The organism is Micromonospora sp. CPCC 205539, from assembly GCF_036906815.1.
Lineage (GTDB): Bacteria > Actinomycetota > Actinomycetes > Mycobacteriales > Micromonosporaceae > Micromonospora.
On the sequence record NZ_JBAKHW010000016.1, the window covers coordinates 1 to 113,393 of the forward strand.

The 113,393-nt window shown below is 70.3% G+C and carries 100 protein-coding genes and 2 pseudogenes (1 of these 102 running past the window's edge); 41 read left to right on the forward strand and 61 right to left on the reverse strand.

Annotated elements, in window-relative coordinates:
- Positions 1-197: 197 nt before the first annotated feature.
- Positions 198-971, reverse strand: a complete 774-nt coding sequence (locus V6V47_RS15965) for a hypothetical protein (RefSeq protein WP_334629001.1) — start codon at positions 969-971, stop codon at positions 198-200.
- A 748-nt stretch (positions 972-1,719) separates the two neighbouring features.
- Here V6V47_RS15965 and V6V47_RS15970 point away from each other — a divergent pair.
- The gene (locus V6V47_RS15970) at positions 1,720-2,517 is read left to right on the forward strand and encodes an SAM-dependent methyltransferase (protein WP_334629002.1); all 798 of its coding nucleotides are present in this window, start codon (positions 1,720-1,722) and stop codon (positions 2,515-2,517) included.
- A gap of 99 nt (positions 2,518-2,616) precedes the next feature.
- Positions 2,617-4,722: a hypothetical protein gene (locus tag V6V47_RS15975; RefSeq protein WP_334629003.1), complete on the forward strand. Its 2,106-nt coding sequence runs from the start codon at positions 2,617-2,619 to the stop codon at positions 4,720-4,722.
- A 40-nt stretch (positions 4,723-4,762) separates the two neighbouring features.
- On the opposite strand, the gene V6V47_RS15980 is transcribed toward V6V47_RS15975, so the two are convergent.
- The 4 genes from V6V47_RS15980 to V6V47_RS15995 are packed head-to-tail and all read right to left on the reverse strand — an operon-like array spanning position 4,763 to position 8,725.
- Complete coding sequence (locus V6V47_RS15980) at positions 4,763-5,656, reverse strand: hypothetical protein (RefSeq protein ID WP_334629004.1); 894 nt, start codon at positions 5,654-5,656, stop codon at positions 4,763-4,765.
- On the reverse strand, positions 5,653-6,741 hold the full coding sequence (locus V6V47_RS15985) for a hypothetical protein (protein ID WP_334629005.1): 1,089 nt from the start codon (positions 6,739-6,741) through the stop codon (positions 5,653-5,655). Before V6V47_RS15985 ends, V6V47_RS15980 begins: the two co-directional genes overlap by 4 nt.
- Complete coding sequence (locus V6V47_RS15990; protein ID WP_334629006.1) at positions 6,738-7,184, reverse strand: DUF4188 domain-containing protein; 447 nt, start codon at positions 7,182-7,184, stop codon at positions 6,738-6,740. The genes V6V47_RS15985 and V6V47_RS15990 overlap by 4 nt, the downstream gene beginning before the upstream one ends.
- On the reverse strand, positions 7,181-8,725 hold the full coding sequence (locus tag V6V47_RS15995; protein ID WP_334629007.1) for a phenylacetate--CoA ligase family protein: 1,545 nt from the start codon (positions 8,723-8,725) through the stop codon (positions 7,181-7,183). Before V6V47_RS15995 ends, V6V47_RS15990 begins: the two co-directional genes overlap by 4 nt.
- A gap of 306 nt (positions 8,726-9,031) precedes the next feature.
- Here V6V47_RS15995 and V6V47_RS16000 point away from each other — a divergent pair, with 306 nt between their 5' ends.
- The gene (locus tag V6V47_RS16000) at positions 9,032-10,933 is read left to right on the forward strand and encodes a PEP/pyruvate-binding domain-containing protein (RefSeq protein WP_334629008.1); all 1,902 of its coding nucleotides are present in this window, start codon (positions 9,032-9,034) and stop codon (positions 10,931-10,933) included.
- Positions 10,934-11,020: 87 nt separating this feature from the next.
- Positions 11,021-11,812, forward strand: coding sequence for a hypothetical protein (locus V6V47_RS16005; RefSeq protein WP_334629009.1), 792 nt, complete (start codon positions 11,021-11,023; stop codon positions 11,810-11,812).
- Here V6V47_RS16005 and V6V47_RS16010 read toward each other — a convergent pair.
- Complete coding sequence (locus V6V47_RS16010) at positions 11,702-12,679, reverse strand: hypothetical protein (RefSeq protein WP_334629010.1); 978 nt, start codon at positions 12,677-12,679, stop codon at positions 11,702-11,704. The two genes, V6V47_RS16005 and V6V47_RS16010, sit on opposite strands and share 111 nt — an antisense overlap.
- Positions 12,680-12,974: 295 nt before the next feature.
- Here V6V47_RS16010 and V6V47_RS16015 point away from each other — a divergent pair, with 295 nt between their 5' ends.
- The 4 genes from V6V47_RS16015 (at position 12,975) to V6V47_RS16030 (ending at position 17,062) form a co-directional block, all read left to right on the forward strand.
- On the forward strand, positions 12,975-14,666 hold the full coding sequence (locus V6V47_RS16015; RefSeq protein ID WP_334629011.1) for a prenyltransferase/squalene oxidase repeat-containing protein: 1,692 nt from the start codon (positions 12,975-12,977) through the stop codon (positions 14,664-14,666).
- Complete coding sequence (locus tag V6V47_RS16020; protein WP_334629012.1) at positions 14,663-15,493, forward strand: inositol monophosphatase family protein; 831 nt, start codon at positions 14,663-14,665, stop codon at positions 15,491-15,493. The genes V6V47_RS16015 and V6V47_RS16020 overlap by 4 nt, the downstream gene beginning before the upstream one ends.
- A gap of 2 nt (positions 15,494-15,495) precedes the next feature.
- Positions 15,496-16,374 carry a viperin family antiviral radical SAM protein gene (locus tag V6V47_RS16025; protein WP_334629013.1) on the forward strand — a complete coding sequence of 293 codons (879 nt, stop codon included), beginning with the start codon at positions 15,496-15,498 and terminating at the stop codon, positions 16,372-16,374.
- Positions 16,375-16,543: 169 nt separating this feature from the next.
- Positions 16,544-17,062, forward strand: coding sequence for a GNAT family N-acetyltransferase (locus tag V6V47_RS16030; RefSeq protein WP_334629014.1), 519 nt, complete (start codon positions 16,544-16,546; stop codon positions 17,060-17,062).
- Positions 17,063-17,140: 78 nt separating this feature from the next.
- Here the strand turns inward: V6V47_RS16030 and katG are convergent, their stop codons facing one another.
- The 3 genes from katG to V6V47_RS16045 form a co-directional block, all read right to left on the reverse strand.
- Complete coding sequence (gene katG / locus V6V47_RS16035) at positions 17,141-19,414, reverse strand: catalase/peroxidase HPI (RefSeq protein ID WP_334629015.1); 2,274 nt, start codon at positions 19,412-19,414, stop codon at positions 17,141-17,143.
- 23 nt (positions 19,415-19,437) lie between these two features.
- Complete coding sequence (locus V6V47_RS16040; protein WP_334629016.1) at positions 19,438-19,866, reverse strand: Fur family transcriptional regulator; 429 nt, start codon at positions 19,864-19,866, stop codon at positions 19,438-19,440.
- A gap of 93 nt (positions 19,867-19,959) precedes the next feature.
- A complete protein-coding gene (locus V6V47_RS16045) occupies positions 19,960-20,550 on the reverse strand; it encodes a TetR/AcrR family transcriptional regulator (RefSeq protein ID WP_334629017.1) in 591 nt (196 codons plus the stop codon).
- Between the two features lie 119 nt (positions 20,551-20,669).
- On the opposite strand from V6V47_RS16045, the gene V6V47_RS16050 reads away from it, so the two are divergent.
- Positions 20,670-21,608: an alpha/beta hydrolase family protein gene (locus V6V47_RS16050; protein ID WP_334629018.1), complete on the forward strand. Its 939-nt coding sequence runs from the start codon at positions 20,670-20,672 to the stop codon at positions 21,606-21,608.
- A 171-nt stretch (positions 21,609-21,779) separates the two neighbouring features.
- Positions 21,780-22,481: a hypothetical protein gene (locus V6V47_RS16055; protein WP_334629019.1), complete on the forward strand. Its 702-nt coding sequence runs from the start codon at positions 21,780-21,782 to the stop codon at positions 22,479-22,481.
- Between the two features lie 57 nt (positions 22,482-22,538).
- Here the strand turns inward: V6V47_RS16055 and V6V47_RS16060 are convergent, their stop codons facing one another.
- From V6V47_RS16060 to V6V47_RS16080, 5 genes are all read right to left on the reverse strand, one after another.
- Positions 22,539-23,198 (reverse strand): dihydrofolate reductase family protein, encoded by a 660-nt coding sequence (locus tag V6V47_RS16060; protein WP_334629020.1) that lies wholly within the window; start codon positions 23,196-23,198, stop codon positions 22,539-22,541.
- 58 nt (positions 23,199-23,256) lie between these two features.
- Positions 23,257-23,514 carry a hypothetical protein gene (locus V6V47_RS16065; RefSeq protein WP_334629144.1) on the reverse strand — a complete coding sequence of 86 codons (258 nt, stop codon included), beginning with the start codon at positions 23,512-23,514 and terminating at the stop codon, positions 23,257-23,259.
- Between the two features lie 3 nt (positions 23,515-23,517).
- Complete coding sequence (locus tag V6V47_RS16070; protein WP_334629021.1) at positions 23,518-23,985, reverse strand: hypothetical protein; 468 nt, start codon at positions 23,983-23,985, stop codon at positions 23,518-23,520.
- An 80-nt stretch (positions 23,986-24,065) separates the two neighbouring features.
- Positions 24,066-24,722: an HAD family hydrolase gene (locus tag V6V47_RS16075; RefSeq protein WP_334629022.1), complete on the reverse strand. Its 657-nt coding sequence runs from the start codon at positions 24,720-24,722 to the stop codon at positions 24,066-24,068.
- 51 nt (positions 24,723-24,773) lie between these two features.
- Positions 24,774-25,058, reverse strand: a complete 285-nt coding sequence (locus V6V47_RS16080; RefSeq protein ID WP_334629023.1) for a hypothetical protein — start codon at positions 25,056-25,058, stop codon at positions 24,774-24,776.
- Between the two features lie 408 nt (positions 25,059-25,466).
- Between V6V47_RS16080 and V6V47_RS16085 the strand changes: the two genes are divergently transcribed.
- On the forward strand, positions 25,467-26,570 hold the full coding sequence (locus tag V6V47_RS16085; protein ID WP_334629024.1) for an LPXTG cell wall anchor domain-containing protein: 1,104 nt from the start codon (positions 25,467-25,469) through the stop codon (positions 26,568-26,570).
- A 95-nt stretch (positions 26,571-26,665) separates the two neighbouring features.
- Here V6V47_RS16085 and V6V47_RS16090 read toward each other — a convergent pair whose 3' ends face one another.
- Positions 26,666-29,434, reverse strand: a complete 2,769-nt coding sequence (locus V6V47_RS16090) for an ATP-binding protein (protein ID WP_334629025.1) — start codon at positions 29,432-29,434, stop codon at positions 26,666-26,668.
- A gap of 242 nt (positions 29,435-29,676) precedes the next feature.
- Here V6V47_RS16090 and V6V47_RS16095 point away from each other — a divergent pair, with 242 nt between their 5' ends.
- Positions 29,677-29,805, forward strand: a complete 129-nt coding sequence (locus V6V47_RS16095; RefSeq protein WP_334629026.1) for a lasso RiPP family leader peptide-containing protein — start codon at positions 29,677-29,679, stop codon at positions 29,803-29,805.
- A 139-nt stretch (positions 29,806-29,944) separates the two neighbouring features.
- Here V6V47_RS16095 and V6V47_RS16100 read toward each other — a convergent pair whose 3' ends face one another.
- From V6V47_RS16100 to V6V47_RS16140, 9 genes are all read right to left on the reverse strand, one after another.
- The gene (locus V6V47_RS16100; RefSeq protein ID WP_334629027.1) at positions 29,945-30,898 is read right to left on the reverse strand and encodes a cyclase family protein; all 954 of its coding nucleotides are present in this window, start codon (positions 30,896-30,898) and stop codon (positions 29,945-29,947) included.
- Between the two features lie 117 nt (positions 30,899-31,015).
- Positions 31,016-31,825, reverse strand: a complete 810-nt coding sequence (locus tag V6V47_RS16105) for an ABC transporter permease (protein WP_334629028.1) — start codon at positions 31,823-31,825, stop codon at positions 31,016-31,018.
- Positions 31,826-31,896: 71 nt separating this feature from the next.
- Positions 31,897-32,829 (reverse strand): ABC transporter ATP-binding protein, encoded by a 933-nt coding sequence (locus tag V6V47_RS16110; RefSeq protein ID WP_334629029.1) that lies wholly within the window; start codon positions 32,827-32,829, stop codon positions 31,897-31,899.
- Positions 32,826-34,013: a class I SAM-dependent methyltransferase gene (locus V6V47_RS16115; protein ID WP_334629030.1), complete on the reverse strand. Its 1,188-nt coding sequence runs from the start codon at positions 34,011-34,013 to the stop codon at positions 32,826-32,828. Before V6V47_RS16115 ends, V6V47_RS16110 begins: the two co-directional genes overlap by 4 nt.
- Positions 34,010-35,323, reverse strand: a complete 1,314-nt coding sequence (locus tag V6V47_RS16120) for a glycosyltransferase (protein ID WP_334629031.1) — start codon at positions 35,321-35,323, stop codon at positions 34,010-34,012. Before V6V47_RS16120 ends, V6V47_RS16115 begins: the two co-directional genes overlap by 4 nt.
- The gene (locus V6V47_RS16125; protein ID WP_334629032.1) at positions 35,320-35,751 is read right to left on the reverse strand and encodes a lasso peptide biosynthesis B2 protein; all 432 of its coding nucleotides are present in this window, start codon (positions 35,749-35,751) and stop codon (positions 35,320-35,322) included. Before V6V47_RS16125 ends, V6V47_RS16120 begins: the two co-directional genes overlap by 4 nt.
- On the reverse strand, positions 35,736-36,005 hold the full coding sequence (locus V6V47_RS16130; RefSeq protein WP_334629033.1) for a lasso peptide biosynthesis PqqD family chaperone: 270 nt from the start codon (positions 36,003-36,005) through the stop codon (positions 35,736-35,738). Before V6V47_RS16130 ends, V6V47_RS16125 begins: the two co-directional genes overlap by 16 nt.
- A 14-nt stretch (positions 36,006-36,019) precedes the next feature.
- Positions 36,020-37,801, reverse strand: a complete 1,782-nt coding sequence (locus tag V6V47_RS16135; RefSeq protein ID WP_334629034.1) for an asparagine synthase-related protein — start codon at positions 37,799-37,801, stop codon at positions 36,020-36,022.
- Positions 37,802-37,964: 163 nt separating this feature from the next.
- On the reverse strand, positions 37,965-38,441 hold the full coding sequence (locus tag V6V47_RS16140; protein WP_334629035.1) for a lasso RiPP family leader peptide-containing protein: 477 nt from the start codon (positions 38,439-38,441) through the stop codon (positions 37,965-37,967).
- Here V6V47_RS16140 and V6V47_RS16145 point away from each other — a divergent pair.
- The gene (locus V6V47_RS16145; RefSeq protein WP_334629036.1) at positions 38,440-40,023 is read left to right on the forward strand and encodes a hypothetical protein; all 1,584 of its coding nucleotides are present in this window, start codon (positions 38,440-38,442) and stop codon (positions 40,021-40,023) included. The two genes, V6V47_RS16140 and V6V47_RS16145, sit on opposite strands and share 2 nt — an antisense overlap.
- Positions 40,024-40,321: 298 nt before the next feature.
- Here V6V47_RS16145 and V6V47_RS16150 read toward each other — a convergent pair whose 3' ends face one another.
- The 3 genes from V6V47_RS16150 to V6V47_RS16160 form a co-directional block, all read right to left on the reverse strand.
- A complete protein-coding gene (locus tag V6V47_RS16150; RefSeq protein WP_334629037.1) occupies positions 40,322-41,575 on the reverse strand; it encodes a poly(ethylene terephthalate) hydrolase family protein in 1,254 nt (417 codons plus the stop codon).
- A 205-nt stretch (positions 41,576-41,780) separates the two neighbouring features.
- On the reverse strand, positions 41,781-42,251 hold the full coding sequence (locus V6V47_RS16155) for a VTT domain-containing protein (protein ID WP_334629038.1): 471 nt from the start codon (positions 42,249-42,251) through the stop codon (positions 41,781-41,783).
- Positions 42,248-42,841 (reverse strand): CDP-alcohol phosphatidyltransferase family protein, encoded by a 594-nt coding sequence (locus V6V47_RS16160; RefSeq protein WP_334629039.1) that lies wholly within the window; start codon positions 42,839-42,841, stop codon positions 42,248-42,250. The genes V6V47_RS16155 and V6V47_RS16160 overlap by 4 nt, the downstream gene beginning before the upstream one ends.
- A gap of 139 nt (positions 42,842-42,980) precedes the next feature.
- Here V6V47_RS16160 and V6V47_RS16165 point away from each other — a divergent pair, with 139 nt between their 5' ends.
- Both V6V47_RS16165 and V6V47_RS16170 read left to right on the forward strand, forming a co-directional pair.
- A complete protein-coding gene (locus V6V47_RS16165; protein WP_334629040.1) occupies positions 42,981-44,087 on the forward strand; it encodes a sensor histidine kinase in 1,107 nt (368 codons plus the stop codon).
- Positions 44,088-44,095: 8 nt separating this feature from the next.
- Positions 44,096-44,737 carry a response regulator transcription factor gene (locus V6V47_RS16170; RefSeq protein ID WP_334629041.1) on the forward strand — a complete coding sequence of 214 codons (642 nt, stop codon included), beginning with the start codon at positions 44,096-44,098 and terminating at the stop codon, positions 44,735-44,737.
- On the opposite strand, the gene V6V47_RS16175 is transcribed toward V6V47_RS16170, so the two are convergent.
- The 3 genes from V6V47_RS16175 to V6V47_RS16185 form a co-directional block, all read right to left on the reverse strand.
- On the reverse strand, positions 44,734-45,612 hold the full coding sequence (locus V6V47_RS16175; protein ID WP_334629042.1) for a DMT family transporter: 879 nt from the start codon (positions 45,610-45,612) through the stop codon (positions 44,734-44,736). The two genes, V6V47_RS16170 and V6V47_RS16175, sit on opposite strands and share 4 nt — an antisense overlap.
- A gap of 159 nt (positions 45,613-45,771) precedes the next feature.
- Complete coding sequence (locus V6V47_RS16180) at positions 45,772-46,509, reverse strand: phosphatase PAP2 family protein (RefSeq protein ID WP_334629043.1); 738 nt, start codon at positions 46,507-46,509, stop codon at positions 45,772-45,774.
- A 173-nt stretch (positions 46,510-46,682) separates the two neighbouring features.
- On the reverse strand, positions 46,683-47,537 hold the full coding sequence (locus V6V47_RS16185; RefSeq protein ID WP_334629044.1) for a hypothetical protein: 855 nt from the start codon (positions 47,535-47,537) through the stop codon (positions 46,683-46,685).
- A 98-nt stretch (positions 47,538-47,635) separates the two neighbouring features.
- Between V6V47_RS16185 and V6V47_RS16190 the strand changes: the two genes are divergently transcribed.
- Both V6V47_RS16190 and V6V47_RS16195 read left to right on the forward strand, forming a co-directional pair.
- Positions 47,636-50,389 (forward strand): wax ester/triacylglycerol synthase domain-containing protein, encoded by a 2,754-nt coding sequence (locus V6V47_RS16190; protein ID WP_334629045.1) that lies wholly within the window; start codon positions 47,636-47,638, stop codon positions 50,387-50,389.
- Entirely contained in the window at positions 50,380-51,129 is a 750-nt protein-coding gene (locus V6V47_RS16195; RefSeq protein WP_334629046.1) for an SDR family NAD(P)-dependent oxidoreductase, read from the forward strand. The genes V6V47_RS16190 and V6V47_RS16195 overlap by 10 nt, the downstream gene beginning before the upstream one ends.
- A gap of 28 nt (positions 51,130-51,157) precedes the next feature.
- Here V6V47_RS16195 and hpnH read toward each other — a convergent pair whose 3' ends face one another.
- The 10 genes and pseudogenes from hpnH to V6V47_RS16245 all read right to left on the reverse strand — a co-directional run bounded on the left by hpnH (position 51,158) and on the right by V6V47_RS16245 (position 62,771).
- Positions 51,158-52,150 carry an adenosyl-hopene transferase HpnH gene (gene hpnH / locus V6V47_RS16200; RefSeq protein ID WP_334629047.1) on the reverse strand — a complete coding sequence of 331 codons (993 nt, stop codon included), beginning with the start codon at positions 52,148-52,150 and terminating at the stop codon, positions 51,158-51,160.
- Positions 52,151-52,158: 8 nt separating this feature from the next.
- Positions 52,159-53,118: a 4-hydroxy-3-methylbut-2-enyl diphosphate reductase gene (gene ispH / locus V6V47_RS16205; RefSeq protein WP_334629145.1), complete on the reverse strand. Its 960-nt coding sequence runs from the start codon at positions 53,116-53,118 to the stop codon at positions 52,159-52,161.
- Between the two features lie 51 nt (positions 53,119-53,169).
- Positions 53,170-53,661 (reverse strand): annotated as a pseudogene (locus V6V47_RS16210) (phosphorylase family protein); the annotation flags it as partial.
- A gap of 47 nt (positions 53,662-53,708) precedes the next feature.
- Positions 53,709-55,661, reverse strand: a complete 1,953-nt coding sequence (shc, locus tag V6V47_RS16215; RefSeq protein ID WP_334629048.1) for a squalene--hopene cyclase — start codon at positions 55,659-55,661, stop codon at positions 53,709-53,711.
- Positions 55,661-56,668: a polyprenyl synthetase family protein gene (locus V6V47_RS16220; protein ID WP_334629049.1), complete on the reverse strand. Its 1,008-nt coding sequence runs from the start codon at positions 56,666-56,668 to the stop codon at positions 55,661-55,663. The genes shc and V6V47_RS16220 overlap by 1 nt, the downstream gene beginning before the upstream one ends.
- Positions 56,665-58,029, reverse strand: a complete 1,365-nt coding sequence (gene hpnE / locus V6V47_RS16225; protein ID WP_334629050.1) for a hydroxysqualene dehydroxylase HpnE — start codon at positions 58,027-58,029, stop codon at positions 56,665-56,667. The genes V6V47_RS16220 and hpnE overlap by 4 nt, the downstream gene beginning before the upstream one ends.
- Positions 58,030-58,037: 8 nt before the next feature.
- Positions 58,038-58,907, reverse strand: a complete 870-nt coding sequence (hpnD, locus tag V6V47_RS16230; RefSeq protein WP_334629051.1) for a presqualene diphosphate synthase HpnD — start codon at positions 58,905-58,907, stop codon at positions 58,038-58,040.
- Positions 58,904-59,761 carry a squalene synthase HpnC gene (hpnC, locus tag V6V47_RS16235; RefSeq protein ID WP_334629052.1) on the reverse strand — a complete coding sequence of 286 codons (858 nt, stop codon included), beginning with the start codon at positions 59,759-59,761 and terminating at the stop codon, positions 58,904-58,906. The genes hpnD and hpnC overlap by 4 nt, the downstream gene beginning before the upstream one ends.
- Before the next feature lie 309 nt (positions 59,762-60,070).
- Positions 60,071-60,256 (reverse strand): hypothetical protein, encoded by a 186-nt coding sequence (locus V6V47_RS16240; RefSeq protein ID WP_334629053.1) that lies wholly within the window; start codon positions 60,254-60,256, stop codon positions 60,071-60,073.
- A gap of 274 nt (positions 60,257-60,530) precedes the next feature.
- Entirely contained in the window at positions 60,531-62,771 is a 2,241-nt protein-coding gene (locus tag V6V47_RS16245) for a glycoside hydrolase family 97 catalytic domain-containing protein (RefSeq protein ID WP_334629054.1), read from the reverse strand.
- 437 nt (positions 62,772-63,208) lie between these two features.
- Between V6V47_RS16245 and V6V47_RS16250 the strand changes: the two genes are divergently transcribed.
- Positions 63,209-64,480 (forward strand): MFS transporter, encoded by a 1,272-nt coding sequence (locus V6V47_RS16250; protein WP_334629055.1) that lies wholly within the window; start codon positions 63,209-63,211, stop codon positions 64,478-64,480.
- Between the two features lie 23 nt (positions 64,481-64,503).
- Positions 64,504-64,953, forward strand: coding sequence for a ribosomal maturation YjgA family protein (locus V6V47_RS16255; protein ID WP_334629056.1), 450 nt, complete (start codon positions 64,504-64,506; stop codon positions 64,951-64,953).
- 51 nt (positions 64,954-65,004) lie between these two features.
- On the opposite strand, the gene V6V47_RS16260 is transcribed toward V6V47_RS16255, so the two are convergent.
- Positions 65,005-65,220, reverse strand: a complete 216-nt coding sequence (locus tag V6V47_RS16260) for a hypothetical protein (protein ID WP_334629057.1) — start codon at positions 65,218-65,220, stop codon at positions 65,005-65,007.
- A 175-nt stretch (positions 65,221-65,395) separates the two neighbouring features.
- On the opposite strand from V6V47_RS16260, the gene V6V47_RS16265 reads away from it, so the two are divergent.
- The 4 genes from V6V47_RS16265 to V6V47_RS16280 are packed head-to-tail and all read left to right on the forward strand — an operon-like array spanning position 65,396 to position 71,305.
- Positions 65,396-66,541 carry an AAA family ATPase gene (locus V6V47_RS16265; protein WP_334629146.1) on the forward strand — a complete coding sequence of 382 codons (1,146 nt, stop codon included), beginning with the start codon at positions 65,396-65,398 and terminating at the stop codon, positions 66,539-66,541.
- 11 nt (positions 66,542-66,552) lie between these two features.
- A complete protein-coding gene (locus V6V47_RS16270) occupies positions 66,553-66,945 on the forward strand; it encodes a bpX5 domain-containing protein (protein ID WP_334629058.1) in 393 nt (130 codons plus the stop codon).
- A complete protein-coding gene (locus tag V6V47_RS16275; RefSeq protein WP_334629059.1) occupies positions 66,945-68,612 on the forward strand; it encodes a hypothetical protein in 1,668 nt (555 codons plus the stop codon). Before V6V47_RS16270 ends, V6V47_RS16275 begins: the two co-directional genes overlap by 1 nt.
- Positions 68,609-71,305 carry a bpX6 domain-containing protein gene (locus tag V6V47_RS16280; RefSeq protein WP_334629060.1) on the forward strand — a complete coding sequence of 899 codons (2,697 nt, stop codon included), beginning with the start codon at positions 68,609-68,611 and terminating at the stop codon, positions 71,303-71,305. Before V6V47_RS16275 ends, V6V47_RS16280 begins: the two co-directional genes overlap by 4 nt.
- Positions 71,306-71,351: 46 nt before the next feature.
- Here the strand turns inward: V6V47_RS16280 and V6V47_RS16285 are convergent, their stop codons facing one another.
- The 3 genes from V6V47_RS16285 to V6V47_RS16295 all read right to left on the reverse strand — a co-directional run bounded on the left by V6V47_RS16285 (position 71,352) and on the right by V6V47_RS16295 (position 74,122).
- Entirely contained in the window at positions 71,352-71,906 is a 555-nt protein-coding gene (locus V6V47_RS16285; protein ID WP_334629061.1) for a hypothetical protein, read from the reverse strand.
- Between the two features lie 161 nt (positions 71,907-72,067).
- On the reverse strand, positions 72,068-73,078 hold the full coding sequence (locus V6V47_RS16290; protein WP_334629062.1) for a S41 family peptidase: 1,011 nt from the start codon (positions 73,076-73,078) through the stop codon (positions 72,068-72,070).
- A gap of 6 nt (positions 73,079-73,084) precedes the next feature.
- Positions 73,085-74,122, reverse strand: coding sequence for a DUF418 domain-containing protein (locus V6V47_RS16295; protein ID WP_334629063.1), 1,038 nt, complete (start codon positions 74,120-74,122; stop codon positions 73,085-73,087).
- 174 nt (positions 74,123-74,296) lie between these two features.
- Between V6V47_RS16295 and V6V47_RS16300 the strand changes: the two genes are divergently transcribed.
- Together V6V47_RS16300 and V6V47_RS16305 are read left to right on the forward strand one after the other, a co-directional pair.
- Positions 74,297-75,442, forward strand: coding sequence for a sensor histidine kinase (locus V6V47_RS16300; protein WP_334629065.1), 1,146 nt, complete (start codon positions 74,297-74,299; stop codon positions 75,440-75,442).
- Positions 75,439-76,083: a response regulator transcription factor gene (locus V6V47_RS16305; protein ID WP_334629066.1), complete on the forward strand. Its 645-nt coding sequence runs from the start codon at positions 75,439-75,441 to the stop codon at positions 76,081-76,083. The genes V6V47_RS16300 and V6V47_RS16305 overlap by 4 nt, the downstream gene beginning before the upstream one ends.
- Before the next feature lie 54 nt (positions 76,084-76,137).
- Here the strand turns inward: V6V47_RS16305 and V6V47_RS16310 are convergent, their stop codons facing one another.
- Complete coding sequence (locus tag V6V47_RS16310; protein WP_334629067.1) at positions 76,138-76,701, reverse strand: TetR/AcrR family transcriptional regulator; 564 nt, start codon at positions 76,699-76,701, stop codon at positions 76,138-76,140.
- Positions 76,702-76,784: 83 nt separating this feature from the next.
- On the opposite strand from V6V47_RS16310, the gene V6V47_RS16315 reads away from it, so the two are divergent.
- The 7 genes from V6V47_RS16315 (at position 76,785) to V6V47_RS16345 (ending at position 86,663) form a co-directional block, all read left to right on the forward strand.
- Positions 76,785-77,099, forward strand: coding sequence for a DMT family transporter (locus tag V6V47_RS16315; RefSeq protein WP_334629068.1), 315 nt, complete (start codon positions 76,785-76,787; stop codon positions 77,097-77,099).
- Entirely contained in the window at positions 77,100-77,462 is a 363-nt protein-coding gene (locus tag V6V47_RS16320) for a DMT family transporter (RefSeq protein ID WP_334629070.1), read from the forward strand.
- Between the two features lie 211 nt (positions 77,463-77,673).
- Positions 77,674-78,108 carry a hypothetical protein gene (locus V6V47_RS16325; protein ID WP_334629072.1) on the forward strand — a complete coding sequence of 145 codons (435 nt, stop codon included), beginning with the start codon at positions 77,674-77,676 and terminating at the stop codon, positions 78,106-78,108.
- Positions 78,105-82,553 carry a tetratricopeptide repeat protein gene (locus V6V47_RS16330; protein ID WP_334629073.1) on the forward strand — a complete coding sequence of 1,483 codons (4,449 nt, stop codon included), beginning with the start codon at positions 78,105-78,107 and terminating at the stop codon, positions 82,551-82,553. The genes V6V47_RS16325 and V6V47_RS16330 overlap by 4 nt, the downstream gene beginning before the upstream one ends.
- A 257-nt stretch (positions 82,554-82,810) precedes the next feature.
- Positions 82,811-83,308, forward strand: coding sequence for a helix-turn-helix transcriptional regulator (locus V6V47_RS16335; RefSeq protein ID WP_334629075.1), 498 nt, complete (start codon positions 82,811-82,813; stop codon positions 83,306-83,308).
- Positions 83,309-83,380: 72 nt separating this feature from the next.
- Positions 83,381-84,079 (forward strand): hypothetical protein, encoded by a 699-nt coding sequence (locus tag V6V47_RS16340; protein WP_334629077.1) that lies wholly within the window; start codon positions 83,381-83,383, stop codon positions 84,077-84,079.
- 247 nt (positions 84,080-84,326) lie between these two features.
- The gene (locus V6V47_RS16345) at positions 84,327-86,663 is read left to right on the forward strand and encodes a hypothetical protein (RefSeq protein WP_334629078.1); all 2,337 of its coding nucleotides are present in this window, start codon (positions 84,327-84,329) and stop codon (positions 86,661-86,663) included.
- A 78-nt stretch (positions 86,664-86,741) separates the two neighbouring features.
- Here the strand turns inward: V6V47_RS16345 and V6V47_RS16350 are convergent.
- The 3 genes and pseudogenes from V6V47_RS16350 to V6V47_RS16360 form a co-directional block, all read right to left on the reverse strand.
- Positions 86,742-86,963: pseudogene (locus tag V6V47_RS16350) on the reverse strand (GrpB family protein); the annotation flags it as partial.
- Positions 86,964-87,020: 57 nt separating this feature from the next.
- Positions 87,021-87,974, reverse strand: coding sequence for a sulfotransferase family protein (locus V6V47_RS16355; protein ID WP_334629079.1), 954 nt, complete (start codon positions 87,972-87,974; stop codon positions 87,021-87,023).
- An 84-nt stretch (positions 87,975-88,058) separates the two neighbouring features.
- Positions 88,059-88,460 (reverse strand): nuclear transport factor 2 family protein, encoded by a 402-nt coding sequence (locus tag V6V47_RS16360; RefSeq protein ID WP_334629080.1) that lies wholly within the window; start codon positions 88,458-88,460, stop codon positions 88,059-88,061.
- 425 nt (positions 88,461-88,885) lie between these two features.
- Here V6V47_RS16360 and V6V47_RS16365 point away from each other — a divergent pair, with 425 nt between their 5' ends.
- Complete coding sequence (locus tag V6V47_RS16365) at positions 88,886-89,119, forward strand: hypothetical protein (protein WP_334629081.1); 234 nt, start codon at positions 88,886-88,888, stop codon at positions 89,117-89,119.
- A 16-nt stretch (positions 89,120-89,135) separates the two neighbouring features.
- Here V6V47_RS16365 and V6V47_RS16370 read toward each other — a convergent pair whose 3' ends face one another.
- From V6V47_RS16370 to V6V47_RS16385, 4 genes are all read right to left on the reverse strand, one after another.
- Positions 89,136-89,948, reverse strand: a complete 813-nt coding sequence (locus V6V47_RS16370; RefSeq protein WP_334629082.1) for a class I SAM-dependent methyltransferase — start codon at positions 89,946-89,948, stop codon at positions 89,136-89,138.
- A 197-nt stretch (positions 89,949-90,145) separates the two neighbouring features.
- On the reverse strand, positions 90,146-90,565 hold the full coding sequence (locus V6V47_RS16375) for a nuclear transport factor 2 family protein (RefSeq protein ID WP_334629083.1): 420 nt from the start codon (positions 90,563-90,565) through the stop codon (positions 90,146-90,148).
- Positions 90,566-90,694: 129 nt separating this feature from the next.
- On the reverse strand, positions 90,695-91,138 hold the full coding sequence (locus tag V6V47_RS16380; protein WP_334629084.1) for a VOC family protein: 444 nt from the start codon (positions 91,136-91,138) through the stop codon (positions 90,695-90,697).
- Positions 91,139-91,313: 175 nt separating this feature from the next.
- The gene (locus tag V6V47_RS16385) at positions 91,314-92,078 is read right to left on the reverse strand and encodes an SDR family oxidoreductase (RefSeq protein WP_442934242.1); all 765 of its coding nucleotides are present in this window, start codon (positions 92,076-92,078) and stop codon (positions 91,314-91,316) included.
- 183 nt (positions 92,079-92,261) lie between these two features.
- Here V6V47_RS16385 and V6V47_RS16390 point away from each other — a divergent pair, with 183 nt between their 5' ends.
- Positions 92,262-92,708, forward strand: a complete 447-nt coding sequence (locus V6V47_RS16390) for an Rrf2 family transcriptional regulator (RefSeq protein WP_334629085.1) — start codon at positions 92,262-92,264, stop codon at positions 92,706-92,708.
- A gap of 61 nt (positions 92,709-92,769) precedes the next feature.
- Here the strand turns inward: V6V47_RS16390 and V6V47_RS16395 are convergent, their stop codons facing one another.
- Positions 92,770-94,422, reverse strand: coding sequence for a thiamine pyrophosphate-binding protein (locus V6V47_RS16395; RefSeq protein WP_334629086.1), 1,653 nt, complete (start codon positions 94,420-94,422; stop codon positions 92,770-92,772).
- A 13-nt stretch (positions 94,423-94,435) separates the two neighbouring features.
- Entirely contained in the window at positions 94,436-95,197 is a 762-nt protein-coding gene (locus V6V47_RS16400; protein ID WP_334629087.1) for a cyclase family protein, read from the reverse strand.
- A 356-nt stretch (positions 95,198-95,553) separates the two neighbouring features.
- Between V6V47_RS16400 and V6V47_RS16405 the strand changes: the two genes are divergently transcribed.
- On the forward strand, positions 95,554-96,858 hold the full coding sequence (locus tag V6V47_RS16405) for a GAF domain-containing protein (protein WP_334629088.1): 1,305 nt from the start codon (positions 95,554-95,556) through the stop codon (positions 96,856-96,858).
- On the opposite strand, the gene V6V47_RS16410 is transcribed toward V6V47_RS16405, so the two are convergent.
- Complete coding sequence (locus V6V47_RS16410) at positions 96,843-97,397, reverse strand: DUF6789 family protein (RefSeq protein WP_334629089.1); 555 nt, start codon at positions 97,395-97,397, stop codon at positions 96,843-96,845. The genes V6V47_RS16405 and V6V47_RS16410 overlap by 16 nt on opposite strands.
- A gap of 248 nt (positions 97,398-97,645) precedes the next feature.
- Complete coding sequence (locus tag V6V47_RS16415; RefSeq protein ID WP_334629090.1) at positions 97,646-100,831, reverse strand: penicillin acylase family protein; 3,186 nt, start codon at positions 100,829-100,831, stop codon at positions 97,646-97,648.
- Between the two features lie 331 nt (positions 100,832-101,162).
- On the opposite strand from V6V47_RS16415, the gene V6V47_RS16420 reads away from it, so the two are divergent.
- Positions 101,163-101,987: an SAM-dependent methyltransferase gene (locus tag V6V47_RS16420; RefSeq protein WP_334629091.1), complete on the forward strand. Its 825-nt coding sequence runs from the start codon at positions 101,163-101,165 to the stop codon at positions 101,985-101,987.
- A 449-nt stretch (positions 101,988-102,436) separates the two neighbouring features.
- Here the strand turns inward: V6V47_RS16420 and V6V47_RS16425 are convergent, their stop codons facing one another.
- A complete protein-coding gene (locus tag V6V47_RS16425; RefSeq protein ID WP_334629092.1) occupies positions 102,437-102,844 on the reverse strand; it encodes a hypothetical protein in 408 nt (135 codons plus the stop codon).
- Positions 102,845-103,182: 338 nt separating this feature from the next.
- Between V6V47_RS16425 and V6V47_RS16430 the strand changes: the two genes are divergently transcribed.
- Positions 103,183-103,398, forward strand: a complete 216-nt coding sequence (locus V6V47_RS16430) for a hypothetical protein (RefSeq protein WP_334629093.1) — start codon at positions 103,183-103,185, stop codon at positions 103,396-103,398.
- A gap of 16 nt (positions 103,399-103,414) precedes the next feature.
- Here the strand turns inward: V6V47_RS16430 and V6V47_RS16435 are convergent, their stop codons facing one another.
- Complete coding sequence (locus tag V6V47_RS16435; protein WP_334629094.1) at positions 103,415-103,819, reverse strand: hypothetical protein; 405 nt, start codon at positions 103,817-103,819, stop codon at positions 103,415-103,417.
- A gap of 211 nt (positions 103,820-104,030) precedes the next feature.
- Here V6V47_RS16435 and V6V47_RS16440 point away from each other — a divergent pair, with 211 nt between their 5' ends.
- Positions 104,031-105,323, forward strand: a complete 1,293-nt coding sequence (locus V6V47_RS16440; RefSeq protein WP_334629095.1) for a serine/threonine-protein kinase — start codon at positions 104,031-104,033, stop codon at positions 105,321-105,323.
- An 84-nt stretch (positions 105,324-105,407) separates the two neighbouring features.
- Entirely contained in the window at positions 105,408-107,192 is a 1,785-nt protein-coding gene (locus V6V47_RS16445) for a vWA domain-containing protein (RefSeq protein WP_334629096.1), read from the forward strand.
- A gap of 77 nt (positions 107,193-107,269) precedes the next feature.
- On the opposite strand, the gene V6V47_RS16450 is transcribed toward V6V47_RS16445, so the two are convergent.
- Both V6V47_RS16450 and V6V47_RS16455 read right to left on the reverse strand, forming a co-directional pair.
- Positions 107,270-108,115 carry an NAD(P)-dependent oxidoreductase gene (locus tag V6V47_RS16450; protein ID WP_334629097.1) on the reverse strand — a complete coding sequence of 282 codons (846 nt, stop codon included), beginning with the start codon at positions 108,113-108,115 and terminating at the stop codon, positions 107,270-107,272.
- On the reverse strand, positions 108,112-109,047 hold the full coding sequence (locus V6V47_RS16455) for an SDR family NAD(P)-dependent oxidoreductase (protein ID WP_334629098.1): 936 nt from the start codon (positions 109,045-109,047) through the stop codon (positions 108,112-108,114). Before V6V47_RS16455 ends, V6V47_RS16450 begins: the two co-directional genes overlap by 4 nt.
- 134 nt (positions 109,048-109,181) lie before the next feature.
- On the opposite strand from V6V47_RS16455, the gene V6V47_RS16460 reads away from it, so the two are divergent.
- On the forward strand, positions 109,182-110,024 hold the full coding sequence (locus V6V47_RS16460) for a helix-turn-helix domain-containing protein (RefSeq protein ID WP_334629099.1): 843 nt from the start codon (positions 109,182-109,184) through the stop codon (positions 110,022-110,024).
- A 55-nt stretch (positions 110,025-110,079) separates the two neighbouring features.
- Here the strand turns inward: V6V47_RS16460 and V6V47_RS16465 are convergent, their stop codons facing one another.
- Positions 110,080-110,946 carry an alpha/beta fold hydrolase gene (locus V6V47_RS16465; protein WP_334629100.1) on the reverse strand — a complete coding sequence of 289 codons (867 nt, stop codon included), beginning with the start codon at positions 110,944-110,946 and terminating at the stop codon, positions 110,080-110,082.
- 383 nt (positions 110,947-111,329) lie between these two features.
- On the opposite strand from V6V47_RS16465, the gene V6V47_RS16470 reads away from it, so the two are divergent.
- A protein-coding gene (locus V6V47_RS16470; protein ID WP_334629101.1) for a HelD family protein crosses the window boundary here: on the forward strand, positions 111,330-113,393 show its 5' portion. The gene runs 111 nt beyond the window's last position; 2,064 of the gene's 2,175 nt are visible here — the first part of the coding sequence; the start codon lies at positions 111,330-111,332; the stop codon falls past the right edge of the window.

Consider the following 113,393-nt stretch of genomic DNA (forward strand, 5'->3'; position numbering starts at 1 on the left):
CTCAACGACCGCCCCCGCATGACCCTGGGCTGGGCCACCCCAGGTGAGAAGATGACCCAACTCCTCGGTGTTGCAACCACCGGTTGAGCCCGCCGTGCTAACGGAAACTGTCCAAGATTTGCGGCTGGGTACGCCGCTGGCCGGCACCCCCGCGTTCGGGGTGCCGGCCAGCGGTCGGGTGGTTCTGGTCGGCGACCTCAGCGTTCCGCGCGACCCGGGCCGCTTCCGGTGCGGCGGTGACCGACACGTGGCGCCTTGATCACCGAGGAGTGACCAGACCCCGGGCGGAAGGTCCGCGCCGCGTCGGCCACCATCTCCTCGGAATCGCGCTCGAGGGCCTGCCGGATGCGCGCCGGGACCACCTCGGATTTGGCCATCGCCAGTCGGACCTGCGGCGACCGGTCGTCCACCAGGCGCTCCAGATCCGCCTCAGTCAGCTCGACCGCGCGGACCAGCTCGGCACGGACGTCGACCACGGGGTCCTGTGCAAGCGCGCTGCGCTGCTCGGCGGTGGTCCGGGGGTTACGGGCCAACCCCTTGCGGACGCGTGCGGTGCGATCGGCCAGCAGAGCGGTGATCACGTCCGGATCGTGGGTGTGCGTGGCGAGTCGCTCCCGCACCTCCGGTGAGACGTCGTCGACCAGCTTGGCGGCCAGCTCGGGCTCCAGCTCCCGCGTCTCCGCGAGCAGACCACGGAGCTCCTTGTCGGATGCCTCGGACATCACCCGACGAACCGACTCGTCGCACGCCGGGTTGCCGGCGACCGCCCAGCGGACCCACCGGTCGGCGTCCTTGACGAGACGCAGAAGGTTGCCGGTCGAGGTCGAGGGGTTTCTGGCCACAGCCTCCCGGACGTCGCGATCATGGTCCCGGGTGAGCGGTCGCAGTGCCTGTGCGGGTGCGTCACTGCGGGCCGCGACCGCCTTACGGACCACGGGTGACGGATCGGAAGCCAGGTCGAAAAGAGTCATCGGTGGCGTTGTGGGATCCTGCGCGATCGCGAGCCGCGCATCGGCGCTGCCTTCAGTCGTGCCTGACCCGCTGTGACGGTCGGGCCCGCCGACGTCCTGCTGCTTTCCCATGGCGCAATCATGTCACGGGCCGCCGAGAAGATCGCGCAGCGGACCATCTGGTTAATGGTGGTCGATGCCCGCCGTGCATACGCGGCCTTTCGCCATATCACCAGGGACCTAGCGCGAACACTCCATTCGGTGCCGCAATATCGCGCTCTTTCGACAACCACTTATCCGCATTCGACCGGGTCCTCAGATTTCCTGAACCCCGGCTCTTCCCGTACCCCCCAGCCAGCCTTGCGCACCTTGTCAACCCACACGTGAAGCCCTCGCTCACGACCATTAATCCCTGGCCGCGAGCCGCCAAATCGAGCAGAATCTCCACGGGGTCAATGCGCCCATTTCCACTATGCTGTCCGCCCCCCAAACTCAGAAACCTGCATCAAAGATTCGCCGTCCACGTGGCGCTCTGCCAAATTCGAATTTGCCGTGACCGGAAGCCATCGACGTGGCCTCGATGCCGGCGCACGCCGTGGGCGTGGTTGAGGTCAGGGCCGTCACCCAGGGGCCGCCGAGGCAACGACATACACCTATGTCGACCTCGACACGGATCAGCCAGACCCGGAGTCGACAGTGGACCCGCGCTCGGTACGATGCTGAATCGATCACGGCTGTGATCCATGACCTCTCTGGATGGGGGCCCGGCATGACCGGCTCGGATTCCGAACTCGCCGCGAAACTCCAGCCCGACGTGCCGCACGCGGCACGCATCTGGAACTACTGGATGGGCGGCAAGGACAACTTCCAGTCCGACCGCGCAGCCGGTGACGGTGTCGCCGAGGTCTACCCGGAGATCGTCGTCATGGCGCAGCAGTCCCGCCGCTTCCTGGTGCGGGCCGTACGCTTCCTGGCCGCCGAGGCCGGCATTCGTCAGTTCCTGGACATCGGCACCGGCCTGCCCACCATGCAGAACACCCACGCGGTCGCCCAGGGGATCGCGCCCGAGTCGCGGATCGTCTACGTGGACAACGATCCGATGGTGCTCGTGCACGCCCGCGCGCTGCTCGCCAACACGACCTCGGAGGGCGTCACCAACTACGTGCCCGCCGACTACCACGAGCCCGAGGCGATCCTTGCCGAGGCCGCGAAGACGCTCGACTTCGACCAGCCCATCGCCGTGATGTACATGGGCGTGCTGGGCTACGAGCCCGACATGGACGTCGTGCGTTCGATCGTCCAGACGACGATGAACGCCACCGCGTCCGGCAGTTACCTGGTGCTGTGGGACGGCACCGACACCAGTCCCGCGGTGGTCTCGGGTGCCGCACGGCTGGCGGAGAGCGGCGGGGTCCCGTACATCCTGCGCAGCCCGGAGGACCTGGCCACCTGCTTCGACGGACTGACGATGGTCGAGCCTGGCCTGGTGCCGATCCCGCTGTGGCACAGCGACGATCCCGAGGATCAGGGCATCGACGCGTACGGCGCGGTGGCCCACAAGCCCTGACTGCCACGGTGGAAGGCCGGTCGGCCGACTCGGGGGGCCGCGAGTTCGGGGCGACCGGCCGGGACCCGGTCGGGCCGGGCGCCGGGTAACCTACTCGCCATGCTCAATGCCCGCCGGGGTCTGCTGCTGATCGTTCTCCTCGGGGTGGCAGGCGTCATCACCGCTGGGTATGTCATGTTGGTTGCGCATCCCGAGCATGTCGTACCCATTCAGACCCTCACGGCGCTGCTGGCGCTAGCCGTGCCGGCCGTTCCCGTGCTGTGGCGCAGGTTCGTGCACCGGCCGGATCCCGCGCCGGAGTTGACCGACCGCGCCGTCGACCGGTTGGCCGATCGAGTCCGCGAGGGAGTCGAGTCTGATCTGGAACAGCGCGGGCTGCGCGTCCTGCCACCCATACCGCTGAGCTGGAAATGGTCGGCGCGCAGCCTCGGCACATCGCAGGACGCCGCCGCGAAGCCGACGTGGACGGAGCAGCGGGCGACTCCGCTGCCGGGGATGAACGCAATCGGTCCAGGCGAGCTCGACAGCGGAAGTCTGGCGGATCTGCTTCAGGTCTATGGCGGCGTGGCGTCCGGGCGGGTGGTGCTGCTCGGTGACGCCGGGGCGGGCAAGACCAGCGCTGCGCTGCAGCTTGTGCTCAGCGCGCTGAACCACCGCCGCTCGCTCGATCCGGACGACCAGGTCCGCACGCCTGTGCCGGTGATACTGGGGCTACACGACTGGAATCCAGGCCAGCTGGATTTCCTCACCTGGGCCACGTCCCAGCTGCTGCACACCTATTCCTTCCTGCGATCGACGGATTTCGGGCCGGGCGTCGTCCGCGAGATGTTGGCCGCTGGCCGCGTCTCCTTCGTCCTCGACAGCCTCGATGCGGTACCGCCGCGGTTGCGCCCGGCCGTGCTGCAGAAACTGAACGCGCTGACAGCACAGCGCATCGTGTTACTCAGCCGCGGCGACGAGATGGGCGACGCGGCTGCCAGGCGGGGCCTGTTGATCGGAGCGGCAACGCTTGAGCTCATGCCTCCCACGGCGGCACAGGCCGCCGACTATCTGGAGAGCTTCCCCGGCACGCCGACACGCACCTGGCAACGCCTGCTCCGGCGCCTGCGCGGCGACTCTCGCGACGGCTTCATCACGGCATTGGAGAACCCTCTGATGCTCAGCCTGGTTCGCGACCTGCACGGCCGCGAGGACCGGCTCGGCGAGCTGCTCAACCCACGCCGTCGGCGGAGCCGTAGAGCCGCCGAGGAGTACCTGCTCGACACCATTCTGCTCAACGCCTACGGCCAGGATCCCGACGACGACAGCACGCCGCCCAGCTACACGGTCGACCAGGCACGCCGTTGGCTCGGCCGGCTCGCCTTGCGGCTCGACGAGACCGACGATCGCGACGTGGCCTGGTGGCGGGCGTCCCGTCGGTTGCCTTTCGTCATTCAGGTCGTCATGACGTCCACCATCGCAGGGCTGATCGGCACCATCGCCTCGGGGCTGGTCCTCGCGATCGGCGATGGAGCCAGCACCGTCATCGCGTCCGCCATCGTCTTCGGGCTGCTCTTCGGTATGCCTACCGGGCTACTCACGCAGTCCGGCGGTGACCTGATGTTCGGCAGCACCTCCGACGAGCCTCGCGCGTGGGCCATCAATCGACTGCGCTCGCTGGCCACCCCGAGTGCCATCCTGGGGTGGTTGATCCTGGCCGGTGGGGAATTCGCGTTCATCCGGCTGCGGTTCACCTACTTCCTCGAGCCCGGCGAAGAGGCACCCGGTCCGATCCACACCCTGGTGGTCACCGGCGCCTTCACCCTGACACTGATGCTCGCCTACGCGGGAGCACGGCCGACCGGCACCGACCGGAGCACCGCGGATCCGTGGACCTGTTGGAAGCGTGATCTCGGCTGCGGTTTGCTGATCGGTGCGGTGCTCGGGCTGGGCGGCATCCTCGTCCTCTCTGCCGGAGTGCCCTCGGCACGCGGCATCGCCTTCAATCTGGCGTTCGGCCTGGGCTGTGGTGTCACGGTGTCCCGGGTATGGCGGGCGCTCCTCGCCTTCGTCTGGCTACGCGTCCAGGGCGATGGTCCGCTGCGGATGATGCACTTCCTGGAGGACGCCCGGGCCAGGCATGTCCTGCGCACCGTCGGCCCGCTGTACCAGTTCCGGCACGCACGTCTGCAAGACCGCCTCGCCATGCAGGCCGCCCCCGACTAGAGATTGGCAGCCCCGGTGTGGAGCGTTCGCGTGCCGCACGCTACCGCCGGGCCGAGCGCACCGGTTCGGCAAGGGGTCGGCCAACGCGGAAGACCGCGAGCGGTTGGCCGCCCACCCGCTCGGCGAGCCGTTCCGCGGTCGTCGGGCAGTCGATGAGCTGGCTGAGCGGATGGACCGCCAGGCCGTGCCGGGCGAGAGCCAACCAGGTCCGCAGCAGACGACGGCCCGCGGCGACGCGGTCGTCGCCGTCGGCGAGCAGGACCAGGACGCTGCCGTCGTAACGCAGCAGGTCGCGCCCGCTTGCGGCCAGCAGCGCCGCGAGCCCCAGACGCCGGGTGATCGGGTACGCGCGCAGCGCGGCGGACAGGAAGCGCGCCTCGAAGCGGGACAGGGCGAGAGCCCGATCGGTGAGCCCGTCGAGGTGATATCGCGGGTGGCGGGGGTCGAGGCGCAGCCAGTCGCGCAGTTCGACTGCGACGGCCGGGGTGCCGAACAGCCACCGGTCGGCGACCTCCAGGTCCGCTACGAGTTCCCGGCTGGCGACGTGCACGATGCCCGGGCCCAGGTCGGCGATGACGGCGTCGTCGACGTACCCCGGCTCGTAGGGACCACGGGCGACCCGGCGGGCCTCGACGTCGGCGATCGCGAACGGCGTCGCGTACCTCTGCGCCGCAGGCACCAGGCGCGGGCCCGGCGCCGCGCCGACGGCGAGACCGAGGTCGGCGGCGACGATGAGGCAGGTCTCGACGAACGCGCCGATGCCGAGGGCCAGGTCACGCCCGGTCGGGTCGGAGTCGGGCAGGCTCCGGGCCGGGTCGACACCGATGACGATCTCGTCGGCGTGGTACTCCGGTCGCCACGGCTGGGTGTTGTGCGCGCTCGGCGCCCGACGGCAGATCACCTCGTTCGCCCGTAACTGCTCCACCCACGTCACGCCGCGGCCCCTCTCTCGTAGAAGGTGTAGCCGTGTAGCGGCCGTCCGCCGGCTCGCCGGTACTGGGCGGCCGAGGCGACGTTCGTCCGTTCGACGAAGGTGCTGCGTAACGTCTGGTACCCGCTGCTGGCGAGGTTGCGGTGCAGCTCCCGGGACAGCAGCGTCAGGTACCCCTTACTCTGCTCGTCGGGCACGGTGCCCTTGATGATGAGGACGGCGTCGCTCCGGTACCGGCCGCGGGTGGCGAGGAGACGGAGCTGGTTGAGTACGCCGAGCCGGCCACCGACGGTCATCAGGTACTCGGAGATGTCCGGCACGGTGACGACGAACGCGACGGGTCGGCCGGCCTTCTCCAACCAGAGCAGCAACCCCTCGTCGAGCAGGAACGCGAGGCCGTCGGTCTGCTCGGCCAACTGTTCGGCGGAGATGTCGGTGTAGTAGCCGAGTTGCGTGAAGCTGGCGTTGAGCATCTGCCGCAGGATCGGCAGTTGTCTGCTCAGATGGCGCCGGGAGCCGTGCCGGATGACGAGTTGCTCGGCGGTCATCCGGGCGTCATCGAAGGCGAAGCCGCGGTCATGGTCGGCACCGGTGGGCCTGCCGCCCAGGTCGACCAGCCACGTGTCGGCCTCGAAACGACGGTGGAAGCCGTGCCGCTCGTACATGCTCGGGTAGTAGGCGGGGTTCCACGCGGAGTCGACGAAGCCGCGGTCGGCGAAGCCGGAGGTGATCACCCCGCCGGTCTGGTTGGGCAGCAGCGCCACCGGGCCGAACAGCGGCCGGCCGGCGGCCCTGGCCTCGACGGCGTCCATGATGGTGGCGAAGACCGCCTCGTCATCGACGAATTCGGTGTGCCCGAACAGCTGCCGGGGGCCCACCTTCGTGTCGAAGGCCGCGCTGCGGTGCATGCTGGTCCGCCCGACGACCGCGCCGTGCCGGTCGCGGACCAGGAACAGCTCGGCGGTATGGCGGTGGGCCGCGATCACCGAGGACAGCAGGGGCACGTACCGGTCGGTCGGGTGGAGCCGGAGCGGGAACTCGACGAACGCTCGCAGGTCGGCCCGCGACTGCACGGGCGTCAGTCTCATGCGCGGTGCACCGGCGGGCCGACCCGCTCGGAGGACAGCGGGGTGAATGTCGGGATGTGCGCCATCCCGTCCCCCTCGGCGCGCCACGTGCCGTTGCTGTAGCCCTCGGGCTCGGCGTTGTACAGGCGGATGTAGCCACCGGTCGCGTTCTTCGTGCCGTGGTCGGTCACCCAGCACATGAGGTCGCGGTGGTGGCGGCTGCGGGCGAACTTCAGCAGCGCGTCGCGGTCGCTGAAGAACGCGATGGTGCCGAGGGTGAACGGGAACTGGTAGTACACGGTGTGCCACCGGTACCCGTCCATTCGCCGCATCTGCCGGACCATTCGGAACCAGGTCCGGGTGAGCGTGAGGATCGAGCGCGGCCCCCGGTACCGGGTGGCGCCGACGAACATGGCGGTCGCCTGGCCGACCGGAGGCGCGGCGGAGAAGTCGGTGGTCCTCATGCTGCGGCGCCCCTCACCAGGTAGACGTTCTTGATCTTTGCGGTCGCCCCGGCGAACGGGCCGGTGCCGTACTCGTGGACCTCGACCCGTAGGTCCGCGACGGACGGGTCCTCGGCGAGGGATTCGGCGAAGTCCCGGCTGACCTCGGCGAGATGCCCCAGAACCCCCTCGCGGCAGGTGTCGACGAGGGATCGCCGTTCGTCGGGGCCGAGCAGCAGACCCGCACGCAGTTGCAGGTTGATGACGGGCCGGCTCTCCAGGTCGGCTCGCTCGATCAGCTCCAGGCAGAAGCTCTGCAGCAGGTGGGCCTGGGAGTTGCCGGTGTAGAGGCCGTACTCGACATCCTGCGGATAGATGTTCGCGCCCATGTACGAGATCGTGCTGTCCTTGCGGCCGAACAGAAACAGCATCGGCAACCGCATCCGGTCGACCCGCCAGGCGCGCTCCGCGTCGGCCCGCGCGGCCGGGTCGACGATCGCGGCGACAACATCGGGGTACGAGACGAGCCGGCCCTCGTCGCCGATGTTGTACCGGACCCTGGGGTTGAGCACCGCCGTCGAGTTGATCGTGCAGAGCACCTCGTGCTCGGGCGTGGTCTCCAGGTACGTCTCGAGCGGGTTGTACTGGAAAACCATCGGCAGGCGGTGCTCGTCGGTGCCGAGCAGGGCGGCCCGCAGCGTCGCGTCGGTCCGCAGTCGCCGGCGGATCCACACGCTGAAGTCGGTCTCCCCCGCCATGCCGATGGTGAGGTCACTGGCCCCGTAGCCGGAACGCACCTTCACGAAGCGCTCCTCCAGGTAGTCGCGCAGCGCCTCGGTCATCCCCTCACCGCCGACCAGACCGCTGATCCGGTAGTCGGCCCACGGGAAGCCCTCGGCGTCGAGCGTGTCGCGGAGGTGCTTGAGGAACGGCGGGTACGCCGTGACGATGTAATCGAAACCCGGTCCGAAGTACCGCAGGGTGTCGACGATCTTCTGCAGGTCCGGTCCGGTGTTCTTCACCATCGCGATCTTCGACATGGCGATGCCCGTGTTGGTGCCGGTGGCCCAGGCGCCCATCGAGTACGCGTTGATGACGAACCGCCGCTTCGACGGAAACACCATGGTCGCGTAGCCGGCCAGGTTCTTGTGGACCGAGCGCAGCTCACGGCGGCTGCGGATCCAGTTGAAGGGCTGGCCGGACGAGCCCGACGACTCGTCGACGACGCTGCCAGCGATCTCGATCTCACCGTGCCGACAACGCTGCGCCTCGGGGTACGCCTGCACGTACGACCGCTTGTCCGTCGGGGGGTACGACGACAGGTCGAACCACCGGAACCGCCATTGGTTGCGGCGCAGGAAGTCGCCGTACGCCGGCACGTCGATGGCGGCGAACTGGCAGGTCATCCATGCGTGCAGCCGGGCGAAGCGACCCAGGGACGGCCGGTACTGGCGGGCCATGAGTCGCCACACCGCCGGGTGGATCCGGTAGAGCGTGTAGAGCCAGGTCAGGGCGAAGCTCGCGAACCGCAGCGTCCACCGACGCATGAATGTCAGCACCACGCTGCCACGCTATTGGACCTTCGAGCCAGGCACCTGATGGCGGATACTCAGCTGCTTCTGGGTACCCCCGGTTTCAGCCTGCCCGACGGGGCCTTGGGTGGAGATCCGGCTCTGGACATCGACCCTGGTCGTTCGGTTTGCTTGAGCCACAGGTTAGGAGGGGTCACCGATCGTGACTGACCATGGCGACGGCATCATTTTGGGGCGCTTTCAGCCCTTTCGTCTCGGCCATCTCGAGAGGCTCATGACGACAACTGCGGTCGCGCGTCACGTCGTGCCTAATCCACTCAGGAAGGGCACCTCCCCATGAGAGACATTTCGAGCGGACGTTTGTCGCCGCAGGAATTCGGCTGGAAAGCGCACTATCTCAGCCTGATGAAGGGAGCGGGGCTGCCGGTACCGCCCGGAGTGGCAGTGGGGCACGACGAGCACCTCCCTGGCCCCGAACTCATGAAGGCCCTGACCGAAGCGCTCGGTTCGACCGCCGACAGCAGGCTGGCCGTCGCGGTCCGCAGTTCTGGCGTCGCCGAAGACAGCCGTACCGCGTCGCACGCGGGATCGCTGCGGACACACCTCGGGCGGTTCACACCGACCGAGTTGACGCAGCGCGTGGCCGACGTCCGGGCCAGCGCGGCCGGCATCATGCCCGTCGGGGTCGTCGTCCAGAAACTCGTCGACCTCTCCTTCGCGGGCGTTGCCTCCTCCATGGACCCACTGACCTTCGACCGACGGCAACAAGTCGTTGAATGGACGACCGGGAACGGCCAGCCACTGGTCGGCGGGGCGTTGACCGCGGAGTCACTGGCCTTGGACGCCGAAACCGGCGACGCCACGCGCGGGCACTGGCCACACCACGTACGGAACCTCCGGTTCCTTGGCGAGTCACTGCGAAGGTTGCAGGCGATCCTCGAATGCCCGGTCGACGTCGAGTGGGGCATCGACCGCTCGTCGGAGGCGATCGTCCTGCTCCAGGTCAGACCGATCGTCCTGCCGCGGCGCGCGACCATTGCGCTCGACACGGCGGCATCATTCCAGGCACTGCCCGCGATCGTCCGCGATCATCCAAAGATCAGACTACGGCGAGACGCTCTTGCCCACGGGCTGCGCACCTCACCCGCGGTCGTGAACGTCTTCGTCGACAACGCCGTCCGCGCCGATGCGGAACCGGAAATGAACGAGCGTCTGACCGACAGTGTCGGCAGGAGCGTCATGCTCCTACACCCACCTGAGGTGAACAACAGTGTCTTGCGCGAGTTCGCTGCAATCAACAACTTCGACGTCGAATTCTTCACCGAAGGCTGCCGTCGCTACTCTATTCGGCGCTACCCATCATTCGGCGAAGGGTCGTCGGCGTGTGTCGACGTGGCCATGCGGGGTCTTGCCCATAGTTGGCTCGCCGTTGTTATCGATCAGGGGATCTACCATCCGGTCGCCACGGGAATCATCCGGCACATCGTCGATGGATACGTAGTCGAGTTAGCCCTTGGGCACTTCGTGCCCAAGGGCTACATCACCACCTCGACGTTCCTGGTAGATGAAAGCTTCCGCACCTGCCGGGGGGATCGTCAACCGCAGGAGCGGGCGTACCATTTCGTCAACGGTCACGTGATCAAAGAGGAACCCCCCGAGGAGCCGTTGGACCTCACCGACAACGAGATCATCGACGCGACGCGACAGTTGGCCACGTTGGCCTCGGCGCAACCAGGAACCGCGCTCGAATTCGGCATTCTCCGCGAGCACGGTGAGGTGGTCGCGTATCTGATCGATGCCGCGGAGGCAGACGACGAGCACCTCGCCCTCACCTCGAACGCGGTCTCCTCCGGCATCATCTCACCGGGCGCGACAGCGGGGAGGGTGTGCCCCGTACACACCGGCCTACCGGCCGAGAACCTCAACGCACATCTATTGAACCGGCCCAGCTCAGACGAGCCCGCCAGCGGCATCGTGTACCTCGCTGAGCAGGCATCCGTCGACCTGCTCCCGTTGGTCTACGGGGCAGGTCCGGATTGCGGTTTCGCCTTCGCCCGCGCGTCCGTACTGGCCCATCTCGCGGTGGTTCTGCGCGAGCGAGGCATCGTGGCGGTCCGTGTCGGCGATGAGATATTCGCCGAACTACAGACGGCGGGCAGCATCCAGATCGACGCGACGCCCGGTCGTCACGTCACGCTCCGCGCATTGGGCACTGGGCGCACCTGGGAGCTTTCGTGAACACCGTGACCCTCGAAGACGAGGGTTGGTTGGACGAGGAGACGCAGTTCCGCTCGAGATGCGTCCGGCTGAGGGGAGAGACACCAGATGACAGAACAGCGAGGCGGATCGCGCAAATTCGACATCGTCCCACACTGCCCCTTCTGCCTGCCGGACCCTGGCCTCGTTCTGATGTCTACACCGCGTCTGCACGTGCTGGTCGCTACCGGATCCATCGTTCCCGGTCATACGGTTATCGTGTCCAAAGAGCATGCACCCTCCCTCGTGAATTCCGGCCTCCGTGCCGCAGGGGCCGACCTGCTGCGGGTGCGCGGACTGGTCGCAGCGATGAGTCGCCTCGAATATGGCAAAGATACCCAGTTCTTCGAACATGGTGCGGGTTGCCAGCACGAACAGAGCCATGTCTTCTGCGCACACGCCCACATGCACGCTCTACCGACTTCACTGACGACGACACAGACGGCCTTTGTCGTGAAACAGATGCGCTGTCAGTTCACGAACTACACGGCCATGACCGAGAGCGAGACAATCGCCTGGTACAACAGCAACCGGGAGGACGAATACTTCTACTTCTCGGGTTCGGGAAGGCACCATGTCTTCTATCCCGATCACCGCAGCAGACCCGCGCCACGGTTGTTCCGGCGGCTGTTCGCTCAAGTGCTCGGGCTCGAGCCCGAGACAGTGGTCAACTGGGAAGAGCAGGCCGAGAAGACAGACCTCGCGATGACTGCGGGCCGGCTGCGCGACGCTCTTCGCGACGTGACGCGCTCAGCCCGTCCGCCGGACCTCCACCCCACCGGTGGCGCGAGCGATGATGCTGGACCAGTCGATGCAGTAGCCCCCCAGGTGCGAGAGCGGCACTACGGTCCCACCGACTAGGACCCGTGGATCAACCACCCGCGGCTTGCTGTAGACCCGCCGGCTCCCTGGCCCGGCGCCCTCCGCGGCGGCGCTCGTAGATTCCAGGACCGCCAGCTGCGCGCTGAGCCCATGCACGTCATCGGCCCGCACCTTTTCAAGGACCTCGGAGTCCGTCAACAGCATGTCATCGGCGACCAGAACGCCGTGTTCCAGGCCATGACGGAGGATGCGTGCCAACTCGTCGTCCGCATACAATTCGAGCGGGTGCATGTAGAGATCGAGAACGAGGTAGCGATACCATTCTGCAAACATCGCGGCGGATTTAACGTCGCGCACCGCGACCACACCGTCCAGATAGCAGAGGCGGTCGACGAAGTCGACGGCGTCCGTCGTCGTGATGTAGCCGAAACGCAGCAGGTCACGCAACGTGTAATCGATGCGGTCCGCGCAGAGCAGTGGAGCGGGGGCGTCAACCCGCCCCAGATTCTCCGCCGAAAAAAGGTGGTGCCAGGTCAGCCCGTAACGCTCCAACACGGTCGGGATGTCTCCGCGTGCCATGACGAGCGGAAAAATCCGTTCGTGGAATTCTTCCTCGCGGTCTCCGTACAGGTGGTCGACGGTGTGCGAGAACGCGGTGTGTGAGGCATCCTGGATCAGCCCTGCGGCCTGCTCGACAGCGCTGCCACCCAGGATCTTGGTGAGCACCATGACACCAACACTGTGGTCGTATCTTGTGTTGCTCCGGCCAGCGCGGATCAGCGAAGCAGCACCGGCCTGGCTGATGCCCCGCAACCGCTGCACGGCACGACTGTTGAGAAGGTCCACGAGCATATCGTCTTCGATGGCGAAATGACCGTAGACCTCGTCGTCGAACTCGAAGACCATCCGACCCGCCCTCACCGTGATGCGGAGGCCCTGCCACCGGCGATCGGACGACTCCTGCAACCACTTCGCTTGATCATAGCGACTGGTCAGCCGCCCTCTGGAGCGATCTGCGCCCTAGACTCAACTGCCCGGTATCGATAAAATCACATGCTGTCATATTCATCGGTCTTATGCCGTACGTCGACATGTGGGCGAGCCCTCAGATCCCGATGGGAGCCAGATGGCGTCAGTTCGTGGGCATGCCGGCCGCAGAGCTACGAGACGTCCAGTCGAATCCAAGATCACGCTCGTCCTGATGGACTCGAGCGATGATGATCGCTTTGTCCTCATGTACGAAGATGGCCGACACCGTCTCCCGACCGTCGATCTTCACGCGTCTGAAGACACCTCACAGACGCTCGCTGAGCTCATCGAGCGCGCTGCGACTGATCAACTGAAAGTTGACACGTCATACCTCGGTTTGATCTCGTTCACCGCCTCCGCGTCCTCCTATGAACTACTAGCCGTTGCCGTCCTGCGTCAGCCGCTCGTCGGCGAGCAGCTCGGCGACCCCTTTCGCCTGCTCACACTGCGAGAGGTCGCGGTAGCCGGTCTCGCTCCCGACCTCCTTCCACACTTTGTCGCGGCGACCCATCGTCGCGCCGCCGAACGCAGCGCAGTCACGCTCGGTCCAAAGGTCCACCAGGCGTTCGACGCCGCGGCCGGTGTGCTGGAGCATCGATACTCCGAAGAGATGGGGCACTTCGGGTGGTCCCAATATCTCGACGGACAAACCGTCGGTCTGCTCTCGACAGCGCAGGGCATCCTCGCCTACCTGAACGTAGGTATCCGTGGTGCCATGGTCGACAAAGCCGCACAGACCATTGAGGCGTTGCAGAACGATGACGGCGGTTGGCAGGTCCGCCGGGCGCTGGTAGGCGCCATGAGCGACGTCTCGATCACCGAAAGCACCTGCATGTGTCTCTCCGCGCTGCTGGCGGTCGGCCGAGACCACGCGAACGAACACGTCGGTCGGGGAGTCGCGTGGCTCCTTACGCACCAGACAACCGCGGGCGGTTGGGCCTCCTCTGCCTCGGCACGGACACCACAGACCTTCGCCACCGCCTTGGCCATCGGTGTGCTCTCCCGCGTTGGAGACAACACGGCGGTGCCTCGGGCGGTCTCCTGGCTGCGGCAGGGTCAGAATCCAGACGGCGGCTGGGGCTCGATGAGCGGCGATGGCCGGAGCCAGCCGATCTACTCAGCCCATGCGTTGATCGCGCTACGCACGGCTGGCGCTGCTCAGGAGGACGAAGCGCTCCGCAAGGGTGCGGTCTACCTGGAGTCGCAGTTTCGTCGAGACCACGCCGAGCCGTGGGCTGGCACATCGAGCAACTACGTCATTGACGACAGGAGCGGTGCAAGGCTCGACTACCGACATTTCACGACGCCCTGGGCACTCATCGCCCTGACGATGATGGGCCATGACATCGGAGACACCTGCATCCTCGTCGGTGTCGAGCGTCTGCTGATGCTCCAGAAACCAGACGGCACCTGGGACTGCGACCAGACGGCCCCGACCGTCTCTGCGGTGTGGGCACTGTACGACGCCGTTCGCGCGCTCCGGACCGTCATGGACGCAAGCGCCCGGGACGTCACAGCACTCGCGGCAGCCCGCCTCCGCGAAGGGGAACGGGTCGTCATGCATGGCGTACTGGCAAGTCTTCTGCGTGAGCGAATGACCGGGAGGTCCGTCAACGCCGGGCTCGGACGGTGGCAGACCGTCTGGCTGTCAGCGCTCACGGTCGCCGTCGCCTTGCTCACCGCTGCCGAGTTGGGGTGGTTGAGTGGCCTCGCCTCGAGCTCCACGACGGTGAAGGTGGGTTCGGCCGTCCTGACGGCCGTCATCGCGGTTGCCGGAGCGTTCGGGCCGCCCCTACTCGCTCAGGAATATCGGTTCAGGCGCGATCGGCGTGAGACGACGCAGAAAGGTAAGCGGAATCCATGATGGAACTGCGGCCCTCCGAACGGCGTACCGAAGATCTGCTTGATTTGGCCCGCCGATCCGCGCGGGCCGCAGGGGACGCGATTCGCGCCGAGTTCGGCCGCCGCAGCATCACTCAGCGGCGGGGGAAACACGACGTGCAGTTGCGGGCCGACCTCGTCGCTCACGAGGTCATCGTCAAGCTCCTCAGCGAGGAGTGCCCGGAAATCAGCATCGTCTCGGAGGAGGGTTCCCGCTCTGGCTGGCTCAGTGAAGGGCCGATCTGGGCTGTCGATCCCCTCGACGGCACCAACAACTTCGGTTACGGTGTCGCCCACTGCGCGGTCATCCTCAGCCTGTTCGTCGGCCAGCGGGTGCGGTTGGCCGTCGTGCACGATCCCCTGATGGGCCGCGAGTTCTGCGCCAGCGATACTCAGCCGTTCCAATCCTCGGCGACGGCCGTCACGGACCCGGGCGAGGCAACGGTCTCCCTGGTTTCGGGCTACTCGGAGCAGGCCCGGGCTCGTGCCGAACAGCTGTGGCCAACCATCAACAGGACCTGCAAGCGGGTTCTCAACCTGTGGGCTCCTGGCCTGGATGTCGCCCTGGTGGCCGACGGTGCGATCGACGCCATGGTCTGTCTCGACGCGGACCTGCTCGATGTCTGCGGTGGCGCGTACATACTCAAGTCGGCGGGCGGATGCCTCCTCGACGCGACCGGCAACGAACTAGTCATAACGCGTTCAATGCACTCATTGCCGGTCTCATTTGTAGCCGCTCGCAGCCACCTGTTGGCCCGGCATCTCTTGCAGATGCTGAACGAGGGGCTCAGCACCGGGAACAAGGAGTAGGGATGGATTATTCTCCGCCGGTCGAAACCGTAAGTTTTCATGTGTGGCAACCCTGCAACATGCATTGCAAGTTCTGCTTCGCCACCTTCAACGACGTCCGAAGCACCGTTCTACCTGCGGGTCACTTGACCAGGAGTCAGGCATTGGAGGCAGTAGAGCTGCTCGTGCTGGCCGGCTTCCGGAAGGTAACCTTCGCCGGCGGCGAGCCCTTCCTCTGCCCTTGGCTCGACGAGCTGGTGCGGATGGCAAAGCAACACGGCGCGCAGACGTGCGTGGTGACCAACGGAAGCCTATTGTCCGCTGAGCTTCTTCGGAAGTATGAGCAGGCTCTCGACTGGCTCGTGCTCAGCGTTGACAGCCTGGCTACGCCAACCCTGCGCGAGATTGGTCGGATGACCAGGGGCCGCCCGATGGACGCCGAGAAGTACCTCGCGCTGTGCCGCCTGGTCGACGTCACCGACGTCTCGCTGCGCGTGAACACGGTGGTTTCTCGGGCCAATCTCGATGAGGACCTGAGTGAGTTCATCCGATTGGTACGGCCGGTACGCTGGAAGGTGATGCAGGTATTGCCCGTGCGCGGGCAGAATTCTGGAAAGGTCGAGCCCTACCTCGTCTCCGACGAGGAATTCGAAGCCTACGTCGCCCGGCACCGACCTCTGGTCGCCGATTCGACGGCACTGATCGTCGAGACCAACGATGATCTCATCGGCAGTTATGCGATGCTCGACCCGGCCGGTCGATTCTTTGACAACACACGAGGCTGTTACCACTACAGCGAGTCAATCCTTGACGTCGGCGTCCCACGTGCGATCTCGCAAGTGAGCATCAGCCGGGCAAAGTTCGTCTCGCGCGGCGGGCACTACTACCTTCCTGTCACCTGACTACGAGCCTGACGGGGCGGCCGGACGACCTGCCGGTGTTCCTTCGAAGGCCCACACCCCAGGGCGGCACCAGGACGCGCCGCGATGTCGTCGGTCACCGCGCCGCCGCAAATCCCCCCCGGGCGGTGGGCATGCCGCCGTCGATCGCGCGCGCGGCGGCGGTGGCCTCATGCCGATCCGGCAGGATGATGGCATGCGCAACCCCGTCACTCTTCGGTCGAGCCTGCCCGATGACCTGCCGCTGCTGGAACGACTGTGGCAGCTCTACCGGCACGACCTGTCCGAGTTCCGTGACACGCTGCCGAACGACCTGGGTCTCTTCACCCCTGGCCGTTTGCCGACCTACCTTCAGGACCCCGACAGCCGCGGCTACCTGATCTACCAGCAGGCCGTTCCGGTGGGCTTCGCGTTTGTCTCCGGCTTGGCGATCCAGCCGCTGCGCATGGCCGAATTCTTCGTCGTGCGAGCTGTGCGCCGCACGGGCGTCGGACGTCTCGCCGCCCGGCAACTCCTCGCCCAACACGCGGGCGACTGGGAGATCGCCTTCCAGGAGGAAAATCCTGGTGCCGCCCGCTTCTGGCGCCGGATCGCCGCCGAGGTCTGCCCGACGGGCTACCGCGAGGAACGGCGCGCTGTCCCTGGCAAGCCGCACATCCCTCCGGACACCTGGCTGCTGTTGACGACCTGACGCGGTGCGCCAGAGGGCAAAGCCGGAGGAGCCCGGTCGACCCACAGTGGGTTGACCGGGCTCCTCGGTTGGGGCGTGTCAGACGTCGAACCGGTCGAGGTCCATGACCTTGGCCCAGGCCGCGACGAAGTCGACCACGAACTTGTCACGGGCGTCCTGGCTGGCGTAGACCTCCGCGAGGGCTCGCAGCTGGGAGTTGGAGCCGAAGATGAGGTCGACCGCGGTGGCGGTCCACTTCACCTCGTCGGTGGCCAGGTCGCGGATCTCGTACACGTGCTCCTCGGACTCCGACGCCTTCCACCGGGTGCCCGGCGAGAGCAGGTTGGCGAAGAAGTCGTTGCTGAGCACGCCGATCCGGTCGGTGAGGACGCCGTGCGTGGCGCCGCCGACGTTGGCACCGAGGGAGCGCAGGCCGCCGATGAGGACGGTCATCTCGGGTGCCGTCAGGTTGAGCATGTAGGCACGGTCGATGAGCAGCACCTCGGGCTGGGTCTTCTCGCCGGGGCGCAGGTAGTTGCGGAACGCGTCCGCACGCGGCTCGAGAACCCGGAAGGACTCGACGTCGGTCTGCTCCTGGGTGGCGTCGGTGCGACCGGCACGGAACGGCACGGTCACCTCGACGCCGGCGTCACGCGCCCCCTTCTCGACGGCGGCCGAGCCGGCCAGCACGATCAGGTCGGCGAGCGAGATCTGCGCGCCGCCGGCAGCGTTGAACTCCCGCTGGATGCCCTCGAGGGTGTCGAGGACCGTCGCGAGCTGCTCGGGCTGGTTGACCTCCCAGCTGCGCTGGGGCTCGAGACGGAGCCGGGCACCGTTGGCGCCACCGCGCTTGTCGGTGGACCGGTAGCTCGCCGCGGAGGCCCACGCGGTGGAGACCAGCTGGGCGGTCGTGAGGCCGGACTCCAGGACCTTCGCCTTGAGGGCGGCCACGTCGGCGTCGCTCACGAGGTCGCCGGCGACGGCTGGCACCGGGTCCTGCCAGAGCTGGGGCTCGGCGACCCACGGGCCGAGGAACCGGCTGACCGGGCCCATGTCGCGGTGCAGCAGCTTGTACCAGGCCTTGGCGAAGGCCAACGCGAACTCGTCGGGGTTCTCCAGGAACCGGCGCGAGATCTTCTCGTACGTCGGGTCGAAGCGCAGCGACAGGTCGGTCGTGAGCATGGTCGGCTTGTGCTTCTTGGCCGGGTCGAAGGCGTCCGGGATGATCGCCTCGGCGTCCTTGGCGACCCACTGCTTGGCGCCACCGGGGCTCGTGGTGAGCTCCCACTCGTAGCCGAAGAGGATCTCGAAGAAGCGGTTGCTCCACTGCGTCGGCTGGTCGGTCCACGTCACCTCGAGGCCGCTGGTGATCGTGTCCTCGCCCTTGCCGCTCCCGTGGGTGCTCAGCCAGCCAAGGCCCTGCGCCTCCAGCGCGGCACCCTCGGGCTCGGCGCCCACGTGGTTGTCGGCGACGCCCGCACCATGGGCCTTGCCGAAGGTGTGGCCACCGGCGATGAGGGCGACGGTCTCCTCGTCGTTCATCGCCATCCGGCCGAAGGTCTCACGGATGAAGTGCGCCGCCGCCCGGAAGTCCGCGCTGCCGCGAGGTCCCTCGGGGTTGACGTAGATGAGGCCCATCTCGGTCGCGCCGACGCCCTCGGCCATCGACGCGTCGGAAACGTAGCGCTCGTCACCGAGCCAGGCGTCCTCGGGACCCCAGAAGATCTCCTCGGGCTCCCACACGTCCACCCGACCGAAGCCGAAGCCGAAGGTCTTGAACCCCATCGACTCCAGGGCGACGTTGCCGGCGAGCACGAGCAGGTCGGCCCAGGAGATCTGCTGGCCGTACTTCTGCTTGACCGGCCACAGCAGCCGGCGGGCCTTGTCGAGGTTGGCGTTGTCCGGCCAGCTGTTGAGCGGGGCGAAACGCTGACCGCCGTCCCCGGCGCCGCCGCGGCCGTCCTGGATGCGGTAGGTGCCGGCGGCGTGCCAGCTCATCCGGATCATCAGGCCGCCGTAGTGGCCGAAGTCGGCCGGCCACCAGTCCTGCGAGGTGGTGAGCACCTCGACGATGTCCCGCTTGAGGGCCTCGACGTCGAGCTTCGCGAACTCCTTGGCGTAGCTGAAGTTCTCCCCCAGCGGGTTGCCCTTGGACGAGTGGGCGTGCAGCACCGAGAGGTCGAGCTGGTTGGGCCACCAGTCACGGTTGGTGCGCGGACGACCGCCGGTCTTCGGAGTCGGCGAGTCGATCGCCGGGTTCTCACTCTCGCTGCCGGTCGCGGTCACCGAGTCGTGCGCGACCGGGCAACCGCCGGCTGCCTTCTGGTCCACGCCCTGCGCACTGGAGGGACCGTTGTCCTGGGTGTCGCTCATCTGATTCCTTCCGAGCTTGCGGATCACTGGGGCGTGCGGTCGGCCGCGCAGTCGGGGCAGGTGCCCCAGTAGACGACCTCCGCCTCGTCGACCACGAAGCCGTGGTCGTTGGAGGCGGTGAGACAGGGTGAGTGGCCGACGGCGCAGTCGACGTCGGCGATCGCGCCGCAGGAGCGGCAGACGACGTGGTGGTGGTTGTCCGCGACCCGGGACTCGTACCGGGCGGTCGCGTGGGCAGGCTGGATGCGCCGGACCAGACCGGCCTCGGTGAGCGCGCGCAGAACGTCGTACACCGCCTGGTGGGAGACCGCGGGATGATCCTTCCGGACCAGCGCGATCACGGTGTCGGTGTCAACGTGCGGGTGGTCACGCAGCGCTGCGAGCACCGCCAACCGGGGCCGGGTCACGCGCAACGAGGCGGCCCGAAGCTGCGCCTCGAAGTCGAACGTCACGGGCTGAACACTAGCTCACTGTTCTGGAACCAATCAAGTTTGGCGCGCCAGCCCGTACGCCTTGATGATTTTTTGTCCGTTTCGATGGTGCCGTCAGCACGGACGGCGCAGGCCCGCGACGAGGATCTCGACCAGCCGGCGTGGGTCGTAGCGGGCATGGCCCGCGCCGGCACAGAGGCCTCCGACGCCGCGCATGAGCTCGTAGGCGTCCTGGCCGGACCCGATCTCCCCCGAAGCCGCGGCCCTGTCGAGCAGTCGGGCGCACACCGGTTCGAGCCGCTCGAGGAAGTACGAGTGCAGCGGGTCGTAGCAGGGGTCGTCGGACTGCAACACGGCGGCGAGCCCCTGCTTGGTGACCACGAAGTCGACGAACAGGTCGATCCATTGCTTGAGCGCGGCATAGGGGGTGGCGCTGCTCTCCAGCAGGGCCGGCCCGGCCTCGGCCAGGCTCTCGACCTGGTGCCGGTAGACGGCGACGATCAGATCCGCTCGCGTCGGGAAATGGCGGTAGATCGTGGCCGTGCCGACGCCCGCCCTGGCGGCGATGTCGCGCAGCGGCGCCTCGACTCCCGAGGTCACGAAGACCGCGGCGGCCGCGTCGAGCAGTGCCCCCTGGTTGCGGCGCGCGTCGGCGCGCTTGCGCCGGGCTGCCGGCGCGGACCCCTGATTGACGGCGTCGACCACCGAACCTCCCACCCTGCTTGCTAAACGGGACGGTGTCCCATATCGTTAATCGGGACAGCGTCCCACTTCGCCATGATGGCAGATGCGGGACCGCGATAACAACTGTTGCGGAGGACCCCTTGACCTCGAACGTAACCCTCCGTACACCCGCGCCCATCGTCTCGGTGAAGCCGGTGGTGCTGCGATCAGCGGGCCGTGGCGTCGACCTGCGGGTGAAGGTGTCCGCGCCGACGACCGGGGCCAACCTGCCGATCATCGTGCTCTCGCACGGCTCCGGCTCATCGATGGACGGCTACGGCCCCCTGGCCGACTACTGGGCCGCGCACGGCTTCGTGGTGGTTCAGCCCACCCACCTCGACTCCAGGACGATGGGCCTGGCCAAGGACGATCCCCGCACACCGCGGATCTGGCGCGAACGCATCGAGGACCTCAAGCGCGTCCTCGACCAGCTCGATCTGCTGGAAGACGCCGTTCCTGGCCTCGGCGGCCGTCTCGACCGGAGCCGGATCGCCGCGGCCGGCCACTCGTTCGGCGGCCAGACCGCCGGCAACCTGCTCGGCATGCGCGTCCTCGACCCGTCCAGCAAGAAGGAGGCGGACCTGTCGGACCCCCGCGTCACAGCGGGCGTGCTGCTGGCCACGGCGGGGGAAGGCGGTGCCAACCTGACACCGTTCGCCGCCGAGCACCTGCCCCACATGAATCCCAGCTTCGCGCACATGGCCACGCCGGCCCTCGTGGTCGTCGGCGATCAGGACGAGATCCCGCGGAAGTACCAACTGACCGTCCGCGGCCCGGACTGGATGGCCGAGCCATACCACTTGAGCCCCGGCAGCAAGAGCCTCCTCACCCTGTTCGGAGCGGAACACTCACTCGGCGGCATCACCGGCTACGAGGCTCAGGAGACCACGGACGCCAACCCCGAGCGGGTCGCGCTGATCCAGCACCTCACCTGGGCCTACCTCCGGCACGCCCTCGACATCGAGGATGACAGCTGGGCAGCGGCACAGAAGGCGTTGTCGAACGACCCCGCCCCCATCGGTCGGCTCGAATCCAAGTAACGGGCCGCCCTCGCGCTGGTCATTGCGGGCGGCAGCGTGTGCCGGCACGCCAGGTGGTGGTCGCGGCGGCGATGACGGCGTCGACGGCGACGGCGACCCCACACCGTATGAGGCAGGTGCCACGCACTAGCATTGCCGCGGTCCGGGACGGCACTGCTGAAACGAGGCAAAATGCGTTGGCTCCGGCGGTTGCTGGGCGGCGGGCGGGTCCAGCTCGACGCGGGACGGCAAGAGTCGCTGCTACGGGACATCCAGTCTCGGCACGACGCCCGGTTCTCCGCGCAGGTTGAGTCGCTCACCGGGTTGCTGGACAGTGACGACGGCCTGGTGGTGGCGGCCCGGATCGTCAGCCAGGTCGCCGACGAAGCCCACGCGGACCTCCTGGCCCAAGCCCACGACATCCACCGCCGGACGGGCCGGCGACTCCTCGTCCACCGCCGGAACTACCGGCCGCTGTGGAAGGAGGCCGGCCCGGGCCTGCGGTGGCCCCTGTTCGCGCTGCCCTGCGGCTTCCACCCGTACGCCCAGGTGTCCGCCGCGGTCGCGGTGCTCGGCGACCGCGCGCGACGACTCGACCGGGTGACCGACCCGAACCCGCTCGTGACCCGCGTGTTCGAGGTGCTCGACCTCACGACCGCCGGCTGGGAGTACGGCCGGGTCCGGGTCGACACCGATGCCGCGGCCCTGGCCGATCGACTGATCGCCACTGCCGGGCAGATCCTCGCGGTCATGGACGACCCACCGAGGCTGCCACCTGCGGTCCGCGAGCTGATGCGCCGCAACAACACCATCGACGTGCACGATCCGGCCGGCCCGCGGGCGGTAGGTGGGATCAATCTGGGCGCGAGGATGCGGGAGCAACTGCTCGTCTGAGGACGCCGCAACGAGGCGGGGCCTCGTCCGCTGAAGCCGCCGACCCAGGCGCCGATGTCAGCCGAGGACCGTCGCCGAGCGCCCTCCGCCCACGGTGTACGCGCCTGCGGAGATCGCGCCGAGGCTCGTGGGCTTGAGGGTCAGCGAGACGACGCCGCCGGGCAGTACGTGCGAGCTCTCGTCGACGGTTGCGAACGTCGCGGGCGTCGATCCGTCCGGGAAAAGGCGCTTCCCCGTGCCGACGATGACCGGGTATTGGAGCAGCCGGTAGACATCGACGAGACCTGCCTGGTGCAGCGTCTGCACGAGTTTCCAGCTCCCGTGCACCTGGAGTTCCTTGCCGGGAAGCTCCTTGAGGCGGCGTACCTCGTCGACCAGGTCACCGCGGAGGACCGTCGTCGGGCTCCAGTCGGCTTCGCCGTCGGTCACCGTAGAGCTGACGACGTACTTCGGCAGCGTGTTGAGCTTGGTGGCGATCAGGTTGTCAGGTTCGGTGACCTTCGGCCAGTACCCGCCGAGCAGGCCGAAGCTGGTGCGGCCGAAGAGGAACGCGTCGGCCGTACGGAACCAGCTCTCGACGACCTTGGTGGTGTGCATGGAGGCGTGCGGGACGAGCCACCCGCCGCGGTCGAAGCCGCCGGAGCGGTCCTCGTCGGGGTTTCCGGGTCCCTGCATGACGCCGTCGAGACTGACGAAGGTGTTGACGCTGAGCAGCACGATTCTCCTGTGGGTTCGGGTCACGGACAGCCGGCCAGGAGTGGCTGGCGGACGGACGTTAACTGCCGGGCCCAGAGTGGGTCTTGTACAGGAACGACATCGCGGCGGAATGGCCCGCCTGCAGCTCACCTGCGGTGCACCCGACGTAGCGACGCAGCGTGTGCGCGAGGTGCGCCTGGTCGAAGTACCCCAGCGTGTCGGCGACTGTGCGCCAGTCACGGCCGTCGCGCAGCATCGTGGCTGCGGCGTTCGCGCGGTCGATCTGCCTCACGGCGGCTCGTGAGACTCCGATGATCGCTCGGTAGCGACGCTGCAGGGTTCATTCGGTCGGGCTGGCTTCGGGATGCTCGGCGACCTGCTCCTCGTCCCCGAGATGCGAGCGCACCACCAGACCAGCGGCCTGCAGTCGGCGGACGAAGTGCTCCACGTTCTCGAACGTCGGCGCCTCCCAGCCCTCGCCGCCGATGACGATCCTGCCCGATTCCGTCACCGGGAACGGCACGTACCCATCGACGATCGAGGCTGCAGGGTGCGGCCGAAAGACCGCGCCGAACGCGAACCGGACCCCGAGGAACTCGGTGCCCGGCGGGACCGGTGCGATGGTCGCCCTCGTCTCCGGCCCACGCAGGCTGGCGAACAGGCGTCCCTGCGCCCGCGAGAGGACCAGATGCCAGCAGGTACGTGCTGCGGACGTCATCGTCTCCTCCGCGTCAGAGCGGGTGCGCCACACGCGGTCGACGAGGCTCACGTCGACCTCGGTGTCGCGATGCTCGAACCGCAAGGCCATGGCCTCCTCCGTCTTCTGGGCTGGTCGGTGACGTGGCCCGACCCCGTGGCGGCCGTGATCGGCGTAGACCAGTGGGCGACCTAGCCGCCCACCGCGTTGTGCTTCGCAATCAGGCTCGGGAGTTCGTCCAGCGAGTCGATGCGGAACAGGCACTGCTCCGACACGGCTGGAATGTCGAGGATGTGAGCCCACGGACCACGCCGGATCAGGCACGTCTCCATACCGGCCTCCCTGGCCGGGCGCGCATCGTTGTCGGGCCGATCGCCGACGTACAGGATCGAAGACGCGTCGCCGCCGCCTTCGCGAACGACACGCTCGAAGAAGGCCGATGACGGCTTCTCCACGCCCCAGCTCTCCGACGTGCCGATCACGTCCACGTCGAGGTCGAGACCACGAAGGAGCGCCTCCGCATGAGCTGGCTGGTTGCCGGCCAAGCCGACGAACAGGCCCTGATCCTTCAGAGACGCCAGGCACTGCCGCGCGTCGGGGTAGAGATCCTCTTCGCCGAACGACTCCGGCTCGTCAGCGGCGGCGCGGAGCGCGCGCTCGGCTGCGAGATCAAAGTCGGGCCGGAAGACCCGGAACGTCTCCTGATAGTCCAGACCCCGGGCGACCACCGCACCGAAGACCGCCGAGAACGTGTGCCGTGGAACGCCGAGCCAGTCAGCCCAGGTCGCGAACTCGCGGGACTCGTCGAGAATCGTCCCGCCGATGTCGAAAAAGATCGCGTTGATCATTCACGTTCCCCCGTCACGGTCGCGTTGCCCTCAGAACGACTCTCATGATTATCAGACCGAGCGCTGACGCGGCGCCCACCGGCCGTCACCGCGATGCGGCAACGCTGGTGCCCGCAGGTGCCGGTCACGGAATTCCTCTATGGTGCGAGCCAACACCACCCGGTGGTCGGACAGCGCGTGGTCGGTCGGGTTGAGCCGGTGCTCCAGCCGGATCCTCGGGTGCGCCAGAAAGGCAGCGTACGCACCACGATGGATGTCGACGCAGCTCAGGTTGTCGGGGTCCTCGCTCAGCATCGCGGTCAGGTCGATCGGTGGACCGAGCTCGAAACCGTCCAATCCTGCTCCACCCGTCAGGTCGATGGCGCGTGCGGAGCCATCCGCGCGATAGATACCGTCCCAAGCAGGTGCGAAACCCTCAGCCCACAGTCGGACGATTTCCGTGGTCATCGCCCGTCTCCCCCGCTCCGCAGCCAATGCTCGAACGACTCACCGTGCGGAGAGCCGCCAACGGCAACACCCTGATCATCGTTCTCGTGCCGCCGCATACCACCTCCATGTCGCGTCCAGCCTGTCGGGCGAGCGTCACGGGCCATCGCCGGGGCGCCGACGCCGCTAGCATCTGCCCGGGCCCACCGGTCGTTCCTACCGCCGAGTGACGCGGCGGTAGGCATTCAGAGACGCCATCAGGGCGAGACGCGCCGGCCGGGTTGATTGACTCCGGCTCACCTCATCGCAGGAGTGCCCATGATCAGTTTTCGATTGTGGCGACGGCGACCAATGGCTGCCCTCGGGGCGGCCGTGGTCAGCCTCGCCGGAACCCTGGTCTTCACGGCCCCGGCCAGCGCCGATCCCCCGCATCCCAGCGTCAATCACGAGGTGCGGTGCACGGCCGACGGCACCTACGAGATCCGATGGACCATTCTCGCCGAGGCCGCCCCCACCGACGCGACGCGGTACCGGTTCGTCAAGGTCGAGCTGTATCCGTCCGGCACCACCGTCGACAACATCGCCGCCAGCCCCGAGGGCGACTTCCCACACTCGGTCGGCAAGCCGGTGATTGGCACCCAGACGCTGCCGGGCACCGCCACCGGAGCCGAGCTGTTGGTGTGGATGCAATGGGACGACGGTTACAACGAGCCGTCCGGCTTCGGCGCATCCACCCCGCTCGACGGCAGATGCGGGCAGCCACCCACCGAGCCGACGGTCACCATCCAGTCCAGGTGCGACGGCAGCATGCTGGTCGACCTGGCGAACCCTCCAGCCGGGCGGACGGTCGACCTGGTGATCGTCTCCGCGCCCGCCGGATTCTCGCGGACCGTCACCTTGGGCCCGGGCGGGTCGGCGAACGACATCGTGGTCCCCCGGGGCTTCGACATAGTGTCGGTGATCAACGCACGTAACGGGGAGACAGTGGGCCAGCACTTCTGGGCCTTCGATCCCAGCCACTGCGCCACCCCTGACATCCGCACCCGCGCGACCTGCGACGAATTCGTCATCACGGTGACAGAATCGGCCGCCCACACGAACCTGATCATCACCTTCGACCCCAACCATGGTCGGGAGCAACGGCGGACCATCCCCGTGGGCACCACCGCCGACGTGTCGTTCCGTGCCGTGGCCGGCTTGGCTGTCACCCTTCGTTCGGACCAGTTCGACCCGCAGGCCGGCCACCTGAACGGTCCGTACCTCTGGCAGCAACCGGCGGGTTGCGGCATCGGCGGGGGTGGCGGCCTCCCGGTGACCGGCCAGTCGACCGGTGGCGTTGTCGCCAGTGCAGGCCTTCTCTTGGTCGTGGGGGCGGCCCTGTTCGTCCTGGCCCGGCGCCGTCGGGTCCGGTTCACCGTCTGACAGCCGCCGCCGGTGCCGCACCGCCGCATCGTGGACCCTGCGGGATCGAGCAAGCGCGCCCGACGCACGCGCTCGATGCCGCACCAGCGGGATCCTCACCATGCGCTGCTGGAGCGGAAATCCTCTGCGGCCTCGGCCAGGAGGGTCTCAATTTCGGCATCGTCGCCGCCGTCGCCGGTCGCTTCGCGATGGACGATCAGGCTGTGGGCCAGGGCCAGGTCGAATCCGCGTTCGCGCAGGATGTCGACGGACTCCAGGGCCAGCCGCGCCGCGCCGGCCCGGTCGCCGGCACGGGCGGCGATCGCCGCCTGGACCCCGAGTGTCATCCCCTCGAAGCCCCGATAGCCGGCCTCACGGGTCAGCTCCAGCGCCTGCGACGCCCAGGCACCAGCAAGGTCGAGCTCGCCGCGGCGCAGGTGCCCGTGGGCCAGACCGATGAGCGCCTCGGCGTAGGGCTGGGCCGACGTGGCCACGAGAGATAGTCGCAAGGCCCGGTGCAGGTAGGTCATGGAGAGCCGGTGCTGCCCCAGCACGCGGCGGACGGTGGCGAGGCCGCAGAGCAGCAACGCCTGCGCGTGCGGGTCGGTGAGGCCGCGCAGGGCCCGCAGACCGCTCACCGCGATCCGGCGGGCGGTGGTCGCGTCACCCTGGAAGAGACGCACGACCGCCAGGTAGCCGGACGCGGCGGCCTGCCCCTCCACATCACCGAGCCGCTCGTAGAGGTCGACGGCTCCGGTCAACCGCTCCCCCGCCGAGGTGAGCCGGCCCCGCTCGAGTTCGAGATGCCCGAGGTTGATCAACACCGAGGCGATCGCCCGGCGGGTGTTGTTGGCGGTGTGCAGCACCAGCGCCCGGTCCAGGTCGGGTTCGGCCAGATCGAGCCGGCCGGTCAGTATCCGCACGGCGCCGAGGTTGTTGAGCGCGATCCCCGCCCCGGACGTGTCGGCGGCGGCCAGCTGCCGGTTGCGTACGTGCATCAGTTGCCGTTCGGCGGCCCGGACATGCCCGATGCGGGAGTGCTGGACGGCGAGGATCGACCGGGCCGACGTCTCGCACCGCAGCCAGCCGGCCTGGCGGCTGGACCGCACCCCCCATCGGGCGTTGGTCATGGCCTCGGCCGGCTCGCCGAGGAACAGGTGGGCCAGGGCGAGACTTGTACGCAGTACCGCCCGGACCCGCAGGGCGTTTCCGGCTCGGGCGCGGTGAGCGCGGAGGGCGGCGAGCCCGGCCCGGGTGACGGCGAACCAGCCGTCGAGGTCGCGTTGGGACATGAACCGCACACGCAGCGCGGCGGCCAGCCGCCATGCCATGTCGGGCACGCCCCGGTCACTGGCGAGCAGAGCTGCGGCCCGCAGGTGCTCGTACTCCTGGTCGAGCCAGGCGATCGCGTCACCGGGATCGCCGAACACCTCTCCCCCGTGGTTCTCCAACTGGATCAGCTGCGGAGACAGGAGCCGCCCGGCGGCGAGTAGCCGGCGCAGGTAGTAGCCGTAGGCGCGGCGCACCGCGGCCTCACGCTGGGCCCGGGTGGCCGTTTGCACGACGAGGCCGGCCGCGTACTCGTGCACGAGGTCGTGCACGACGATGCGGCACCCGACGACGGTGAGCAGGTGCGCGTCGGCCAGACCCAGCACGATCGGCTCGGCCGCGCTCGCCGGGACGCCGAGCAGCGCCGCCGCCACCGCCTGGTCGAACTCGGTCATGGGTAACAGCCCGATCAGCGCGAACAGCCGCTGCGCCGCAGGGTCGAGCCGGCTGTAGGAGTGACGGAACGCGGTGGCCAGCGCGCTGCCCGGGTCGCCACGCGTCTCGAGGTGGGTCAGGCGACTGCCGTCGGCCAACTGGCGGGCCCGGGTCGCGATCGGGTCAGCGAGGCCGCTCGGCAGGTCGGCGGCGGCGATGCGGACCGCCAGCGGGAGGCAGCCCACGATCCGGGCCAGGTTGCGGGCTGCGGCGGGCTCGGCCGCGAGCACGGCCGGGCCGACGACCCGACCGATCAGGTCGACCGCGTCGGGTTCGTCGAGCACGTCGACGGCGACGGCACCCGCCCCGTCGCGCACGACCAGGCCGAGCAGGCGGTCCCTGCTGGTGACGACCACCCGCGCGTGTCGGCCGCCCGGCAGCAACGGCCGCACCTGGTCGGCGTCACGGGCATCGTCGAGCACCACAAGCAGGCGCAGGTCAGCGGTCATCGACCGGAACAGCGCCGCCGCCTGCTCCTCGTCGGCTGGCACCTGGTCGGCCGGGACGCCGAGGCTGCCCAGCAGATGCACCAGGGCGGCGGTCACCGTCAGCGCCGGCTGCGGCCCGAACCCCCGCAGGTTGACGAAGATCTGACCGTCCGGGAACGCCGACGCGGCAGCGTGCGCCCACCGCACGGCGAGCACCGTCTTGCCGGCACCCGCCATTCCCGACACGACCACGACCTGGCTGTCGTCGGCCAGCAGCGCCTTGTCGAGCAGGACCAGCTCGGACCGCCGGCCCACGAAGTGTCGCCCCAGCGTCGGGAGTTGCCTCGGGAGCGGCGCGGCTCGCGTACCCGACGAGGCCACCATCCCACCCGGGCTCGCCTCGACCGTGACGTCAGTCTCGACCGCGGGCACCGCACCGCGCGGTTCGTAGCCGTTCGCGGCGACAAGCCGGTCGAAGCCACGCAACCAGCGTTCGGCATCGGTCGGGTTGAGGCAGGCGCGCAGATAGGCGGCGACAACCTCGCGTCGGGGCAGGCCCGGCCCGCGCAGCGCGCTGGCGAGCGTGCTACGCGGCAGGACGTCGCCGACCGCGGTGGCACGGCCCTCCAACTCGCGGTAGGTCAGCCGGGACTCCTGCTTGAGCCGACGCAGTTGCAGGAGTATCTGTTCCACGCCTGTCATGTCGAATGCGACGTCATCGTCTGACATCTGCCGCCCCCCGCGTTAGGCGTGCGGGCGTGACCGCCTCGCAAGGCCCGGCGCGACGACACTGTCCTGTCCGGACTCCTGTCCGAGACTACCGAAGAATTGCTGTTGGCACGCAACGGCTTGTCCCGGACAGGATCCATCGATTGCCGGCACCCGCAATCAATTGTTCGCTGTGTGGAGACGAGAAAGACGAGGAGGTGATTTCCATGCAGGACAAGACGATGCGTTACGAGCCGCCGGCGCTGGCCGAGGTGGGCGACTTCGTGGCTCTGACCAACGGCGTGAGCTTTCCGGAGGACTATGTCGACATGATCGGTTGGTGGAGTGGGACCTGATCCCGTCCACCGACAGCCTGGCCGGAATCGCCGTCGTGGTCGCCTCACCGGCGGCCACGGCGGCGCTCTGTCCAGCAGCGGATGGCCGCTGGGCAGGGTGAACTAAACCTGGGTCGGGAACGCCGGACGCCGGTTGCGGTCAGAACGTGGCGATCGGGTTGACCAGGCTGCCGGACGTGCCAGCGAAGCGGACCGGCGCGACCGTGAGGTGGAAGTCCCACTGGCCGAGTTCGGCGGCCGTTGTCGCGCACGCCTCCAGGTCGCAGTTGTCGAGCAGCCACAGACCCATCGCGACGAGACCCACGGCGTGAACGGGCATCAGCACGTCGTCGTACCCCGATGGTTGAACGTCCTGGGGGGTGTCAGCGCCGATCAGCGCGACGCCGCGTTCGTGGAGCCAGGGTAGGCAGGACGCGTGCCAGCCAGCCTGCGTGAAACCGCTGGCCGCACCGGTCTCGTGGCGGAAGCGGCCATAGCCGGTGCGCAGGAGTACCGCGTCGCCGGGTCGCACCTCTACACTCTGGCGACGCTCGGCCTCCTCGAGATCGTCGGGAGACACACCCTGCCCCGGGTCCAACCACGGCACACCGCGGGCCCGCGCGACGTCCAGCAGGACACCACGCGTGATGATCCCGTTCGCCGCCGCCGTGACGGCCGCCCACGCCGATCCGGTGGCGGCGTCGACCAACGAGTGCGACCGCCCGTTGTACATCGTGCCGTCCCAGAAGATGTGGCACGGCGAGTCGACGTGGGTGAGGGTATTGCCGTGGAACGTGATGCCGAGCCGCTCGGACGAGAAGCCCCAGCGCCGGTCGGCGTGGAAGCTGGCGGGCATGTTCTCGGCACCCGGCATGTCCGCGGCGCACGGGCACGTCGTCGTCGACCGCTCCATGTCGTGCGGTACGGCGACCTCCCACGCACAGGAGACGCTCCTCCCGTGGCGCACGGCCCGCGCCGCCGCCAGCCGGACGTCGTCGGTGACGTGGTTCAGAGTCCCGATCTCGTCGTCGTCGCCCCACCGTCCCCAGTTCGACAGCGTGTCGAAGTATCCGAGCACGTCGTCCTGGGTGGGCGTCGGTCGCCCTGCCGTCATTCCAGCATCGACTCCTCTGGTCACGCGGTGCGCGGCACCGCAGGTAGGGTATCCCGCCGCTGGATCGAAGACCGCGATGACCGGTCGATCGGTTGACTCGTCCACACCGATGGGCGGTCAGCCCGTCCGGTTGAAGCGGCGGGCGGCGACCGCGAGCGCGAAGAGGCCCAGCAGCAGCATGGCGGCGAGTTCGAGGGCGACGGGTGGTTGCCAGCCGCCCCAGGTCGGGCCGCCCGCTGCGGGGCCGACGCCCTCCACGGAGGCCAGCCGGCGGATCGCGTCGACCGCGTAGGTCAGCGGGTTGGCCAGGATGACCGGCGTCAGCCATCCGGGCAGGGCACCGACCGGAAACATCGCGCCGGAGAGCATCACCAGCGGCAGGGTCACCATGCCGAGCAGCGCCTGGAAGGTCTCGACCCGGCGGATGAGCACGGCGGCGAGCGCGCCGAGCATCGTCAGGGAGAAGGCGACCAGCCACAACGCGCCGAAGAGCAGTAGGAGCAGGCCCGGGTCAGCGGGGAGCCCCACCAGCGGTCCGAGGATCAGCAGCAGTGCGGCCTGGACCGCGGCGGCGCTCGCGCCGCCCAAGCACCGGCCGACGAGCAGTGTGTCGCGGCGGACGGGCGCGACGAGGGTCGCGCGCAGCAGGCCGGCCTCCCGGTCGCGGACGATGGCACCGCCGGCACGCAGCGCGGGCATCTGCACAGCCATGATCAGGATTCCGGGGAAGAGGAACGCCACGTAGCTGCCTCGACCCTCCCCTCCGGCGCCTGCGGCCGGGGTGTCGAGCATGGTCTCGAGCCCGGGCCCGAGCAGGAGGAGGAACAGCAGCGGACTCAGCAGGGTCATCGCCACCTGCGCTCGGCTGCGCATGAGCCGCAGCATCTCGCGCTGCCACAGGGCCCAGACCGCCCGGAGCTCACGCATGAGCGACCCACCCGTGGGCACGGCGTCGTCGGTCGACGGGACCGTGCTGCTTCTCGTGACAGTGTGTTGTCTCATCTGGCGTGATCACCGTCCCTGACCGCACGACCGGTGTGATGGAGGAAGACGTCGTCGAGCGTCGGAGGCGAGACGTGCACCGCGTTGATGGGCGTGTCGAGCACCGCGCACAGCCGGGGTACGAGGGCCGCGCCGTTCTCGGTGACCACCCGGACGCCCTGCGCGTCCACCGTCGCGTCGCACGCGAAGTCCCGTCGGATCCGCATCGCCGCCCGGGCGTCGTCCGCGGTGTTCAGCCGCACGACGTCGGCGCGTACCGTCGCCTTGAGCTCCGCGGGCGTGCCCCGCACGACCGCACGACCCCGGTCGAGCACCAGGATCCGGTCACAGCGTTCGGCCTCCTCCAGATGATGCGTGGTCAGGAAGACGGTGAGCGGGCGATCGCGGCGGAGCGCGTGGATGTGATCCCACACGCCGGCCCGGCTGTGCGGGTCGAGGCCGGCGGTCGGTTCGTCGAGGAACAGCACCGCCGGTTCGTGCAGCAGACTCCGGGCGATCTCGAGGCGCCGGCGCATGCCACCGGAGAGGGTCCTGGCGAGCTGGTCGCGCCGTTCGGCCAGACCGAAGAGGTCGAGGAGGTGCCCGGCCCGGGCGGGAAACGTGCGGCGGGGCAGGCCGTAGAGGTGGGCGTGGAGCCGGAGGTTCTCCATGAGGGTGAGGTCGCCGTCGGTGGTGCTCTCCTGCAGGATCAGGCCGATGTGGCGGCGTACGTCGGTGGACGACCGCACGACGTCGAACCCGGCGACGCTGGCGTGGCCGCTGTCCGGGCGGGTCAGGGTGCAGAGCATCGCGATCGTGGTCGACTTGCCGGCGCCGTTGGGGCCGAGGAAGCCGAACATCTCGCCTGTCGCGACCTTGAGGTCGAGGCCGTCGACCGCGGCGACGCCGCCGTAGGACTTGCGTAGCGACTCGGCGACGACGGCGTTCACACCGGCACCTCCCGCCGGTCAGCTCGCTCGACCTGGGTCGCCGGGCGTTGCCGGACGAAGCCGGGCAGCGGGCCGTCCGCGTTGCGGCCCTTCTCCAGCACCGCGACGTTGTGGTAAAAGTGCACGCCCACCAGCGTGGTGTCGAACCGGGTGGGCCTGTTACTGCCCTCGGCGTCGTGCTCCTCATGGTTGAGGCCGTCGAGCAACTGCTTGAGAAAACCCATGCTCGTGCTGGCGTCGTGGAGGTTCGTCGCGTCGCCGCCGTAGGAGGGCCAGTAGGAGGTCTGGAGATCCTCGATCACGTAGAGGCCGCCGGGGCGGAGGGCGGGGAACAGCGCGTGGAAGGCGAGGATCACGTCGGCGCAGGCGTGGCTGCCGTCGTCGATGACGATGTCGAGCGGGCCGAGCCTCCCCGCCAGGCCGCCGACGAAGCCGGGATCGGAGAGGTCACCCTGGATGGGGAACACGCGCTGTTCGGCGGCGGCACTCTTGTCGTACACGTCGACGCCGTAGACCAGCGCCCTCGGGAAGTGCCGCTTCCACATCCGCAGCGAACCACCGCCGCCGCCCGGGTTGGCGTAACCGCCGATGCCCAGCTCCAGAATGGTGAGGTCCTGCTGGCGCAGCGGCGCGAAGTGCCGCTCGTAGATCGGCGTGTAGAAGTGCGGGCCCCACTTGTCGGAGCCGTTCATCAGCGCCAACTCGTCGAGCCGTGCCGGTTCGTCGGCGGTGCCGCGCAGCAGCCGCTGCACCACGGGAGCGGCGGCGACACCGACCATGAACTCCCGCGGGTCGTCCACGTCACCCCAGTCGATCCGCCGGCACAACGCGCGGGGAGCCATCGGCCCACCGAACACCGCCCTGGCCAGGGCGACGAGCTCCAGTTCGACCAGCACCGGTCGGGCGCCGTCCGGGCCGTCCGGGCCGTGCCAGACCCGGCCCTCTTCCAGGAACACCGGGTACGCCAGGGTACGACCGTCGAAGTCCAGATCGAACCTGATCGTCACCGGCCCCGGCAACGGGCCCACCTCGCCGAGGTCGGCCCGGCTGACCAACTCGTCGACCAGGGTCGCCGCGACGCGGGCCGGTCCCAGCCGGGTGATGGCCTCCGCGACCGCGTCGTCGCCGGCAGCCGCGGAGCGGATCAGCGCGCGAAGTTCTGTTGCCTCACGGAGCGTACTCATGCTGCCTCTCCTGTCCTTCGAAGGCGCGGGCCGTAGGTGGCTTCCAGGACCTCGACCGCGGCGGCGGCCCCGCCCTCACCGCGGAGGTTCCGGCCCAGCGCGTGGGCGGCGCGGGTGAGGGCGGGATCGGTGAGGCAGGCTCGTACGGCGGCGCTGAGCGTGGTCGTGCTCAGGTCGCGCTGCCAGATCGGCGGTGGCGCGACACCCCGGGCGTGCAGGGCTGCCGCCCAGCTCATCTGCTCAACGTGGAACGGCAGCGCGACCTGCGGCAGGCCTGCGGCGAGTGCGTGGTGCGTGGTGCCGAGACCGCCCGCGTGGACGGCCGCGCGGACCCGGGGGAACAGCCAGGCGTACGGCACGTCGTCGACGACCAGGACATCGTCGGTCTCGCGTGGCTCGTCGATCACGATGCCGCCGGCACCGGCGACGACCACCGCACGCACCCCCGCGCGGCGGGTGGCCTCGACGACCATCCGGCCGGTCCGCCGCGGGTCGGTGCCCACCAGGCTGCCGAGGCCGAAGAAGACCGGGGGCGCGCCCTGGTCGAGGAATCGCACCAGACTCGGCGGGGGCGTCACCCGCTCAGTCGGCAGGAACCAGTAGCCGGTGGTGTGGACCCATGGCGGCCAGTCGGGCGCCGGCTCGACGAGGTGCCGGCTGAAGGCGTGCAGGATCGGGACGGGGCGGTTGTCGACCTGATGGAACCGGTCGTGCATGCCCGCCCGGGGCGGCAGTCCCAGGTCCCGCTCCCGCCACCGCTCGATGCACTGCCGGGTGGACGCGGGTTCGCCCCGGAGCCGCGCCCGCAGATGGCTGCGCAGGTTCTCGCGGCTGGACCCGTCAGCGTCCCGTCGGGGCGGCGCAGTGCCCAGCGCGTCGATGGTCGGGTAGTAGGCCGAGGTCACACCGTGCGGATTGAGCAGGCCGAGCACGCCGGGCACCCCGACCTTCTCGGCGATGTGGTGCCCGTGGTCGGCACGGTGCACGACCAGATCGGCGCCTGCCGCGGCCTCCAGGAGACCGTTGAGGTGGGCGGGGAACAGCCGGTCGCGGATCTCCAGGGCCAGTTCGGGGTTGGGCCCCGTCGCCCTGCCGTCCTCGATCTGCCTGCGCATCCGGGGGTCGTGGATGAGGTTGAGGAGCCCGGCGTCGCGGGCGACGAACTCCACGCCGTGCCCGGCGGCGAGACCCGCGTAGGTCGAGGGTGCCGCGAGGATCGCCTCGTGGCCGGCGGCATTGAGCGCACAGGCGAGCGCGACGTAGGGCTCGGTGTCCCCCCTGCTTCCGTAGGTGCACAACATGACCCTCATGACGCGTCCCGGCCCAACGGCGGCACCGCCATCATCACCTGGAAGTAGCCGATGTCGGAGCCGGGCTCCCCGACCGGCCGGCCATCGACGGCGACCCAGGCGTGGGCCTGGAACGGCTCTGTCCGCACGCCGGTGCACCACTGCGGCCAGGCGCCCCCCGCCCGGCACAGCAGCGCCGTGGCGATCGCCCGTTGCAGGCACCATTGGCCCCGGCAGCGGGGGCTGACCGCGATGATCGCGTTGCGCGCGCGGGCAGCCTCCGCCTCCGTCGCCGGGCGGGCGCCGCGGCGGGCGAACTCCAGCACCTCCCGCAGCCGGTGGGGTGTGATCCGCGCCAGCACCCGGCCCAGACCGGCCGCGACGACAGCGCCCGGCACGAGCGACAGGGGCGGCGTCGTGGGACGCTCGAGCATCACTCCGGCGGGCATGATTCCACCAGCCTCGCGTCGAGCAGCGCACCCACCAGCGAATTCACGTCCGCTTCGACGCGTCGCGCGGAGTCGGGAAACCGCTCCCGGAGGGCGGCCGCGACGCCGTCGGGCGTCCGGCCGTCGAGCAGCATCCGCACGGTCACCGCTCCGGTGCCGTTGAGCTGCCAATAGCGGCCCGACCGCTGGTCGAGCAGCACAAGACCGTTGCTGGTTTCGGCTGAGGTCACTTCTGGAGCCAGCGCGATAGTCATCTCACTCTCCTTCGTCAGGCGGCTCGGGCCACATCGCGTAGCCAGGCCTCACAGGACAGGGTCCTTTCGAACGGGATCAATGGCTTTGAGTTCGGCAGGACGCCGAAGACGTCGGCGCGCAGCCGATCGGTGTCGATGAGGCCCATCCGGGCCAGCTCGGCGTCGTCGAAGAGCGCGAGCAGGTCGTCGCGGTGGCGGCGCAGGCCGGCGAACTGCTCGGCGCTGTAGTCGCCCTTGGTCCGCCGGTCGAGCAGCCCGTCGGGAATGATGCCCCGCATCGCCTCGCCGAGCACCGGCTTGAACCGGCCGCTGACCATCCGATCGGCGAACCGGACCGACAGCGCCGCGTTCAGCACCTGGTCATCGAGGTACGGGTTCTCGAGCGTGACGCTGTCGCGCTCCGCGACCCGCGAGCTGCGCCGTGCGGCGCTTCCGTTGAACTGGGTGATCCGGATCATCTCGTGCTGCGCGGGTGGCGTGGCCTCCGGTCGAGGTCGGCTCGCGGCCGCCTCCCGGTAGAGGCGTCGTGCCACGTCCGCGGCGTCCGCGGTGATCCACGGCGGAAGGGTCGTGGCGAGCTCCCAGTGCGCGTGCGTCATCTCACCGGGCGGCGCGGTCAACCGCCGGCCGGCACGCGCCAACCACCGGTGGTAGGGCACACCGGAGAGCAGGAACCGCGTTGTCGTGGCGACCGACCAGCGACGCATCGCCTTGGTGGTCAGGATCTGCCGCGCCGCCGCGGTGGGATGGCGCCGGGCCAGGTCGTGCAGGGTCAACGTGCTGGCGGAGAAGAGTTCGTCGCCGCCAATCCCCTGGAGGTGGCGCCGGGAGCCGTGGGACCCGACATGCGCGGCGATGCAACTGGCCAGAGCCCGCGTACGGACGAACGGAAAGGGCCCCTCGACATCGTCGTCCTCGGACACCTCGTACCAGGAGGGCGCCTCGTCGCCGGGTATCACCAGATGTTTGCCCGGCAGTTGATCCTCGCACCACCCCGCCCACCGCTCGTCCTCGTTCGACTCGTCGAGCGGCGCGAAACGGAACGTCGTCGGCTCGGCCCCGCCGGCGGCGGCGATGAAGCAGAGGCTGGTCGAGTCCAGCCCGCCGGAGAGATCAGCGCTGAACGACCCGCCGCCGCTTGGGGCGCGCGCGGCGACGGCCGCAACCAGTGCCGCCCGCACGGCGTGCGCGCCGTCGGCCAGTGACAGCTCCGGCTCCGGCGGTGTCCACCACCGATGGGTACGGGCGATCGGGTCATCGCCGTTCAGGACGAGGAACCGCCCGCCCGGCAACTGCTCGACGCCCCGCCAGACACATCGCTCGCGCAACGGCCACGGCGGCCCGAATGGTGCGACGAGTTGGAGCACGACGGCTTCCTCGTCGATGCCGGCGCCGGTCAGGGCGGCGATCGTGTCGGCACGGTCAGCCGCGACCGCGACCCGGTCGACCGAACCGGTGAAGAGCTGGTACCGGTTGGACAAGCTGCCTTGTGCCCGGGTGACCCCGCCAATCGATCCGATGAGGTGGTAGCAGCCCGGGACGTCCCTAGCGACGGCGTCCAGGTCGGCCACGGTCCGGACAGCTTCGAGCCGCCCGGTGAGACTCTCGCTGGTCTCGGCGGTCCGGCCGAGGAGCACCAGGGCACGGTCGCCGGCACGGGCCACGACGATGTCGTCGTGCTCCCAGTGGCCGATGATCCACGGCCGTCCGGACGGATGCCGGATCGACTGTCCTCCGCCGTGCCGCTGGGCCAGGGTCTCCGATGCCTCGTGGTCGGGAAGAATGATGAACCGCATGCCCGCTCCCTTCGGCGAGAATCCCGTGAGACGCATGACGCCGGGGTGGTCAGCCCTGGTGCAGTTGGCCGACCACCCCGGCGCGTTGATGCGGTGTTCGACGTGCGTTAGTTGTCGTGCGTTAGTTGTCGTGCGTTAGTTGTCGTGCGAACGTCGGATCGACTCAGAGGTCGAACCAGCCGCCCCACAGGTCGGACCATTCTCCGGCGTTGGTGATGCGGGTGAGCTCGGTGAAGTCGCCGACCTCGACCAGCGCGGGGGCCTCGTAGCCCATCGTCTTCTCGTTCATGCTGTTCACCTCTTTGTAATCGGTGTCCGAGGCGATCCTTGTGACTGCCTCGCTGACACCAATCAGATATCCGTGGGTGACGACCGGCAATCGCGCCTTCCTGTCCGGGACAGGCCCGCACTGCTCTACCAGCGCCGATGCGGCCGTCCCGGACAGCGGCCCGGACAGGACACCGTGGTGCCAGAGGTACGCCTGGTCGTGATGGGGCCAAAGCGAAGTTTGACGCTTATGCACTGAATGAAGGTATTTCTCGCGTAAGTCCGGTTGGCCGGCGGAACGCTCAACTACGTTCACGTTGGCGGCGGCAACCGATTTGTCGCCTTCTGTACCGGCTGTGACGTGCAGAGACATGTCGTGCGGAGAAGGGCTGGGTAGCTCGATGTCCACCTACTTACACCCGAACATCAGTGAAGTAGCGGCGAATCAGCCGTGTCCACCGAAGAGGCGGCGGGCACGCTGGCTCGTCGCCGGGGTGGCCGGACTGACCGGAGTGGCCGGCTTGGCCGCCTTCGCTCCGGCGGGGGTGAGCGGAGCGTTCGGGAACGTTGGCAGCAGCCTGTCGAACGCCGGGGCCCAGGTCCTGACCGAGGGCAGCCGGACCAGCGGCGACGACCACGGAGGACAGGACCCGGGCGGCCGCGACGGCAAGGATCAGAAGAAGGACAACGACCGCGGGGACGGAAAGGGCGACGACTTCCGGACCGTGTCCTGTAACGCCGACGAGTTGATCGCGGCGATCGTACGCGCGAACGCGGGCTCCGGGGCGAGACTCCGCCTCGCCGAGAAATGCACCTACACGCTCACCAGGTCCGCTCCCCCACCGCCCGTGCCCTTCGGTGCCGTCGGCCTGCCGATCATCACCCAGCCGGTCACGATCGACGGGAACGGAGCCACCATCGTCCGCGCGGCCAACGCCACCCCGTTTCGGATCCTCGAGGTCGGAGCCGGCGGCGACCTGACGCTGCGCGACGTCACCATCAAGGGCGGCCAGGCTGCCGGTGGAGTCGGCGCTGGCGGCGGTGGCATCCGGATCGACGTCGGTGGCAGGGCCGTCATCGAGAACACCGACGTGGTCTACAACCACACCAACGGCTCAGGTGGCGGTATCGCCAACTTCGGCGTCACGAAGATCCTTGGCGGGAGCGACCACGGCAAGGACCGGGACGGCAAGGAGAAGGAGAAGGAGAACAGCAGCAACATCAGCAACAACAGCGCCGTGTTCAGTGGCGGAGGCATCTTCAACAACGGCAACCTCATCGTGCAGAACACCCGACTGAGCTACAACAACACGATCGGGATCTTCAGCGCCCTGCCGCTGGGTGGGACGGGTGGAGGGCTGTCGAACAGCCAGGTCGCCGTGCTCGAGAACGTCCGCCTGGACAACAACACCGCCGGCTTCCGTGGCGGTGGCATCAGCGGCGGCATCAACTCCACCACCGAAGCCAGGAACGTCGAGGTCAACGACAACCGAGCCAGCAGCGAGGGCGGCGGAATCTTCGCCGACGGCGTCTTCCACCTCAGGCATGGCAAGGTCCACCACAACGAGACCGGCCAACGCGGCGGCGGCGTGTACAACCAGATCGGCCAGTTCGTGGCCGAGGACAGCTGGATCAACGAGAACACCGCCAGCACGAACAGCACCGTCGAACACGGCGGCGGCGTCTACAACGGCAGCGGCACCGTCGTCCTGCGCCGCACCCACGTCGACCGGAACCGGGCCATCGGCTCGAGCTCCCAGGGCGGCGGAATCTACAACAACAGCAGGCTCACCCTCACCGAAAGCAAGGTCACGGACAACATCTCCACCCTGGCGCCCGGCGGGATCTTCAACGACGGCGGCCAGGTCACCGTGGACCAGAAGTCGGCCATCACCGGCAACCGGCCCACCAACTGCACACCCAGCTCGCCCCCTGTTCCCAACTGCTTCGGCTGATCGTCCGATCGCTGGGCAGTGGAGTAACGCACGAGGTGAGGGCATCCGGTCCCGCACAGGTCCGATCTCCGGAATTGGACCTGTGCGGGACCGTCGTGGATTCGTATCGTCGGCGACGTGTGGCTGGTCGGAACGCACCGCCGGTGGCCCCAGCTCGGCAGCGGCCGACCCGCTCGTCCTGGAGCTGGCCGGATCCCGCCATCGTGGCAACCACGCGCACGTCCCGACACGCGGGACAACCACCTGGGCCCGCCCCGCCGGCGTGGCGGCGGGACGGGGTCACATGCTCAGCGGGCCATCACCAGTTCTTGTACGCGACATCGCCGAGGTTGCAGAAGGTGCAGTTGGACCTCAGGAAGTTCTCCGTGCGGCGGAACTCCTCGTCGGCCAGCTGCCATCGCAGCCAGGCGGTGATGATGTGCTGGGCGTTGCGGGTAGCCATGATGTGGTCGGTGTTGTCGAGGATGTTGAACCACACGGGCACGCTGGTGTTGGTGTAGTCGCGTTCGACGTTCGGGGTGGCGAAGTCTTCGTCGCCGCCGATGTAGAGCGCCGGGTTGCGCAGATTGTTCGGACCGTTGCCGTCGAAGGAGCCGCCGGCCACGTGGATCGTGGTCTCCAGCCGCGGCTCGTCGGCCACGTCGAATGTTCCGATCGACCCACGGGAATGGCCGCCGAAGGCCACCTCAGCGAGATCGAGATCCTGGTACAGCGGGCTGCCCGACCTGGCGTTCTCGTCCTCCAACCAGTCGAGAGCGTCCACCATGTAGTCGCCACTGCTGGACGAGACCTCGCTGTAGACCACGAACCCGTGCGACGCCCACTGGCGCAGCATGTCCTCGTAGGCGGCCGGGTCGGACCCCGCTCCCGGGCCCCAGATGAGGACCGGGTGATCCACACCGTTCTGGCCGGCGTTCGTCGGGTAGACCAGCCACCCGTCGTCGCTGGGACCGGCGGTCTGGTCGATGGTCACCGCGTACGGACCGGGCCTCGTCACGTCGCTCACCGGGGGTAGCGAGCCGCCCGGCGGGTCGGTCGGGTCCGGGCCGGCGTTGTTGCCCTGGACCAGCACGTTGTCGACGGTCAACGTCTCGAGGATGCTGCTGGCGTCCAGCGTGAACCGCAGCCGCAGGTCGCGGCCATTGACCGACGCCGGCAGGTTGAACGACGCCGCGCCGGTGGCGGTGCGGGCGGTTTCCAGCGTGGTGAACGCACCGCCGGACACCGAGTAGCCCACGGTGAAGCTCTCGCCAAGGTCGAGCCCGGACGCCGCCCGGGTGTATGACACCGTCACGCTGCTGTAGCCGGTCAGGCTGATGGGCGCGGACGTCATGGACGGGTCGGACACCAACGACGCGGCCAACCGGGCGGCGCCCGCACTGTTCGTGACGGAGCCGGACGTGGTGAAGGTGCCGAGCCCGTTGGTGAAGGTCTCGCTGTAGATCGCGGTGGCGGCGGAGGCGGGGGGCATGACGGCGAAGGTGGCGCCCAGGGCGATGAGGCTGACGGACATTGCGCCGAGTGCTCGGAGTCGGCCGCTGGTGCGAGACATGTCGGAGATCCCTTCTGACTGCGCCCGATCGACTGCGGGGGCGCTGTTCTGTCGGTTACGCGAGACGCATCTGCTCCCGATGACCGAGGGGTCACTCTTCATCGGTAGGCATCGATCGAAGCAGAGACTTCCAACGTGGGGATCGGCACAATCACCAGTGTGGGCTTCGTTCGGACGCTTCAGCGCCGCCAGGTTGCGGTCGAGGTCACGCGAGGGCCGAGAGGAGGGCGAGGAGGGCGAAACGCACGACGCGCCCGAGCAGGCATGCGACGGCGAACTCCCAGTGCCGCAGGCCGGCGGTCCCGGCAGCGATGCTGACCAGAGCGAGTGGTGGGACGCCGACGGAGGCGGAGACGAGCACCGCCGGCAGACCGGTGCGGCGGCGGGAGAGCCAGCGGCGGACAGGCTCGGCCCATCGGGCAGCCCGGGCAGCCACGCGCCCGGACTGGCCGCGTCGTGCGAGCCTGCGGGCCAACCGGCCGGTTCCTCGACGAGCGGCTTCGAACAGCAACAATTTCCCCGCGGTCTGCCCGACCGCCAGAGCGACCACCACGATCACGGCGTACCCGCCCGGCCGCCCGGCGAGAACGGCGTACGCCTCCGCGTTGACGACGGGGACGAGAGCCGAGGCGAAACCGTAGCCGAGTGCGGCCGTGGCTTCGACGACACCGTTCACGCCCAGCCATCCCGTCTCAGCAGCTTGGCTACCGCCGCGGCGGACCACGCCTTGACCGCGAGGACGGCCAGCGCCACGATCACGGCCACCGTGTAGTGGCCGAAGGCCACCGCACCGATGACCCCGGCGGTGTTGACCGCCTTCGCCAGGGGCGACCAATTCAATGCCCACACGCGCCGGTCGACGACATGGAAGTAGTTCGGACTGACCACCGGCCAGCACAGGAACACCAGCGACAGCATCGTGTCCAGGACCATGAACGATGGCAGAAACACGATGGCGACCAGCGAGACATCAGGCCTCAGGGCGACCAGGCCCATACAGAGCACGGCGGTGCAGGCCCGGTCGCTCACGATGTCCAGGACGGCACCGGCCCGGGTCTCCTGGCCGAGCCACCGCGCAGCCAGGCCGTCGAGCATGTCGCCGAGCCAGTAGATGCCGTACGCCACTGCGATCAGGACGACAGAGCCGGACCCGAGGGCGACGATGCCGAGTGTGACGGCGGCGAGGGTCCTGATGACGGTGATGTAGTTGGGGACGGTGAGGAGCGGGCCGACCCGCAGGGCGGGCCGGGAGTCAACGAGAGTCACCCCTGCAGCGTGCGGTTCTGGGGCCGTCCGGCGGAACGTACCGGGGTGCCGACCTCGGCGCGGCTGCGGTACCGGGGTACCGGTTGGGCTGGTACCTGGGTACCTGGCTGACCCAGGGCGGATCATCGAGACTGTGCAGGTGGTTACCGCAATCGGGCACTGGGTGCGCAGCCTCGAAGGAGTGCGCCGGCTCACCTACGCCGCGACGGGTCTGATCGTCGCAGTCGTCGTCGCGACGGTCGACGATGGTGTGCTCGTACCGGCGGGCTGGGTGTGGCTTGTGCTGCCCGCCGCCCTCACGGCCATGGCTCTACCGCGCGGCCATCGGCCAGTGGTCCTCGCGGCCTGCGCCGGGTTCGTGGCGATCGTGAGCACCGGTGAGTCGGTCCAGCTGGGCCTGGCGGCGGCCGGCCTCGTATTCGTCTCGACCTCCGAGGATCCGGCCCGCCGACCATGGCTGGGATGGGCGGCTGGCTCGGCCGGTGCCGCCGGCGCCCTCGCCATCGCCCTTCTGAACCACCGTGGGCTCTACGCCCAGCCCTTCCTCTTCGTGGCGGCCGGCTACCTCCTTGCCGTCCTGCTGCGCTCCTGGTCCCGCGGCAACGCCCTGACCCGGGAGACGACCGCGCTACGTGACCAGGCTGCCTGGCTCGAACAGCGCACCAACCTGGCCCGCGAACTGCACGACGTGGTCGGTCACCACGTCACCGCAATGGTGGTCCAGGCCGAGGCCGGGCAATTCAGCAGCGACCCGGCAGGGGCGCTGCGGACAATCGCGAACAGTGGCCGCACCGCCCTGCGCGAGCTCGACACGCTCGTCGTGCACCTCCGCGACCCGGCCGCGCCGATCGTCGTGAGCGCCCCGCCACGCCTGTCCGACATCGACGAACTGCTCGCCGAGCCGCTGCGCCAGCAGGGCGTGACGGTGCAGGTCCGCCTCGACGCCGAGCCGGGACTCGACGAGGTGGGTGTACTGGCGGCGTACCGCATCGCTCAGGAGGCCATCACCAACATCGCCCGCCACGCGAACGCCACGACCGCCTGGGTCGAGCTGATCCGCGTCGGCGGCCATGCCCGACTGCGGGTGAGCGACGACGGGATCGGTCCGCCGCAGGCCGTGACGCGCGGCTCGGGACTGCTCGGCATCGAGGAACGCGCGCGGGCGCTCGGCGGCAGCGCGCACGTGAACCGGCGCCCCAGCGGCGGCACGGTGGTGGAGGCCATCCTGCCGGTGGCGAAGCCATGATCCGTGTCGTGATCGCCGACGACCAGCAACTGGTCCGCGACGGCTTCAGCCAGATCCTGCGTTCCCAGCCGGACATCCACGTCGCAGCCGACGCCGCGGACGGGCGGCAGCTCCTCGATGCCGTCCGCCGCGATCCCCGCATCGACGTCGCCCTCGTCGACATCCGCATGCCGGTGCTGGACGGCCTTCACGCCACCCGGGAGCTGGCCGCGATACCCCATGCCCCGGCCGTCATCATCGTCACCACCTTCGACGATGATGCCTACGTCCTGGACGCCATCGCCTCCGGAGCGCGTGGGTTCCTCCTCAAACGCAGCAGTGCCCACGACCTCTTGTCCGCCGTGCGTACCGTCGCGGCCGGCGGCGCGATCCTCTCGGCCGAGATCACCGGCGCCGTTCTCGATCGTGTGCGGTCGACCGGCCCGGTCACCCGGGTGGATCTCGCCGCCCACCAGCTGACCGCGCGCGAGACCGACGTGCTCACGTTGATCGGCGCCGGGCTCAACAACGACGAGATCGCGCGAAACCTTCATCTGTCCATGAGCACGGTGAAGACCCACGTCGCGAACGTGCTGGCAAAGACCGGCAGCCGCGACCGCGTGCGAGCCGCCATCCTGGCCATCCAGGCCGGCCTCTCCCCGCCGCCCTAGGCGCCATTGACGTGTGGTGCCCGCCTGGCGAGCAGGAAGACCGCGCCCACCACGAGGGCCAGGGCGAGCGCCTGACCGAGGACGAACAACGGGCCGGTGCGGATCACCTCGTCCAACCAGAACAGCCCGACCAGGATGGCCACCAGCGGGTCGGTGACCGTGATCGCGGCCAGCGCGGGCGCGCCCATCGGGCCGGCCTGGTAGGCGTTCTGGCTGAGCAACACCCCGAACGGGCCGAGCACGGCGATGGCGTACGCCTGCCACTGACCGAAGATCGCCGCCGGGTTCTCCTCGAGGTGGAGCGCCAGGCTGCTGATCAAGCCGGCCGTCACGCCGTAACAGATGCCGGCCGCGATGGCCAGGGGCAGCGGGCGCCAGCGCCGGTTCAGCCCCAACGCGGCCACCACGCTCAGTCCCACGCCGACGACCACGGCGACGCAGAGCAGGAACGCCGGCCAGAACGACTCGAGCCCCGCACCCCGACCGCGGGTCGGCCGGGCGATCGCCAGGAAGGCGGCCAGCCCGATCAGGCAGAGCATCGACTCCATGAGCATCGTCCGGTCGACGCGGTCGTGCCCGGCTGCGGCGAACAGCAGGATGTACCAGACGAGCCCGGTGACCAGCAGTGGCTGCACCAGGATCAGCGGGACCAGGCTCAACGCCACCACCTGGAGGGCGAACGCCACCAACGCGAGCACCACGGACCACCGCCACCCCCGCAGGCGGAAGAGCGCCAAGAGCAGGCTGGGTCGGCCGGCCGGCGCCTCGGGCACCTGGTGCGAGGCGCGGAACTGCAGGACCGACGACCCGGCGAACGCCGCCGCGGCGCCGAGGGCGACCGGTATCCCGGCCGCCATCTCCCACACCGCGTTCATCGCGCGCCAGCCGGACCGTTCACCTGGGCTGCCTCCTCCACCAAGGGACGTCACGTGTCGGTCCGCGCTGACGCAGCAGCACCGCGACCCGGTCAGGGGTGCCGGACGGGCCGATCGTCCGTGTCTCCGGTCGCTCGCGCCTTCCCCGTACGAACCGGGTCAAACGGGCCGTCCGGTGCCAGCTCGGTGGGGCGGGCGGTCCAACCATCGAGGCAGGGGTACGGTCCGCCACGGCACCCGCAGGAGCAGCCGCACGATCAGCAGGCCGAGCAGGTAGCCGCCCATGCTGTCGGTGAGCCAGTGGTAGCCCAGGTAGGTGGTGCCGACGAAGGTGAGAACGCCGGGCAGCCACTGCAGCAGCCGGCGGGCGGCCACGGGCAGGTACGGCGCGAGCAGCATCGCCAGCACCCCGTAGTAGACGATGCTGTTGCTCACGTGGCCCGAGGGGTAGAACTCCTCGACGCCGTTGCTGAACATCCGGACCGACCCGTGGTGCGGGGCGCCGCGCGAGGTCCACCGTTTCAGCCCCACGATCAGCAGGGTGCTGATGATCGGCGCCAGCCCGGCCGGGATGATCGGGCGCACCGAGCGGTGCCGCCAGGCGAGCCAGAAGGAGACCAGCACGGTCACCAGGGTGAGCGCGCCGCCCTGCCCGAGATAGTCGAAGATCAGCATCACCGTGGCCAGCGGCGGGGGGCGGCGCTGATCGCACCAGTCGCGAACGGCGATGTCCAGGCGCAGCAGCGGCGACCACCAGACCAGCGCGGCGGTCAGCGTGACCAGCGCGACGAGCAGGAGCCCGTCGAACCACCAGCCGCCCGGCACGGGGACCAGGGCGGGTACGCCGAGCGGCCGCGGCGGCCGCCCGCCCCTCCGCGATGGTCTCCGCGCTGCCATCTCTCCGCTCCGTTCGGTCCTCCGCTCCGCGTCCGGTACCAGAGTTGGAAAATATCCCAAGAAGGTGCAATTAGCTCGTTAAGCTGACGATCATCTCGAAAGGGGCGCTGCCCCTTTGCCGTGCACCGCCTGGGAGCACCCACATGTCAGCGACCGCGTCCGCGCGTCCCGGTTCAGCACCGACTGTGGGTCGCCTCCTCACGCTGCGGCGGGTGCGGCTCGGCGTGCCGGGCGAGCGCGACCGCCCCGGCGACGGCCAGCGCGAACCCCACCGCCGCCACGGGCATGGTCCCGGGCCGTACCCCGTCACCGAGCAGCAGCCAGCCGGCCACCGCCGGAGCCAGGGTCTGCCCGAGGGTCGTCGACGCGGAGGCCACGGTGACCGCGCCGCGTTGCAGGGCGGTGGCGTAGAGCAGCAGGCCGGTCAGCCCCGCCAGCACCACGGCGTACGTGGCCGGGCTGGTCAGCACGTCGCCGACCGTGCCGGCCCCGCCGATCAGCCGCGCACCGAGCGCCGCGCAACCGAACGACAGCCCGGCGAGAAGACCCGGCACGGCCGGCCCGGACATCCGCGGACTACCCAGGTACGCCCCGACGGCCAGGGCGAGCACCACCGCGAGCAGCCACCAGCCGGCCGATCCCGACACCTCGTCCGGGGGCCCGCTGGCCGCCGTGAACACCAGGAGGATCAGACCGACCACCACCGCACCGATCATCACCCAGTCCCAGACAGCGAGCCGGATCCGCAGCACGAGCAGGGCCAGGAGCGCGACCATCCCGAGGTTGGCCGCCTGCGTCGCCTGCACGGCGAAGAGCGGCGTGGTCCGCAGCGCGGTGAAGGTGAGCAGCGACGACACACCGTCCAGCGCCAGACCCGTGGCGTAGAGGCCGTTGCGAACCAACCGCAACAGCAGGCGCGGGTCGAGGTGCTCGGTGGCCGCCACCCGGCGGGCGCCGATCGACTGCACGATCGCCGCGGTGGCGCTGCACGACGCGGCGATGATCGCGAGCACGAAGCCAAAGGCCATGACGGATTCCCGTGGTCCTGGACGCCGGACGGGACCGCCCGGAACACCTGCGCATACCCGTCTTCGGCCGGGTATCGCACCGGTCGTGCGAGCGGCCGGTGAACGCGACCGGGCAGCCGGCTCCGCCCGCCGGGCCCGAGCCGGCCGAGCGGATCGCCCGGCGGGTGCTGGTCGTCTCGGCCGACATCGGCGGTGGCCACGACGCCACCGGCCGGGCGCTCGAGGAGCGCGTACACGCGCTCTGGCCGGGGAGCCGGGTCGGGTGGGTCGACACGCTCGAGGTCATGGGGCCCGGCGTCGGCCGCGGCTTCCGACGCACCTACGTCACCAATGTCGCGACGACACCCTGGTTGTACGAGTTCTTCTGGGCCTCGCTCTGGCGGCACCGCTGGTTCGCCACGTCCTCGAAGTGGTTCACCGGCGCCTGGGCGGGCCGCCGGCTCGCGCCGGCCATCGAGGCGTTCGACCCCGACCTGATCGTCTCGACCTATCCGATTGGCAGTGCGGGGCTGGCCTGGCTCCGCCGGCATCGCGGGCTCGACGTACCGATGGGCGCCTGGGTCTCCGACTTCGCCCCACACCCCTTCTGGGTCTACCCGCAGCTCGACCTGGACGTCGTGGTGCACCCGGCGGCGCTGCCGGTGGCGGCGGTCGCCGCGCCCGGAGCACCCCTCGGCGTCTGCGCCCCACCGGTACTCGATCGGTTCCACCCTGGCGACCAGGCCGAAGCCGCCCGGCGCTGCGGTCTCGACCCGGAACGGGCGCCGGTCGTGGTCGCCTGCGGCTCGTACGGCTTCGGTGCCGTGGAGGAGGCGATCGCCGCGCTGGTCGGCATCGGGGACGCGGTGCAGGTGGTCGCCGTCTGCGGGCGCAACGAGGGGCTCGCCGACCGGCTGGAGGCGTTGAACGGCGCCCCGGGTCGGCTGGTGGTCCGCCGGTGGGTCGACGACATGCCGACCCTGCTGCGGGCCGCCCGACTGCTGGTCACCAACGCCGGCGGAGCCACGGCGCTGGAGGCGTGGGCCACCGACACGCCGGTCGTGATGTACCGGCCCATCGCCGCACACGGAGCGGCAAACGCCGCGCTGATGACCGCCGCCGGGCTCGCCGAGACCGCCCAGGATCCGGCCGCCCTCGTCGCGTGCGTCCGTACCCGGCTGGTCGATCGACCAGCGGCCCGCCTGGTCGAGGTCCCACCCGAGCCGTTCCTGCCATACCTCGGGCTGCCGGCGCTGGCCGAGCGGCGACCGCCGGCAGTGGCGCCGGCGCGGGACGGTTCGCGGCCCGGCGGGCGGGTGCCGGACGGCAGGCCGCCGAGCTGGCCGCTGCGCGCGCAGGACGCCTTCTTTCTGCATGTGCAGTCGCCGACGGTGGCCCAGCAGATCGGTACGGTGCTGGATCTGGACCCTCGCCCGGACGGCCGGCCGCTCACCCGGGCGGACCTGACCGCGGTGCTGGCCCGGCGGCTGCCCGCGATAGCGACCCTGCGTCGCCGCCTGGTGTCCCGGGGCCGGTGGCGCCGGCCCGGATGGGTCGTCGACCGGCACGCCGACCCCGCCGCGCACCTCGACGAGGTCCAGGTCGGGCCCGACGACGACGGCGGTGCCGCGGTGGACCAGTTCTGGTCGGAGCCGCTGACCCTCGACCGCCCGCCCTGGCGGATGCTGCTGGTCAGCGGCCTTTCCGGCGGGCGTACCCGGGTCGCGGTCAAGCTGCACCACTGCCTCGGGGACGGGCTCTCCGCGATCGGTGTCCTGCACCGCCTGATGGACCCGCCCGGTGACCGGCCGCCATCACGCGACGCCGCACCCGACACCGGTGCCCCGACGCGGGTTCCGGCCCCCGACCGGGCCGATGCAGCGGCGGACCCGGGCCGCGCACCGACCCCGCGCGCCGACCGGCGGGGCCCTCCGGGCGACCGGGCCCGGGAGCTGGCCCGGCAGGCACGGCTCACCGCGCGTGGGCTGGCCCGCCTCGCCACACAGGGGCCTGCGCCCCGCAGCCCGCTCAACCGGCCCCTCCGCTCGCCGCGTCGGCGGCTGGTCACCGTGAGCCTGCCCGCCGCCGAGGTCCTCCGCGCGGCCCGGGCCTGCGGCGCGCACACCAGCGAACTGATGGTGGCCCTCACCGCCGGGGCGCTGGAGCGGGTCCATCCGGCGCCGGCGCCCCCACGGCTGCGGGCGATGTTCGCGGTCTCCACCAGCCCACGGCGGCGCGCGGCCACCCACGGAAACTGGACCGGCGCCGTCAGTCTCGACCTTCCGCTGGCGCGGGTGGCGACTCGCGACCGGGTCACCGCCGTACGCGAGTCGCTGCGCGCCGCGCTCGCCAGCGGAGAGGCCGAGGCCGCCGGCCTGGTGATGCGGGCGATGGGCGTGCTCCCCGCGCCGCTGCACTCGGCGGCGGCCCGCCGCGTCTACACCAGCCGGCACCTCAACGTCATCGTCTCCTACATGCCGGCGCCGTTTCGGACACACCGGCTGGCCGGTGCGTCGGTGCGGACGGCCACCCCGGTGGTCGCCCTGGCCGACGGCGTACCGGTGGGCGTCGGTGTGCTGCGGTGCGGCCCGACCTTCGAGATCGGGGTGCTGCTGGACGAGTCGCTCGCCGACCGCGGCACCGCCTTCGTGGCCGCGCTGCGCGCCAACCTGGCCGAGCTGCTCACCGACGCCGACGCGGCCGCAGACACGAACGCCCTGTCCCCGGGCGGGAACGACGGCGACGCAGCCGCGGAAGGGGACGCCCTGTCCCCCGGCGGAGACGGCGACCCAGCCGCGGCCCGCGGCGGCCTGGCCGCTGACGTCGTGGTGCCCGCCGGGCCGGCACCGCCGGGGGTACGGCGGTGCGCCTGACCGGGGCGGTGGTCCTGGTCACCGGCGCGTCGTCGGGCATCGGGGCCGCGCTGGTACGGCGGCTCACCCGGGCGGGCGGCCACGTCCTCGCGGCCGGGCGGGACCCAGACCGGCTCGACCGGATCGCCACCGAGACCGGCGCGATCCCGCTGCTGGCCGACCTTGGCCGGCCCGACGCCGCCCGACAGCTTGCCGAGCGGGCGATGGACCGGCACGGCCGGGTGGACGTACTGGTCAACAACGCCGGCGTCGGCTGGGCGGGGCCGTTCGGCACGATGCCGGCCGAGCGCGCCGAGGAGGTGCTCACGGTGAACCTACGGGCCCCGGTCGAATTGACCCGGGCACTACTGCCCGGCATGTGCCACCGCGGCGGACACCTGGTCTTCGTCGGCTCGATCGCGGGCCGACTGGGAGTGGCCGAGGAGGCCGTCTACGCGGCCAGCAAGGCCGGCCTCGACGCCTTCGCGCGGAGCCTCCGACTGGAACCCGCCTGCCGTCGGGTCCGTGTGACGGTGGTCGTGCCGGGGGTGGTGCAGACGGCGTTCTTCGCCAGTCGGGGTCGGCCGTACCACCGGACCCGGCCCCGGCCGATCCCGGCGGACCGGGTGGCCGAGGCGGTGACCGACGCGATTGTCCGGAACCAGGCGGAGGTCTACCTGCCGGCCTGGCTGCGGGTGCCGGTGGCGGTGCAGGGCCTGCTGCCGGCGGTGTACCGCCGCCTGGCCAGCCGATTCGGCTGACCAGGCCGATGTCTTGCGGCCACGACGTTCAGTTCAACCGGGCCGCCCGCAGCGACTCGCGCAGCGAGGACATGGTGGCCAGCACCGCCGTCGGCTCGTAGCCGCAGTGCGCCATGCAGTTGGCGCAGCGTGGATCACGCCCCCGGCCGTAGCTGTCCCAGTCGGTCTCGTCGAGCAACTCCCGGTAGGTCTCGGCGTACCCGTCGGCCATCAGGTAACAGGGCCGCTGCCAGCCCAGCAGCGAGTACGACGGGATCGCCCACGCGGTGCACGGGAAGTCGACCCGCCCCTCGAGGAAATCCAGGAACAGCGGCGAGTGGTTGAGCCGCCAGCGCGCCCGCCGGCCACCGGCGAATGCCTTGCGGAACAGTTCCCGGGTCTCCGTGACGCCCAGGAAGTGCTCCTGGTCGGGTGCCTTCTCGTAGGCGTACGCCGGCGAGAGCATCATCTCGTCCACGCGCAGGTCGTCGTTGAGGTAGTTGAGCACCTCGATCACGGTCTGCGGGGTGTCGGTGTTGAAGAACGTGGTGTTGGTGGTGACTCGGAAGCCGCGCCGCTGCGCGTCCCGCACTGCCGCCACCGCCTCGTCGAAGACGCCGTCCTTGCAGACCGACGCGTCGTGCCGGTCCCGCAGCCCGTCGATGTGCACGGTGAAGGCGAAGTACGGCGACGGGCGGAACTTCTCGATCTTCTTGGGCAGCAGCACGGCGTTGGTGCAGAGGAACACGAACTTCTTGCGCCGCACGAGTTCGGCGACGAGGGTGTGGATCTCCGGGTGCATGAGCGGCTCGCCGCCCGCGATGGAGATCATCGGTGCCCCGCACTCCTCCACGGCGGCCAACGCCTGCTCCACCGGCATCCGGCGCTTGAGCAGGCTCGCCGGCTGCTGGATCTTGCCACAGCCCGCGCAGCTCAGGTTGCAGGCGAACAGCGGTTCCAACTCGAGCAGCAGCGGGAACCGCTCCCGCCGGCGCAGCTTCTGCCCGACCAGGTATTGCGCGACCCGCAGGCTTTGACGCATTGGCATACTCACGGCTGACGTACCTCTTTCGGAAGGGTGAAACGCACGTCTTCCACAGCAGCGGTGTGTTCGCTCACCTCCCCCGCCCCGAGCGCGGTGAGGGCGGCGACCAGCTCGTCGACCAGCCCCGGCGGCGCGGACGCGCCCGCGGTGACCCCGACCGTCGTGGCCCCGACCAGCCAGCGCAGGTCCACGCAGCCCACGTCCTCGACCAGATGGGCCCGGGAGCCGGCACGCTCCGCCACCTCCACGAGGCGGCGGGAGTTCGAGGAGTTTGCCGAGCCGACCACGAGGACCAGGTCGGCCTGCCCGGCGACGGTGGTAACGGCCCGTTGCCGGTTGGTCGTGGCGTAGCAGATGTCGTCCGAGCCGGGACCGGACAACGCCGGGAACCGCTGCCGCAGCGCATTGATGATCTCCGCGGCCTCGTCCGTCGCCAGCGTGGTCTGCACCAGGTACGACACCCGGGTCGGGTCGTCCACCCGCACCGTCCCGGCCGCGGCCGGGTCGGGCACCAGGCGGATCCGCTCCGGCGCCTCGCCGAGGGTGCCGTCGGTCTCCTCATGACTGGAGTGCCCGATCAGCAGCACCGTGTCGCCCCGGCCCACGAACCGGCGCGCCTCGGCGTGCACCTTCGTGACCAGGGGGCAGGTGGCGTCGATCACCGGCAGCCGCCGGTCGGCGGCCTCCTGACGTACGGCCGGCGCGACCCCGTGCGCCGAGAAGACGGTGAGCGCCCCGTCGGGGACCTCGTCGAGTTCGTCGACGAAGACCGCGCCCCGGGCTCGCAGGTCGGCCACCACCCGAGCGTTGTGCACGATCTGTTTGCGCACGTACACCGGTGGACCGTGCCGGCGCAGGGCCTGCTCCACCACCGCGATCGCCCGCTCGACTCCGGCGCAGAAGGATCGGGGCGAGGCCAGCACGACCCGGTGGACGCTGCCCGCCGCCGCCGCCCACTCGGCCAGTGCCGCCGAGACCGCCGGCAGCACGCGCAGCGCGGTGCGGACCCGGCGCAGGGTGGCCGGCCGGTACAGCGGCCCGGCCGCGGTGTCGGCCACCACCCGGACGCAGGCCGCCGGCGCGGCGGCGCCGTCCAGCAGCCACGCCGATTCGAGGTCGGCGACCAGTGCGCCGGTCGCGGCGAGCCGGTCCCGGGTCGGGCCGTTGACCAGCCGGTGGGTGCTGACCACCGGGCCGACGTGCACCCGCAGCCCACGTCGGCGCAGCGCGGCCGCGAGCAGAGCGGCGTCCGGCATGCGCAGCACGCCCGGCGGCCCGTGCGGGGTCAGCGGGTCGACGCGTACCTCGCTGGCCACCACGACGTCGCCGGGGGCCAGGCCGGGGGCCAGTCCCCCGCCGATGCCGGCGACGGCCACCGGGCCCGACGCGGCACGCCGACCGGCGACGGCCGAGCGGGCACGCCGCGGCCCGACGCCGGTACGGCGCAGCGCCACCTGTCCCGATCGGTCGGGCAGGCCGCGCCGCAGCGCGGCGGCTTCCAGGCGCATGGGCGCGTAGAGCGTCCAGGGCGGACCATCCGGGTCGTCCGGGCGTGTCACGAGGTCACCGTGGCCTCGGCCCCGGCCGCCCGCGCGCCCAGGATCCGACCCAGCGCGCTGATCGGGAAGACCAGCCGGTACAGCCCGTAGTTGATGTAGAAGTCGCCCGGGAACCCGGTGCCGGTGTAGTGCGGCTCGTCCCAGCCGCCGTCCGGGCGCTGGCTGTCGACGAGCCGGTCCACGCCGCGACTCGCCGGCTCCCCCGCGCCATGGCCCGCGGCGTGGAGCGCGAGCAGTGCCCAGGCGGTCTGCGACGCGGTCGACTCGCCGCGGCCGATCCAGGCCGGGTCCCGGTAGGAGCGCAGATCCTCGCCCCACCCGCCGTCCGGGTTCTGGTGCGCGAGCAGCCAGTCGACGGCACGGCGGATCGCCGGGTGACCGGGTGGCAGGCCGGCCGCGACGAGGGCCGGCACCGCCGCTCCGGTGCCGTACACGTGGTTGGCGCCCCAGCGGCCGAACCAGGAGCCGTCCGGCTCCTGGGCCCGCAGCAGCCAGTGCACGGCGCGGCGCAGCGGCACGGTGTCGGTGTAGTTCTCCGCCGCCAGCGCCTCCACGATGTGGGCGGTCACGTCGGCGCTGGGCGGGTCGATGACCTCGCCGAAGTCGCAGAACGGCAGGTCGCCGAGGATCGCACGGGTGTTGTCGGCGTCGAACGCGGCCCAGCCACCGTCGCGGCACTGCATGCCGAGCAGCCACCGGGTCGCGCGCAGCACGGCCGGTTCGACCGGTACGGCGGTCCGCCGCAACGCCATGATCACCTCTGCGGTGTCGTCGGTGTCGGCGTACCCGTCGTTGTCGAACTCGAAGGCCCAACCACCGACCGGGGTGTGCGGACGGCGGACGGCCCAGTCACCGCGGACCTGGATCTCCTCGTCGAGCAGCCAGCTCCCCGCCCGGACCAGCGCGGGGTGCCCGGCCGGCAGGCCGGCGTCGGAGAGGGCGATGACGGCGAGCGCGGTGTCCCACACGGGCGACTGGCACGCCTCCAGCCGGCGGATCGGGCCGTCCGGCGTCTGCTCCCGCACGGTGAACCGGTCCAGCCCGGTCAGGCCGGCCCGCAGCACGGGATGGTCCAGGGGGTAGCCGAGCAGATGCAGCGCCATCAGCGAGTACACCCAGGGCGGCTGGATTCCACCCCACGAGCCGTCGGCCTCCTGCCGGGCCACCACCCACTCGGCGGCGCGCCGCAGGGCGTGCCGGCGGACCGGTCCCCGGGCGATCCGCTCGTAGCCGTTGGCGAGCCGGTCGAGCCGGTACAGCAGTCCGGACCGCGAGGTGAGCTGCGGCGGTCGCGACGCCGGCGCCGGGGTACGCAGCTCGTCGACGGAGAAGCCGAGGTCCCGCACCGGACGCAGCGCGCGGACGATCGACAGCGGAACGATGGTCTGCCGGGCCCAGCAGGCGAAGTCGTAGATGTTGAACGGCATCCACGATGGCAGCAGCACCAGCTCGGGCGGGATGGCGGGCAGCCGGGACCACGGCCAGTGGCCGAAGAGGGCCAGCCAGAACCGGGTGAAGACCCGGCTCGCCGCCACACCGCCGTGCGCGCGGACGAACTGGGCGGCGGCCGCCATGTGCGGCGCCTCCGGCGGGTCGTCGGCCAGCCGCAGCGCCACGTAGGCCTCGATGGTGGTGGAGAGGTCCCCCGGACCACCGTGGAACGTCGCCCAGGACCCGTCCGGCCGCTGCTGGGACCGGATCCATCGGGCCGACTCACTGGTCCGCTCCGCCGTCCGGATGCCGAGGAACTGCCGTAGCAGCAGGTCCTCGGCGTCCATGGTGACGTTCGTGGCGAGCTCGCCCTTCCACCAGCCGGCCTCGTCCTGCAACCCGAGCAGGTGGTCCCGGGCGCGACGCAGCGCGTCCTGGGCGGCGTCGGGCGGGTGCGCGCCGGTCGGAGGGCCGATCGAGGCGGACGCGGTGGGCTCCGGAGACAGCAGGTCCGTCATCAGTGGTCCCGCCCGGTGATGAACGCGGCGATGTCGGTCAGCTCGCCGCGTACGTCCTCCGGCAGATCCAGCGCGGCCAGTTCCGCCCGAGCCCGCTCGGTCTCCTGCCGAGCCCGCTGCCTGGTCCACTCGCGCGCCCCGGTCGCCTCGATCAGGTCGCTCGCCCGAGTCACGTCGTCGGCGGCCAGCGGTGCCGGCGACCGGTACAGCTCGGCCAGGGCGCGACCGGCGTTGCCGCCGCTGGTCACCGCACGGACGACCGGGATGCTGCGCTTGCGGGAGCGCAGATCCGATCCGACCGGTTTGCCGGTGCGCTGCGGATCGCCCCAGATCCCCAGGAGGTCGTCGACGAGTTGGAAGGCCAACCCGAGGTGGAGGCCGAACCGGGACAGGCCGTCGACCAGGGTCTGCTGGCCGCCGCAGAGCAGCGCCCCGAGCGCGCACGAGCCGGCGAGCAGCGCCGCGGTCTTGTTCCTGGCCATGGTCAGGCACTCGTCGAGGGTGACGTCGTCGCGCCGTTCGAAGCCCAGGTCGGACGCCTGCCCGGCGAGTAGCGCCCGGACGTCCAGGGCGAGCCGCCGGGCCGCGGCACACCCGCCGGGCACCTCGACGAGCGCTTCGTACGCCAGCCCGATGAGGGCGTCGCCGGCAAGGATGGCCGGACCGACCCCGAACACCGTCCACGCGGTCGGGCGGTGGCGACGTTCGGTGTCACCGTCCATCACGTCGTCGTGCAGCAGCGAGAAGTTGTGCGCCAGCTCGACCGCGGCGGCGGCCGGGACACCGGCCTCGGGCTCAGCGGCGGTGGCCCGAGCCGAGAGCAGCGCCAGCATGGGACGCAGTCCCTTGCCCTGCCGGGTGGCGGGCGACCCGTCGGCGTCCCAGTACCCGAGCTGGTAGCCCGCGACCAACCGGTTGCCGGGGTCCAGGCGGTCGAGCAGCGCGCGGATGGCCGGCTCGACGTGGCTCTGGATCTGGTCAGTGCTGCTACTGCCTACAACAGTCATCGTGCGGCCTCCGTGTGGTGTCGGGGCCGGGACACGAGTTGGCGGGCGACGACGTCGGCGGCCTCCCGGCCGCTGCGCACCGCGCCCTCCATCGTGTCCGGCCAGCCGGTGTCGGTCCATGCGCCGGCCAGGACCAGCCCCGGCAGGCGGGTGGTGGGCACCGGCCGGTACGCCCGGGTACCAGGGGCCTGCCGGAAGGTGGCCCGCGGCTCCCGGGTCACGAACGCGTCGCGTACCGGAGTGCGTCGGGCGGCCGGGAACAGCTCGGCGAGGGCCGCCCGCTGCGTCGCCACCAGCTCGGCAGCGGGACGGTCGACATCGGCGTCGGCGGCCGACAGGGAGACCACCAGGTGCTGGTCGTCGGCGTCCGGCGCCGACCGGTCGAAGATCCACTGAGCCGGGGACTCCACCGCGGCGGCCATCGTCAGCGCGGTGACCGGGCGTTCGTAGCGCAGATGCACGTTGACGATCGGCACCGCGCCCAGCCGGTGCCAGTCGCTGGCGGTGGGCGCGGCGGCCGGCGGCACCAGCGACGCGGCGACCTGGTGCGGCACGGCCAACACGACGGCGTCCGCGGTGAGCTCGCCGTCATTCAACCCGATCCGGAAACCCGTGGTCTCCGGGTGGATCCAGCGCACCCGGGACCGGGTGTGCACCGAGGCGCCGAGCCGGGCCAGCAGCCGCCGGGCCGCGACCCCGTGCAGGTCGACCAGGGGGACCAGGGCCCGGCCGATGTCGCCGGCGTCCGCGTCGTCCAACAGCCCGGTGCGGAACACCTGGGCTGCGAGCGACAGCGACGCCTCGCCGCAGGGCAGGTTCAGCGCCGCCACGCAGATCAGATCCCACAGCCGCCGGCGGCTGCGTTCGCTCTGGCCGTGTTCGACGAGCCAGTCGCCGAAGCTGCGCGCGTCGGTGGCGGGCCGGTCCGGGTCGACGTGCCGCAGCGCCGCGCAGGCCCGCGCCGCGGCGAGCCGTTCACCGGGGCTGAGCAGCCGGTAACCGGCGAGGGCGGGCAGCAGATGCGCCGGGGCCGGCAGCCGGCGACGTGCCAGCAGGTGCGGTGCCCGCCCCGGGAGCAGCACCGGCACCGCGAAACGCGGTTGCAGGGCGGTGCCGGCGGTGGTCCCGAGCCGCTCCAGCAGGCCCCGGTAGGCGTGGTAGCAGCGCAGGAAGACGTGCTGCCCGGTGTCGACGGTCAGGCCCGCACGGCGAAAGGAGTAGGTGGCTCCGCCCAGCTCCGGCCGGCTCTCGAGCAGCGTCACCGACAGGCCGAGGTCGGCAAGCCGGATCGCCGCGGTGATGCCGGCCAGGCCGCCGCCGATCACGCAGACCGCGCCCGTGCCGGTCGGTGGGGATTCCATCGACCCGGTCATGCCGGCCGCCCGACGAGCGCGCGGGCCGCCACCCAGGCCTTTTCGTGCCCCGGGAGCGACACCCGGCGGTGGGTGACCGCCAGCGGGTCGGCGGCGATGCGCGTGAGCAGCCGCCGGTAGATGCCGGCCATCGCGGCGGTGCAGGCCGCGCTGCGCCGGTCCAGCATCGGCAGAAGCTGCAGCCCGATGTCGTACCAGTGGGCGGCCCGGCTTGCCTCGAACCGCACCAGCTCGATGAGCCGCGCGGGCGGGTCGGTGAACCCGCCGTCGTTCAGGCTCAGCGTGCAGCCGAACCGTTCCAGGTCCCCGGCGGGCAGGTAGATGCGGCCGTCGGTCCGGTCCTCGACCAGGTCGCGCAGGATGTTGGTCAGCTGCAGCGCCACGCCGAGCGCGTCGGCCAGCGGCGCGGCGCGAGCGGGGTCGGCGGTGCCGAACACACCGAGGGAGAGCCGGCCGATGGAGCCCGCGACGCAGCGGCAGTACCAGTGCAACTCCTCGAAGGTGGCGTACCGCCGGCCGGTCACGTCGGCGGCGCAGCCGTCGATCAGCTCGTCGAACGCCCCGAGCGGGATCGGCATCCGGGTCGCGGCGTGACCCAGCGCGGTGAGGACCGGGTCGCCGCCGCTGCCGCCGGGCAACCGCCGCAGCGCCGCCCGCATCTCCTCCAGCCGCTCCAGCTTCTCTGCCGGCGGCAGGTGGCCGTCGCCGATGTCGTCGATGCGGCGGGCGGTGGCGTAGATGGCCGAGAGGACGCGGCGTTTCGCCGGCGGCAGCAGCCGGATGCCGTACGCGAAGTTGGCGGCCTGACTGCGGGTGATGTGCTCACAGCGGCGGTAGGCGGCCGCCACGTCCGTGGTCGCGGTCATCCGGCGCTCCGCACCATCGCGCTCAGCCAGCGACGAAAGACCTGGCGGCTCCGGGGCCGGACGGTGACCGGCAGCGGGTCGTGGTCGGCGCTGGCCAGCGCGTCGAGCGTCGCCCGGCCCCCCGCGAGGTAGCCGCCCACCGCCAGCCGGGCCCACCCGTGCAGATCCGCCACCAGCGGGGCGCCGGCGTCGAGCCAGGCCCGGGCCCGCTCCGCCTCGAAGCCGATGAGCTCCCGCAGCGGCCGGCCGGCGGTGGGGCCGGCGAGATCGGCCTCGGTGACGCCGAACCGGTCGAGGTCCTCGGCGGGCAGGTAGATCCGGCCCCGGCGGTGATCCTCGGCGACGTCCTGAAGGTGTTCGACGAGTTGCAGCGCGGTGCAGATCCGATCGGAGAGCGCGAGGCGTGTCGGCCCGGCCTGCCCGAAGACGTGCAGGACCAGCTCCCCGACCGGGTTGGCCGAGAGGGTGCAGTAGTCGACCAGCTGCGCGAACGTCGCGTATCGGCTGACGTGCTGGTCGACCCGGTTGGCCTCGATCAGCCGGAGCAGGGGGTCGAGCGGCAGTCGGCACTCGGCCACGGTGGGCGCGAGGGCACGGACGACCCGGTCGCTCACCGGCGAGCCGTCGTACAGCGCCCGCAGCTCGGCCTCCACCCGGTCGAGGGCGCCGAGCCGGTCGACGCCCGGTGCGAGGGGCTCGTCGCCGAGGTCGTCGACGTGGCGCGCGTACCGGTAGACGGCGAGGAGGTGACGGCGGCGCCGACGGGGCAGCACCCGCAGCGCGACGGGGAAGTTCTCCTGCGTCCGCGCCTGCTCGATCCGGCGGGCCGCCAGGGCGACGGCGGGTGGACTCATCCGGGGTTGCCTTCCTCTGAGGCGCGGGGCCGACGGTGCTGGGTCATCCGGGCAGCGGGGTCGACGCGTATGCGGGCCGGTGTGCGCCCGGCAGGCGGCGTCCCGCCTGGGGCGGGTCGGGGCGAGCCGGTGCCACACCGCCGAGTGGATGCCGTGCGGGTCCAACGCATGCTCCGCGCCCGACGCCGGCCTCAGCCAGCAGCTCGGCCGCGTCGAGCGACGTCCGGATGTCCCCGGCGAGCAGGCGGACCTGGTCGCCGCTCAGCCGGTGGAGGTCGGCGGGCTGGTTGACACTGCCGAGCAGGGACATCATCTCTCCGTCCGGGTGAGCGCGCGAACCCCCGCGGCGACGATCGGATGGATCGCCGGCTGCGGGTGCGTCCCCCCGGCCGGGTCGTCCGGCGGCGGGGCAGCGCGCAGCACGCTGCGGATTACGGTGGCCCGGCCATCGGTGGCGCTGGTGGCGCCACGGGAGATCGAGATCACCTCGAACACGTACAAAATTACCCTAGTCGGTCTTATCGCCCCGGCTACTTGAAATCCCAGCGAATGCCTCGGAGTAAGCCCACCCTCGTCGGCCACGACCGCACGCCGACGCCCGGCGGGTCCGCCATGCCGGCGATGAGCATGAGGCCGCCGTCGTGACCGACAGCGTGGTAGGCGGTCGGTGAGCAGGGGTGGTCAGCTCGACGGGCTCAGCATGGCCGACAAGCGGGCGCCCGCCTGACCTGCCCACGGGGACGGGGCAGGTCAGGCGTTCCGTCAGGTGTCAGGACCGTGACCAACTCTGGTTGCCGCCGCCGTTGCAGGGCCAGATCTGCAACGGAGTTCGGTTGGCCGTGCCACCCCCGGTCGCGTCGAGGCACTTGCCGGAGGCGACGCCGACGACAGTGCCGTCGGCGTTGACGTTCCACTGCTGGTGGGCGCCACCATTGCAGTCGAAGATGGTGACTCCCGCGCCATCGGCGGTGCTCGCGCTGTCGACCTCCAGGCATTTGGCGCCGTACACCCTCAGCTCCCGCGCTGCCGTCGCCGCCCAGGTCTGGTTGGCACCGCCGTTGCAGTCGAAGAGCTCGACCCGGGTCCGGTTGGCCTGACTGCTGAAGGGCACGTCGGCGCACCGCCCGGACGCCTGGCCCCGGAGGACGCTGCCCACATCGGGACCGCAGGTGGTCAGACCAGCGGTGTAGGGGCAGACGACGGAGGCGAAACCGCCGCGCTCGCGCATCGCCACGGAAAGCGTGGAGGCGCTGGTGACGACCGTTGTTTGGCGTACCAATGACGAATTTGACCCTTCCCCCACGGTCTCGAGCAGCCACTGACCACCACCGAGGAAGGTCAGGGGTGCCGAGTAGGTCCTGGCGGACTGGGCGGAGATCCCACCGATGTACCACCTGCCGCCGTTGCGGCGGGCGAAGTACGCGTCCTGACCGGGTCGGCCGCCGAGCAACCGGGTCTCGTCCCAGGCGGTGGGGATCTGGTTGAGGATGCGCAGCGCCTCGGGTCGAGCCTCGTAGCTCTCGGGGTTGTCGCCGAGGTGCTGCCAGCCGGACTCGAAGACGATCGACGTGGCGAGCTCGTGTGCCGGGGTGGTGTCCCGGTTGTACGGGCTGAACACGACCGGGGTGTAGTCCATGCTTGAGATGACGTTGCGGTGGAACGGCAACATCGTGTTCTTCGACGCGCGGAGGTACTGCTCCGCGCCGTGGACCGCTTCTGCCGTCAGGACATGCGGCCAGGTGCGCTGCATCCCACGCGGCGTGGCAGAGCCGTGGAAGTTGACCATGAGCTGCAGCTCGGCGGTGCGGGCCAGGATCGCGTCGTACCACTGCAGGGTCGGCTGGGTGAATTCGTAGCTGAAGTCGACCTTGATGCCGGCCACTCCCCAGCTCTCGATCCGCGGCAGCCACGTCTCACGCTGGGCCGAGGTCCAGAGGTTGGAGGAGTTGAACCACAGGATGATCTGCACACCCCTGGACTGGGCGTAGGCCACCACCCCGGGCGCCCAACTCTCCTGCCAGCCCTCATCGACGAGCACATAGCCCCAGCCGTTACGCGCGGCGAAGTCGATGTACTGCCGCTGCCGGCTCTCGCTGGACGGGCTGGAGTGTTCGGTCAGCCAGGACCAGGCCACGGTGTCGGGCCGAACCCAGGACGGGTTGCCCACCCGCGACGGCGCCGAGAGGTCGTCGACGATCGTCGACTGCGTGACCGTGGCCAGGGTGCCGACCGCCGCTGAACGCCACGGCGTCGACAGCGGCAGGCTCGTCGTCACGGTCGAGCTGTCCAGCAAGGTGCCGTAGGTCCCCGAACCGGACGAGTGCGTCAGGCTGGCCGCCGCGTACCGGCCGTCGAGGTTGCTCTCGGCGACCAGGGCAAAGGCCCCGCCGGCCTCGAACAGCGCGGGCACCCGGAAGGTGCCGCTGGCGGCTGCGCCCGCGGTCGTCTGCACCGGGTAGCCCTGGTCCTCCCTGTGGGCGGGCAACAGCCAGGCGTTCGACGACGTCGGCACGGTCCAGGACGACGCCTCACGGCGCACCGTCACCGATCCGCTGCCGGGCAGCACGTACCGATAGGCGGCTCCGGAGTTCGAGGCGCGAACCACGACGTCCAGTCTTGCTCCGCCGGCTCCGGTGAACGACAGCGTCGTCTCGGTGTAGGCGGTCGACCGGCTGCGCTGCTTGCCGGTCGGCATCGTGTAGGCCTCGGTGACCGTGCGGTCCGCGCGGCCCGTGAACGTGAGGTTGCGGGTCAGGTCGGCGGTGCTGGTCTCGATGCCGATGGCGGACGGAGACAGCACGGCGCGACCCTGGTGGGAGACGGCGAACGACAGCGTGCCGTTGTCGTTCAGGGTGACCTGCGCCGCGATCGGTGAATTACCGGACGGGCCGTTGACCGTCCAGGTGGTGGCGGCGGAGGCGGGTGCGGGGGTGGCAGAGAGGATCGCCGCTGACAACACGAGTGCCAGAGCACAGCGCAGCACCGGGGGTCGGCGCTTTCGATCACGCATGGGCATGCCCTTCAAGAGTGACGGATGCCGTTGGGGACGTGCAGGGCCGGGCATGGCGGACGGGGAGCGGGCCTCCACCGAGCAGCCGAAAGCCCGGTCATGTTGGAACCCGTTCATACATGCTCGACTATGTTCACAGGAGACAACGCCAGCCTGTGGGTGTCAATAGAGCGAGGAGGATTGGCATTCGTTGCGATGAATCAATTAGACGACCGACCAGAGCGCCCACGTCTCGGCAAAAAATCGCACCCGCGACCGTGCAATTCGATGGACCCTCGGGACGATCGATGTGCGAATTTGTCGCAGGCGGCAGCCAGGTGGTGATTTCGCGTCGCCTGCTCGCCGTGCGGAGATCGCCCGGCCGGTCCGATCCCCGTCGGGCCCGCCACAGCCTTCGCCGGGCGCCACGCGTCGATCCCGCGCCTTAGCGTGGCAGGGTGGCAACACCCCGCCTGGCACTGCCGTCGGAGATGAGCCGCCGACTGACCTTCCTGTTCGCGGTGGCGGCGGGAGTGGCCATCGGCAACCTCTACTGGGCGCAGCCGCTACTCGGCTTCATCGCAGGCGACCTGCGCGCCGCGACCGCGACGGCCGGCTGGCTCGTCACCGCGACGCAGGTCGGGTACGCCGTCGGCGTGCTGCTGCTCGTGCCGCTCGGCGACGTCCTGGACCGCCGCCGGTTCGTTCCGATGATGCTGCTGACCTCAGCCGTCGCGCTGCTGCTGTGCGCGCTGGCGCCGTCGATCGGCGTACTCCTCCTCGCACTCGGTGTGCTCGGCGTGACGACGATCTCCGGGCAGGTCCTCACACCACTCGCCGCAGATCTTGCCGGCGATGCCCAGCGTGGCCGGGTCGTCGGCGTCGTCGGGTCCGGGACCCTCACCGGCATTCTGGCTTCCCGCACGATCAGCGGTTTCGTCGCCGAAGCCGCCGGGTGGCGTGCGATCTTCGCCCTCGCCGCGGTCGTCGCTGTCCTGCTCGCGGTCCTGCTTCATCGCGCGATTCCACCGCTGGCACCGCGAACGCGCATGTCGTACCCGCAGCTCATCGCCTCGGTCGGCGCGGTGGTCCTGCGCGAGCGGACGGCCCGATGGACGCTGGTCCTGGCCGCCAGCGGGTTCGCCGCGTTCTCGATGTTCTGGACGGCGCTGACGTTCCTGCTCAGCGGTCCACCGTTCCAGTATCCGGCACCGGTGATCGGGATGTTCGGGCTGGCTGGCGTCGCTGGCGCCCTCTCCGGCCTGCACGGCGGTCGTCTGCACGACCGCGGTTGGTCGCTCCCAGCGACCGGCGCGGCCTGGGTGCTTGCGCTCGGCGCCTTCGTCGTCGCGACGTTCGCCGGCCGGTCCGTCGTCCTCATCGTCATCGCGATCGTCATGCTCGATGTCGCCCTCCAGACGCAGGCACTCCTCAACCGGGCGCGGCTGTTCGCCCTCTCCGACGAGGCCCGCAGCCGACTCAACACGGCGCTGGGGACCGGCAACTTTCTCGGCGCCGCCGTCGGCTCCGCCGCCGCCACCACGCTCTGGTCCGCAGGCGGTTGGACACCGGTCACGATCACCGGCACGGCGCTGTGCTGCTTCGCGCTCACCGTGTGGGCGCTGGGACGCCGTGGTCCCCTGGTGATCCGACCCGCGAAGACAGACGGCAGGATGTCCGCCGATCCGGCCGGCGGGCTCGTGCCGCTGCGGCCGCCCTTCCGGCGCTGACACCGGACCCGTACGTTGGTGCCGTGGTGATCATCGCGAGAACGCCGATCACAGCCCGTACGGTCCGACTGCTCATGCCGTTGGCCGCGCTGCTGTTCCTGGGCGCCGCACTGCTCATCCGCGCCGTCGACGACGGGGCGCTGCGGCAGTATTCCGGGACCGCGCTGTACGCGTCGATGGTCTGGGCCGGGGTGCTGTTCCTGTGGCCGCGGATGGCGCCGGGACTGGCCGGGATGCTCGCCATTGCCTTCTGCTGGGCGGTGGAGTGCGCGCAACTGACCGGGGTACCGGCCGAACTGGCGGCCCGGAGCCTCGCGGCGAGACTGGCGTTGGGAGTGCAGTTCGACACGGTCGATCTGGCCTGGTATCCGGCAGGCGTGGTCCCGCTGGTGGTGCTGCACCACCTGGTGTACACCCAGACCCGCCCCGCGTCACGGCCACCGCACGACGTCCCGGTCGACACCCGCCCGTAGCTGCCAACGAAGCCGCCCCGGCGTTTCACCGCACCCCGCTCGACCGACGGATCAGCCGCTGCGGCGGTTACCGTACTGGCGCGGGCTCTGGACCGAGCCACGGCCGCCGAAGTGCTGGCCCTTTCCGTGCGGTTGAGGCGAGGCGACCTTGCCCTTCGCGCGTCGGGCAGCCCGATTTGCGGGAGCGGCAGGCTCGTCGGTCTCGGCCGTGGTTGAGGTGTCGGCGTCCGCCGGTTGGGCGTCGTCGACGGGCTTGGGCTCCGGCATCGGTATCTCCCTGGATTCGTGAGGCGCCCCGCAGAGCATCGACAGCCGACGGACACGGACTGTTCGACGCCGGTGTGGGCACCTTGACGGTATCGCAACGCCGTCGGCAGGCAGTGACCGCGTTGACCTGTGGTACGCGGTGGACGCTCCACTTCCGTAGACTTCGCCGGTGCAGATGATCTCCAAGCAGCCTGCTTCCCTGTCGGACGACGCCGTCGTCCTCCGGGAAGGCATCGCGCGAGCACAGACCGGGCTTGTCGACCGGGAATTGGTCGCCGAGGTTGTGGCGCTGTGCGCCGTCGCCGGCGAGCATCTGCTCGTCATCGGTGCACCGGGCACCGCCAAGTCGGAGGCCGTACGGCGAACGGCTGACCAACTCGGCGGCCGGTACTTCGAGTACCTGCTCGGCCGGTTCACCGAGCCCAGCGAGATTTTCGGCCCGGTCGACCTGCGCCGCCTCCGCGAGGGCTCGGTGGAGTTCGAGACCGCGGGCATGCTGCCCGAGGCGGAGGTGGCGTTCCTCGACGAGGTCTTTCTCGGTTCGACGGCGGTCCTCAACACCCTGTTGGGGATTCTGAACGAACGAGTGTTCCGGCGCGGATCGACTCTTTTGTCGTGCCCGCTGCGGGTCTGTGTCGGCGCCGCCAACAGCCTGCCCGACGATCCCGCTCTCGCCGCGTTCGCGGACCGGTTCCTGGCCCGCGTCTTCGTCTCTCCGGTCCCGGACGCGCGACTCGACGAGCTGTTGGAGGTGGGGTGGAGCGCAGGTTCTCGGCCGTCCGATCCCGCCGGATCATTGCTGCCGGCGCTGGACCGGCTGTCCGAGGCGACTCGCGGGTGCGATCTCGGCGGTGTGCGAGGCCCACTGGCCACCGCGATCCGCCAGCTACGTCAGGCGGGCGTACCGCTCAGTGACCGCCGGGCGGTGCGGTCGCAGCGCCTGGTGGCCGCGGCGGCGACCCTGGACGGGCGCACCGCCGCGACCGCCGACGATCTCTGGGTGCTGCCGCTGATCGCGCCGACCCTCGACGCTCAGGCCTCGGCCCGGGAGGTGCTGGCAGACCTGGTGGCGCAGGGACGAAACGCCAGTCTGGTGTACGCGGCGGAGGAGTTCGCCCGGGGCCAGCAGGCCCGCGCGGCCCGGCTGGTCGAGTCGGGCCGGCGGCTGCTCGACGAACTGGTTACCGCGCCGCTGACGCACGACGACCGGCTGCGCGTCGAGGCGACGCTACGGGAGATCGACGCGGGGTTCGTCCTGGCCGATGCCTCGCAGGCGCTCCAGGACATGCGCGGCCGCTTGGTCGCCGCGATCCAGCGGTGAGCGTGCCTCCGTTGTCCCTACGGTGGCGGCGGCGCGACGCCCCGCTGCCCGCTGCGGCCGTGGCCGCGTCCGGTGCGGTGGTGGCCGAGTTGCGCGAGGACACGCTGCTGCGGGTGACCACCGGCGCTCGCCTGCTCGCCTGCGCGGGCCGGGAGCGGAGCTGGTTGATCGTGCTCGGTGATCAGGCGGATCTACCGTGGGCCGACGGAGCTGTCTACCTCGGTTGGGACGGGGGCGTGCTGGTGCCGACACTCGAGCAGCCCTGGCCGTGTGCCGACCTGTTACGGGATCCTCTGCGCCGCCTCACCGACCAGCAGGCCGGACTGATCGCATTGTTGCCCGGACTGGTCCTGGCCGGCCCGATGCCACGGGAGCCGCTCGATCCCGACCGGCTGGCTTCCTGATGACCGACCACCTGACTCTTCCGGCGTCGCTGGCTCCCTGGGCGCCGGCGCTGTCCGCTCTGACCACCGACGTGGCACTCGCGATGGGCCCGCTGGTCCGACAGATCGATGAATTGTTCTCCCGGACGGAGGGCGACTCGACGGACGACGGCCTACCGGACGGATACGCCGGGCTGGCAGCTCGCGGCACCATCGAGCGGCTACTCCCGTCGCAGTTGCTGCTCATGCAGGAGCTACCGGACGAGTTCGTCCGCCGCGCCACCGATGGTGAGCTTCTGTACCTGGCACCGTCCACCCGATCGGCCGCGGCGCGTGGACGGGTGGTCGTCCTCGTCGACACCGGCCCAGGGCAGCTGGGCGCCGCCCGCCTGGTCCAGCTCGCGGCGCTCGTCGTACTGCATCGGCGGGCCGCCGGCCAGGGGCGGTCGATGGTGATCGGAGTGCTGGGTGAACGGCCGGGCAGCTGGCAGGGCGGTGACCTGGGTGGGCAGCTCGCCGCCTGGCTGGTCGCTCGCAGAGCTGCCGAGCCGAACCCGTCGACGGTATTGGAATGGACCGACCAGATCGACGCGGCCGATCAGGCCTGGCTCCTGACCGGGCCGCAACTCGCCAGCCACCTGCCGGACCGGAGCAGGGTGCTGGTGAGTGACGAGCAGGAGTGGGGCGTCGACGGAGCGACCGCCGTACGGGTCGTCGTCGGCGAACGGCACCTCGATCTCGCTCTGCCTCGCGGCGAAGTCGCGCTGCGAGTCCTGCGAGGTGCCGGCTTCCGCGACACCTCCGTCGGTGCCGGCGCCGGCGCCGGTCCCCTGCGGGCACCGATGTTCCCGAGCACCGCGCCCTACCTGATCGCCCGCGGCGACGGCCCCGCCGAGGTCGTCTCGGTCCGAGTGCCGACCGGGCGACCGCGACGACATCGACTGCCCGGCCCGGCCCTGGCAGCCTGCTGGTTGGGTCGCCGGCTCGTGGTCCTGAGCTGCGTCGACGAGACGCTGCGGGCGGTCGTGATCGGTAAGCCGCTGGGCCACCTGCAGGATCTCGCGGTGCCGCTGGCCGCCGTCGGCATAACGGTCCGCGATGTCGAGGCGGCGGCAGAAGGGGCGCTCTCGCCACTCTACTTTCAGGGTGGTGACCTGCTGTGCGAGTTCGGCGGCGACTGGTGGAGCCTGTCCACCAGGAACAATCGTCGGCTGTCGTCCTACCTGGCGGTCGCCCCCGGCAAGCAGGTGGACACCCCGCGCATGGTCTGGCGGAGCGGCAACCACCTCGAGGTCACCGGTCTCCCCGGTGCGGTCGGAATCCCCGCTTCTGCTCAGGTGGTCCTCGGTGCCGGCACGAGGACGGCCTGGTCGTCGGGCGGCACCAGCTGGCACATCCACGACGCGTCCGGCCTCGTCGGCGACGTGGCGGTCGACCAGGGCACGAAGGTCATCGGTGTGGTCGACATCGGTGGTCCGCAGCTGGTGACCCTGTCGAGTGGCGGGCTGATCGTCCGCCTGGTCTCGCCGGCTCGGACCCAGACCCTCACCCGCTGGTCGGGTGGAATGGGTGAGCCGGCCCTGCATCCGAGCAGGCCATGGCTGGCCGTGCCACGCCCGGACGGGCTGATCGAGGTCGCCGACCTCGCCGCGAACGAGGTCCTGTACGCGGTTCGGAGCACCGGATGAGCGCATTCCGTGGCCGGCTCCCGGCCCGCGCGCTGGTGATCGACGTACCCCTGATCGGGGAGGCCGAGGCGCGCCGGCGGGTCGTCGAGACCTGGCGGCCCGGTGCCACGCTGTTCGACCTGCCCGGTGGAGCGTGGCTGCTGGAGTTCGTCCAGGCGGTCACGGTACGCACCGAACTGGCTCCCGGTCTCGTTCTCGTCGACAGCGGCGGTGTCCTACACCCCAGCGGCACGCCCGTCGAGGGCGCCCAAGCCGGCGACCTGCTGATCCCCCGCGCGGGCGCGACGACCCGGGTGAGCCGGACCACGCTGACCCCCGTCGACCGAGAGTCCTGGATCGACCTGGCCGCCCTGCGGATCGAGCCGCTCGCGGCACTGGATCGCCCGGTTGTCGCGGCGCCGGCACCAGAGCCCTGGCAACCACCCCCACCGGCACCCGATCTGCGCGCGATGGCCGGTATCGCGTCGCCGCCGAAGCGGACCCGCCGTCTGCTGTCTGCGTCCACCCGACCGAGCCGTCGGCGCCGGCTCCCCGACACGTTCGGCGCGAAGATCGCCGCGATCGGCGCGGCCGTCCTCGTGTACGGCGTCGCCGCGCTCGTCGCGGCGCCCTTCCCGATGCTGGTTGTCGGCGCTGGCGCGGGCCTGCTGTACGGCATCAACAAAATGATCGCCTCGAGCACCGCCGCCTCGGCGGACGGTGGGGCACCGCCGACCGGTCGCAGCACGTCGTCGGGCGGCTGGTGGAACGCGCTGATCGCTCGGCTCGTGCTGGCCAGCCGTGCCGCTCGGCTGGCTGTCAGCGTGCAGCACCGCTACGTGCGCCGGCTCAGCGCCGCATTCGAGCGTCGTGACTGGGACAAGGCCCTGCGCGAGGCGATCGCGGTGAGCGGCTCCCTCGGTCGCCCGACCCTTCGGCTCCCCCGACCACGCACCGGCGACCTGGTGCCGCACCCCCATCTCGAGGGCGGGCCGGCGCTTCCGCTCGACTCCGGGGCCCAGCAGCACCTGCGGACGCTCTACCGGCAGGCCGCCACCGAGCTCGACCGCGCCGGCCGTACCGAGGAATCCGCGTTCATCCTCGCGGACCTGCTCGGCCTGCCGGTCGAGGCGGTCGCACTGCTGGAGCGGCACGGCAAGTACCGGCTCGCCGCCGGGCTCGCCGAAGGACGGGAACTCGATCCGGACCTGACGGTCAGGCTGTGGTGGCAGGCCGGCGACCGCGACCGCGCGGTGCAGGTGGCGCGGGTCCGGGGCGCGTTCGCCGGCGCCGTCGAGCGCCTGGCCCGCGTCGACGGCGCGGCGGCCCGGCAGTTACGCGCCGAGTGGGTACGCGGACGGCAGGCCGCCGACGATCATCTCGGCGCCGTCGAGGCGGCCTGGCCCGACGACGAACTACGCCCGCTCGTGGTGCCGAACATCCAGGCCGGTATGGCGCTCAGTGGCCACACCGCGGGCTACCTGTTCGCGCACCTCGCCACCTGGCGTCCGACCACCAACACCGTGACCGCCGCGATCGCGCTGCTCGCAGGGCGCGACCGGGAGTTGGTGCAAGCCCAGCGCGGCTTCCTGGCGGCGCTTGCCGAGCTACAGTGCGCCGACAGGGCACGGGACCGCCAACTCTGCACCGCCGCGCTCCGTCTGATGGTGCGCAGCGCAGCAGATGAACCCGTCGCGGATGCCAGCGAGCGCAGGAGGATCGCCGGCAGGCTCCGGCACCGGGCAGACCGGCTTGCCGCCGCCGACCTGCCACCGCTGCCGGTCGGCCGTGCGCCCGCCCCGAGCACCCGGCTCGACATCACCGCGGCGAGCGAGGCGGGACAACTGCCGATCCATGATGCGGTGCTGCTCTCCGGCCGCACCATCCTGACCGCGCACGGCGAGTTCGGTGTACGGCTGATCGGGCTGGACGGCCGGACCCGCGCGAGCTGGGACGCGCCCGCGCACCAGCTTGTCGTCGCCGATCACGGCGCCAACGTCCTGCTCGTCGCGCGGCGTGGCCACTCCTGCGAGGTCCGTGGCCTGAACCTGAGCACGCGCCGGCTGCGGCCACCCGTCGCCATCACCGCCGAGCGCGTGCTGCCCAGCTACGACGGTGCGTTGCTCACCGTGGTCGACGACGACGGCATCGCGTTCGTCGACCTGACCGGCGACTCGCCCCGCATCACCTGGCGCGAACTGGACTCCAGCACCACGGTGCTGGACATCGCCCGGAGCCCCACCAGCCTCGCCGCACTGGTGCGGATCAGTGACCAGCCGGGCCTCGGAGCAGCCCGCACCGAGGTGTGGCGCTGGGATCTACCCTCGATCATGCTGCGGACCCGCCGGACAGTCGACCTCGATGGCCTCGCCAGCGTCGCGGTGCTCGCGTCCTCGACGCTGGTGACAACCAGCCACGACGAGCACACCGGCACCTACCACGTCACCGGTCACGGCACGGCGGACTGGACTCTGGATACGGAGCCGACGCTACTGGCCGGCGGCGAAGTGTCCGCCCTGCGCATGGCTCGTCCGGACGACACCACCGTGGACATCGCCGACGGTGACCTCCGCATCGTGTTTCCGCCCGGCGTCGGCCCCATCGGCATTCGACGCCACGTGGACACCCTCACGACGTGGGAGCAGGACGGCAGGTTGGTCGTCGTCGACCTCACGCTCGGCGAGGCCGTTGCTCGCCTGCGGACGCGCCTCTAGGTCAGATCCCCCTGCCGTGCCAGGGTGACTGCCGCTGTCGACAGATTCAGGAGCTGGCCCGTCCCGGCCGGAGCGCGGGGCTGGTCTGCCGGCTTCCGAACAGCGCCCTCGCCACGGAGGCGACGAAAATGGCTGACGCGATGGTCAGCACCATGGCCACCGGCACGATGTGCTCGGCCTGCCACTCGAGATCGCCCGCGGTGATGCTCGCCTGATCGACACCGAGGATGGTCGACGACCACGGCAGCAGCGCTGCCGGGTACCACAGCGGCGCGTACGCATAGGGCAGGCCAACACCATCGTTGAGCGTCCAGTAACCGGCCCCGTCGTAGATCAACGCACTGTCGACGACGACCGCCACGTCGCAGGCGACCAGGGCCGCGACGCACAGCAGCACGGCGGCACTCTTGGCGTGCCCCCACCTCGCCAGCCGGCTCGCCACGAAGGCGCCCAGGCCGAGGAGCGCCGCCCAGACGCCGGCGGTGAGCGCCTCGATCGGCAGATACTCGGGACGTAGCCCGTGTGCGGTGAGCACAAGGACTAGCACCGCGATGACCCACAGCAGACCGAGCCGCTTGGCCATCGACCAGGTTATTCCCATGCCGGGAGGCTATCGTGGATCGGCCCGGCGCGAGGGTCAGCATGGTAGTCCCCTGTCGCCGGCTTCGAAGCCACACCACACCTGCGGGTTTCGGCCACCATGCGGGGCTCGGGTCGAGCCGAGCCCCGCGTCGGAGCGATCGGCCGCCGACGCAGCGGCGCCTATGCGCCCGAGGCGCCCGCGACGGCCTTGAGTGCCGTGTCGAGTGCCTGGTCTGCCGGGACGGATACATCGGGGACGACTCCGACGCCTTCCCAGTTGGTGCCGGTGACGCTGTTGATGGTTCGGGCGGTCGGCACGGTCACGAGGATGTGTTCGGTGACCGGGTGGCGGGCCGTCGGGTGCGCGCCGCCACGTGTCGTCTCACCGACGACGACGGCCCGGCCGTGCGCCTGAAGGGTGTACGCCACGTCCTCGCCCCCGGAGAACGTCATCGCGCTGGTGAGCACATAGACCGGGCGGTCCGCATAGCGCGGGGCGGGAAGGTGCGCGGTCGTCCAGAACTGGCGTGTGGCGCCGGTGGACCGCTCGTAGAAGTCGTTGAGGTGCACTTGGTCGTCGCGGAAGAAGTAGCTGCACCACATCGCGGCTCCCTCCGGTGCTCCGCCGGCGCATGCGCGCAGGTCCAGGATGAGCGCGGAGCTGAGGGCGACCAGTTGCATGGCCGCGCCGATCGCGCCGGCGCCTTCGACGGCGTACGCGATGCGCCGCACATCGATGAGCCCCACGTTCCCGTCCAGGTGCTCGACACGGCGGATCCCCTGGTTCTCCGCCCTGAGCAGCGCGAGGAAGGCAGCCCGCCCCCCGTCTTCGTCCGCCGGGTCCAGCGACTGCGGCTGGTCCGCCCACAGCAGCCGCAGATGCTTGTCCGGGCACACCTCCTGAAGGTGAGCGGTCACCGTCTCGCAGAGCACCGGCCCGTCCAGGTCGTCGTACTCGCCCGCCGCGAGGCGGCGCCGGATCGCGGCGTCGATGTCCGCGAGTTTCGCAGGAAAGACGTACCCAGCCTCGATCCGATCCAAGGCCTGACCGATTATCTGTTCGTTTGAGAGCACGGCCGGCCACGCTAGACCGTAAACAATCAGATGACCACCGAATTCCGGGCAGACCCGGGCGCCACGTCGTTCACCGGCCTGCAGCAGGGAGGGGCCGTCGCACCCTGCCGCATACACAGATGCTCACGTCGCTGATGCGGCCGTCCGCCGCCGAATCGGCGCGCGCCGCCACCACGTCAGACAGCGCCACGCCCACTCGGCCGGCCCGTAATGGAACGACCGGAGCCACAGCACACTCCACACCGCCTGGACGACGAGGATGCCGACGGTCAGACCGATGATCTGCGGCAGGTCCGCGGTGCTGTCGATGCCGAGCCGGGGCCCGGCCACGAGGAACAACACGGTCGCAGTGAGGTAGTTGGTCAGCGCCATCCGGCCCATCGGGGACAGCACCGCGGACAGTGCCGGCCCGGCCGGGGTACGCAGCAGCAGGAGCAGGCCGCAGCAGTACGCGAGGCCGGTGACGATGCCGGCGAGCGGGCCGAGCAGGCTGACTCCCCCGCCGGGTCCACCGGTCACGTTGACGAAGGGCAGGTCGACCTGCCGCAGCACCAGCACGATCCAGGTCGCGGCCAGGGCGGTGAAGATGACGAACGCAGCGGCGACGCGGCCGGTGCGGCGTTCGAGGCCGGACGGCACACCGAGCATGGCCAAGGCGTACCCGAGCGCGAGAAGTCCGGGGATCGGTCCGAAGCCGACGACGAGTTGGGCGCCGACGATCAGCAACACGATTGCCACGACGACGGCGACTCGGCCACCGACGTAGCTCAGGGGCAGCAGCACGAGCAGTCCGGCCAGCGCGTACGCCGTCAGAGCTTCGCCGGGATGGACGAGGAAGTGCGCGATGCCGATGAGCAGCAGCACCGCGAGCCGGCGGGCGAGCACCAATCTGGGGCGGTCGGTCCGGGTTGCTGCGCGCTGCAGGAAGATGCCGAAGCCGATGCCGAACAGGATCGAGAAGATGGGGTAGAACCGCTCGTAGAAGAGCAGCTGGACGGCGGTCGGGAGTTGTGGTGCGGTGCCGGCGGCCTCCCCGTGGAACACGACCTGCTGGTAGATGTTGATGATCAGAATGCCGCAGAGGGCGAACCCGCGCAGCGTATCGAGGGCGTCGATGCGAGGCCCCGCGCTCGACACGTCCGCGGTTGCCGATGTCTCCACGTGATCGCCTCCTGGATCCGGATGGTGCCCATCGACGCCAGTCAACCCCGCACCCGAAGGTCCTTCGGCACAACCGCGACCATCGTCGGGCTCACACGCGACGAAAGTAGGGACGTTGCCAGCGACGGCTCGCACGACGAGCCCTTCCTCGCCGGCCCGGTTACCCTGCAAGACATGGGGCGCAGCCGCGTACTCTCGGTCGCCGTTGACGTGTTCGTCGCGGTGGTGGCGGCGGCGGTCGGCACGGGACTGGAACTCAGCGGTCCGGACCGTGACCATCACCTGGTCGCCGCACCGACGTGGGTCTACGTGGCCGCACAGGTCGCTGCCGCGGCGATGTTGCTGGTGCGCCGCCAGCGTCCGTACACCGCCGCACTGGCGATTGCGGCGATCAGCCTGTTCGCGCCGGCCTGGGCCGCTCTCCTCGTGCCCTACTCCGTCACCGCGGCTGGCGGCGGTCGGCGTTGGCGGCAGTGGGCACTGATCGCGGTGCTCGCGGTGGCGTTCCTGGTGGGGGCGCGGGCCTGGGCAATCCTGGATCCGTTCTCCGCGCCCGCCGTCATCCTGTCTTCCGCGCTGCTCGGCATGTACGTCGGCGCCCGGCGAAGCCTGGTGGCGGAGCTGACCGACCGGGCCGAGCGGGCCGAACGAGAGCGGCTGCTGCTTGCCGAACAGGCCCGGGCCGACGAGCGGGCCAAGCTGGCCGGTGAGATGCACGACGTGGTCACTCACCGGATCAACCTGATGGTGCTGCAGGCCGGTGCGCTGCGAGTCAGCACCGCCGATCCAGCCGCCCGGGTGGCGGCGGAGGAGTTACGGGTGGCCGGCTGTCAGGCGTTGGCCGAACTGCGCGACCTCGTCGGGGTACTGCGCAGCGGGGACGGGTCACCGGCCGGTCCCGCCGACCCGTCCGACGAACCGGCCCTGGCGTCACTCGTGGACGACTCCCGCGCGGTCGGCCTCCCGGTCCGACTCGAGGAGGACGGTGATCCGGCCATCGTCGCGCCGACCGTACGACGGACGCTGTTCCGCCTGGTGCAGGAGTCACTGACGAACGTGCACAAGCACGCGCCAGGAGCCGACGCGACCGTGGCCGTGCACTACGGCAGGCACAGCGTGCGCGCGACCGTCTCCAACACCCCGCGGCGCCGCCCGCCCGACATCGACCTGACTGCTGTCGGCGGCGGCAGCGGCCTGGAAGGGCTGCGACGCCGAGTAGAGGTCGTCGGTGGCACGCTGACCGCCGGGTCGACGTCGGACGGCGGCTTCACCGTGTCCGCCACCCTTCCGGTGTACGTGCCGACGGCGGCGGGGCGGTGATCCGCGTCCTGCTCGTCGATGACGAGCGGATGGTGTGCGCGCACCTGCGCACCATGCTCACCGCTTCCGGCCTGGACGTGGTCGGTGAGGCACACGACGGTGCCGAAGCGGTCGAGGCCGCAGTCCGCCTACAGCCCGACGTGATGCTGATCGACCTGCGGATGCCCGGTGTCGACGGGCTCACCGCGATCGAGCGCATCGCGACACTCCCTGCGCCCCCACGGATCGTGGCCCTCACCACCTTCGATCTGGATGAGTACGTGCTCCGCGCGTTGCGAGCCGGCGCTGTCGGTTTCCTGGTCAAGTCCACCTCCCCGGAAGAACTCGTCGACCTGGTGCGGGTCGCCGCCGCGGGGAACACTGTGCTGTCACCCGTGGCGGCCCAACGGCTGATCGGGAGCACTAGCCACCGTCACCGCCAACACGTCCGGGACATGTGCGCCTCGCTGACCGATCGTGAGCGGGAGGTGCTGGAGAGCCTGGGCTCCGGCTGGTCGAATCACCAGATCGGGCGTCGTCTGCACCTGTCCGAGGCCACCGTCAAGGGTTACGTCTCGCGGCTGCTGGTCAAGCTGGGCTGCAACAACCGCACCGAGGCGGCCCTACTGGCCCACGAGGCCGGCCTCGGCACGCAACGCTGAAGCCGTTTCAGGGGCGTCGCGTAGCCGCAGCTCTTGTCCGCCGAGCTGGGCCGGCTAACCGAGCTGGCTCAGGTGAGCGTCGAGCACGCGCACGGCCCAGTCGGTCCCGACGGCTGGATCCTGCCGGACGAGGTGCAGCGCCAAGCCATCGATCAGGGCATGCAGCCGTTCGGTCTCCATCGAGGCGGCGGTGGGGTCTGCCACCAGCGTCTGCACCGCTTGTGCGCACAGATCGCGGATCGCGAGGTGGGCGCTTCGGTAGGTGCCACGCAGGTCGGCGTCGGTCATCGCGGCGGTGCCCAGAGCGAGGAAGACCTCCATCTCCAGGCGCCGCTGCTCGTCGAGTGGCAACAGCTCCAGCAGCACCTTCCGTGCCCAGCGGTCGCCCTGCGGGATGGCGGCGACCCGGGTCAGGACCTGCTCCACCGCCAGCTCGTAGGCGCGGATCCGCACGCTGGCCTGCGTGGGGAAGGTGTAGCGCAAGGAACTGGGCGGCAACCCGGCCTCGGCGGCGATCCTGCGGACCGACAGTGCGGGGATGCCATCGCGGACCAGGACCTTCCATGCCGCTTCGGAGACCCGGCGGTCCCGTTCGTCGGCGTCGAGTGTGCGGGGCATGAGAAACATAGTCGCACAGTCGTACGGAAACGTGCTATACCTTGTTTTGGCACAGTCGTACGGGAACGTTGAGGAGCCGCGAGATGGCGTGGATCGTGTTGATCGCGTCGGGGGTGCTGGAAGCCGTCTGGGCCACAGCGCTCGGCGCGACGAAGGGTTTCACCAGGCCCGGACCCACCGCTGTTTTCGGCGCGGCGCTCGTCGCGAGCATGGCCGGACTGGCCTACGCCATGCAGTCGCTGCCGACCGGAACCGCCTATGCGGTATGGGTCGGCATCGGCGCGGTGCTGACCGTGCTGGTTGCCGTCGCACGCGGCCAGGACCGGCTGTCCCCGCTGCGGGCGGCGGTACTGGCGGGCCTGATCGGCTGCGTTATCGGCTTGAAGGCGGTGAGCTGAATGCCCTGGATCGTCTTGTTCATCAGCGCGGTCCTCGAAGCTGTCTGGGCCACCGCGCTCGGCACCAGCGACGGGTTCGTCAAGCTGACCCCCACGATCATCTTCGCGGCCGCATTGGTCGCCAGCATGGTGACGCTGACGTACGTCGTGAAGCACGTCCCGATCAGTGTCGCGTACGCCGTCTGGAGCGGCGCCGGAGCCGCCTGCACCGTCGCCTGGGCCATGATCACCGGCGGCGAGTCGATCAGCTTGCTGAAGCTGCTGTTCCTCACCGGGATCATCGGCTGCATCGCAGGACTCAAGCTCCTCAAGCCGCACACCGACCAGCCCACCGGCCCAGTGCGCTCGCCTGCGCGCGGATGATGCCGCCTGCGGTAGTCGGACGATCGGGCAGATCCTGCGCGCCGAGGACGCCGCGACCCCACCGGCACCAATCGGCCGGGTGCCCTTCGACCCGGGTGGGGGCAGCCGAGTGGGTGCGGTTCTCCGGCCGTACAGGTGGCCAGATCGGGGCCGGCCTGAGCCATGGTGGAGGTCACGAGCACGTCGCGCGCGATCGAGGATGGAGCTCCGGATGTCCGAACTGGAGTGGATGCCGGTGGTGGAGTCGGCGGCGCTGGCGCTAGGGGCCGCCGCAGGCACCGGAATCTGGATGGACGCCCGCAACGGCATCCTGGCCCTGGCCCGGCGAGCCGGGCGCGACGAGGCCGGCACCGCGGAGTTGCTCGACGAGACCGACGCCCGGGTGCGGACCGCCGACGCCGCCGCCGAGCAGGACCGGGTCCGCGAGAGGGCGGCCCGAGACTGGCAGGTGCGGCTCGACGACCTGTTCCGGCGGACGGACGGTGCTTCTGAGGACCTGTTCGCCTGGACCGCCGAGGTGACCGGCCGGCTACCTGCCGACCAGCGGCGGTGGGTGCAGCACATCACCGCGTCGGCCCAGGGGGCGACCGCTCAGGGCGTGATGTTCGGCGACATCGTCAACCACCCCGGCCCCGCCGCACCGTGACCGACCACGAGCCGGTCCAGCACGTCGAGGCGCGAGCCGGATTCGCGTACGGCGTGATCGGCGCCGACCTGCACGTCTTCGGTGACGGCGTGCCGGTCTACCTGCTGGAGAACTGGCGACCGTCACAGGGCGCCGACAGGGAGTGGCTGCGGACCCTGCCCAGCCGGCTCCTGAACGCCCGGTACGGCGTGGTCCCGTTCACCGGCCGCGTCGACGAGCTGGCCAGCCTGCACATCTGGCGCCGGACGGGCCCCCGCCTGTCGGCCCTCTGGCTGTACGGGCCGGGCGGCGCCGGCAAGTCACGGCTCGCCGCCGAGTTCGCCGCGTCCTGCGCCGCCGACGGGTGGAAGGTCGTCGCCGCCGTGCACGGCCCCGGCTCGGTGCTGCCACCGGGCGGCAGCCGGGACATGCGGCTGACCGACGCCGCAGGGCTGCTGCTCATCGTCGACTACGCCGACCGGTGGCCGCACGCCCACCTCACCTGGCTGCTGAGCAACGCCCTGCTGCATCAGATCGGCGTGCCGACCCGGGTGCTGCTGATCGGGCGGACCGCCGACCCCGCGCCCCGGCTGCGCGGGGTGCTCACCAACCTGCAGGCCGACCTGGAGCTGCGGGCCCTGCCACCGCTGCCGTCGGCCGGCGACGAGCGACCGGAGATGTTCGACGCCGCCCGCGACGCGTTCGCCCGGGCGTACGAGCTGGACGACCCCCCGTCGATCGGTCCGCCCGACGACCTCACCGACCCCGAGCTGGGGCTGACGCTGGCGGTGCACATGGCCGCCCTGGTCGCGGTCGACGCGCACGTCCACGGCCGCCATCCACCCGCGGGCACGGCCGGGCTGACGATCTACCTCCTCGACCGGGAGCAGGTGCACTGGGCGACCCTGTACGCCGACCCGGAGCACTCCCTGGAAGCCCGGCCCGGCTACCGGACACCGCCCGAGACCATGAACCACGTCGTGTTCGCGGCCGCCCTGACCGGCGACCTCAGCGGCCCGGACGGGGACACCGTCCTGCGGCAGGTGGAGGTGGGCGGCGATCCGGGGACGGCCCTCGCCGACCACGGCGTCTGCTACCCGGCCGGCGCGGGCCGGGTGCTGGAGCCGCTGTATCCCGACCGGCTCGCCGAGGACTTCCTGGCGCTCACCCTGCCCAGCCATTCCGCGCCCTACCCGACCCAGCAGTGGGCCGACGCCACGTGCCGGACGATCGTCGCCGCGTCCGGCCTCGACTCGCAGGCCGACCCGGGCCGCGCCCTGACCTTCCTGGCCTCCGCGGCGGACCGCTGGCCGCACGTCGGCAGCGAGCTGCTGTATCCGCTGCTCACCGCCGAACCGGACCTGATCGTCGAGGCGGGCAACGCGGCCCTGATTGCCCTGGCCGGCATCCGCGCGATCGACATGAATGTCCTCCAGACGGTGGCACAGCGGCTGCCCGGCGGCCGACACGTCACGCTGGACGTGGGCAAGGCCGCCGTGGGAAGCCGGCTGATCACCAACCGCCTGACGCTGACGACCGACCCGGACGACCGCGCCCAACTGCTCGGCGAGCTGTCCGCCACGCTCGCCGCGGTGGGCCGCAGGGAGGAGGCCCTGGAACACTCCCGCGCCGCCACCGAGATCTTCCGGGACCTCGGTGAACCCGCCCCGCGCAGCCTCGCCGCATCGCTGTCCAACCTGTCCAACCGCCTGGACGCGGTCGGTGCCGCGCAGGACGCGCTCGCCGCCGCCCGGGAGGCCGTCGACATCTGGGACGAGCTCGACGAGCAGCCAGCCGACCCTCGCTCCGCCACGGTGATCCTGAACCTGGGCATCTTCCTGTCCAAGACCGGACGGAACGACGAGAGCCATGCTGTCCTGCTCCGGGCGGTCACCGGCCTGCGTCAGCTGTCCGAGTCGGGGGAAACGGCGTACCGCGAACAACTGGCCTCGGCCCTGAACAGCCTCGCGCTGGTCCGCTCCGACCTCGGGGACCGCGACGCCGCAGTGGCGACGGCCGAGGAGTCCGTGGCGCTCTACCGGACGTTGGTCGACGAGGACTGGACCGCGCACGTACCCGACCTGGGCATGGCGCTGACCAACCTCGGTGGCCCGCTGTCCGCCGTCGGCCGGCACGACGAGGCGCTGGTGGCGGCGCGCTCCGCGACCCGGCTGTACCGCGAGCTGGCCCGCCTGAACCCTGGCGCGTACCGGCCGCGGCTGGGCGGCGCGCTCGTCAACGAGACCGGCCGGCTGCGGCGGTTGGGGCACCGCGACGAGGCGCTGTCGAGTGCCGAGGAGGCCCTGGTGGTGTACCGGGCCCTGGCGGAGGCGATGCCCGCCGCGTACGCCTCCGAACTGGCGGTGTCGCTGGGCAACGTCGCCGTCCTGCGGTCGAAGGCGGGAAGGTCTGCGGAGGCGGTGCCACTGGCGGACGAGGCCGTCGTGCTCCGCAGGAAGCTGGCCGAGGCGGCCCCACAGGCCCACCTGCCAGAGCTGGCCGCCACACTAACCAGCTACGTCGACGTCCTGGGCGAGGCGGGTTCGGCCGGGGACGCCCTGCTCGTCGCCGAGGAGGCGGTCGCGCTGCACCGACGGCTCGCCGACACCGCTCCCCTAGCCCACTCCGCTGCCCTCGCGCATGCCCTGACCCGGCTCGCAGAGGCCCTGACGACCATGGACCGGGCGGAGGAGGCACTCAGCCACCTGGACCAGGCCGCGGCGGTGCACCGCCAGCTCGCGGATAAGAATCAGGCGGTCGCCTTCGGCAACGTCCTGCTGAGCATCAGCGTGCTGTCCTCGACGCTTGGTTTCACCGACCGGGCGCTGGCCGCGAACGACGAGGCCACGCAGCTCTACCGGACCCGCGCCGACACGGATCCGGAGGCGGAGCGGTCGCTCGCGACCGCGCTGCTCAGGCTGTCCACTCTCCACCCCGAGGGGGCACCGGCCCGGCGGGACGCCGCAGTGGAGTCGGCGCGCCGCTTCCGCAACCTCGACGCCCGGCAACCGGACGGGCACCCAGCGACCACCGTCATGGCGTTCACCGCAGCCGGTATCGCGCTGGACGACGCCGGGGACCACGCGGGCGCCGCCGCCCACTTCACGGAGGCCGTGGCGCGGAACCGGGTGCTGGCCGAGCGGGACCCGGGCACCCACCGGGAGAACCTGGCGGCCTCCCTCAACGCCCTCGGCAACGCCTGCGCGCGGACCGGCCGCCACCAGGAGGCGATGGCCGCCACCACCGAGTCGGCCGCGGTGTGGCGAATCCTGGCCGCGAAGGACCCCGGGAGCTACCTGTCCGAGCTAAGCGTCACGCTCGACAACCTCCGGCAACGGTACGTCGAGACCGGTCAGATCGCGGAGTCGCTGGCGGTGTCTGCGGAGTTGGTGGACGTGTGCCGCCGCTTGGCCACTGCCGACCCAGCCCACCGGTCAGCCCTCGCCCGGTCCCTCAACAACGTCAGCCCGCCGCTGGCCATGGCGGGCCGATACCCGGAGGCGCTGGCTGCGAGCGCGGAAGCCACCGGTCTGCTCCGGCAGCTCATGCAGGATGAGGGTGCGGCATATCAGCCCCTGTACGCGGTGTCCCTGCACACCACCGGCAACCGGTGGGCTGACGCGGGGCGAGCGGACGAAGCCGTACGCCATTTCTCCGAAGCTCTTGCTCTGGCCCGCGTCTCGGGGCCGCCGGAGCTGCCGGACCTCGCGCGGCGAGGGCTGGCCGACGTCCTCGCCGGGCTGCCGCCGCCGCCGGAGCTCGCCGCGCCGCCGCCCGTGCTGAACCGGGCGTTCCTGGAGGCGCTGGACTGGAGCCAGAAGTCCGGCGACCTGCTCGCGGTGGAACGGGCCATCCGGCTCGGGCGGGGCGCCGCGGCAGCCGTGCGGGACCCGGAGGACTGGGCGACCACGGTCACGCTGCTCGGGATGGTTCTGCACACGAAGTACGCCGCGATCGAGGACCGGGCCGCGCTGGTTGAGGCGGTGCAGGCGCTGCGCAGTGTCGGGGCGCACATGCCGCCGACGCACCGGACGGCGGCGATGTCGCACTTCCACCTCGGGACGGCGCTGCGGTCGGCGTACCAGGACTGTGGCGACCCCGCGCTGCTCGACGAGGCCATCGGCTGGCTGCGGCCGTCCAGCCGGCACCCGCACGCGAGTCAGGCGCAGTCGCTCGGCCAGCTCGCCACCTGCCTGGGCCTGCTCGCTGACGTCCGCGGTGACCCGGCATTCCTGGCGGAGGCACAGTGGGCCGCCCGCGAGGCGATCGCGGTGTGCCTGCCTGCCCAGCGGCAGCTGCGGCAGCTGGGCCTCGCGGGCACCCTCGCCCAGGTGCACCGCATGACCGGAAACACCGATGCGTTGCACGAAGCGATCGCCCTGTGCCGGGCCGCTCTGGAGGCGTCCCCGGCCGTCCGCACGCAGGCCGAGCAGACCCTGCGCATCCTGGAGGAGCGGCTGCGGTGAGCGGCAAGGAATGACGAGGGCTCCTCGTGGCGGGTTCCTCGGGTCACGATCCGGCCGGAGGGTTGGCAGGCTGTTGTCCCGGCCAGAACGGCCACTCCTCGAACGACCGACAGCGGCCATCGTCGGCGAAGCGCGTGACCCGGCCCCTGCTGGTAGCTCGCATCAGGTAGGTGACCTCGGCGCCGGGGATCGCGGGCGAAGGTGTCCTGATGCGGCGGGTTAGGCTCGGCACCGTTCCTGACCTCGGGGAGTTGCCGATGCGCATCACCGCCTGGCTCCGGTCGCCGTCCATCCGCAGACGCCTGTTCATCGCCGCCGTACTGGTCGGCTGTTTCGTCTGGGCGATGGTCATCGTTGGGTTGTCGTTCGCGATGGTGGAGCACGGCAGCGGACAGTCGTGGACGATCCTGCTCTTCGGCGCGTTCGTGTTGGCGATCGCGGTGGTGGCCGTCCGCTGGGTCCCCGCCGCATCGTCCCGAGCCGAGGCGGCACCGGCACATCTGCCCGCGCCCGGCGCCGCCCAGGGACCGCCGCCAGTTGCGGTGCGGCGCAAGCCCGCCGAGCCGCTCAGCTCACGCGAGCTGGAGGTGCTGCACCAGTTGGCGACCGGCCGCACGAACGCGGAGATCGCCAAGGTGCTCTTCGTCGCGCCCGGCACAGTGAAGGCACACCTCAACCACATCTTCCGCAAGCTGGATGCGGCGAGCCGTCTGCAGGCCGTTGCGCACGCTCGCGAGGCCGGTCTGCTCGAATGAACCGGCTCTTAAACCACCGGTATACCGTTTGGCAGATGCCTTGGCCAGCGGTCCTTCCTAACGTCCGGGGGCATGAAGCAGCGTATTGATCGAATCGCGCCGTTCGCCCTCGTCGCGGTCTTCACGACCGTGGTGCAGAGCCTGTCCCTGATGGAGTTCTTCGCACTGCCGATCGCACTGCTGATCGGAACCGGGTGGGCGGTCGCGATCGGGCTCGCCGCGCGCTGGGCCAGCCGCAGACCCGCGCTGAGCGCCTGGGTGGAGGACGGCCTTGTCGCGCTGGGCTGTGCAACCATGGCCCTGCTCGCGTTTGGCGGCGCCATCGGGCTGATGATGCTGGGTACGGCGCTGGACAGCTCCTCGATCACCGGGGAGACGATGGTGACGATGTTCCTACCCAGCATTCCTCTCGCGATCGCGGCGAACGTCCCCACCGAACTCGTCATCATCCCGGGTCTGCTGGTCCTCGGATGGCGTCCCGGTACCCGTCGGCTCCTCTTCGTCGCGGCGGCGGCGCTGTATCTCGTTCACCGGATCTGGACCTACCTCGTGTTCGCCCCCGACCGCCTGGACTTCGCCGCGGCAGAGCGGTCCACTGCGGTGTTGACCGCAGCGGACAAGGACCAGTTCGGTGCAGCGCTGCACATCGACGACCCTCGGTGGGTCCTCAACCTGATGATCTTCGCGATCCTCCTGCTGTCGGCGTTCTTCTCCCGCCTACGGGAGGTGACCGCAAAGATGCGCAGCACGGTGTCCTGGCCGCCGAGCTGATTGCGGTGCCTGAATCGCCGCCCGGCGACCGGCGCTCACCGCACGGGCGGTAGCGAACTGTTCACCTTACGCTCTTGATTGATGCATCGAAGATCAGCTACGTTCCTCGCGCGGCGGTTGACACGCGGGGTGTCGGCACGGGGCGCCGCGGGTGCGTTGCACGGTGACAAGCCTGTCCGCCCCGGGTCCGCGTGTATGAGCGGCCGTCTCACGGCGCGCTCTGAGCGGAAGGCGGGAACGGTCACCCATGATCCGAGCACAACGCTTGGTCTCCCTGTCGGCGGCGGCCCTCATGGCGCTGGCGGCCACGGTCTTCGCCGCCGCCCCGGCGTCCGCCGGCGCCGCCCCGGCGTCCGTTGACCCGGCGCCGTCGCGCTATCCCTACAGCAACCGTGACGTCGGCTTCTCCGAGGTCGGCTGGGACTTCAAAACCCCTGGCGGGATCGGCGACCATCTGGACCGCATGCAGGGGTTCGTCCCGGGCCGCACGCCGATCATCAGGGCATGGACCGACTTTCACACGTACGCGTCGAAAGATGACGCCACGGGTGCCATCACCATGGACTTCCGCCACCTCGACGAGTCGGTGATGGAGGCGCACCGCAAAGGCATGCGACCGCTCGTGACCCTGTTCGGCTCGCCCAGCTGGCTCAACGGCGGCCACTTCGGGACGGGCGACTCAACGCAGGACCCGCCGGAGACCTGGCTGCCGACGGACAGCGAGGGCTGGAAGACGCTCGTGGAGCAGACGGTGCAGCACTACGGGCCGCCGCCGGGCTCGCCGCCCGGCACCCCGCCCATCGTCGACGCCTTCGAGATCTGGAACGAGCCGAACATCGACGGCTTCGGCAAGTACGACGGCGTGTACGGGGACGACGGCGTCATCCGGCCGGGGGACGGGCGCTACGACACGGGCGCCGACGCGACCGCGACACTGGCCCGGTACTGGGAGCTGGTCGAGATGGCGTCCACGGAGATCCGCGCCACGTGCGGCCAATGTTATGTGCTGGCCGGCGGGTCGGCGGGGCTCGGCGCGATTCACGGCGACGCGGCGAGGTCGCCGTCGGCGTGGCTGGACTGGGGGTACACCCACGGTTACAAGGACACGTTCGATGCGGTCGCCCATCATCCGTACTCCGACATGCACGACGCCCCGGACACGCCGAAGTGTGGCGCGCCCTGGGAGAACCTGTTCGGACCGCCGGCCGATGACACGCCGGGGCGGATCTGTGGTGAGCTCGCCGCGGTCCGCGAAGTGATGCTGCGGAGGGGCGACGCGGACAAGAAGATCTGGGGCACCGAGTGGGGCTACGGGCTGATTTACCCCAATCCCGCCTCGTGGTGGGCGGAGAAACGGGACCAGCTGGTCAAGGGCGTCCGGATGTGGCAGGCGCTGGACTACACCGGCCCGCTCGTCCTGTTCTCGTACCGCGACTCCGAAAACAACCCGTACGGCGTCGTCACCGAGAAGGGCTTCGTCAAGAAGGACGTGACGCTCTACGACGACCTGAGCCTGGCGTTCACCAACCCCGACCTGCGGGTGCCGTTCAAGTCGCAGAGCGGGATCGGCGGGTACGACCTGGCCGATCCCCGAGACCGGGTGGTGCCGTTCGACTACGAGCACACCGGGCGGCTCGACCACCTGCTGGTCTACCGGCCGGGCACCGGGATCGTCTACGTGCTGCGGCGAAAGGCGACGGTCGGCACCGAGCGGCCCAGCTTCGAGACGGTGTTCAGGTCCACGAACGGGATCGGCGGCTTCAATCTGAGCAGCACCAACGACCAGATCATCAGCTACGACTTCGCGCACACCGGCCGGCAGGACTACCTGGTGCTGTACCGGCCAGGTACGGGCGTTGTGCACGTCGTCGGCCACGCGTCGGACGGCAGCTTCTGGCCGGTGTACACCTCGACCAGCGGCATCGGCGGCTACGACCTGTCGTCGCCGAAGGACCGACTCGTGGCCTACGACTACGAGCACACCGGCAAGCTCGACCACCTTGTGGCGTACCGGCCCGGCGACAACGTGCTGTTCATCCTGCAGCACAGCGCCGCAGGGCCGTTCACGACGGTCGTCGGGTCGCATCAGGGCATCGACGGCTTTGCCCTGACCAGCCCGGACGACCAGGTCATCGCCTACGACTATGCGCACACCGGCAAACAGGACGCCCTGCTGCTGTACCGCCCCGGCGCCGGGCTCGTCACCATCGTCGGGCACGCGGCCGGCAACACCTTCTGGCCGCACCTCATGTCGTCCAGCGGCATCGGCGGCTACGACCTCGCCGACCCGCGGGACCGCATCGTCGCCTTCGACTACGCCCACACCGGAATGGCCGACCACCTCGCCGTCTACCGGCCCGGCACCGGCTACCTGGACGTGGTGCGGCACAACCCCAACGACACGTACTCGGCGGTCCACGTCTCCCACCAGGGCGTCGGCAGCGTCGGCTGGTTCGACCTGCGCAACGCCCAGGACCGGATCGTCCCCTATGACTTCGGGCAAACCGGCAGCGCGGACCATCTGCTGCTGTACCGGCCCGGCGGGCGCGCCGTCACCATCGGCACGCGATCGGACATGCCTTAGGACAGACCGGCGGCGGCGGGTTCCGGTGCGACCGGAGCCCACCGCCGCCCGAGCGTCAGGCGTTTGGCAGGTGCGGGCTCAGCCGGCGTTGCATGAACAGGCATTGGTCGGCGTGGATGCCCATCCGATGTGCTGAGCCCAGGCGTCCGCGTGCCGGATGACCTTCCAGACGATCGAGCCTTTGGCCCCGACGTCGGCCGGCCGGTCGTGGCGAAACTGCGCCGCCAGTCGGCGCTTCCCATCGGCGTACCCGCCGGCGGCCGGGGGATGTGCCCGTAGATGGTCACGGAAGAGCAGCGGGAACTGCTCAGACCGCGTCTCCGCGGTTCAGACCTCTGATGATCTTGGCCAGCGCCGTCACTCATATCCCATGGCCGGGATGACCTCACCGAGTGCTTCTTCGATGAACTCGCGGGTTTCGTGGTCGAACTGGTCGTTGCGGTTTGTCAGCTTGTGCGACTGAAACGTTGACGGGGTGGCGAAGTCGTCGACGTCGAGCCGTTCGAACAGGGCCCGGCGCTGCCCGGGCCAGTCGGCTGCGAGGTCTTCTGCTTTCACCTCGACGTATCGCCTGCCCGTCAGGTCGACCGTGTTCCTCCAGGTGAGCCATCGGTGGTAGACCGGCTTGAGGTAGGCGAGCGCGCCGTCGACGGTGGGCGGCGCCCATGGCTGGGCCAGGTGGGATGCCAGCACCGAGACCGGGTGACGCTTGATGTGCACGATGCTCGCTTCGGGGACCAGTTCCCAGAGGAACTCCATGCACAGCAGGTTGAACGGCGTCTTCTCGCACCAGGTCGGCTTGCCCGCGTCGGCGGCTGCTCCGCCGAACATGGTGTCGATCAGGCCCCGCAAGATCCCGAGCAGCTCGCCCCGGTCGCTGAAATACCTGGGGACTACCCGCCTGCGGCTTAGCGGCTCGAACGGCCCGACAGGCCGGTCGGCGTTCCCGAAGCCTCCCGCAGGCGCAGGATCCTCGTATGCGTACGCGATCAACTGCGGCCAAAGCTGCTGCACCGCGTCCCGGTAGCGCCGCTCGCCGACCAGCTCGGGAACGGTCTTGCCGCGATCGTCGCGCCGGCCGGGCACCCGTACGGTGAGGAGATCGCTCAATCGGTGCAGGGCGTCTTCACCGACGGTGGGGTCGTATCGATCGGTGAGCGCGTCCGCCAGGTCCCGCAGGCCACCCGGGTCGATGAGAAACCGGGTCTCCATGGGAATCCGATGGATCAGCGGATGTTCGCCGATGATGTCGGCGATCCGTGACGTCCCCGAACGACCCGTACCCGCAACGAAGACCGGCGAGGGGGGCATGGCGAGCAGTCAAACTCTCGGCCCGGCGCCGGTGCAAGCCATTTGCCCCCTTCACCCGCCGGCACCGCGGCTCAGCTGACCGCGTCATTCGGCGTATGCGTTGGCGACCTTGAAAGAGTCCTCGTAGAGGCGAAATTTGATGATCTTGTCACCGCTGACCTGGAAATGCATGGCCACGGCCATCTCGTACCGTCGACCGGTGTTGCGCGCGACGCGACCGAACCGCCCCAGCATCACCGCGTGGTCCCCGTCGTACACGATCGCCTCGATCTCGTCGACGTTCTCCTCCGGCACGATGTTCGCGCCGAGTGTCCGCAGGTAGTCGGCGACGTCGGCACGCCTGGAACGCCTACCAGTCCACGGTATCGACGGCGACCCGGGCACGTCCCAGTCGATCTCGTCGCTGAAGAGCATAGCTATGTCATCCGGGTCGGCGCCCCCGCCGACCATGCCGAAGAACTCCTGAACGACATCACGGGTAGTCATCTGTGTGCACCTCCGTTGTCGATCTCGGTATCTGTGGCGCTGGCGCTTTGAGGCATGTGGAGCACGACGTCACTGCCGGCGGCCCTGTCTCCAGTGGCGACTTCATCGACCGCGTGGGCCTCGGCCGAGACGTAACGGCAGAGGTGATTTCGGCTTCGGGTTCCGTCCGGCGGAGCGCCCGTGCCGATCTGTGCTGACCGTAACCGCCCGGAAGTTGCGTGGCGTGTCTCTGCTGCGGATCCGGCTGGCCTGTCACCCGGAGGGCTGCCGTCGTATGGCCGGGGCTTGTCTCGTTCGGGTGGCACAAGCGGGATCGGCAGGACGTGCCCGTTCAGCTCGCCCGCACCCGGCATCCGTCGGCGGCACAGGTGGGCGTCAGCTGGTAACGCTTGCCATCAAGCAGGGCCGGTGCCAAGGTGGCGATCGTGGACGAGGAGCACAGGTACCCGATTCGGCGCGGAGCGGTGGCACTCACTCGGCTCGGGTGGGCGGTCCTGGGCGGCATCCTCGTCACGGGCGTCGTAGTGGCGATCGTTCTCATTGCAAGCGTCTCATTGGCCGCTGGCGGTATCGCCCTCGGCGCCACCGGTGTCGCCGCAGCGCTGACTGTTGGCTTCGGGCAGCAGACGATCCGCGGCCCCGTCCGCCGTGGGCCCTGACCACGGCGGGCCGCTGCTACGTCGAGTACCGGCGCGTGGACGCCCGGGTCCCGCGGACTGCCCAGGCACGGGCCGTCAGCCGGATCGACCCGTCGGGTCCGGGCGGCAGCCGGACGGCGAGCAACTCCCGCAGAGCGACCCGCTCGGGCTCGGCCAACGAGGCCAGGTAGGCCGGGGCCGAGCCCTGCCCTCCGAGGAACGGCGTCCAGTAGTCGGCGAAGTCGGTGAAGACAGTCGGTACGTCGATCGCCTCCACCGACACATCCGTCAGCCCACCGTCGCGCCACAGGGCCCGGAGCGCCTCCGGCTGGCAGAGCGAGAACCGGCGCCCGTCGTCCCGCGCGGCTGCGGCGGGATCGAGCGAGCTGGCAGCGTCCCAGAAGTGCCGCATCATCTCCATCCCTTGGGCGTAGTCCCAGACGTACGCGGCCACCACTCCGCCGATGGCGGCCACTCGGGCGAAGTCCGCCACCGCCCGCGCTGGCTCGGGTACGAAGTTCAGCACCAGCCCACTCACGAGCACGTCGACGGCGCCGTCCGGAAGGGGCAGCATCCGGGCATCGCCAACCGTGAAAGCGGCCCGCGGATCAGTGACCTGGGTGCGGGCCTGCGTCACGAAGCCCTCGGAGGGATCCACGCCGATGACCTGCCGTGGCTGCGCGGTCGCCAGCACCGTCGAGGTCAGCACGCCGGTGCCGCTACCCACATCGAGCCAGCGCGACCCGCCCGGCAGATCGAGCCAGCGCACGAAATCCGCAGCGACGAGGCGGCTCCACCGACCCACATACGCCTCGTACGCCGCACCGTCGGCCCAGACAGGAGAAGCCATCGCCGTACCATACGGTGGCCAGGCCGTCCGGAACCCGCTTACGGGCGGCACGAAACCGTCACGACGATGTAACCCATCACGCTGCGGGAGTTCCGGATCGATTCGCGGTGACAATCGAGCCCCCGCGGGGCCCGCACTGCGCGCGCTGAGCCCCGTCAGCGCTGGGACGGGCCGCCGCCAGGACCATTCCCCGGTGCCTACCGGTCACGGGGAATGTCGGCGACTCCGTTGGGCAGCATGGCACGGGCGGCCCGGACGAGGTCGAGCGACTCCCGCAACAGTTTGATCTTGCCATGTTCGGCGACGAGGCGACCGGCGTACATCTGGCTGAAGGGGCGCCCGGTCACCGTGACGCGCTCCACGGAGTACTCGCCGAACGCCTGATCCGGGGTGTCGATGAGAATCTCGACGCTGTCGAAGCCGAAGTCCGGTACCACCTTGAGCAGGCCGACGATGAACGCGCGAATCTCGTCCGGTCCACTGATGCGCGGCGGCAGTCCGATCGAGGCCACGTAGGGCAGTTCGATGACGCCGTCGGCGGTGAACAGCGCAGCCGTGGCATCCGGATCGGCGATGGTGGCGGTGTAGGCGAGCAGCAGCTCGCGTGCGTTCCTCATCTGCCTTACCTTTCTGAGAAGCGCGCTCTGTGCACTGGGTGCAGGGCGTCCCGCGCCGGGACCGGACGGTCCGATCCCGGCGCGCTTCGGCAGAATGCGCGTCGATGCGCATCCCCTCCGGTCGGAGCGTCAGCCGACCGGGCTGGCTCCGGACTGGAAGACGTTGATGAAGTTGCCGTCGTTGTCGCGGATGGCGGTGGACACGCTGCCATCGCCGAGGTCCACCTGATCCCAGACGATGCTCACGCCCAGGTCCCGGAACCGGTCGGTGGCACGGGCGAGGTCGTCCACCCGGAAGACGAGAGCCTTGTTTCCGATGGGTCGGACGTGCTCTGGCGGTTGCAGGAACATGTCGGGTACGCGGTAGCCGTTGGCGGGCTGGAGCAGTTCGAGCCGCAGATCGTGGCCTTCGACGTAGGCGACGTCCGCGTTGATGGCGTCGAATCGCGAGCGCGCCGTCTCGCGCAGCCCGAAGACCTGATTCCACCACTGCACGGCCGAGTCGAGATCGGAGACGGTGATGGTGATGTTGTGCAGCGACACGGTGAAGCCGGGGTCGGGGTTGCTGGACATGATTCCCTCTGTTGGAAGTGATGGTGTGGCGACGCGCGTCCGCACCCCGACGCAAGCGGCCCTTGCCGCTCGGCCTGCTCCCAAGTCACGGCCAGTATCTCAGCGGCACGGTGCTTGTCTGGGCGTAACAGGCGTTGTTCACGCCTGCGGCCCGCGAGCGTCGGAGGCGCGATGATCAGATCTGGTTGACGCCGCCGTCGACGAACAGTTCGATGCCGGTGATGAAGCTGCTCTGCTCGCTGGCCAGGAACAGCGCGGCCGAGGCGATCTCGTCTGGGGTACCCATCCGACCCAATGGGACCTGGCTGGCCAGGAAACCCTTGAGTTGGGCGGCCTTCTCCTGGTCGGGGGCGAGACCGGTGATGCCGGGGGTGTCGGTGGGGCCAGGGGTCAGGGTGTTCACGCGGATGTGACGACCCCTGAGCTCATTGGCCCAGGTCCGGGCGAAGGAACGCACGGCAGCTTTGGACGCGCCGTACACGCCGAAGGCCTCCTTGCCGACGCTCGCGGAGGTGGATCCGGTCAGGATCACCGAGGCGCCGTCGTTGAGCTGGGGCAGTGCCTTCTGCACGGTGAACAGCAGTCCCTTGACATTGCTGTCGAAAATCTGGTCGAAGTGCTCCTCGGAGGTCTGTTCCAAGCGGCGGAAGGATCCCCCGCCCGCGTTGGCGAACAGCACGTCGATGCGTCGGCCCTGCTGCGCGACGGCAGCGTAGAGCCGGTCGAGATCGCCCAGGTCAGCGACGTCGCCACGAAAGCCCGTGACGCCGCTGCCGATCGCGGCGACGGCCGCGCCGAGGGCGTCCTCGCGCCGACCGGTGATGAACACGTGCGCGCCCTCTGCGACGAATCGCCGGGCGGCCGCGAGGCCGATTCCACTCGTACCGCCGGTGATCACCGCGGTCTTGCCGTGAAGCTGACCCATGGGGCTGCCTTCCAATCGGTCGTTGTTTCCAGCGAGATGGGTGCGGGTCCGCGTCTGTCGCCGCGGACCACGGGGGCGCCGTCGTTAGCGGCGCTGGATGTAACAATAATTGCTACATCTAGCATCGACAAACGGGGCAGATCGGACAGGGGCCGATGTAGCATCTGTGGTTACAACAAGCAGACGGAGATGGGTACGATGAGCGGAAACAGCAGGTTGTGCGTCGCCGTGCACGTGTTGACGTGGATGGCGCTGGATCAGCGCGACCCTGCGGCGGTGGCCACGTCGCAGCGCCTCGCCGTCAGCGTCAACACCAACCCGGTGGTCATCCGCCGCTGCCTCGGTCAGCTACGCGAAGCGGGGCTCGTGCAATCCCGGCGAGGCGCGGGCGCTGGCTGGAACCTCACGCGCGCGCCAGAGCAGATCACCCTGCTGGACGTTCATCTCGCGGTCGGGGACGACGAGCAACTCTTCGCGCTGCACCATTCCCCGCCGAGCGGTTCCTGCCCGATTGGGTTCGGCATCCAACCGGCCCTGCGCCCGGTCTTCGGTCGACTCGACGAGGCCGTACGGCGCGAGCTGGCGACCACCACCATCGCGGACATGCTCCGTGACGTGCTGGCCCAGCAGCCCGCCACGGCCTGACGACGGATGCCCGCGCTCTCAGGAGCGATCCCGTCGCCCCGCCCGGACGTACGACGGTGGCTCAGTGGCCACGGAACGCCTCCTCCAGCCACCATGAGCCTCGTGCGGCGCAGACCTTCGCGTCGACCACGAGCGGTCGGGTACGGGGTCCAGCGAGCCAGCGGCGTGCCGGTTCGAGATCGTCGACGGTCCGGACGGTCAACCCTTCGCAGCCGTAGCCACGGGCGATCGCGGCCAGGTCGGTCTCGGGGAAGGTGACCGTCTCCAACGGGTGCCCGTTCGGGCCGAAGTGGTGCACCTCGGCGCCGTACGCCGCGTCGTCGTAAATCACCACGAGGAGGGGTAGCGCCAGCCGGACGGCGGTGACCAGTTCGGTCGCGGACATGACGAAGCCGCCGTCGCCGACCGTGGCTACGGTGAGCCGGTCCGGCCGGGCGACCGCCGCGCCGAGCGCACTGGCCAGGCCGAGCCCGACCGACTGGAACGCCTGGGTGAAACAGAATCCGGCCACGTCCGGCACGTCGAGCCACATCGACGGGTAGCCCATGAAGTTGCCGGAGTCGACCACCACCGTCCGCTCGGGCGGCAGCAGGTCGTCCAGGGCGGCCGACAGCGTCCTCGGGTCGATCGTCGCCGGAGTGCCGGCCCGCGCCGGCCCACCCTCGTCCGAGTACGGGACCGTCCGCCACCGGCCATGCTCGCGAATGCGTTGTGCCAGCTCCGGCGTACGCCAGCCACGCGGCCCGGCGTGCACGGGGCCGGTGGAGCCCAGCCGACCGAGTGCCGCCTCGGCGACCGCCGACACCTCGCCGGCCACCGTCACGTCGACCGGGCGGTTCACCCCGAACGCGGCCGGGTCGTGGTCCACCTGGACGACGACTGCGGTGGGCGGGATCAGTTCGCCGTGCCGGGTGGTCCACATGTTCAGCGTGCTGCCCCATGCGACGACGAGGTCCGCCGTGCCGATCAGCTCGGTGGCGAGCGGGGTGGCGAACCCGCCGGCCACGTCGATGTACCACGGGTTCCCGGCGAACAGTCCCTTCGCCGCGGCCGAGACCGCGAGCAGTGCACCGCACTCGTCGGCGAGCCGGGTCAGCGGTTCCCGGGCCGCCCGGGCGCCCCGGCCCGCGAGGAAGACCGGTCGACGTGCGGCCTGGAGCGCGGCCAGCAACGGCTCGACCTGCGGGGCGGTGGCCGTGTTCGGCGCGACCGCAGCGACCGGGCCGGACCACGGGTCGGTCGCGGTGCGCTGCACCTCCAACGGGAGGCCCAGCACGACCGTCGCGCCCCGAGCGGCGGCCCGAAATGCCGCGCCCGCGTCCTCGGCCGCGTGCGTCGCGCGTACCCGATGGAAGTCGGCCCCGACCGCGGCGGCGAGCGCCGGCAGGTCGATGAAGAAGTTCGACCGAGGCGCGGTCGCCTCCGGAGCCAGGACCACCATCGGGGTACGGCTCTTCGCGGCCTCGGTGAGGCCGGTCAGCGCATTGGTGACGCCCGGGCCCTGGTGCACCGAGAGCAGGGCCACCGTCGCGGAGGTGCGGGCGTACCCGTCGGCCATGCTCGCCGCGCCGCCCTCGTGGGCCGCCGCCACGAACCGGGCGCCGGCCGCCACGAGCGCGTTCGTGACATGGAAGTTGCCGCTGCCGACCACCCCGAAGACGTAGCGTGCGCCGTGTTCGTACAGGACCCGCCCGACCACCTCGGCTACCCGCATCTGTGGCCCGGTCCTACCGTTCGACCAGCGCGAGGACCCGGCACGGGCTGCCGGACCCGGAGACGATCGGCAGCGGTCCAGCGATCACCACCGCGCCGGTCGCCGGCAACTGCGCCAGGTTACGGAGCTGGGTCAGGCCGTACTTGTCCTGGCCGAGGAGGAACGAGTGGCACGGGAACGGCGGGTCGAACGAATGCGCGGCGCCCGCGTCGGTCCCGACCGTCTCCACCCCGACGCCCTGGATCGGCGATTCCTCGGCCAGCCAGCGGGCGCACTCGACGGAGATGCCCGGGGTACGCCCGGCGTTGGCGTAACGCTCCGGGTCGTCGCCGTACGCGTCCCAGCCGGTGCGGTAGAGCAGCCAACCACCGGTCGGCAGGGCGCCGTGTTCGGCCTCCCACGCCTTGATGTGCTCGACCTCGAGCAGGAAGTCCGGGTTGTCGGCGGCGTCGGTGGCGTGGTCGATCACCACCGCCGGGGCGATCAACTGGCTCACCGGGACCTGCGACACGTCCGCGCCCTGCTGACCGGTGACCCAGTGCACCGGGGCGTCGAAGTGGGTGCCGGTGTGCTCGCCGGTGGAGATGTTGTTCCAGTACCAGGCCGGACCGCGGTCGTCGTACCGGCTGATCTCGCTGAGCCGGAACGGCCAGGTCTGGCCGAACTGCTCGGGCAACCCCAGGATCGGGGTCTGGTCCGAGAGCGGAGCGGTGAGGTCGACAACTTGGATCCGGCCGCTGGAAAGAGCGGCGACAAACTCCTGCAGCACCGTCATGCAGCGACGGTACACGCCGCTGATGCTCCACGATGGACCTGCGAAAGAGGTGAGTCAGCGGCGCTCGAGCGTGCGGTTGATCAACGACCAGGTTCTTATCGGCCGCCACCGGGCCCCGCTGCCCGCGCCGCCTCATGCCGGCAGGATTGGTGGGCCTGGGCTCGTTGATTCGGCTTACCGGGTGGCACTCCGGAGGCGGGCACGGGTTGCGGCGCGTGGTGGGTGGGTAAGGCCTCAGCTTCGTGACCTGGCGAGCACGCGGGTACGCTGCACGGGCGGCCGGCGCCTCTCGCCTGCGCACTGGCCGCCGCACCGACCGTGGCGCCTTCGAACGTTGCCCGCCCCCGCAGACGAGAGTGAGCCACAACATGACGGCGGTATCAGGCCAGAGGCCTACTGCTGCGAGTCCGGTGGCTGCCGGGCAAGCAGCGGAGGAGGATCTGCGCGCCCTGTTCGGGCAGTCCGTCGCCGTTTTCGCGTCACTGTCGGGGCCGGCGCATCTGGTGGAGACGGCCAACCCGGCCTTCTTCGCCGCCATCGGTGAGGGGCAGGCTCGCGCCGGGGTCGCGCTCGCCGAATTGATGCCCGAGGTGGCAGGTCAAGGCTTCATACCTCTGTTGGACCAGGTCTTTCGAACGGGTGAGCCCTACACCGGTCGTGACGTGCTGGTCACGTTGGGCAGCGGCCCGCAGACGCGGGAGGCGTTCTTCGACCTCACCTACGAGCCTCGCCGCGACGCCGACGGCAATGTGACCGGGATCCATGTGCTCGGCGTGGAGACCACCCAGGTCAAGCACGCTCAACGGCTGATGGCCGAACACCGCGCCCTGCTGGAGCAGATCGCCCGCCAGGCACCCCTGACCGAGGTGCTCGACGGGATGGCTCGCTGTATCGAGAATCTTGCCCCGCAGGAGGTGCTCGTCTCCATCCTGCTCGCCGACTCCGACGCCCAGCACCTGCGGCACGGTGCCGCGCCGAGCCTGCCGGCCTTCTACAACGAGGCCATCGACGGCATTGCGACCGGTGAAGGTGTCGGTTCGTGTGGCACCGCCGCTTACCGGCGGGAGCCGGTCATCGTCACCGACATCGCCACCGACCCGTTCTGGGACGACTTCCGAGACCTGGCCGGCCAGGCCGGACTGGCAGCCTGCTGGTCCACGCCGATTTCGGCCCGCGACGGCAGCCTCTTGGGCACCTTCGCCATGTACCACCGGACCCCGCGCGTCCCCCAGGACAGTGACCTCGCCCTCGCCCGGCTCTTCGCCGGCACCGCAGCCCTGGCCATCGAACGCCACCACATCGAGCAGGCGAAACTCGCCGCCGAAGCACGTGCCACGTCAGCCAACGACGAACTGGCCAAAGTCGTGCGCGTGGAGCGGGAACTGCGCGCCGAGGCTGAGCAGCGAGCCGCCGCCGCCGCGGAACTCGCCGATCAGATGCGCGTCGCCGCAGCCGCGCAGGCCGCCACGCCGCATCCCGACCACTGCCAGCTCGGCGGCACCGCCGTGTGCACCGCGCCGGCCGAGATCAAGATCGCCGATTCGTGGGGCGACGCGGCATGGGGATGCCCCGCTCACGTCGAAGAAGCCATTCTCAACGTCCGGTCGGTGTTCATCGCCAGCGAGGAACTCGGCGGGTTGACCGCCTACCTCAACCGCTGATCGCCGCCCCGTCTCTCGCCGTGGAGTTCAGCCAGCGACGAGCGCAGCCTTCCGCCGCCCTGCCCTCGACGGTGCGGCGTCAGCTCCTGGGTCAGGTCCGTACCCGGCTTGGCGATCACGCCCAGGACCGCTCCGTAGACGACGTGGGCCGCGAAGGTGGTGACCGCGCGAGCGGGGTCGTCCCGCTGCGGTGGCGGAAGAAGGCCGAGGGCCGGCACCCAACCCAGGTACGAACTGGCCCAGAGCCCCAGGCCGGCCGCGATTCCCCGGGAGGCTGACGAGCGGCGAACCGCCAGCGCGTAGCCGGCCCCGTAGGCTGCGCCGAAGCCGAAATGCGCCAACGGCCACGCGGCCCGGACCCCGGGACTCTGACGTCGTGCCGACATCCCGGCCCGGCGGGCGAAGCGGCGGACGAGCCGCTTCGGCGGCTGTTCGGGATAGCCGCCGAGCCGACGCCCCACCGCCAGCACACCGGTCATGGCGACGGTGGCGCCTACGCCGGCCAGGGCACCGTGGGCAACCCGCCTGGAGGTATTCACTGGACCTGATCACCCGCCCGATACACCGTGGGATCTCGTCGACGTCGCGCCGTCTTGCCTTCCTTACGCCTACCCGCACATCTCGTTCCCCCGCCGGGCCGGGAGAAACCTGAACACCGTCGCGGGAGCGTCCGTCTCGGCCTGATCCGCCCCACCGTTATCGCCGACGGCGAGCACGGGCCGGCACCTCCATCCCGAACTGGTGGCGGGGGCCGGCGGGTGGTTCCCGCCGGCCCCTCCGGCCGAGGTCACCGTCCGTAGAGCTCGAACTCGTAGAGCGAGAACCCGTACGAGGTGGCCCGGCTGACCCCGTACACCCGAACGTAACGGGCGCTGACCGGGGCGAAGGTGGCGTTGTCGACGCCACCGTTGCCGGTGGTGGTGGCGAACACCGGCGTCCAGGAGCTGCCGTCGCCGGAGACCTCGATCCGGTACGAGGTGGCGTAGGCGGACTCCCACCGCAGCACCGCCCGGCTGACGGTGCGGGCCGCGCCGAGGTCGACCCGGAGCCACTGGTTGTCGTTGTAGCTGCTGGCCCACCGGCTGCCGAGGCTGCCGTCGACCGCCTTGCCGGGGGTGTGGCCGGTCAGGAACTGGGTGCTCGACGCGGTGGCCGGGCGGCCCTGGGCGAGGTTGGTGACGTCGTCGCCCCGGCGCGCCGGGAACGAGACGACCTGCTGGTAGGTGGGGCGGTTCTGCCAGGCGATCACCGGGTGGGTGATGCCGCCCAGGCCGGAATGGGCGATCGCGTCGGCGCACCACTGGTCGCCGGCCCCGCAGGACTTGTCGCCCGGGTAGACCGTGCCGGCCGGCACCGCGGCGGCCTGGCCGAGCGCGTCGAGCAACGCCTGCCGGCAGGCGCCGAGGTTGCCGTTGCCGCAGTACGCGCGGCCCAACCCGCCGGCCACCGGGTCGCCGAGAACGCTGCGCAGGTCCTTGTCGACGTAGCCCCACCAGCCGTGCTGGAACGACGAGCCCTTGTGCGCCTGCCCCTGCAACGCCCAGCTCGCGGCGCCGTCGCGCCCGCCGTTCTGGCCGCCGGACGGCGCCTCGTTCACCTCGATGGCGTCGACCAGCGCGGCGTAGAGGTCCGGCCCGAGGCCGGGGCGGAACTGCGCCGAGGCCAGCAGCGGCCACCAGGCGTCGAAGATCCGGATGGCGTCGGCGTGCTGGTAGACCTTGGAGCCGGGGGACGTCTCCACCCGGCGGGTCCCGGCCTGCTGCCAGGCGCGCAGCTTGCCCACCGCGTCGGCCAGCGCCGGATCGGTGATCGGCGTGCTGTCCAGCACCCGCAGCAGGTCGCCGAGAACCTGCTGGCCGCGCAGGTCGGTCACCGCCGCGTCCGCCATGATCTTGACGACGTCGGCGCGGCCGAGCTTGCGCTGGGCGATCGCGGCGCGCACCGGGCCGTCGAGCAACTGAGCCCGGTGTACGGAGCCGAAGCTGAAGTTGCCGTCGGCGGCCCCGAAGTCCCGTGCCTGCTTGTTGTTCCAGCTGACGTAGTAGTCCTGGTTGACCGACTGCGGATGCGCCGACGCCGGGGTGTAGGTGGCGTCGTTGGTGTCCGGGTTCCAGCCGGCCCACTCGTACGCCGGTTCGGCCCTGGTGGGCAGGTTCGGGTCTGCGGTGGCCGGACGGACCGGGTTCGAGCCGGAGTTGTAGTACGCCGCCTCGGTCGAGTTGACGTAGAACCAGTTGAACGCATACCCGACGTCGGCCGCGGACGCCTGGAAGGCCGACGCGCTGCCCATCGCGGACGGGTCGTTGAAGGCCTGGAAACCGATCGCCGAGTCGGCCTCGTGCCGGTAGGTCGAGCGCAGTTTGGTGAACGCGGTCGGCTGCCCGTTCACCAGGCCCCGGTGGGTCACCAGCCCGTACTTGGTGCGCAGCGCGCGCAGTGTGTACGAGCCGGCCGGGGTGGAGTCGGCCAGCGTCGGAGACCAGGAGTTGCGCTGCTCCAGCGCCTCCATGGCGAGGCACTGCCCGTGGTAGAGGTAGCGGTTGGTGCGCAGCGTCGGGGCGCTGCCGTCGGTGGTGCACAGCGGCACCGCGTACGTGTCGGTGAGGTCCTGGGAGGCGGAGGTCGCGCTCCACGCGTAGTCCTGGCCCCGGCCGAGCAGCACGTAGAGGTTGAGCCCGGCGAACGCGGCGCCGCGAGCGCTGATGCCGGGCCCCTGCAGCTCCTGGAGCATCAGCAACTGCGGCGCGAAGTAGCCGGTCTGCGGCCCGAACACGGCAACCGGGTTGCCGGTGGTGGTGTGCCGTCCGGAGACCACTACCGCGTTGGACATGCCGTGCGCGCGCAGGTTGGCCAGGCCGCCGAGCAGTTCCTTGGTGGCGGTGCTGGCGCCGGTACGGGCGGCGGCCCCGCCGCTCTGGTCGTAGGCGAGGGGCTCGGCGACCACCGAGCCGGCGTCGGGGAGCACCGCGCTGGTCGCGCCGGGTGGCGTCGCCCCGTACGGGAAGCTCTGCCCGTCGTGCAGGGTGAGCACGGTCTCCGGGTCGTTCTGGGAGCGGAACGCCGCCCACACCCGGTCGCCCTCGGTGGCGCCGTACTTGGCGCGGGCGGCCACCCGGACCAGCGCGGACTGGATCTCGCTGCCGCCGCCCCCACCGAAGAGCCCGCCGATCACGCCGGCGGTGGCGATCAGGTCGGTCATGGTGAAGTGCGTCGGCTTGCCGGCGCCGGCGAGCACGTACTCACCCGGGTAGTTGTCGTCGGCGATCGACTTGTCGATGTAGGCGTTGATGCCGGCGATGTAGTCGACCACGTCGGTGTAGAGCTGCTGGCCCCGGGCGCCCTTGGTGCGCAGCGCATCCACCTGGGCCTGGAGGTCCGCCTCGGTGTACGGCGAGTTGGCCCAGACGCTCTGCTCCAGGTCACGGTTGCCGGGGGCGCCGCCGGCGAACGAGGTGACGTTGCCGCGGCCGACGTGCCGCAGCAGGTCCATCACCCAGAGCCGGTCCTGGGCCCCGGCGTAGCCGGCGCCGAACATGGTGCCGGCGCGGGTGGTGCCGGTGACGTGCGGGACGCCGGTGGCCTTGTCCCGCACGATGGTGACGTCCGATCGCGGCGAGACGGTGCTCTCCACCTGCGCGGCGGGGACGCCGAACGAGGCGTCGTTGTAGAAGTGGCCGATCTGCTCGTCGGTCAGCCCGGCGTAGTTGTAGACGAGGTTCGCGTACTCGTCGAGCTGGTCACTGGAGTGTGCCGGGCGGGTGCCGAGCGCTTGGTGGGCCAGGATGGCGACCAACGTGGCGTTGCCGTTCTGCCCGGGGGGCAGGATGTCGGCGCACTGGCCGAGGCAGTAGTCGTCGGGAGTGAAGGTGGTCGCGGCGAGCGCCGGTGACGGCGGGACGACCGTCAGGACGCTCGCGGTCAGGGTGGCGGCGGTGAGCGCCGCGAGCCGGGCGCGAAGGGCGGGTCTGGGCATGGCGATCCTCCGGGGACGCGGAGTCGGGCCGTTCGGTACGCCCGGCTGCCGGTGTCGACCTCTCGCCCTCCATGCCCGGGCGTTTCAGCTGGAGGTGAGAATGACTCATGTCGATCTGGGCAATGATCGGCTCAGGACCGCCGTTCGGGCTAGCCGTCGTTCACCACGCGCCAATGCCGACGTTTCGCCGTCTTCCGGAACGGTGGCACCGTGGGATGGCAGAGCCGCGTGGCGGGTCCGTCGCGCCGGGGTTGACTACGGGCCCCCGCAGCGACATTCCTCGATTACCCTCGATGCCGGGCCGTTGGATTTCCGCAAGGGAGGGTGCTCGATGACCACGGACGAGGCAGCACCCCCGGGGGTTGACGTCTCCACTCCGAGCATCGCTCGGGTCTATGACTTCATGGTCGGCGGCAAGGATCACTTCGCGGTCGACCGGATGGTCGCGCAGCGCGCGCTGGAGATCGTGCCGGACGCGCAGGAGGCGGGGCGCGCCTGTCGGGCCCTCCTGCGCCGGGTGGTGCGTCACCTGGCGGCTGAGGCCGGCATCCGGCAGTTCCTCGACATCGGTTCGGGGCTGCCCACCGAGACCAACGTGCACCAGGTCGCGCACGAGGTCGACCCGGCGGCGCGGGTCGTCTACGTCGACAACGATCCGACGGTGCTGGTGCACGGGCACGCGCTGCTCGCCGGTGACGGCACCAGCGTGTTGATCGAGGCAGACATCCGCTCCCCCGAGACGATTCTCGAGCACCCGGTCGTGCGGGAGAAGCTCGACTTCACCCAACCGATCGGTCTGCTGCTCTTCTCGGTCCTGCACCACCTGAACGACGCCGAGGACCCGGGCGGGGTGGCGGCGAATCTGCGAGACGCGCTACCGCCCGGCAGCCACCTGGCGATCATTCATTTCTGGGATCCGGCCGAGGAGCATCCGGAGACATCCGCGAAGGTGCATGACGCCGAGCGGCTGTTCAACGAGAGCCTGGGCACCGGGCGCTGGCGCCGCCGCTCGGAGATCGAGGCGTTCTTCGGCGACTTCGAGCTGATCGAACCAGGGCTGGTGCCGCTGGCCGAGTGGCGACCCGACGGCGAAGCCGTGGCCGAGCAGAAGGACAGCTACCACACCATGCTCGCTGGGGTGGCCCGCAAACGCTGACGGGTGCCGGCCGTTGCGCTGAACCTGCTTCGACCCGATATCGGGCCGCAAGGCCACGGGCCGTCCACCAGTGCCAGGCGCTGCCTACCCTCGTCATCGTGAAGACGTTCACCGGAATGGAGAGCGCCTGAGGGTCCGACGATGGCCCAGGTGGCCCGTAGCCCCTTGCCGGCAGCGGGCGTACCACGCCGCAGCGGCGTTCGCGTCCGTGGTCCGCAGGACAGGCGCAAGGCGTTCGATCATCCAAGACGTCGCGCATACGAGACCACCACGTCCCACACGACCTGGTCCTCGTCGACGCGGTGCGTCAGGCTCTTGGCGCTGTGGCCGCCCGGCCCACCTCCCTCACCTGCCGATGAGGGGCCGACGCCATTGCTGGCGTCAGCCCCTCATCACGGGGACGTGGTGCGGCGGTTTCGGCGGCTGACCGGCCGCATCGGCAGGCTGGCCTAGACGATGAAGCTTGTCGAGCCGCAGCTTTGGTAGCCTCCGCCGTTGGAGACGTCCAGTCGGCACACCTCGATCACCAGCTCATTACCGGAGTAGTAGCTGCCCCGGTACGCCGTGGCATAGCCTGGCGTGTTGTTGCTGCCGTTGGCGTCCTCGCCGTCGGCAATGTCCAGACCGAGCCCGTACGTCATGTTCCACACCGTCGCAACGATCCGGTAGCCGTCGGCGTTGGTGTCGCGTATGGTCAGCACCCCCGTTGAGGTGTTGAAACTGGCGTTGCCGTAGCGCGACGGACTGGTGTACGCGGTCGCCGACGCGGCCTGGGCGGAGGCAGGTGCCACCACCACCAGGCTGAGCGTCACTCCCCCCAACGCCAAGGCCCGCTTGATGTTCCGTGACAAAGACATGGACTGCTCCTCTCGGACGCCCGAGGCGTCGCTGTCTGCGGCGGTGATCCGTGTGTCCAGGGCTCTCGTGGTGCCCGTGCAACCCCGGCCGCTAGAACCGATGCACGCCAGGTTTGCTGCATGGAGGGCAGCCGTGGTTGCCGACAGGGAACAGTCTGCGCAGCGGCTAGTGATGCGGAACAAGGGTCTGAGCTGTACGAAACAGTTCCGAACACGGCGATGGGCCTGCACGATGATGCGCCGGCGCACGACGACTGCGGCGTTCTCCGTCACGACTGCGTCGAGCTGGTCTCGGAGGGCGGCGACACCACCGTGGCTCTGCCGGCTACGGTCATCCCGTGGCACGTTTCAGCATGATGGCTCGCATCGACAGTCCGACCGAAGTGCCTGAGGCGCAGGCGTGGATCGAGCGGCACGGCCACGCGCTGACCTCGATATCGGAAGGTGGCTGCGGTTGCTGCGTCCGCTCCTGGCGGATCGATGGGCCGCGACACCTGGCGGACACGATCCCCCAGGTGTTGACCGTGTATGACCCGGAATGGGAGCGCGGCTGAGGGCACCGCCCACCTGTCAGGGCTGCGTGGTTGCGGAGGCCCGCGGTGCCCCCGTGGCCGCGGCGCTGGCGATGAGGAGCACCGCCGCCGGCAGGAACGCGCCGCCGATGCCCAGCCCGAGCAGCAGCCCCCAGACGGCGATGACCAGCGCGGCCACCAGGTCGGCGACCCGGGTCAACCGACCGATCCGTTGCGCGAGAACCGGCAGCATCACGGCGACGACCGGCACCCCGAGCAGGTAGCTGGCCGCAGCCCCGGAATCGTCCACGGTGAAGGGAGTCAGGAGGGCGGCCACCGCGACGGTGATCGCCAGAGCCGACCACCGCAGGACCGGCCGGGCGTGGGCCGGCCGGCGGACCAGGATCACGACACCGACGAGCAGGACACCCGCGATCGCACCGACCGTCGCCAGATCAATCATCACGCTCTCCTCGACCGCAGGGGGCGCCTCATCGACGAAGACCGATTATCGTCGTCGCGTCCCACGATACGACTGGTCGGGCCAGCCGTACGAGGCCTGTTTCGAAGCACCTCAACCCATGGTCGAACAGTCTCGGTCACCGGCGGCGGACATGGCACGATGGCCGTGTCCTGCGCCGCCGGTGGCCGGGCACGACACTGATGGAGTCGGAATGTCAGAACTGGCCGGCACGCCGGTGCCAGGGTTGGCGAAACTGTGGACGCACGATCCGGTCACCGCCGGCCCGTATCGGCTGGTCGGCCGGCTGGGCGCGGGTGGGCAGGGGGTCGTCTATCTCGGTGAGGACGACGCCGGTGACCGGGTCGCGGTCAAGATGGTCAACGCCGATCTGAGTGATCCGCGGGCGCGGTCGCAGTTCGTGAAGGAGATCGCCGCCGCACGCCGGGTCGCTCCGTTCTGCACCGCGCAGGTGCTCTTCGCCGAGGTGGACGGCGAGCGGCCCTACGTGGTCAGTGAGTTCATCGAGGGCTTGACCCTGCACCGGCACGTCCGCGAGCGCGGCCCGGTGACCGGTAACGCCCTGCACCGGCTCGCGGTCGGCACCGTCACCGCGCTCGCCGCGATCCACAGTGCCGGGGTGGTGCACTGCGATCTGAAGCCGGACAACGTGGTGCTGGGCGAGGACGGTCCTCGGGTGATCGACTTCGGCATCGCACGCGCGTTGGGCGTCACCGAGACGGCGTCCAGCCGGGTCATGGGGACCACCGGGTACATGGCGCCCGAGCGGTTCCGCAACGACGCGGTCGGTCCGCCCTGCGACGTCTTCGCCTGGGCGGCCACGATCGCCTTCGCCGCCGGTGGTCGTCCGCCTTTCGGCAATGATTCGCTCTTCGCCGTGATGCACCGGGTGCTGCACGATCCGCCCGAGCTGCCGGCGTTGCCTCCCGTACTGGACGAGCTGATCCGGGAGTGCCTGGCCAAGGATCCGGCGGACCGACCGGGTGCCGAGCGCGTGCTGGTGCGGCTGCTCCGGCAGGACGGCAGGGTCACCGATCCGCTACGTCGGGAGAGCCTGCTCGAGGTCGGCAACGAGACCGCGGGCGCGCCGACGCCGAGCCCTCCGCTGCCCCCGGTCACGCCGACGGCACCGCAGCCGCGCCCGACGCAGCCGCAGACTCCGACCCGGCCGACGGTGCCGACCCAGGCCCGGACGACCCAGCCGGCATACCTGCCGGTGACGCAGCAGCCGGCACACCTGCCGGTGACGGAACCCGGCGTCGGCGCTGGAGGTGACGGCGCGTTGCGGCGGCTGCGTAGTGAGGCCCTTGACGCCTGGGGCATCTCGACCGCGCTCTTCCTCGGTTCGGCAGGCGCCGCCGCCGGCTACGTCGCGTCGAGCGCGGTCGGCCCGGCCGCTGCGGCCGGGGCGGTCACCTTCGTCGTGGTCTACCTGGTTCGGCTGCTGGTCGCGATGGCGGTCGGGGGACGCTCCGACCGCGGGTGACCGGTGCGGTGGGGTCTGGGTCGCCGGCTGGCGCCGGATAGATAGGTTGACTGCCACCAGCCGCCCGCCGAGGAGGACGTCCCGATGGCCCCATCCGCTACGCGTACGCGGCAGTGGTTGCCGTACACCGCCGCCGTCACCGCCGGGCTGGTGGTCATCGCCGGGGCGTTCGTGTTCGTCCGGCAGCGCGAAGCAAGCAACGAGGGGGCCCGCACCGGCTGCGCCACCACCCTCCAGGTCAACTCCTCCACGGAGAAGGCGGCTCTGCTGGTCGACCTGGCCGAGCGCTACAACCGCAGCGACCGGTCGATCGATGGCGGCGGCTGCGCCCAGGTGCACGTCAGCGCGTTGAACTCGGGCAAGGCCACCGAGGCGCTGGCTACCGGCTGGACCCACACCGGCCTGCCGCAGCCACAGGTCTGGCTGCCGACGTCGAGCCTGTGGACCGGCCAGCTCCGGCTGCTCGACCAGGCCGCCGGGCGGGCACCGCAGACCCCGGACCGCTACCCGTCGATCGCCAACAGCCCGCTGGTGATCGCCATGCCGCAGCCCAAGGCCGAGCTGGTACGCCAGCGTGGGCCGCTGGGCTGGGGGGAGATCCTGGGCCTCTCCGGGCGGGACGGGTGGGCGGGCTTCGGCAAGCCGGAGTGGGGCCGCTTCACCTTCGGCAAGGACAACCCGAACCTGTCCACCTCCGGGCTGGCGGCGACCATCGCCACCTACTACGCGGCGGTGCAACGGTCCAGCGACCTGACCCGGTCCGACCTGGCCAACCCCGCGGTCACCCAGTTCGTCCGCCGGATCGAGGCCAACGTGTCGCACTACAGCGACGACTCGGTGGACCTGCTGCGCAGCCTCGCCGAGGCGGACCTGGCCGGCGGGGCGGGCAGTACGGACGACATGAGTGCCATCGTCCTGCAGGAGGAGCTGGTGGACCTCTACAACACGGGTGCGCTGAGCCCTCGGCAGGACGGGCAGGAGCGGGGCCGCCGACCGAACGTCCCGCTGGTCGCCGTCCATCCCAAGGAGGGCACGTTCAACCTGGACCACCCGTTCGTGGTGCTGCCCTCCGCCGATGAGCGGCAGCGCGCGGCAGCGGCCGACTTCCAGACGTTCCTGACCGAGGACGCCCAGCAGGAGAGCTTCGCCCGCCTCGGCTTCCGGGACCACGAGCGCCGAGCCTCGGCGGAGCTGCTTGCCAGCGTCGGCGCCGAGCCCACCGGCGGGCTGACCTATTTCGAGCCCCCGGACCCGCAGGTGGTCGGCGCGATGCTGGACGGCTGGCGCACGCTCCGCAAGAAGGCCAACATCCTGATCGCCCTGGACACCTCGGGGTCGATGCAGGCGATGGTCGGCAACCGTACCCGTTTCCAGGTCGCCGCGGCGGCGGCGGGCAAGGGCCTCGCGCTGCTCAACACCGAAGACCGGGTGGGGCTCTGGTCATTCTCCTCGGCGACCCCGCCGAAGAGCCCCTACCGTGAGGAGGTCCCTCTCGACGAGTTCGACCAGAAGCGGATCAACAGCAAGATCGCCGGCCTGCCTGTCGAGGGCGGCACCGCGCTCTACGCGACGGTCCGGGCCGCACACCGAGAACTGCTCAAGAGGTACGACCCGCAGCGGATCAACGCGATCGTCGTGCTGACCGACGGCAAGAACGAGTACAGCCAGGACAACGACCTGGCCCGGGTGCTCGCCGAGGTCGCCCTGGACCCACAGCGTCCGGTGAAGGTGTTCTGCATCGCCTTCGACCGGGAGTCGGACTTCGCCACCCTGGACCGGATCGCCAAGGCATCGTCGGGCAAGGCCTTCGACGCCACCGATCCCGCCAAGATCGACGAGGCGTTCGTAAAGCTGGTCAGCAGCTTCTGACGCTCTCCCCGGCCCGCGCGCTCGCCGGAGTCGCCGGCCCGCAGCCTCGCCGGTCGCCGGCGCACCCTGCGGTCGGATCAGCGGGTCGGATCCGGCCGCCCAGCGACGATGCCGACGGCCTCGACCAGGCTGTCCGCGCCGGCCAGGCCGCGGTCGCGCAGCTCGCTCGGGTCGACCCCGCGCGACCGAACCGCGTCGGCGAAGTGCTCGATGTCCTTGCGCATCAGCGACTGCAGGTGCGGTGCCAGATCCGGGGTGATCTCGGTGTTCAGCGCGCCCAGCATGAAACTGGCTCCACTGCTGACCGACAGCGCCGTGATGAGCGCCGGTATGTCCACGTCGAGTTGCTGGGCGATGCGCAGCATGTCGGCGGCGTTCTTGAGGTTGCTCATGGTCATCGAGTTGTTCAACAGCTTGGTGAGCTGACCGGTGCCGACCGGACCCATGTGCACCACCAGCCGGGAGAACGTGTCGAAGATCGGCTGGCAACGGTCGTGGGCGTCCCGTTCGCCGCCCACGAACGTGGTCAGCGTCCGAGCGCGGGCGCCGGGCCCGCCCCCGCTGACTGGGGCATCCAGGTACGCCACGCCGCGCGCGGCGAAGCGCTCCCCGAACGCCACGTTCTGGGCGGGGTCGCCGGTGCCGTGGTTGACCACCACGCTGCCGGGTCGCATCTCGTCCAAGAGCTGACGATGGTCCAGCAGGTCGAGGATGTCGTCGTCGTCGCGCAGGCACAGCAGCAGGACGTCGACCGCCCCGGCCAGCTCCGCGACGCTCGCCGCGACCGTGTACGGCGTACCCTGCATCGCTTGCAGCGATTCCGGACGACGGGCCCAGACGTGCAGGTCGTCTGCGCTGTCACCGACCGCGCGGGCCATCGGCGCGCCCTGGTCGCCGAGCCCGATGAAACCAACTTTGGTCATCGGGCGCCCGCCCCGGCCGCGACCAGGTCCGACGCGACGGTCCAGAGCCGCTCGGCGTTGCCCGGATCGACGGCGTACGCCGCGACGCCGGCGTAGTTGGCCGGGCGTTCGGTGACCACCGGCGCCTCGGTGCAGTCCTCGAAGTACCGGCCACCCACGCCGTCGAGCAGCGGGGACGCGGCGAGCAGCACCGAGGTGGCCGCGCCCTGCTGCGGGGTCTTGTGCATCTCCTTCGGGGACTTCAGACCACCGGTGTGCTTCTGCAGGCCGGTCGCGATCGCACCCGGGTTCAGCGCGTTGGACCAGATGCCCTGGCCGGACCAGCGGCGGGTCACCTCGACGGCGAGCAGCGCCTCAGCGCTCTTGGACTGCCCGTACGCCAGCAGCGGGTCGTACGGGCGGAACGCGAAGTGCAGGTCGTCGAAGACCACCGGCGAGAAGAGGTTGCCGCTGGAGCTGATCGAGACCACCCGGGCGCCGCCGGCCGCGGCGAGCGCGTCGTGCAGCCCGACGGTCAGCGCGAAGTGCCCCATGAAGTTCGTGGCGAACTGCATCTCCCAGCCCTCGGGGGTGCGCTCCAGCTCGGGCAGCGCCATGATCCCGGCGTTGTTGATCAGCATGTGCAACGGCTGATCCCAGCCGGCGACGAACCGGCGTACCGAATCCTGGTCGGCCAGGTCCAGTTCGCGGGCGGTGACCCGGTCCGCGCCGATGCTGGTCGCGATGTCCGCGGCCGCCTGCTCGCCGGCACTGACCCGGCGTACCGCGAGCACCACCTCGGCGCCGGCGCGGGCCAGGGTGCGGGCGGTCTCGACGCCGATGCCGGCGGCGCCGCCGGTGACGATGGCCCGCTGGCCGGTCAGGTCGACCCCGGCGATGACCTCGTCGGCGGTCGAGGCGAATCCGAACGGGGTCTTGATCCGCTCTGTCATGACTGTCCCATCTCCCTCTAGATCACGCTTACGACAGACACTGTCACCCAGTGAGCCGGTGCTAGCCGGGTTCCCGCTTTTCCTGGTAGTGCCAGGACCAGGCTGGGCCGGGTGCGGGCCCCTACGATGGGCGGGTGAGCAAGGCCGGTTCCCTCGGCGAATACCTGCGTGCCCGGCGCGACCTGATCAGTCCGGGCGACGTCGGGCTGCCCGCACACGGGCGGCGCCGTGTGCCCGGTCTGCGGCGGGAGGAGCTGGCCCTGCTGGCCGGCATCAGCGCCGACTACTACCTACGGCTGGAGCAGGGCCGCGACCGGCATCCGTCGGCGCAGGTGCTCGACGCGCTGGCCCGGGCGCTGCGGCTGGACGCGGAGGCCGCGGCGCACCTGCACCAGCTGGCCCGGCCGGTGCCGGCGCGGCGGCCGGCGCGACGCCCGGAACGGGTGCCGGTGGGCATCCGGCAGCTGGTCGGCTCGTGGACCGACACACCCGCGTTCGTGCACGGCCGCTTCCTGGATGTGCTGTACGCCAACCCGGTGGCGACCGAGCTGGCACCGATCTACACGGTCGGAGTGAACCTGCTCCGAGCGGTCTTCCTGGACCCGAGTGTGCCGGCGCTCTATCCGGCCTCCGAGGCGGTCGCCGCGAACGCGGTGGCCGGCCTGCGCTCTCTCGTCGGCGCCGAGCTGGACGAGCCGCAGCTCACCGAGCTGGTCGAGGAGCTGTCCGCCGGCAGCGAGCGGTTCCGGCACCTCTGGGCCCGGCACGACGTCACCGCCCGGGCGGGCGGTGGGATCCGGCTGTTCCACCATCCGCGGGTGGGTGAGCTGGAGCTGCGCTACGAGAAATTGACGATTGCCGGCACCAACCAGTCGCTGGTCGTGTACCACGCCGAGCCGGGCAGCCCCTCCACGCGCTCCCTGCGGGCGCTCGCCCGGTTCGCCGCACGTGACCGGCCGGTCCCCTCGGCCAGCTAGGCACGTACGCCGCGCAACGCCGACGCCGCGCAACGCCGACGCCGCGCAACGCGGCTCAGCTGACCGTGCGGCCCAAGAAACCGCGGACGTAGCCGGCGATGACGTCCAAGTGGCTCTCGAGGGCGAAGTGGCCGGCATCGAGCAGGTGGATTTCAGCGTCGGGCAGGTCGCGCTGGAACGCGGTGGCGCCAGCTGGAACGAAGATCTCGTCGTTACGTCCCCAGACGGCGAGGACGGGGACCTTGGTATCCCGGAAGTACTGCTGTGCCTGTGGATACAAGGGGAGGTTCGTCTTGTAGTCCTCGACCAGGTGCATCTGGATGCGGTCGTTGCCGGGTCGGTCGATGATGTTCTGGGCGTGCTGCCAGCCGTCCGGGCTCACCAGGGTCGGGTCGGCCACGCCGTGGTAGAACTGCCACCGCGTGGTATCCGACTGTAGGACCTGCTTGACCCCGGGCTCGGTCTGCGGCCCCGGGTCCTTGGCATAGGCGAACAACGGGGCCCAGAACTTCTCCCCAAACCCGTCCATGTAGGCGTTGCCGCTCTGGCTGATGATCGCCGTGATGCTCTCCGGGCTGCGCAGGGCGAGCCGCAGGGCGATCGGGGCACCATAATCGTGCATGTAGACGGCGTACTTCGTGAACTTCAGGTGTTTCAGCAGTTTCTCGGTCACGTCGGTCAGGGCGTCGAAGGTGTACGGGAACTTGTCCACCGGTGGGGCCGCGGACGAGCCGTAACCGATGTGGTCGGAGGCGATCACGTGGTATCGGTCGGCAAGCAGCGGGATCAGCTCACGGAACATGAAGGAGCTGCTGGGGAAGCCGTGCAGCAGCACCACCGCCGGGGCGTCTCTCGGGCCGGCCTCCCGGTAGAAGACCTCCATGCCGTCGATCTTCGCGGTGCGGTGGTGCACGGAAACCATCTGTCCCCCTCGTAGGCACGCCCTGGGACCGGATGTCCCTGAACCGAGCGACCCCTGCCGAAATTATTGGCCCTACGCCCCACTCATGATGCCGATTTCCTCGATCGCGCTATTCGGCGTATGCCGATGGTGCCGTCGTGGTGGATCGCATCGCGCGCGACGTATGGCTGACCGGAACGCATCCGCAGATCAGATAAGGACCGGACTGTCAATACGCAAATCACGATTGGGTGAGGCCACAAGCGACCCGGGACTGCAAGGCATTGAGATTCCCATCTCTGCCGGCGGAGTTTCTGGCCGACGAGGGGAACCAACTCTATGCTTGCCGCCGAATGGACTGCGGCTCATCCGGGCCGAGGGGACTCCGATACAAGGATTTGCGAATGCGCCGGAAGTCTGCTCTCAACAACGGCACTGCTGGCGTCAGTGAAGTGACACCGGACGGCAAACCGCCGACCTCCACCGAAGGGGACGTCGCGCGCCGATCCGCGGTCGCCGAGGAACAGGCGTTTCTCGACTTGGCCACGGCTCGGCGTGACAGGCTGGTCGACCACCTACAGGTCGAGCTCTCGTCAGAGGCCCTGGACACCTTGGAACGGGCCCGGCAGCGCATGCTCCGCCAGCAGTACGAAGAGCTACAGCGCGCACGGGAAGGGCTGGTCTTCGGCCGCCTCGACGGCCTTGATGGCACCGTGCGACACGTAGGCCGCGTCGGTCTCCGCAACGACGGCGAGGACAGTGAGCCGCTGCTGGTGGATTGGCGCGCTCCCGCAGCTCGGCCGTTCTACACCGCGACGGCTGTCGACCCACAAGGTCAGGCACGGCGCCGTCACATACGCACGACGGGATCGGCCGTCGTCGGCGTGGACGACGAGCCACTGGACGGGACCATCACGGCGGGACTCGTCGGTGAAGGCGCTCTACTTGCTGCTCTCGACCAGCGGCGCACCGGCCGCATGACAACGGCGATCTCCACGCTGCAACGCGAACAGGACGACATCATCCGGGCCGAGGCGACCGGCCCGCTGATCGTTCAGGGCGGTCCCGGCACCGGCAAGACCGTGGTTGCTCTGCACCGCGTCGCCTACCTGCTGTTCACCCACCGACAGATGGCCGACCAGGCGGTCCTGGTCCTCGGCCCCTCGCCGCGGTTCCTCCAGTACGTCGGCCAGGTGCTACCCGCGCTCGGTGAGACCGCCGTCGTCTCGGCGACCTGCGACACACTGCTGGCCGACATCCGTGTGGGCCGCGACGAGAGCCGGCTCCTCGCCGAAATCAAGGGCCGTGCCCTCTGGCAGCCCGCGCTCGAAAGCTACGTCGCGTCGCTGCTCCCCCGGCCTCGAGAGCTGAAGCTGCGCTGGGAGGGCGAGTTCTACGTCGTCACAGCCGCAGCGGTGGCGCAGGCGCTCACCTCGGCCGTGCAGGGACGCCCGTACCACCGCGCCCGTGCGGCGTTCGCCGAGCAGCTGCACCACCTGCTTGCCGACGCCGTCGTCGCGCAGCGCGAGGCGCTGATGAGCGAGATGGAGGAAGGCTTCGAGGACATCCTCGCCCGCGTCGACAGGAGCATGGGGCATGACCACCCCTCCGCCCGACCGTCCACCGGCAGTGACATCGACGGCTTGCTCTCCGAGGAAGAGGTCGATCACCTGCGTACCCGCATCGCCGAGAACGCCACCATCGCCCGGTTCATCGAGGCATGGTGGCCCACCCTCGACGCCGAGACCCTGCTGGGTGATCTCCTGACCGACCGCACCCTGCTGGCCCGGTTCGCCCCGCAACTATCCCCGGAGGAAATCACCGCTGTCTCGGCCGAGCCCGCCCCATGGGCATCGAGCGACATCCCCCTGCTCGACGCCCTCGCCGACCTGCTCGGCGACGTCGACGCCCCGCAACCACAGGGCGAGTTCGTCGCCGACCGCGCTCGCCGACAGCGCGGCTGGGTGTACGGCCACGTCGTCATCGACGAGGCGCAAGAGCTGTCCGAGATGCAGTGGCAGATGGTCCTGCGGCGCTGTCCCAGTCGATCCATCACCGCCGTCGGCGACATCGACCAGGCGGAGGCAGCGCACCGGCACACCAGCTGGGCACAAGCGGTGCAGGCTGTTTTCGGAGACCGCTGGACCGCCGCGGACCTGACCATCTGCTACCGGACCCCACGTGAGGTCATGGACCTCACCGAACCGGTCTTGAAGAAGGCTGGCAGCCAGAACACGCCGCCACTGGCGGTGCGCTCCTCCGGCATCGCCCCCTGGGAGCTCACGATCACACCCGCCGAGCTTGCCGACGCCGCCGCCCAAGCTGTGCGACAGCTGCAGCAACGTTGGCACGGTGGCACAGTCGGCGTCATCGCCCCCGCAGACCGCATCGCCGAACTCCTAGCCGTGCTGAGTGATGTGCCAGTGCTCAGCGCAACCCAGTCCAAGGGATTGGAATGGGACGCGACG

What these genes read in the sequence shown, in the direction of transcription:
- V6V47_RS16345 (WP_334629078.1), top strand. Translation starts at nt 84,327, where the DNA reads ATGATCCGAGCACAACGCTTGGTCTCCCTGTCGGCGGCGGCCCTCATG.
- V6V47_RS16070 (WP_334629021.1), bottom strand. Translation starts at nt 23,985, where the DNA reads ATGGCCTTGCGGTTCGAGCATCGCGACACCGAGGTCGACGTGAGCCTC.
- V6V47_RS16420 (WP_334629091.1), top strand. Translation starts at nt 101,163, where the DNA reads ATGACCACGGACGAGGCAGCACCCCCGGGGGTTGACGTCTCCACTCCG.
- V6V47_RS16140 (WP_334629035.1), bottom strand. Translation starts at nt 38,441, where the DNA reads ATGTCTCTGCACGTCACAGCCGGTACAGAAGGCGACAAATCGGTTGCC.
- V6V47_RS16400 (WP_334629087.1), bottom strand. Translation starts at nt 95,197, where the DNA reads ATGACGGTGCTGCAGGAGTTTGTCGCCGCTCTTTCCAGCGGCCGGATC.
- V6V47_RS16380 (WP_334629084.1), bottom strand. Translation starts at nt 91,138, where the DNA reads ATGTCCAGCAACCCCGACCCCGGCTTCACCGTGTCGCTGCACAACATC.
- V6V47_RS16010 (WP_334629010.1), bottom strand. Translation starts at nt 12,679, where the DNA reads ATGGTCTTCGAGTTCGACGACGAGGTCTACGGTCATTTCGCCATCGAA.
- V6V47_RS16445 (WP_334629096.1), top strand. Translation starts at nt 105,408, where the DNA reads ATGGCCCCATCCGCTACGCGTACGCGGCAGTGGTTGCCGTACACCGCC.
- V6V47_RS16100 (WP_334629027.1), bottom strand. Translation starts at nt 30,898, where the DNA reads ATGACGGCAGGGCGACCGACGCCCACCCAGGACGACGTGCTCGGATAC.
- V6V47_RS16465 (WP_334629100.1), bottom strand. Translation starts at nt 110,946, where the DNA reads ATGGTTTCCGTGCACCACCGCACCGCGAAGATCGACGGCATGGAGGTC.
- V6V47_RS16395 (WP_334629086.1), bottom strand. Translation starts at nt 94,422, where the DNA reads ATGCGGGTAGCCGAGGTGGTCGGGCGGGTCCTGTACGAACACGGCGCA.
- V6V47_RS16390 (WP_334629085.1), top strand. Translation starts at nt 92,262, where the DNA reads ATGAGCGGAAACAGCAGGTTGTGCGTCGCCGTGCACGTGTTGACGTGG.
- V6V47_RS16415 (WP_334629090.1), bottom strand. Translation starts at nt 100,831, where the DNA reads ATGCCCAGACCCGCCCTTCGCGCCCGGCTCGCGGCGCTCACCGCCGCC.
- V6V47_RS16335 (WP_334629075.1), top strand. Translation starts at nt 82,811, where the DNA reads ATGCGCATCACCGCCTGGCTCCGGTCGCCGTCCATCCGCAGACGCCTG.
- V6V47_RS16275 (WP_334629059.1), top strand. Translation starts at nt 66,945, where the DNA reads ATGACCGACCACCTGACTCTTCCGGCGTCGCTGGCTCCCTGGGCGCCG.
- V6V47_RS16265 (WP_334629146.1), top strand. Translation starts at nt 65,396, where the DNA reads ATGATCTCCAAGCAGCCTGCTTCCCTGTCGGACGACGCCGTCGTCCTC.
- V6V47_RS16325 (WP_334629072.1), top strand. Translation starts at nt 77,674, where the DNA reads ATGTCCGAACTGGAGTGGATGCCGGTGGTGGAGTCGGCGGCGCTGGCG.
- V6V47_RS16435 (WP_334629094.1), bottom strand. Translation starts at nt 103,819, where the DNA reads ATGATTGATCTGGCGACGGTCGGTGCGATCGCGGGTGTCCTGCTCGTC.
- V6V47_RS16280 (WP_334629060.1), top strand. Translation starts at nt 68,609, where the DNA reads ATGAGCGCATTCCGTGGCCGGCTCCCGGCCCGCGCGCTGGTGATCGAC.
- V6V47_RS16055 (WP_334629019.1), top strand. Translation starts at nt 21,780, where the DNA reads ATGCGTTGGCTCCGGCGGTTGCTGGGCGGCGGGCGGGTCCAGCTCGAC.
- V6V47_RS16085 (WP_334629024.1), top strand. Translation starts at nt 25,467, where the DNA reads ATGATCAGTTTTCGATTGTGGCGACGGCGACCAATGGCTGCCCTCGGG.
- V6V47_RS16105 (WP_334629028.1), bottom strand. Translation starts at nt 31,825, where the DNA reads ATGCGTGAGCTCCGGGCGGTCTGGGCCCTGTGGCAGCGCGAGATGCTG.
- V6V47_RS16115 (WP_334629030.1), bottom strand. Translation starts at nt 34,013, where the DNA reads ATGAGTACGCTCCGTGAGGCAACAGAACTTCGCGCGCTGATCCGCTCC.
- V6V47_RS16425 (WP_334629092.1), bottom strand. Translation starts at nt 102,844, where the DNA reads ATGTCTTTGTCACGGAACATCAAGCGGGCCTTGGCGTTGGGGGGAGTG.
- V6V47_RS16145 (WP_334629036.1), top strand. Translation starts at nt 38,440, where the DNA reads ATGTCGTGCGGAGAAGGGCTGGGTAGCTCGATGTCCACCTACTTACAC.
- V6V47_RS16000 (WP_334629008.1), top strand. Translation starts at nt 9,032, where the DNA reads ATGAGAGACATTTCGAGCGGACGTTTGTCGCCGCAGGAATTCGGCTGG.
- V6V47_RS16455 (WP_334629098.1), bottom strand. Translation starts at nt 109,047, where the DNA reads ATGACAGAGCGGATCAAGACCCCGTTCGGATTCGCCTCGACCGCCGAC.
- shc (WP_334629048.1), bottom strand. Translation starts at nt 55,661, where the DNA reads ATGACGGACCTGCTGTCTCCGGAGCCCACCGCGTCCGCCTCGATCGGC.
- V6V47_RS16440 (WP_334629095.1), top strand. Translation starts at nt 104,031, where the DNA reads ATGTCAGAACTGGCCGGCACGCCGGTGCCAGGGTTGGCGAAACTGTGG.
- V6V47_RS16075 (WP_334629022.1), bottom strand. Translation starts at nt 24,722, where the DNA reads ATGATCAACGCGATCTTTTTCGACATCGGCGGGACGATTCTCGACGAG.
- V6V47_RS16375 (WP_334629083.1), bottom strand. Translation starts at nt 90,565, where the DNA reads ATGAGGAACGCACGCGAGCTGCTGCTCGCCTACACCGCCACCATCGCC.
- hpnE (WP_334629050.1), bottom strand. Translation starts at nt 58,029, where the DNA reads ATGGAATCCCCACCGACCGGCACGGGCGCGGTCTGCGTGATCGGCGGC.
- V6V47_RS16150 (WP_334629037.1), bottom strand. Translation starts at nt 41,575, where the DNA reads ATGTCTCGCACCAGCGGCCGACTCCGAGCACTCGGCGCAATGTCCGTC.
- V6V47_RS16260 (WP_334629057.1), bottom strand. Translation starts at nt 65,220, where the DNA reads ATGCCGGAGCCCAAGCCCGTCGACGACGCCCAACCGGCGGACGCCGAC.
- V6V47_RS16220 (WP_334629049.1), bottom strand. Translation starts at nt 56,668, where the DNA reads ATGACTGTTGTAGGCAGTAGCAGCACTGACCAGATCCAGAGCCACGTC.
- hpnD (WP_334629051.1), bottom strand. Translation starts at nt 58,907, where the DNA reads ATGACCGCGACCACGGACGTGGCGGCCGCCTACCGCCGCTGTGAGCAC.
- V6V47_RS15990 (WP_334629006.1), bottom strand. Translation starts at nt 7,184, where the DNA reads ATGAGGACCACCGACTTCTCCGCCGCGCCTCCGGTCGGCCAGGCGACC.
- V6V47_RS16450 (WP_334629097.1), bottom strand. Translation starts at nt 108,115, where the DNA reads ATGACCAAAGTTGGTTTCATCGGGCTCGGCGACCAGGGCGCGCCGATG.
- V6V47_RS16300 (WP_334629065.1), top strand. Translation starts at nt 74,297, where the DNA reads ATGGGGCGCAGCCGCGTACTCTCGGTCGCCGTTGACGTGTTCGTCGCG.
- V6V47_RS16130 (WP_334629033.1), bottom strand. Translation starts at nt 36,005, where the DNA reads ATGACTATCGCGCTGGCTCCAGAAGTGACCTCAGCCGAAACCAGCAAC.
- V6V47_RS16310 (WP_334629067.1), bottom strand. Translation starts at nt 76,701, where the DNA reads ATGCCCCGCACACTCGACGCCGACGAACGGGACCGCCGGGTCTCCGAA.
- V6V47_RS16005 (WP_334629009.1), top strand. Translation starts at nt 11,021, where the DNA reads ATGACAGAACAGCGAGGCGGATCGCGCAAATTCGACATCGTCCCACAC.
- V6V47_RS16020 (WP_334629012.1), top strand. Translation starts at nt 14,663, where the DNA reads ATGATGGAACTGCGGCCCTCCGAACGGCGTACCGAAGATCTGCTTGAT.
- V6V47_RS16340 (WP_334629077.1), top strand. Translation starts at nt 83,381, where the DNA reads ATGAAGCAGCGTATTGATCGAATCGCGCCGTTCGCCCTCGTCGCGGTC.
- V6V47_RS15975 (WP_334629003.1), top strand. Translation starts at nt 2,617, where the DNA reads ATGCTCAATGCCCGCCGGGGTCTGCTGCTGATCGTTCTCCTCGGGGTG.
- V6V47_RS16370 (WP_334629082.1), bottom strand. Translation starts at nt 89,948, where the DNA reads ATGGCTTCTCCTGTCTGGGCCGACGGTGCGGCGTACGAGGCGTATGTG.
- V6V47_RS15965 (WP_334629001.1), bottom strand. Translation starts at nt 971, where the DNA reads ATGACTCTTTTCGACCTGGCTTCCGATCCGTCACCCGTGGTCCGTAAG.
- V6V47_RS16315 (WP_334629068.1), top strand. Translation starts at nt 76,785, where the DNA reads ATGGCGTGGATCGTGTTGATCGCGTCGGGGGTGCTGGAAGCCGTCTGG.
- hpnC (WP_334629052.1), bottom strand. Translation starts at nt 59,761, where the DNA reads ATGAGTCCACCCGCCGTCGCCCTGGCGGCCCGCCGGATCGAGCAGGCG.
- V6V47_RS15970 (WP_334629002.1), top strand. Translation starts at nt 1,720, where the DNA reads ATGACCGGCTCGGATTCCGAACTCGCCGCGAAACTCCAGCCCGACGTG.
- V6V47_RS16135 (WP_334629034.1), bottom strand. Translation starts at nt 37,801, where the DNA reads ATGCGGTTCATCATTCTTCCCGACCACGAGGCATCGGAGACCCTGGCC.
- V6V47_RS16180 (WP_334629043.1), bottom strand. Translation starts at nt 46,509, where the DNA reads ATGGCAGCGCGGAGACCATCGCGGAGGGGCGGGCGGCCGCCGCGGCCG.
- hpnH (WP_334629047.1), bottom strand. Translation starts at nt 52,150, where the DNA reads ATGCGTCAAAGCCTGCGGGTCGCGCAATACCTGGTCGGGCAGAAGCTG.
- V6V47_RS16355 (WP_334629079.1), bottom strand. Translation starts at nt 87,974, where the DNA reads ATGCCCCCCTCGCCGGTCTTCGTTGCGGGTACGGGTCGTTCGGGGACG.
- V6V47_RS15985 (WP_334629005.1), bottom strand. Translation starts at nt 6,741, where the DNA reads ATGAGACTGACGCCCGTGCAGTCGCGGGCCGACCTGCGAGCGTTCGTC.
- V6V47_RS16095 (WP_334629026.1), top strand. Translation starts at nt 29,677, where the DNA reads ATGCAGGACAAGACGATGCGTTACGAGCCGCCGGCGCTGGCCGAGGTG.
- V6V47_RS16175 (WP_334629042.1), bottom strand. Translation starts at nt 45,612, where the DNA reads ATGAACGCGGTGTGGGAGATGGCGGCCGGGATACCGGTCGCCCTCGGC.
- V6V47_RS16360 (WP_334629080.1), bottom strand. Translation starts at nt 88,460, where the DNA reads ATGACTACCCGTGATGTCGTTCAGGAGTTCTTCGGCATGGTCGGCGGG.
- V6V47_RS16245 (WP_334629054.1), bottom strand. Translation starts at nt 62,771, where the DNA reads ATGCGTGATCGAAAGCGCCGACCCCCGGTGCTGCGCTGTGCTCTGGCA.
- V6V47_RS16030 (WP_334629014.1), top strand. Translation starts at nt 16,544, where the DNA reads ATGCCGATCCGGCAGGATGATGGCATGCGCAACCCCGTCACTCTTCGG.
- V6V47_RS16015 (WP_334629011.1), top strand. Translation starts at nt 12,975, where the DNA reads ATGGACTCGAGCGATGATGATCGCTTTGTCCTCATGTACGAAGATGGC.
- V6V47_RS16025 (WP_334629013.1), top strand. Translation starts at nt 15,496, where the DNA reads ATGGATTATTCTCCGCCGGTCGAAACCGTAAGTTTTCATGTGTGGCAA.
- V6V47_RS16185 (WP_334629044.1), bottom strand. Translation starts at nt 47,537, where the DNA reads ATGGCCTTTGGCTTCGTGCTCGCGATCATCGCCGCGTCGTGCAGCGCC.
- V6V47_RS16285 (WP_334629061.1), bottom strand. Translation starts at nt 71,906, where the DNA reads ATGGGAATAACCTGGTCGATGGCCAAGCGGCTCGGTCTGCTGTGGGTC.
- katG (WP_334629015.1), bottom strand. Translation starts at nt 19,414, where the DNA reads ATGAGCGACACCCAGGACAACGGTCCCTCCAGTGCGCAGGGCGTGGAC.
- V6V47_RS16120 (WP_334629031.1), bottom strand. Translation starts at nt 35,323, where the DNA reads ATGAGGGTCATGTTGTGCACCTACGGAAGCAGGGGGGACACCGAGCCC.
- V6V47_RS16125 (WP_334629032.1), bottom strand. Translation starts at nt 35,751, where the DNA reads ATGCCCGCCGGAGTGATGCTCGAGCGTCCCACGACGCCGCCCCTGTCG.
- V6V47_RS16320 (WP_334629070.1), top strand. Translation starts at nt 77,100, where the DNA reads ATGCCCTGGATCGTCTTGTTCATCAGCGCGGTCCTCGAAGCTGTCTGG.